This window comes from Varibaculum sp. GTC20041, from assembly GCF_055387755.1.
In genome coordinates, this window is the sequence record NZ_AP041144.1 from 2,016,021 (window position 1) to 2,131,363 (window position 115,343).

97 protein-coding genes, 5 tRNA genes and 1 pseudogene (2 of these 103 cut by a window edge) are annotated in these 115,343 nt (G+C 53.7%); 43 read left to right on the forward strand and 60 right to left on the reverse strand.

What is annotated here, in order from left to right; genetic code table 11:
• Positions 1-561, reverse strand: the 5' portion of a protein-coding gene (locus ACZ5BI_RS08805; RefSeq protein WP_464896216.1) for a hypothetical protein. Its footprint begins 48 nt before the window's first position; only the first 561 of its 609 coding nucleotides appear in the window; it begins with the start codon at positions 559-561; its stop codon lies off the left edge, out of view.
• Between the two features lie 49 nt (positions 562-610).
• Here ACZ5BI_RS08805 and ACZ5BI_RS08810 point away from each other — a divergent pair, with 49 nt between their 5' ends.
• Positions 611-931, forward strand: a complete 321-nt coding sequence (locus tag ACZ5BI_RS08810; protein WP_464896217.1) for a hypothetical protein — start codon at positions 611-613, stop codon at positions 929-931.
• A 102-nt stretch (positions 932-1,033) separates the two neighbouring features.
• Here the strand turns inward: ACZ5BI_RS08810 and ACZ5BI_RS08815 are convergent, their stop codons facing one another.
• From ACZ5BI_RS08815 to ACZ5BI_RS08845, 7 genes are all read right to left on the reverse strand, one after another.
• Entirely contained in the window at positions 1,034-1,192 is a 159-nt protein-coding gene (locus tag ACZ5BI_RS08815; protein ID WP_464896218.1) for a hypothetical protein, read from the reverse strand.
• Positions 1,192-1,344, reverse strand: a complete 153-nt coding sequence (locus ACZ5BI_RS08820) for a hypothetical protein (RefSeq protein WP_464896219.1) — start codon at positions 1,342-1,344, stop codon at positions 1,192-1,194. The genes ACZ5BI_RS08815 and ACZ5BI_RS08820 overlap by 1 nt, the downstream gene beginning before the upstream one ends.
• A 229-nt stretch (positions 1,345-1,573) precedes the next feature.
• The gene (locus ACZ5BI_RS08825; RefSeq protein ID WP_464896220.1) at positions 1,574-2,587 is read right to left on the reverse strand and encodes a hypothetical protein; all 1,014 of its coding nucleotides are present in this window, start codon (positions 2,585-2,587) and stop codon (positions 1,574-1,576) included.
• Positions 2,559-2,870, reverse strand: a complete 312-nt coding sequence (locus ACZ5BI_RS08830; RefSeq protein ID WP_464896221.1) for a hypothetical protein — start codon at positions 2,868-2,870, stop codon at positions 2,559-2,561. Before ACZ5BI_RS08830 ends, ACZ5BI_RS08825 begins: the two co-directional genes overlap by 29 nt.
• On the reverse strand, positions 2,860-4,071 hold the full coding sequence (locus tag ACZ5BI_RS08835) for a hypothetical protein (RefSeq protein WP_464896222.1): 1,212 nt from the start codon (positions 4,069-4,071) through the stop codon (positions 2,860-2,862). Before ACZ5BI_RS08835 ends, ACZ5BI_RS08830 begins: the two co-directional genes overlap by 11 nt.
• Positions 4,068-4,298: a hypothetical protein gene (locus ACZ5BI_RS08840; RefSeq protein WP_464896223.1), complete on the reverse strand. Its 231-nt coding sequence runs from the start codon at positions 4,296-4,298 to the stop codon at positions 4,068-4,070. Before ACZ5BI_RS08840 ends, ACZ5BI_RS08835 begins: the two co-directional genes overlap by 4 nt.
• A gap of 682 nt (positions 4,299-4,980) precedes the next feature.
• Entirely contained in the window at positions 4,981-5,190 is a 210-nt protein-coding gene (locus tag ACZ5BI_RS08845) for a helix-turn-helix domain-containing protein (RefSeq protein ID WP_278338821.1), read from the reverse strand.
• 156 nt (positions 5,191-5,346) lie between these two features.
• Here ACZ5BI_RS08845 and ACZ5BI_RS08850 point away from each other — a divergent pair, with 156 nt between their 5' ends.
• Positions 5,347-5,658 (forward strand): helix-turn-helix domain-containing protein, encoded by a 312-nt coding sequence (locus ACZ5BI_RS08850; RefSeq protein ID WP_464896800.1) that lies wholly within the window; start codon positions 5,347-5,349, stop codon positions 5,656-5,658.
• Here the strand turns inward: ACZ5BI_RS08850 and ACZ5BI_RS08855 are convergent.
• The 3 genes from ACZ5BI_RS08855 to argS all read right to left on the reverse strand — a co-directional run bounded on the left by ACZ5BI_RS08855 (position 5,614) and on the right by argS (position 8,108).
• Positions 5,614-5,689: transfer RNA gene (locus tag ACZ5BI_RS08855), tRNA-Arg, on the reverse strand. The genes ACZ5BI_RS08850 and ACZ5BI_RS08855 overlap by 45 nt on opposite strands.
• Positions 5,690-5,927: 238 nt before the next feature.
• Positions 5,928-6,422, reverse strand: a complete 495-nt coding sequence (locus tag ACZ5BI_RS08860) for an arginine repressor (RefSeq protein WP_278609316.1) — start codon at positions 6,420-6,422, stop codon at positions 5,928-5,930.
• 15 nt (positions 6,423-6,437) lie between these two features.
• A complete protein-coding gene (gene argS / locus ACZ5BI_RS08865; RefSeq protein WP_464896224.1) occupies positions 6,438-8,108 on the reverse strand; it encodes an arginine--tRNA ligase in 1,671 nt (556 codons plus the stop codon).
• An 84-nt stretch (positions 8,109-8,192) separates the two neighbouring features.
• On the opposite strand from argS, the gene ACZ5BI_RS08870 reads away from it, so the two are divergent.
• From ACZ5BI_RS08870 to ACZ5BI_RS08880, 3 genes are all read left to right on the forward strand, one after another.
• Entirely contained in the window at positions 8,193-9,053 is an 861-nt protein-coding gene (locus ACZ5BI_RS08870; RefSeq protein WP_316087346.1) for a fructosamine kinase family protein, read from the forward strand.
• Between the two features lie 109 nt (positions 9,054-9,162).
• Positions 9,163-9,711, forward strand: a complete 549-nt coding sequence (locus ACZ5BI_RS08875) for a hypothetical protein (protein ID WP_464896225.1) — start codon at positions 9,163-9,165, stop codon at positions 9,709-9,711.
• Between the two features lie 145 nt (positions 9,712-9,856).
• Complete coding sequence (locus ACZ5BI_RS08880) at positions 9,857-11,545, forward strand: S1C family serine protease (protein ID WP_464896226.1); 1,689 nt, start codon at positions 9,857-9,859, stop codon at positions 11,543-11,545.
• Positions 11,546-11,603: 58 nt separating this feature from the next.
• Here ACZ5BI_RS08880 and ACZ5BI_RS08885 read toward each other — a convergent pair whose 3' ends face one another.
• From ACZ5BI_RS08885 to ACZ5BI_RS08905, 5 genes are all read right to left on the reverse strand, one after another.
• Positions 11,604-12,707 (reverse strand): hypothetical protein, encoded by a 1,104-nt coding sequence (locus ACZ5BI_RS08885; protein WP_464896227.1) that lies wholly within the window; start codon positions 12,705-12,707, stop codon positions 11,604-11,606.
• 178 nt (positions 12,708-12,885) lie between these two features.
• Complete coding sequence (locus ACZ5BI_RS08890; RefSeq protein ID WP_464896801.1) at positions 12,886-16,785, reverse strand: DNA-directed RNA polymerase subunit beta'; 3,900 nt, start codon at positions 16,783-16,785, stop codon at positions 12,886-12,888.
• Between the two features lie 27 nt (positions 16,786-16,812).
• Positions 16,813-20,301 (reverse strand): DNA-directed RNA polymerase subunit beta, encoded by a 3,489-nt coding sequence (gene rpoB / locus ACZ5BI_RS08895; RefSeq protein WP_464896228.1) that lies wholly within the window; start codon positions 20,299-20,301, stop codon positions 16,813-16,815.
• A 317-nt stretch (positions 20,302-20,618) separates the two neighbouring features.
• Complete coding sequence (gene cydC, locus ACZ5BI_RS08900) at positions 20,619-22,499, reverse strand: thiol reductant ABC exporter subunit CydC (RefSeq protein ID WP_464896229.1); 1,881 nt, start codon at positions 22,497-22,499, stop codon at positions 20,619-20,621.
• Positions 22,496-24,181 carry an ABC transporter ATP-binding protein/permease gene (locus tag ACZ5BI_RS08905; protein WP_464896230.1) on the reverse strand — a complete coding sequence of 562 codons (1,686 nt, stop codon included), beginning with the start codon at positions 24,179-24,181 and terminating at the stop codon, positions 22,496-22,498. The genes cydC and ACZ5BI_RS08905 overlap by 4 nt, the downstream gene beginning before the upstream one ends.
• 106 nt (positions 24,182-24,287) lie before the next feature.
• On the opposite strand from ACZ5BI_RS08905, the gene ACZ5BI_RS08910 reads away from it, so the two are divergent.
• Positions 24,288-24,950 (forward strand): LytR C-terminal domain-containing protein, encoded by a 663-nt coding sequence (locus ACZ5BI_RS08910; RefSeq protein ID WP_464896231.1) that lies wholly within the window; start codon positions 24,288-24,290, stop codon positions 24,948-24,950.
• Positions 24,951-24,994: 44 nt separating this feature from the next.
• Here ACZ5BI_RS08910 and ACZ5BI_RS08915 read toward each other — a convergent pair whose 3' ends face one another.
• The gene (locus ACZ5BI_RS08915) at positions 24,995-26,392 is read right to left on the reverse strand and encodes a uracil-xanthine permease family protein (protein WP_464896232.1); all 1,398 of its coding nucleotides are present in this window, start codon (positions 26,390-26,392) and stop codon (positions 24,995-24,997) included.
• A gap of 266 nt (positions 26,393-26,658) precedes the next feature.
• On the opposite strand from ACZ5BI_RS08915, the gene ACZ5BI_RS08920 reads away from it, so the two are divergent.
• The 5 genes from ACZ5BI_RS08920 to ACZ5BI_RS08940 all read left to right on the forward strand — a co-directional run bounded on the left by ACZ5BI_RS08920 (position 26,659) and on the right by ACZ5BI_RS08940 (position 31,256).
• Positions 26,659-27,570, forward strand: coding sequence for a hypothetical protein (locus ACZ5BI_RS08920; RefSeq protein ID WP_464896233.1), 912 nt, complete (start codon positions 26,659-26,661; stop codon positions 27,568-27,570).
• A gap of 41 nt (positions 27,571-27,611) precedes the next feature.
• Positions 27,612-28,796, forward strand: coding sequence for an efflux RND transporter periplasmic adaptor subunit (locus tag ACZ5BI_RS08925; protein WP_278609913.1), 1,185 nt, complete (start codon positions 27,612-27,614; stop codon positions 28,794-28,796).
• The gene (locus tag ACZ5BI_RS08930) at positions 28,797-29,540 is read left to right on the forward strand and encodes an ABC transporter ATP-binding protein (protein ID WP_316098217.1); all 744 of its coding nucleotides are present in this window, start codon (positions 28,797-28,799) and stop codon (positions 29,538-29,540) included.
• Positions 29,527-30,696: an ABC transporter permease gene (locus ACZ5BI_RS08935; RefSeq protein ID WP_464896234.1), complete on the forward strand. Its 1,170-nt coding sequence runs from the start codon at positions 29,527-29,529 to the stop codon at positions 30,694-30,696. The genes ACZ5BI_RS08930 and ACZ5BI_RS08935 overlap by 14 nt, the downstream gene beginning before the upstream one ends.
• A gap of 65 nt (positions 30,697-30,761) precedes the next feature.
• Positions 30,762-31,256 (forward strand): PaaI family thioesterase, encoded by a 495-nt coding sequence (locus tag ACZ5BI_RS08940; RefSeq protein ID WP_316087449.1) that lies wholly within the window; start codon positions 30,762-30,764, stop codon positions 31,254-31,256.
• Between the two features lie 3 nt (positions 31,257-31,259).
• Here ACZ5BI_RS08940 and ACZ5BI_RS08945 read toward each other — a convergent pair.
• Positions 31,260-31,345 (reverse strand) — tRNA-Leu (locus ACZ5BI_RS08945).
• Positions 31,346-31,690: 345 nt separating this feature from the next.
• Here ACZ5BI_RS08945 and ACZ5BI_RS08950 point away from each other — a divergent pair.
• The 7 genes from ACZ5BI_RS08950 (at position 31,691) to pknB (ending at position 40,907) form a co-directional block, all read left to right on the forward strand.
• On the forward strand, positions 31,691-32,386 hold the full coding sequence (locus ACZ5BI_RS08950) for an FhaA domain-containing protein (RefSeq protein ID WP_238127910.1): 696 nt from the start codon (positions 31,691-31,693) through the stop codon (positions 32,384-32,386).
• A 12-nt stretch (positions 32,387-32,398) separates the two neighbouring features.
• Complete coding sequence (locus ACZ5BI_RS08955) at positions 32,399-32,890, forward strand: FHA domain-containing protein FhaB/FipA (protein WP_464896235.1); 492 nt, start codon at positions 32,399-32,401, stop codon at positions 32,888-32,890.
• Positions 32,887-34,077, forward strand: a complete 1,191-nt coding sequence (locus tag ACZ5BI_RS08960) for a PP2C family protein-serine/threonine phosphatase (protein ID WP_464896236.1) — start codon at positions 32,887-32,889, stop codon at positions 34,075-34,077. The genes ACZ5BI_RS08955 and ACZ5BI_RS08960 overlap by 4 nt, the downstream gene beginning before the upstream one ends.
• Positions 34,078-34,147: 70 nt before the next feature.
• Positions 34,148-35,722, forward strand: coding sequence for an FtsW/RodA/SpoVE family cell cycle protein (locus ACZ5BI_RS08965; protein ID WP_316087008.1), 1,575 nt, complete (start codon positions 34,148-34,150; stop codon positions 35,720-35,722).
• The gene (locus ACZ5BI_RS08970; protein ID WP_412585621.1) at positions 35,706-37,178 is read left to right on the forward strand and encodes a penicillin-binding transpeptidase domain-containing protein; all 1,473 of its coding nucleotides are present in this window, start codon (positions 35,706-35,708) and stop codon (positions 37,176-37,178) included. Before ACZ5BI_RS08965 ends, ACZ5BI_RS08970 begins: the two co-directional genes overlap by 17 nt.
• Positions 37,171-39,108: a serine/threonine-protein kinase gene (locus ACZ5BI_RS08975; protein WP_412585620.1), complete on the forward strand. Its 1,938-nt coding sequence runs from the start codon at positions 37,171-37,173 to the stop codon at positions 39,106-39,108. The genes ACZ5BI_RS08970 and ACZ5BI_RS08975 overlap by 8 nt, the downstream gene beginning before the upstream one ends.
• Positions 39,084-40,907: a Stk1 family PASTA domain-containing Ser/Thr kinase gene (pknB, locus tag ACZ5BI_RS08980; protein ID WP_316086377.1), complete on the forward strand. Its 1,824-nt coding sequence runs from the start codon at positions 39,084-39,086 to the stop codon at positions 40,905-40,907. The genes ACZ5BI_RS08975 and pknB overlap by 25 nt, the downstream gene beginning before the upstream one ends.
• Before the next feature lie 65 nt (positions 40,908-40,972).
• On the opposite strand, the gene ACZ5BI_RS08985 is transcribed toward pknB, so the two are convergent.
• Positions 40,973-41,167 carry a hypothetical protein gene (locus ACZ5BI_RS08985; protein ID WP_316086375.1) on the reverse strand — a complete coding sequence of 65 codons (195 nt, stop codon included), beginning with the start codon at positions 41,165-41,167 and terminating at the stop codon, positions 40,973-40,975.
• Entirely contained in the window at positions 41,155-41,907 is a 753-nt protein-coding gene (locus ACZ5BI_RS08990; protein ID WP_024059861.1) for a class E sortase, read from the reverse strand. Before ACZ5BI_RS08990 ends, ACZ5BI_RS08985 begins: the two co-directional genes overlap by 13 nt.
• A gap of 152 nt (positions 41,908-42,059) precedes the next feature.
• On the opposite strand from ACZ5BI_RS08990, the gene ACZ5BI_RS08995 reads away from it, so the two are divergent.
• From ACZ5BI_RS08995 to ACZ5BI_RS09005, 3 genes are all read left to right on the forward strand, one after another.
• The gene (locus ACZ5BI_RS08995; RefSeq protein WP_316086373.1) at positions 42,060-42,329 is read left to right on the forward strand and encodes a cell division protein CrgA; all 270 of its coding nucleotides are present in this window, start codon (positions 42,060-42,062) and stop codon (positions 42,327-42,329) included.
• A gap of 233 nt (positions 42,330-42,562) precedes the next feature.
• Entirely contained in the window at positions 42,563-43,555 is a 993-nt protein-coding gene (iolG, locus tag ACZ5BI_RS09000) for an inositol 2-dehydrogenase (protein WP_024059863.1), read from the forward strand.
• A gap of 142 nt (positions 43,556-43,697) precedes the next feature.
• Positions 43,698-44,561 (forward strand): sugar phosphate isomerase/epimerase family protein, encoded by an 864-nt coding sequence (locus ACZ5BI_RS09005; protein WP_316098350.1) that lies wholly within the window; start codon positions 43,698-43,700, stop codon positions 44,559-44,561.
• A gap of 298 nt (positions 44,562-44,859) precedes the next feature.
• Here ACZ5BI_RS09005 and rpmG read toward each other — a convergent pair whose 3' ends face one another.
• From rpmG to ACZ5BI_RS09030, 5 genes are all read right to left on the reverse strand, one after another.
• The gene (gene rpmG / locus ACZ5BI_RS09010; RefSeq protein ID WP_024059865.1) at positions 44,860-45,030 is read right to left on the reverse strand and encodes a 50S ribosomal protein L33; all 171 of its coding nucleotides are present in this window, start codon (positions 45,028-45,030) and stop codon (positions 44,860-44,862) included.
• Between the two features lie 69 nt (positions 45,031-45,099).
• Positions 45,100-45,173 (reverse strand) — tRNA-Met (locus ACZ5BI_RS09015).
• 29 nt (positions 45,174-45,202) lie between these two features.
• Positions 45,203-45,275 (reverse strand) — tRNA-Thr (locus ACZ5BI_RS09020).
• A 94-nt stretch (positions 45,276-45,369) separates the two neighbouring features.
• Positions 45,370-45,451, reverse strand: a tRNA-Tyr gene (locus ACZ5BI_RS09025).
• Positions 45,452-45,542: 91 nt separating this feature from the next.
• Positions 45,543-47,837, reverse strand: a complete 2,295-nt coding sequence (locus tag ACZ5BI_RS09030; protein ID WP_464896237.1) for a hypothetical protein — start codon at positions 47,835-47,837, stop codon at positions 45,543-45,545.
• A gap of 197 nt (positions 47,838-48,034) precedes the next feature.
• Between ACZ5BI_RS09030 and ACZ5BI_RS09035 the strand changes: the two genes are divergently transcribed.
• Genes ACZ5BI_RS09035 through ACZ5BI_RS09045 form a run of 3 tightly spaced genes read left to right on the forward strand, consistent with a single transcriptional unit; the run spans position 48,035 to position 50,775 of the window.
• Positions 48,035-48,952 (forward strand): ABC transporter substrate-binding protein, encoded by a 918-nt coding sequence (locus ACZ5BI_RS09035; protein ID WP_464896238.1) that lies wholly within the window; start codon positions 48,035-48,037, stop codon positions 48,950-48,952.
• 24 nt (positions 48,953-48,976) lie between these two features.
• Positions 48,977-49,933, forward strand: a complete 957-nt coding sequence (locus ACZ5BI_RS09040; RefSeq protein ID WP_316098344.1) for an amino acid ABC transporter permease — start codon at positions 48,977-48,979, stop codon at positions 49,931-49,933.
• Positions 49,930-50,775, forward strand: a complete 846-nt coding sequence (locus ACZ5BI_RS09045; RefSeq protein WP_464896239.1) for an amino acid ABC transporter ATP-binding protein — start codon at positions 49,930-49,932, stop codon at positions 50,773-50,775. The genes ACZ5BI_RS09040 and ACZ5BI_RS09045 overlap by 4 nt, the downstream gene beginning before the upstream one ends.
• Positions 50,776-51,484: 709 nt before the next feature.
• On the opposite strand, the gene ACZ5BI_RS09050 is transcribed toward ACZ5BI_RS09045, so the two are convergent.
• The 4 genes from ACZ5BI_RS09050 to rplJ all read right to left on the reverse strand — a co-directional run bounded on the left by ACZ5BI_RS09050 (position 51,485) and on the right by rplJ (position 56,235).
• The gene (locus tag ACZ5BI_RS09050; protein WP_464896240.1) at positions 51,485-53,380 is read right to left on the reverse strand and encodes an ABC transporter ATP-binding protein; all 1,896 of its coding nucleotides are present in this window, start codon (positions 53,378-53,380) and stop codon (positions 51,485-51,487) included.
• On the reverse strand, positions 53,377-55,158 hold the full coding sequence (locus tag ACZ5BI_RS09055; RefSeq protein ID WP_464896241.1) for an ABC transporter ATP-binding protein: 1,782 nt from the start codon (positions 55,156-55,158) through the stop codon (positions 53,377-53,379). Before ACZ5BI_RS09055 ends, ACZ5BI_RS09050 begins: the two co-directional genes overlap by 4 nt.
• Positions 55,159-55,259: 101 nt before the next feature.
• On the reverse strand, positions 55,260-55,649 hold the full coding sequence (rplL, locus tag ACZ5BI_RS09060) for a 50S ribosomal protein L7/L12 (RefSeq protein WP_238127920.1): 390 nt from the start codon (positions 55,647-55,649) through the stop codon (positions 55,260-55,262).
• A 64-nt stretch (positions 55,650-55,713) separates the two neighbouring features.
• Positions 55,714-56,235 (reverse strand): 50S ribosomal protein L10, encoded by a 522-nt coding sequence (rplJ, locus tag ACZ5BI_RS09065; RefSeq protein ID WP_024059875.1) that lies wholly within the window; start codon positions 56,233-56,235, stop codon positions 55,714-55,716.
• 477 nt (positions 56,236-56,712) lie between these two features.
• Here rplJ and ACZ5BI_RS09070 point away from each other — a divergent pair, with 477 nt between their 5' ends.
• Together ACZ5BI_RS09070 and ACZ5BI_RS09075 are read left to right on the forward strand one after the other, a co-directional pair.
• A complete protein-coding gene (locus ACZ5BI_RS09070; RefSeq protein WP_278619287.1) occupies positions 56,713-58,209 on the forward strand; it encodes an ATP-binding protein in 1,497 nt (498 codons plus the stop codon).
• 404 nt (positions 58,210-58,613) lie between these two features.
• Positions 58,614-60,122, forward strand: a complete 1,509-nt coding sequence (locus tag ACZ5BI_RS09075) for a cation:dicarboxylate symporter family transporter (RefSeq protein ID WP_316690436.1) — start codon at positions 58,614-58,616, stop codon at positions 60,120-60,122.
• A gap of 197 nt (positions 60,123-60,319) precedes the next feature.
• On the opposite strand, the gene ACZ5BI_RS09080 is transcribed toward ACZ5BI_RS09075, so the two are convergent.
• From ACZ5BI_RS09080 to ppdK, 5 genes are all read right to left on the reverse strand, one after another.
• Entirely contained in the window at positions 60,320-61,471 is a 1,152-nt protein-coding gene (locus ACZ5BI_RS09080) for an alpha/beta hydrolase (RefSeq protein WP_464896242.1), read from the reverse strand.
• Between the two features lie 9 nt (positions 61,472-61,480).
• Entirely contained in the window at positions 61,481-62,722 is a 1,242-nt protein-coding gene (locus ACZ5BI_RS09085; RefSeq protein WP_464896243.1) for a hypothetical protein, read from the reverse strand.
• A gap of 98 nt (positions 62,723-62,820) precedes the next feature.
• On the reverse strand, positions 62,821-65,799 hold the full coding sequence (locus tag ACZ5BI_RS09090) for an FAD-binding and (Fe-S)-binding domain-containing protein (protein ID WP_464896244.1): 2,979 nt from the start codon (positions 65,797-65,799) through the stop codon (positions 62,821-62,823).
• Between the two features lie 279 nt (positions 65,800-66,078).
• A complete protein-coding gene (locus ACZ5BI_RS09095; RefSeq protein ID WP_464896245.1) occupies positions 66,079-67,407 on the reverse strand; it encodes a Fic family protein in 1,329 nt (442 codons plus the stop codon).
• Between the two features lie 420 nt (positions 67,408-67,827).
• Complete coding sequence (ppdK, locus tag ACZ5BI_RS09100; RefSeq protein WP_462334668.1) at positions 67,828-70,557, reverse strand: pyruvate, phosphate dikinase; 2,730 nt, start codon at positions 70,555-70,557, stop codon at positions 67,828-67,830.
• 258 nt (positions 70,558-70,815) lie between these two features.
• Between ppdK and ACZ5BI_RS09105 the strand changes: the two genes are divergently transcribed.
• Together ACZ5BI_RS09105 and ACZ5BI_RS09110 are read left to right on the forward strand one after the other, a co-directional pair.
• Positions 70,816-71,655: a DUF3152 domain-containing protein gene (locus tag ACZ5BI_RS09105; protein WP_288336656.1), complete on the forward strand. Its 840-nt coding sequence runs from the start codon at positions 70,816-70,818 to the stop codon at positions 71,653-71,655.
• Between the two features lie 69 nt (positions 71,656-71,724).
• A complete protein-coding gene (locus ACZ5BI_RS09110; RefSeq protein ID WP_024059884.1) occupies positions 71,725-72,012 on the forward strand; it encodes a hypothetical protein in 288 nt (95 codons plus the stop codon).
• Positions 72,013-72,287: 275 nt separating this feature from the next.
• Here the strand turns inward: ACZ5BI_RS09110 and ACZ5BI_RS09115 are convergent, their stop codons facing one another.
• From ACZ5BI_RS09115 to ACZ5BI_RS09205, 19 genes are all read right to left on the reverse strand, one after another.
• Positions 72,288-73,709, reverse strand: coding sequence for an ATP-binding protein (locus ACZ5BI_RS09115; protein ID WP_464896246.1), 1,422 nt, complete (start codon positions 73,707-73,709; stop codon positions 72,288-72,290).
• Between the two features lie 195 nt (positions 73,710-73,904).
• On the reverse strand, positions 73,905-74,915 hold the full coding sequence (locus ACZ5BI_RS09120) for a polyprenyl synthetase family protein (protein WP_464896247.1): 1,011 nt from the start codon (positions 74,913-74,915) through the stop codon (positions 73,905-73,907).
• Positions 74,912-76,489, reverse strand: a complete 1,578-nt coding sequence (gene nuoN / locus ACZ5BI_RS09125) for an NADH-quinone oxidoreductase subunit NuoN (RefSeq protein ID WP_238127954.1) — start codon at positions 76,487-76,489, stop codon at positions 74,912-74,914. Before nuoN ends, ACZ5BI_RS09120 begins: the two co-directional genes overlap by 4 nt.
• A 5-nt stretch (positions 76,490-76,494) precedes the next feature.
• Complete coding sequence (locus ACZ5BI_RS09130; RefSeq protein WP_024059889.1) at positions 76,495-78,060, reverse strand: complex I subunit 4 family protein; 1,566 nt, start codon at positions 78,058-78,060, stop codon at positions 76,495-76,497.
• Between the two features lie 19 nt (positions 78,061-78,079).
• Positions 78,080-80,080: an NADH-quinone oxidoreductase subunit L gene (gene nuoL / locus ACZ5BI_RS09135; protein WP_464896248.1), complete on the reverse strand. Its 2,001-nt coding sequence runs from the start codon at positions 80,078-80,080 to the stop codon at positions 78,080-78,082.
• Positions 80,081-80,095: 15 nt separating this feature from the next.
• A complete protein-coding gene (gene nuoK, locus ACZ5BI_RS09140) occupies positions 80,096-80,395 on the reverse strand; it encodes an NADH-quinone oxidoreductase subunit NuoK (RefSeq protein ID WP_022864652.1) in 300 nt (99 codons plus the stop codon).
• On the reverse strand, positions 80,395-81,420 hold the full coding sequence (locus tag ACZ5BI_RS09145; RefSeq protein WP_278609951.1) for an NADH-quinone oxidoreductase subunit J: 1,026 nt from the start codon (positions 81,418-81,420) through the stop codon (positions 80,395-80,397). The genes nuoK and ACZ5BI_RS09145 overlap by 1 nt, the downstream gene beginning before the upstream one ends.
• Positions 81,417-82,070 (reverse strand): NADH-quinone oxidoreductase subunit NuoI, encoded by a 654-nt coding sequence (gene nuoI / locus ACZ5BI_RS09150; RefSeq protein WP_238127926.1) that lies wholly within the window; start codon positions 82,068-82,070, stop codon positions 81,417-81,419. Before nuoI ends, ACZ5BI_RS09145 begins: the two co-directional genes overlap by 4 nt.
• Positions 82,063-83,412, reverse strand: coding sequence for an NADH-quinone oxidoreductase subunit NuoH (gene nuoH / locus ACZ5BI_RS09155; protein ID WP_024059893.1), 1,350 nt, complete (start codon positions 83,410-83,412; stop codon positions 82,063-82,065). Before nuoH ends, nuoI begins: the two co-directional genes overlap by 8 nt.
• Positions 83,409-86,012, reverse strand: a complete 2,604-nt coding sequence (locus ACZ5BI_RS09160; protein ID WP_464896249.1) for an NADH-quinone oxidoreductase subunit G — start codon at positions 86,010-86,012, stop codon at positions 83,409-83,411. Before ACZ5BI_RS09160 ends, nuoH begins: the two co-directional genes overlap by 4 nt.
• Positions 86,009-87,322: an NADH-quinone oxidoreductase subunit NuoF gene (gene nuoF / locus ACZ5BI_RS09165; protein ID WP_278619302.1), complete on the reverse strand. Its 1,314-nt coding sequence runs from the start codon at positions 87,320-87,322 to the stop codon at positions 86,009-86,011. The genes ACZ5BI_RS09160 and nuoF overlap by 4 nt, the downstream gene beginning before the upstream one ends.
• The gene (gene nuoE, locus ACZ5BI_RS09170; protein ID WP_464896250.1) at positions 87,319-88,113 is read right to left on the reverse strand and encodes an NADH-quinone oxidoreductase subunit NuoE; all 795 of its coding nucleotides are present in this window, start codon (positions 88,111-88,113) and stop codon (positions 87,319-87,321) included. Before nuoE ends, nuoF begins: the two co-directional genes overlap by 4 nt.
• On the reverse strand, positions 88,113-89,483 hold the full coding sequence (locus tag ACZ5BI_RS09175) for an NADH-quinone oxidoreductase subunit D (RefSeq protein WP_464896251.1): 1,371 nt from the start codon (positions 89,481-89,483) through the stop codon (positions 88,113-88,115). Before ACZ5BI_RS09175 ends, nuoE begins: the two co-directional genes overlap by 1 nt.
• Positions 89,484-90,134 (reverse strand): NADH-quinone oxidoreductase subunit C, encoded by a 651-nt coding sequence (locus ACZ5BI_RS09180; RefSeq protein ID WP_278338853.1) that lies wholly within the window; start codon positions 90,132-90,134, stop codon positions 89,484-89,486.
• 98 nt (positions 90,135-90,232) lie between these two features.
• Positions 90,233-90,793 carry an NADH-quinone oxidoreductase subunit B gene (locus ACZ5BI_RS09185; protein WP_024059899.1) on the reverse strand — a complete coding sequence of 187 codons (561 nt, stop codon included), beginning with the start codon at positions 90,791-90,793 and terminating at the stop codon, positions 90,233-90,235.
• Positions 90,794-90,807: 14 nt separating this feature from the next.
• Positions 90,808-91,176, reverse strand: a complete 369-nt coding sequence (gene ndhC, locus ACZ5BI_RS09190) for an NADH-quinone oxidoreductase subunit A (protein ID WP_024059900.1) — start codon at positions 91,174-91,176, stop codon at positions 90,808-90,810.
• 103 nt (positions 91,177-91,279) lie between these two features.
• On the reverse strand, positions 91,280-92,569 hold the full coding sequence (locus tag ACZ5BI_RS09195) for a geranylgeranyl reductase family protein (protein ID WP_464896252.1): 1,290 nt from the start codon (positions 92,567-92,569) through the stop codon (positions 91,280-91,282).
• A 289-nt stretch (positions 92,570-92,858) separates the two neighbouring features.
• Positions 92,859-93,572 (reverse strand): class I SAM-dependent methyltransferase, encoded by a 714-nt coding sequence (locus ACZ5BI_RS09200; protein WP_024059903.1) that lies wholly within the window; start codon positions 93,570-93,572, stop codon positions 92,859-92,861.
• Positions 93,573-93,607: 35 nt separating this feature from the next.
• On the reverse strand, positions 93,608-94,363 hold the full coding sequence (locus tag ACZ5BI_RS09205; RefSeq protein ID WP_238127931.1) for an HAD family hydrolase: 756 nt from the start codon (positions 94,361-94,363) through the stop codon (positions 93,608-93,610).
• A gap of 72 nt (positions 94,364-94,435) precedes the next feature.
• Between ACZ5BI_RS09205 and ACZ5BI_RS09210 the strand changes: the two genes are divergently transcribed.
• Positions 94,436-95,155 (forward strand): histidine phosphatase family protein, encoded by a 720-nt coding sequence (locus ACZ5BI_RS09210; RefSeq protein WP_238127932.1) that lies wholly within the window; start codon positions 94,436-94,438, stop codon positions 95,153-95,155.
• Positions 95,156-95,246: 91 nt separating this feature from the next.
• Here ACZ5BI_RS09210 and ACZ5BI_RS09215 read toward each other — a convergent pair whose 3' ends face one another.
• From ACZ5BI_RS09215 to ACZ5BI_RS09230, 4 genes are all read right to left on the reverse strand, one after another.
• Positions 95,247-95,786: a PLD nuclease N-terminal domain-containing protein gene (locus ACZ5BI_RS09215; RefSeq protein WP_238127933.1), complete on the reverse strand. Its 540-nt coding sequence runs from the start codon at positions 95,784-95,786 to the stop codon at positions 95,247-95,249.
• A gap of 36 nt (positions 95,787-95,822) precedes the next feature.
• Positions 95,823-96,713, reverse strand: a complete 891-nt coding sequence (locus tag ACZ5BI_RS09220) for a 1,4-dihydroxy-2-naphthoate polyprenyltransferase (RefSeq protein ID WP_278619305.1) — start codon at positions 96,711-96,713, stop codon at positions 95,823-95,825.
• Positions 96,714-96,798: 85 nt separating this feature from the next.
• A complete protein-coding gene (locus ACZ5BI_RS09225; protein ID WP_464896253.1) occupies positions 96,799-98,532 on the reverse strand; it encodes an AMP-binding enzyme in 1,734 nt (577 codons plus the stop codon).
• Positions 98,533-98,952: 420 nt separating this feature from the next.
• Positions 98,953-99,744 carry an SIR2 family NAD-dependent protein deacylase gene (locus ACZ5BI_RS09230; protein WP_464896802.1) on the reverse strand — a complete coding sequence of 264 codons (792 nt, stop codon included), beginning with the start codon at positions 99,742-99,744 and terminating at the stop codon, positions 98,953-98,955.
• A 270-nt stretch (positions 99,745-100,014) separates the two neighbouring features.
• Between ACZ5BI_RS09230 and tatA the strand changes: the two genes are divergently transcribed.
• From tatA to ACZ5BI_RS09255, 5 genes are all read left to right on the forward strand, one after another.
• On the forward strand, positions 100,015-100,296 hold the full coding sequence (gene tatA, locus ACZ5BI_RS09235; protein WP_464896254.1) for a Sec-independent protein translocase subunit TatA: 282 nt from the start codon (positions 100,015-100,017) through the stop codon (positions 100,294-100,296).
• A gap of 14 nt (positions 100,297-100,310) precedes the next feature.
• On the forward strand, positions 100,311-101,132 hold the full coding sequence (tatC, locus tag ACZ5BI_RS09240; protein ID WP_024059911.1) for a twin-arginine translocase subunit TatC: 822 nt from the start codon (positions 100,311-100,313) through the stop codon (positions 101,130-101,132).
• Positions 101,133-101,274: 142 nt separating this feature from the next.
• Positions 101,275-101,550 carry a DUF6457 domain-containing protein gene (locus ACZ5BI_RS09245; protein ID WP_278612741.1) on the forward strand — a complete coding sequence of 92 codons (276 nt, stop codon included), beginning with the start codon at positions 101,275-101,277 and terminating at the stop codon, positions 101,548-101,550.
• A gap of 40 nt (positions 101,551-101,590) precedes the next feature.
• Positions 101,591-102,625, forward strand: coding sequence for a GTP 3',8-cyclase MoaA (gene moaA / locus ACZ5BI_RS09250; RefSeq protein WP_316690416.1), 1,035 nt, complete (start codon positions 101,591-101,593; stop codon positions 102,623-102,625).
• A gap of 2 nt (positions 102,626-102,627) precedes the next feature.
• Positions 102,628-102,873: a MoaD/ThiS family protein gene (locus ACZ5BI_RS09255; RefSeq protein ID WP_316085889.1), complete on the forward strand. Its 246-nt coding sequence runs from the start codon at positions 102,628-102,630 to the stop codon at positions 102,871-102,873.
• A gap of 401 nt (positions 102,874-103,274) precedes the next feature.
• Here ACZ5BI_RS09255 and xylB read toward each other — a convergent pair whose 3' ends face one another.
• Positions 103,275-104,684: a xylulokinase gene (gene xylB / locus ACZ5BI_RS09260; RefSeq protein ID WP_464896255.1), complete on the reverse strand. Its 1,410-nt coding sequence runs from the start codon at positions 104,682-104,684 to the stop codon at positions 103,275-103,277.
• 273 nt (positions 104,685-104,957) lie between these two features.
• Between xylB and xylA the strand changes: the two genes are divergently transcribed.
• The 4 genes and pseudogenes from xylA to ACZ5BI_RS09280 all read left to right on the forward strand — a co-directional run bounded on the left by xylA (position 104,958) and on the right by ACZ5BI_RS09280 (position 109,107).
• Complete coding sequence (gene xylA, locus ACZ5BI_RS09265) at positions 104,958-106,304, forward strand: xylose isomerase (protein ID WP_024059917.1); 1,347 nt, start codon at positions 104,958-104,960, stop codon at positions 106,302-106,304.
• A 144-nt stretch (positions 106,305-106,448) separates the two neighbouring features.
• Positions 106,449-107,801 carry a sugar porter family MFS transporter gene (locus ACZ5BI_RS09270; RefSeq protein ID WP_464896256.1) on the forward strand — a complete coding sequence of 451 codons (1,353 nt, stop codon included), beginning with the start codon at positions 106,449-106,451 and terminating at the stop codon, positions 107,799-107,801.
• 124 nt (positions 107,802-107,925) lie between these two features.
• Positions 107,926-108,042, forward strand: a pseudogene (locus ACZ5BI_RS09275) (hypothetical protein); the annotation flags it as partial.
• A 171-nt stretch (positions 108,043-108,213) separates the two neighbouring features.
• Positions 108,214-109,107 carry an ROK family protein gene (locus ACZ5BI_RS09280; RefSeq protein WP_464896803.1) on the forward strand — a complete coding sequence of 298 codons (894 nt, stop codon included), beginning with the start codon at positions 108,214-108,216 and terminating at the stop codon, positions 109,105-109,107.
• A 317-nt stretch (positions 109,108-109,424) separates the two neighbouring features.
• Here ACZ5BI_RS09280 and ACZ5BI_RS09285 read toward each other — a convergent pair whose 3' ends face one another.
• The gene (locus tag ACZ5BI_RS09285; protein ID WP_464896257.1) at positions 109,425-109,901 is read right to left on the reverse strand and encodes a molybdenum cofactor biosynthesis protein MoaE; all 477 of its coding nucleotides are present in this window, start codon (positions 109,899-109,901) and stop codon (positions 109,425-109,427) included.
• Between the two features lie 64 nt (positions 109,902-109,965).
• Between ACZ5BI_RS09285 and ACZ5BI_RS09290 the strand changes: the two genes are divergently transcribed.
• From ACZ5BI_RS09290 to mobA, 4 genes are read left to right on the forward strand one after another with little or no spacing between them, the layout of a single operon-like run.
• The gene (locus ACZ5BI_RS09290) at positions 109,966-110,703 is read left to right on the forward strand and encodes a HesA/MoeB/ThiF family protein (RefSeq protein ID WP_464896258.1); all 738 of its coding nucleotides are present in this window, start codon (positions 109,966-109,968) and stop codon (positions 110,701-110,703) included.
• Positions 110,704-110,705: 2 nt separating this feature from the next.
• Complete coding sequence (locus ACZ5BI_RS09295) at positions 110,706-112,070, forward strand: molybdopterin molybdotransferase MoeA (RefSeq protein ID WP_464896259.1); 1,365 nt, start codon at positions 110,706-110,708, stop codon at positions 112,068-112,070.
• Between the two features lie 58 nt (positions 112,071-112,128).
• A complete protein-coding gene (moaC, locus tag ACZ5BI_RS09300) occupies positions 112,129-112,656 on the forward strand; it encodes a cyclic pyranopterin monophosphate synthase MoaC (protein WP_464896260.1) in 528 nt (175 codons plus the stop codon).
• Entirely contained in the window at positions 112,649-113,269 is a 621-nt protein-coding gene (gene mobA / locus ACZ5BI_RS09305) for a molybdenum cofactor guanylyltransferase (RefSeq protein WP_464896261.1), read from the forward strand. Before moaC ends, mobA begins: the two co-directional genes overlap by 8 nt.
• Positions 113,270-113,681: 412 nt before the next feature.
• Here mobA and ACZ5BI_RS09310 read toward each other — a convergent pair whose 3' ends face one another.
• Complete coding sequence (locus ACZ5BI_RS09310) at positions 113,682-114,233, reverse strand: MogA/MoaB family molybdenum cofactor biosynthesis protein (RefSeq protein WP_464896262.1); 552 nt, start codon at positions 114,231-114,233, stop codon at positions 113,682-113,684.
• Positions 114,234-114,428: 195 nt separating this feature from the next.
• Between ACZ5BI_RS09310 and ACZ5BI_RS09315 the strand changes: the two genes are divergently transcribed.
• Positions 114,429-115,343: the 5' portion of a nitrate/nitrite transporter gene (locus ACZ5BI_RS09315; protein WP_464896263.1), read on the forward strand. Its footprint extends 405 nt past the window's final position; 915 of the gene's 1,320 nt are visible here — the first part of the coding sequence; it begins with the start codon at positions 114,429-114,431; its stop codon lies beyond the right edge, outside the window.

Genomic DNA, 115,343 nt, shown 5'->3' on the forward strand with positions numbered 1-115,343 from the left:
TGGTGCCGCCAGCCCCTCCACCGAGGCCACCGAGTAACACTCCTCAGAAAATGGCACCAAAAACGCTTCACTAAAAGCGCCCCCAACCAGCTTGAAAAGAGCCTTCACTTCCCTGGAAACCCGGCCAGGAACCGTACAGGTGGCAACCAGAAATAACTCACTGACCGCGCCGCCGCGACCCGATGACCACACCTGCGCCGCCTTTGAAGCCCGCTCCAAGCCATAAGCCGAAGCGGAACAGGCCACCAGCCCTATAACCGGGAACACGGATTGTGGAAACACTCCCGGATCAAGCACCGGCAGACCAAGCCAATACCCAAGAGAAGAAGAACGCGACCCACCATGAGCCGCTAACACCACACCCGGCGCGGCAACCGCCTCAAACCGGGAGGGACCGACCTGCGCTGAGTGCGCCGGATCGGGCAGCAAAAATCTGCCCGGCTCCTCCTGAACAATCTCAGAAGGCACCGGGCTAGGTGCTGGCGGCTCCAACGCAAAAGCAATCTCCGCTGGAAGCCCTGAAAACCCTTCTTCCACGCCTATATAAAGACCGCCCGGCACCCCACCTATATAAAACTGGCAGCGCCCATACCTAAAGGAAGGAAAAATAATGGAAACAGAGAACCAACATCCGGCAGATATCCAAATCCAGCCAAACGGCACTTACACTACGAATCTGCGCGGCATCACCAAAACCCACGCAACACTAAAAGACGCAATAGCCGAAATACAAACCAAAGCCAAAGCCTGGGACAGCCCCATCCCCTGCACCATAACCACTAGGGAAGGCACCTGGCCAGCGATCATCCCTCAAGAAGGAAACCCGCAACCCACTAGCGAGGCTGCGCCCGAGCAAACACCAATGCCCGCCGCTCCGCCACACATGGGTGGCGGGAAAATCGTGGAAACCATCCCACTAAAACCCCTGTGACCCATCACACTCGCGCCCGAATACCAGGGTGTCACAGTGACACCCTGGTAACACCACACCCTATGACCTCTCTCACACTGACTGACGGTTGCTTCAAACCTTTTATTTATGGTTTTCTCCTGCGCTAACCAACAGCGCCACGGCAAGCACTATTCCCACAACCCCAAGACAAGCAGCCACATACAACTGATCCATTAGTAGCAACACCGGGCAAGCAAGCAAAGATGCTGCCACCATGAACGCCAAAAATATTCTAATCATTAGTTCCCCTCAACTATCCAGGCTAAACCGATAAGTAGCCCCCAACCCGCGATTGCTAACGCCACACTGATAAGGGGCGCCTTAAACATGTAACAAATCGGGGATAATAAAATCATTGCCAGTCCAGCTATTCCCAGCACTGCACTACTCACAGTTCCTCCCAATCCCGTTACCACCACGGACGCACACTTAAAGTGCCTTCTAATGCCACCAGTTAGGCTGCATATTTTTTGGTCACTTCTATTAAGATTTACCGGCAGGGTGGTGGCAAGGATGAAAACCCATAAGCCCTACTGTGACCTATCACACTCGCGCCCGAATACCAGGGTGTCACAGTGACACCCTGGTAACACCAGCCCTATGACTTCCCTCACACACCCGTTATGCTGCGCGAACCTGCCCTAGCCAGGTGGCAAGCCCGGTTGCTTTTTCGGCACCATCGGGAACCAGCGTTTTACTGCCCGCCCCGCGCGCACCAACTACCAATCGCATCCATTCCTCAGCCTGTTTTGGCATTACGCCCATACCGGCCAATAGTCGATCTTCTTTAACCTTTTGGTAGCGGTGTGCTGGCTTATTCGCTGCCGCTATTTGCACTACCCTTAGCGTGCCTGACCAGGCCAAGGGAGCGGGCGTGCCGCCCTCTATTAAGACCAGCACCAGTGCTACTAGCGGTCGCGAAGCCAGTAAAACCTCGAAATCTACAAGATCGTTAGCATCCAGGCCGCTCGCTACTGGTACTGCGACTTTACGGGCAAACTCTAGGTCTGAAAGTTCCACATCACCCAAAAGTAGCGGGCTGCGCTTTTGGGAATCTTTCTCTGCCTGCATCTTCCGGAAAGCATCCAGCAAAACGATCCGCCACGGATCAGCTGAGGAGATAATATCGGCGCGAAGTACCCGAACAGACTCCCATGCCTGCGCCAAAAGACTAGCCGACACGAACTTGCACCTCTCAGCTAGACCGCGCGATAGCTCATTAACCACCGTGGCACGGGCAGCATCATCCCAGCAGCGTTCATGAGCTAGACGCAACGCCAGTTGAAGCGGGTCACGCTTAGTTACCCCGATAAACTTATAGTCCTCTACCGGTAGCACCAGTGCTGGCTCCACCTGCGGCAGGATATGCATTCCCATCCGGGAAACCGTGATCGACCCACTAAGACCCGCCACCCAGTTTTGGGAAATCTCAAGTAAACCCGCGTTTTGTAGCCATACCCACGCACGCGAGATGGAACTGACAGAGTACCCGGTGGCTTGAGCCACGTATTCCTTGGAAACCCCAAGGGCTACCCCGCGTGAGTCCACCCAGCGGGCAAGCTCGAATAGGCCAGCCCTAGCATGCTTGGATAAGCCCTGCTGCAAGCTAACCCAGCTTGCTGCCTGCACAGACATTCACGCCACCTCGCTCTCCCAGCCCGTCAATCAACCGCACCGCGCCAAATCTCAATCCGAACTGCTCAACCACACCTGCACCAACCAGGCGGGAAAGCACGCGCTGCACGGTGCGCACGCTGTAGCCGGTAATCTCGGCCACCCGAAACACTGGCTGTTCCACAAAACCCGCTTTATCTGCCAAAACAGATAAAACCAAAGCCACAAACCGTGCTGTGGGAGCATCTTCCACTTCCCACACCGCCCGGCGGAAACTACCCGGATGAAACCTCTTAGCAGCCACGACTATCACCAGCCCGCACGGCTTTTCTAAGCGATTGCGACACTGACTCGCCCGCCAAAATCGCTTGATCAAACACTTGTCCATGATCGGCTAGTATCCGTTTTGCCTGCTCGCGCCAGTGTTTTTCATTACCAACCGCTGATTCATTAACGCCAAGTACTGCCGGGGTAAAAAACCAGGCAACCTCCCGCGCATCCGCAACACTCAACGACTGCCGGGATTCAGAACCTCCCTCATCCACAAACACCGCCACCTCGAAAGCCCCGGCTTCTTCTGCTCTCTTATAGGCCGGGTCTTGTGCTACCCGGCGCCTCCAGTTCTCCATCTCATTCTTATTCCTGGTAGCATCCACGCATAAGGAGCACTGCGCTGGATTGTATTCACCATGTGGACAAATGTCCGGTAGGCGGTCAAGGTGAGCTTCTGGCATAGCTGGCAACATTCCTAACTCCTCATAATTGCTAACAAAATCTTCTATACTTGCAGGTGACAGCGCCGACGAACTATTAACGCTGTTAGCCGACGCGTTAAACAAATCAAGCGCTTCGCGCTTGTCCTCATCGGGTGAGCGGAACAATCTCTTTCTTACGCGGGGCACCCGGCCAGCCGGGTACCCTCCTAAGGACTTAGAGGGGCTAGCAGTGGCTTCCGCATGGCGCGAGCAGGCAGAACGCGCCTGCAAGTCATTAGTCTTTACCCCGCCCGCCCCTCTGGATGGCACCCGGACACTATCGGGGGTACGCGCCTCCCCGTCCTTACCACGACGCCGCCGCAAAATATCCGCAAGCCGGGCAATAAACTTATTACGGTTCTCCTCATCAATCCGCTTAGAACGCGGCCGCGCAAAAGTAATCAGGTCTACTAACCGTTTCTTAATCACGACGAACAAGGACGAAGTAGGATTACCGGCAACGATCATGCCCCGCGTCCACCGAATCACCCCCATCTCCTCCAGGGTTTGCAAAGCAATCCTGGTCCACCGCTCGCAATACCCCGAAATCCTTTGCAACTGGGTAGCGGTAGTAAATACCTTGCCCGCGTTATCAAACTGGTCAATCTCTTTCTTAGAGGACGGAGCCAGCGTTAACGCCTGCAACATAGACCGGGCAGCTCTCCACTCCGCCCCGTCCAGCACGCCCCAATAAGAACGCGCTAAAGACGAAATCAACACAGACGTTGGAGCCCCGGCCGTCAGCCTCATGACACACCACCCAGGCAACGCGCGGTTGGGCAAGGGGAAACCACACTCACCAGCGGGCCGAAAACTCCCTCAGCCACACCCTGTAATATCTCGGCAGCATCCCTAGCCATATCCGCAGCCACTAACACTTCTGCCCTGCCAGAAACCGCCACTTCCCCACGCACCAACGCGCGGGCAGCTTCTTCCAGGCCTTGAGCAAGCTCTACAACACCGCAATCTTTACACACGATAAACTCCAAAAAGAATACAAAAACCTAACCCACCAGCTAAAACACCGCTAGCCAGGTGAAATAAAAATGAGAAACTAAACGGGAAATACCCCTAGAAACAGCAAATACGGCTAACCTATAAACACCACCCCTTTCGAGGGTGGCTTTACACATGAAAACAGCCGGTACCGGGGAGAAAGTGCAAAATACCCGGTACCGGCCATCAAGCGCGAACCTCGCGCAAACCTAAAAACACACAAGAATAAAAGCAGGTAAGAATAACAACGCTTCATAGCGTCCCCCACGCAACTTAAGGAATTCGTTCTGGGACACTGACTGGCCTGTTCAGAGCAAGTCAGCGCCGGGTACTTGAACACCTGCCTTAAGTCAGGCCTCCCGCCTTCCCCCGGAGGGTCTTTTATAGCAAGGACGCTACCCGGCTTGCTCGCGCAAGTCCATACAAAAAAGCCGCTCTCACGGGAAAGCGACAGACCGCTTAAGGTGGTGTGTTCAGCACCTACTGCGAGCCTACCACGACACACAGTCGCAACACCACACCCCGCTGGCGGCTTTACACACAAGAACAGCCGGTACCGGGGAGAAAGTGCAAAATACCCGGTACCGGCCAGGCACACCAAGGCGCGCCTAAACCCCTCCACCACAGAGGGGAAACTCAAAACTCTAGCCAACGATCCCACAACTATTCAGAGCCTCGCTTCGGCAATACTTCAACAAGCCCTTTTGGTAGATCTTCTGGCAGAAAATACAATCGCCCATTCAGACTGTCGCGGAAATGGCGCACTTTTCTCTTATTCGCGTTTTTCCTAAGAGTGCCAGGCGTAACTCCAATCAAGGCCGCAGCCTCACGAACCGTTAGATATTCTGTTTCTTGCGTATTATGCATACTCATGCTTTAAGTAAAAGATGAAATTATCTAAAAGTCAATTGCTTAACTTGCGTATCTTGCATATTTTGCTATAATGGAGATATGGGTAATCAAGGTACCGCAGTTAGCGCGGCAACTCTCACCGCAGATCAGGCCGTAGGTCTGACAGTTGGGCAATATATGCAACTAGCTGGAAAAACTAAATCAGCGCTGGCTAGTTTTATAGGAATTAGTCAGCCAACCATGTCGCGGAAAATTTCAGGCAAAATCAGTTGGAGCGTTTCAGAGCTAGTTGATGTATCTAATTTCCTAAATCTCGATATTCAAGATTTAATGCCTTTACAGACGGGATATAACACTTGGGTACCTGCGCCTTTTAACCCTGCGTTCCTAAGTCGGGGAATTGGAAAAACCCCGTCACCGCTGGATCGCAACGAGGACGGGGTTTGGCGCGCTCGACAGGATTCGAACCTGCAACCTTCTGATCCGTAGTCAGATGCTCTATCCGTTGAGCCACGAGCGCATTTGCCGTTGCCTTAGCAACTACCCCAGTTTAAGACAGAGCCAATAAGGCCTCCAAATCCGAGACAGCTTATTTAATGTGATTCACACACTAGCGTTGCGGTGGGAACGTACTGCGCGAGGGCTAGGTTTTATCCGAGTGGGCGCGGTGGGCATAAGAATTCGGAAAACGCCGCTACGTTTTCCGGATTCTTGGGCAGGAGGAAAAACCTAGCCCTTGCGCAGTCAATTTCGGCAACCTAGTCGGTAACGAACTGCATGAACAGCTCGTTTAGGGACTGGGCGTCCTCATCGGTTTTGCAGATAACCAAGATAGTATCGTCACCGGCAATGCAGCCGAGCACGGCATCAAACCACGCCATATCGATCGCGCCCGCGAGTAGCTGCGCTCCTGCCGCCGGGGTGCGCAGCACTACCTGGTTATGTACCACTGCCGACGATACCAGCAGGTCTTGACACCATTTAGCCAGCTTTTCATTACCGGGATCTTCTTGTCCTCGCCGCACTCGCACCGGGTAGGGTTCGGGCAGCATATAGATAGTTTTCCCGCTGGTAGCACGCACTTTGGTGGCACGTAACGCTAAAAGATCGCGCGACAGAGTGGCCTGGGTGGTAGGGATTCCCCGTTCAGCCAAGTGGCTCAGCAGTTGCGACTGGCTAGAGACTTCCTGCTGGCTGAGGATTTCGCGGATCGCTTCCTCGCGCGCAGCCTTAGTGGTCGGTACGGTTGCCATGCCCCTATCTTCCCATTACATGCGTTCGGGAGCTACCACTCCGCAAAGATCTAATCCATTTTCGAGCACTTGCCGCACGGCCTCATTCAGATGCCGGCGTGCCACATGTGCCGCAGTGATTTCTTCGCCGGAGCGGGGAATCACCCGGCACTGGTTGTACCAAGTGTGATAGCCAGCCGCCAGTTTCTCCAGGTAGCGCGGAATCCGATGGGGTTCTCGTTCTTCCGCGGCTAGTTTTAACTCTGCCGGGTATTGCGCCAAAACCCCGAGCAGATCCTTATCGGCTTGGCTAGACAGCGCGGAGGCCTCATATTCACCAGTGGCTTTCACTCCGGCTTCATCGGCATTGCGCCCCACCGAACAGGTGCGGGCATGAGCATATTGCACATAGTAAACCGGGTTTTCGTTGGTGTGGGAGCGCAGCAAATTCAGGTCAATATCGACAGTGGAATCCATCGAGACCCGCACCAACGAATAGCGGGCAGCATCGACTCCTACCGCATCTACCAGGTCATCTAGGGTGATCACGGTGCCGGCGCGTTTCGACATTTTTACTTCCACGCCGTTTTCTTTCAGATTTACCATCTGCCCGATAATGATCTCTAGGCTCTCCCCCGGGTTACCCCCAAAGGCCGCACACATGGCATACATGCGGTCGATATATCCGTGGTGGTCAGCCCCCAGAATCAAGATTTCGTGGGTGGCTCCCCGACGCTGTTTGTCCCGATAGTAGGCAATATCGGCTGCAAAATAGGCGGGATCGCCATCGGACTTTAATATCACCCGGTCTTTATCATCCCCATATTTAGTGGACTTCAGCCAGGTAGCACCGTCTTGCTCGTAGATTACTCCGCGGGAGCGCAGCTCTTCGATCGCGTCAGTGACTGCCCCGGAAGTGTGTAGCTCGTCCTCGTGAAAGAAAACATCAAAATCGGCGCGGAAATCATGTAAACAATCTTTGATCTCGCCAAACATCAAGGTGGTGCCGGCTTCCCGGAAGTATTCTTCCGCCTGCGCTTCCGGCAGCTCTGCTAGTTGCACGCCCTCTGCTTTAGCGCGCTCAGCCACTTTAGTGGCAATATCGAGGACGTACTGCCCGCCGTAACCATCCTCGGGCACCTCTTTGCCCTGCCAGCGCGCCAGAAGTGACTTGGCGAAGCGGGTGATCTGGGCGCCGTGGTCATTGAAATAGTATTCGCGAGTAACTTTTGCCCCGCTGGTCGCCAGGATCCGGCTGAGGGTGTCGCCGACGGCCGCCCAGCGTCCTCCCCCTAAATGGATGGGGCCGGTGGGGTTGGCGGATACATACTCCACGTTGATGTTTTGCCCACTCAAAGCGTCGCAGTGTCCGTACTGTTTACCGGCCTGCAAAATCGTGGAAACTAGTGCCCCGGCAGCAGCCGCCCCCAGCCAGATATTTACAAAGCCCGGCCCGGCCACCTCGGTTTTCGAGATGCCTGCTACCTGGTCAAGCTGGTCGGTAATCTTGGCGGCGAGCTCACGCGGAGCCATACCCGCTTTCTTTGCCAACTGCATCGCCACGTTAGTTGACCAATCACCATTATCGCGTGAACGGGGACGCTCAACTTTCACGGTTTCCGGGATAACGTCCGGGTCTAAACCGATTTCGTCTGCCTGGGTGACAAGAATCTGGCGGATTAGGGCACTTAGTTCTTCTGGAGTCATGCTTTAAGCCTAGACTGCCAGGCGTATTTCTCGCCAAATCTGGCGAGCTAGCCCACAATGGTAGCCAGCTGGCACAATGGGGGTATGAGTGAGCAGGTTTACCACAAGGTTGATAATCGCCATCCCGAGGCTCTGGAGCTTGAAGAACTGGGGCTAAAGTGGCTGGCGGAGCCCATGGATAAAGGCGGGGCGCACGTGGCGCGGGTTGCGGCTTCTGGTCGCGGGTTTTTAGACACCGAACTAATCCCCTCTACCGCTATCACCAGCGAGGCGGCGCGGGCATTCGGGGAGGCACTGGCGATTACCCATGCGGGGGGAGCGGATTGGTTTGGTCAGCCTCCTCTAGGCTATTCGGGCCCCGGCTACATGGGTCGCTCCCGCCTCGAATTAATTTATGAGGACGCCGGACAAAACTGGGGCGAGTTTTTCGCTGATCACCGGATTATGCCCAACCTGCCACCCGCCCTCGCCAATGGTTCGATCGATCCGGCCGGAGCGGCAGTTTTAGAACGGCTGGCCGAGCGTTTGCGGGACGGAATCTTCGATGTTCCCCAACCGGCTCTCGTAAAAACTAAGGCCGCCAGGATCCACGGTGACCTGTGGACCGGGAACGTAATGTGGGCGCCCTCGGGAGCTTTAAAGCGTTTTCCTGCCCTGGCAGGGCGAGGCGCTACCCCCGATCAAGCCCTGCCTTCAGTGGTGGGGGTGTTGATTGACCCGGCTCCTTCGGGCGGACATGCGGAGACTGATTTGGCGGCGCTGGGAGTATTCGGACAGCCCTACCTGGAGGAGATCTATCAGAGCTACAACCAGGTCTCTCCCCTAGCTTCCGGGTGGCAAGAACGTATCGGTTTGCATCAAATCCACATGTTGGCGGTACACGCTAACCTGTTCGGAGGATCTTACGGCCCCCACACTGTGCAGCTAGCTAGCCAATATCTGTAAAACCAGGCACCTCCCAAGGTAAAGTCGATGGTTTTTTGCTTACCGAAAAACGCGGGCACGATTTCGGGCGCGATCTTTGCGAAGCTGGCAAACGGGTTAGGCTAGTTTCATGAATCACATTGTTGCCTTAGTTATGGGAGTGCTACTGCTCGCCGGTTCGGCCTGGATTCGCCACGGGAGCGCGAGGACGCGTTTTTGGATCCCAAAACAAAAGAAAGATGTTTCTCGCTCCGGCATTCTGATTCTGGATGAACGGTGGGTATTAGTGTTCCTGCCGGCTCTGGGGTTATTCTTTTTGGCGATCGGAGCGACCCTGCCCGCAAACGCCACGCCGAAACCTGTCAACTACCTGCTACTGACAATCTGTTTAGTCAGCGCATTTATCGGCCTGGTAGGGATTATTTGGGGATTAACCAACCTGTATTATCCGGAGGGGCTGCGGCCAGCTTGGCTGCGCGCCTACTATCGCCAGCTAGGATTTGCGCCTTCCCGAGGTACTCGCCTGGCACCGGCCTGGTACCGCGAGCAGCTGCAAGATGATAATTTCGAGAATCCCCGCGAGAATCAAAAAGACCAAAACCAGATAGCCGCGGATGCGGAAAAACCGGAAAAATCTCGCCCCAGCCAGCAGAATCGTAAGAAACGGCGCCCCCGGTAAAACCGCAGACTGCGGCCGGTAGTTAGCTGACGGTAGCTCAATCAAAACCAAATTGGCATCCAGAAAACATCCAGAAAACATCCAGAGTGGGAACAGTTGCTGGTGTCAATATGGGGACACAATAGATAAGAGGAGATCGAGATTCATGACTAATAGCAATGATTCGACCCAACCCCAAAACGGTAATAACCCGATTGACGACTGGGAAATGGACGATTGGCAAAGCGCCGGCTGGCCCGGCGAAATCCCAGAACCTAGCGGCGACAGTTTTCCGCCGCTAAGCCCCGGGAACACCGGCAACTTTAATACCGCCGAGGCCGAGGAGGCGCGTCCCGAATTGACCGGCAGGATCACCGATATTCAACCTGGCACCCCAGCTGTTAGCGGCGAGGCGACCTCCTCGTACAGGGGGATCAGTCCCCAAACAGATCCAGCTTTCCCCACTGGGCAGACTGCTTCTGAGGATCGCTCCTCCCCTTACAGCTTCGGGGTTAACGACTCATCTCCCTCGCAAACCACCAGTTCCTTCGCTAATGACTTTGGCGGGCAACCGGCGGCAGATACCGCTGATTACCCCTACTCCCCCTCACCCCAGGGATCATTTTTACCCCCCGAACAGCCCGCTTGGGAACCATCCCCCATGCCGGCTAAACGCAAAGAAAAAACCAAACGTGGCCCAGGCTGGCTGGCAACTATCGCGATTGCGGTAGCCGCTGCCCTGTGTGTATGGCTGCTGCCTTCCGATTGGGGTTCACGTACTACCTCTCTGGGTAAATCTCCGGTGAAAGTGGCGACCGAGGCTCCGGTCACCCAAGCCAGCGCCAAGAACACCAACTGGGAGGCAGTAGCTAAAGCAGTCCAGCCCTCAGTGGTAGCGATCCAGGTAGCTTCCGGTAATTCTGGAGAGACCGGATCCGGGGTGATTTTTGATGAGGCCGGACACGTGATTACCAACTACCACGTAGTAGCCTCCGCGATTTCGGGCAACGCAAAAGTCCAGATCGAGCTATTTAACGGGAAAATCTATGACGCGAAAGTTTTAGGTTCCGATGCTTCTACCGATTTGGCGGTACTAGAGTTCGTGAGTCCTCCCAAGGATTTACAGATGGCAGCGCTCGGTAGTTCCACCGGTTTGCGGGTAGCTCAGCCAGTAGCGGCCATTGGTTCACCGCTAGGACTAGAAAACACCGTTACTACCGGAATTATTTCTGCCCTCGACCGTCCAGTAGTAGTCACCCAATCATCAGAATCAGAAGGTTCGGGGATACAGATTCCCGGCCTGAATGACCGTTCCGGTGCTGGCCAGCAGGTAGTTACTAACGCTATCCAAGTCGATGCCGCGATCAACCCCGGTAACTCTGGCGGCCCCCTTTTCGATGCCTCCGGGAAGGTTATTGGGATTACTTCCTCGATCGCCTCCCTAGGATCCTCCAGTGGCGGTCAGGCGGGCTCGATTGGGATTGGTTTCGCGATTCCGGTGAATCTAGTTCGTAACGTTGCCGACCAGATCATTACTTCCGGAAAAGTTACTCACGCGATGTTGGGAGTCACGATCGACACCGCGGTTGCCAAGATCGGGGGCGAGTCCCGGATGGGAGCGCGGGTTTCCACGGTAGTTCGCGGCTCGGGCGCTGATCGCGCCGGCTTAAAGGAAGGCGATTTGATTACCAAGATCGATGACTTCCAGGTGGGATCCGGAGTGGCGCTAACTGGCTATGTACGCTGGTACAACCCCGGAGACAAAGTTAAACTCACGGTGCTACGCCAAGATGGCACCCATGAGATTGAAGCCGAACTGGGAGCACAAACTAGCGATAGGAAGTTTAGACGCTAGCTAATGACAAAAGTTGAGCCCGCCGGGTTTACGGCGGGCTCAACTTATATATAGAACTCTAGGAGAAGATGGAGCGGAAGAATCCGCCGAACCAAGAGAATACTCGCACGAAAAATACCCGCACTTTCACTACAAAGCTATCGGAGTCATCGCCTTGCTCATCCGGCTGGGTCGTCGGCTCTGGTACCGCAGTAGGCGGCTCATCCGGAAGCGGAGCCTCCGTAAAGGTAGGTTCCGGGGTAGTAGGTTCTACGCTCGGCTGCGGATCCGTGGTGGGCTCGGGAGCCGGAGTAGTCGGATCCGGGGTTGGCTGGGGTTCCTCAGTAGTTGGATCCGGGGTTGGCTGCGCAGTTTCACTGGGAACCTCCGGCTGAGTCGGTTCGCTCGTAGGTTCGCTGGTGGGCTCTTCGCTGGGTTCAGCAGTTTCACTAGGATCTGGATCCGCAGTCGGCTCGGGTGCCTCGGTTGTCGGATCCTCGCTGGGCTGAGGTGCCTCCGTAGTGGGATCCGGTGTCGGTTCAGCCGGTTCCGATCCCGCCGGGTATCCGAGATGCTTTTCCAAACCCTGCAATGCCAAGGAAACGTCAGCATCACTAATCGGGTTTTTGAAGTCTTTAACTCCCGCCATGCCGGCGGCCATTAAATCGCCTTTACAGGTGTGGTCGAGACCCAAAAGATGCCCGATTTCGTGGGCAACTGTAGAAACCTGAGTCAGCCAACCGCTACGGTCAAGACGCAGATACAGCAGCCGCTGCGCGGCATAGGCAGTACCGATCGCTTTGCCCTCGGAATAGGGCGAATCAATTACCCGCACCGGGCGGTTAGCCATCGAGTCCACGTATTTAAACTTGATTTTCCCACCGCTACGTTCGGTCCACATCTTGGTGGCGGCGTCAATCGCCGGCCGGAACTTTGTGTCCCCCAGATACAGTGACAAAGTATAAGAATCAGCGCTGGTAGCCCCAATCAAGAAGGTATCTATATTGGTGATGGGTTGCCCTTTAGCTACCTGATTATGCATTACCCGGCATTCGCGTACCGTAGGAGTGCGGTCCGCCGCCTGCACGTTCTGGCTGCCTGAGACTGCAAATAGTCCCCCTAGTGCCAGACCCACCATCGTTAAGGTGGCTACCAAAATGTTCTTTTTTCGACTCATACTCATACTGAAATCTTACCAATCGGTAAGATTAAAGCAAGGTGATAATCTCATTTTTATTGCGAACTTGGTCATAACTGACTGTTGGTCTAGTTCTATACTCTAAACCCCCAGCTAAAAGCCACGGGGGCTTGCCTAGCTCAATACGCTAGGCAAGCCCCCGGAAGGAACTCAACTATTTAGATTAGAGATTCAGACCAAAAGAATCTTCGAAATTAATGCCCGCCAAAAAGTCGTCATCAATATCGGGAATCTTAAAGTCATCAGCAGACCAACCCATCTTGGCCATCGCTTCCTCAGTAGGCTCCACACTAGCATCACGGAACATCGACAGACCGGTACCAGCCGGAATCAGCTTACCGATAATCACGTTCTCCTTCAGGCCTACCAGCGGATCCTTCTTCGCCGCCATCGCGGCATCAGTTAGCACCTTCGTAGTCTCCTGGAAGGAAGCTGCCGACAACCAAGAATCGGTAGCCAGCGATGCCTTGGTAATCCCCATCAGTTCCGGACGAGCCGCAGCTGGCTCTCCGCCCTCGGAAACTACCTTGCGGTTAATCGAGCGGAACCGAATCGAATCCACCAAAGTACCCGGCAACAGGTCAGTGTCGCCCGACTTCAGCACGGTTACCCGCCGCAACATCTGGCGCACAATCACTTCAATATGCTTGGAGTGAATATCTACGCCCTGCGAACGGTAAACCTCTTGCACCTCGTTGACCAGCTGTTTTTGGGTGGAGTTAACGCCCAAAATCCGCAGTACCTTCTTCGGATCTAGACGACCCTCAGTCAGCTGCTCGCCTACCTCTACATGGTCACCATCAGAAATAATCAGCTTCATCCGGCGCGGAGCGTCAATAATCAGATCATCTTGACCATCATCACGCACCACTACCAAATGGCGCGGTTCACCCGGTTCATCAACCACCTTGACGCGCCCGGCGGCCTCGGTAATCAAAGCTTCACCCTTGGGGGTACGAGCCTCGAATAGCTCCTGTACACGCGGCAAACCCTGAGTAATATCAGCAGCGCCCGCGGCACCACCGGTGTGGAAGGTACGCATCGTCAGCTGGGTACCGGGCTCCCCAATCGACTGGGCAGCAATAATCCCCACGGCCTCGCCAATATCAACCCGTTTACCGGTAGCCAGTGAACGTCCGTAACAAGACGCACAAGTGCCGGCTTCGGACTCACAGGTCAAAACGGAACGCACCGGAATCTCGGTGACTCCCGCCTCGATCAAAACGTCAATCTCGGCGTCACCCACATCGGTACCCTTCGCAAACACCAAGTTGCCGTCCTTATCGGTAACGTCCTTAGACAAGGTACGACCATAGGCGGTGGTCTCTACGATATCCAGCTTGTAAACCTGGCCGTTTTCACCGGCCTTACCAATGGGCAGTACCAGGCCGCGGCGAGTACCACAGTCCTGTTCGCGCACAATAACGTCCTGAGAAACGTCCACCAGACGACGGGTCAAATAACCCGAGTCTGCCGTACGCAACGCGGTATCAGCCAAACCTTTACGAGCACCGTGAGTAGCAATGAAGTATTCGAGCACCGACAGACCGGAGCGATAGTTCGATTTAATCGGCTGCTCAATCAGCTTCTGCTTCGGGTCAGCCACCAGGCCACGCATACCGGAAATCTGCCGGATCTGATCCCAGTTACCACGAGCACCAGAAGAAACCATCCGGTTCACCTGGTTACGAGCCGGGAAGTTCTCCCGCATTGCCTCGGCAACTTTAGCCGTACATTCGGTCCACAAATCCACCAGTTCGTTGTAGCGATCCTGGGCGGTAATCAAACCGAGATCGGCGTCCTCTTGAACCTGGGTGGCCTTTTCGTCATACTCGGCTAGAATCTTCGCCTTAACTGGTGGTTCTACCACGTCAGCGAAACCGATAGTAGTACCCGACCAGGTTGCCCAGTGGAAACCGGTCTCTTTCAATGCATCCAAAGACGCCGCCACATTACCTTTGTCGTAACGTTCCGCCAAAGTGTTGACAATCCGGGACAGTCCTTTCTTATCAACCTGCTCGTTTACGAACGGGTAAGAAACCGGCAGCGCCTCGTTAAAGAAGCAACGCCCAATGGAGGTTTCAAACTCTACCGGATCGCCCTCTTCGAAGCCTTCCGGAGCCTGCCAATCCTTGGGCGGGACTGTGCCCGGCTCAAAACGGATCAACGCCTTAGCGTTAATGTCCAGGCGATTCTGGTCATAAGCCATAATGGCTTCACCCAGTGAAGAGAACTTGGGGGTAACCGGGTTTCCGTCCTCATCGGTCGGAACCGGTAGCGACGGATCGGGATCCGAAGTCAAGTGGTAAATACCAATCACCATGTCCTGGGAAGGCATAGTTACCGGGCGTCCATCAGCCGGCTTCAAAATGTTATTCGAAGACAGCATCAAAATCCGTGCCTCCGCTTGCGCTTCTGCGCCCAGCGGCAGGTGAACAGCCATCTGGTCACCATCGAAGTCCGCGTTGAACGCGCCACAAGCTAGCGGGTGCAACTGGATAGCTTTACCCTCAATCAGGATCGGCTCGAAAGCCTGAATACCGAGACGGTGCAAAGTAGGTGCACGGTTCAGCAACACCGGATGCTCGGTGATTACCTCATCGAGTACGTCCCACACCTGCGGACGCTGGCGCTCCACCATCCGCTTCGCGGCCTTAACGTTCTGAGCTTCCTGCCGCTCCACCAGCCGTTTCATTACGAACGGCTTGAACAGCTCCAAAGCCATCTGCTTAGGCAAACCGCACTGGTGCAGCCTGAGCTGCGGACCGACCACGATCACCGAACGACCAGAATAGTCAACCCGCTTACCCAGTAGGTTCTGACGGAAACGACCCTGCTTGCCCTTGAGCATATCGGACAGGGACTTCAGCGCGCGATTACCCGGGCCAGTCACCGGACGTCCGCGCCGACCATTATCGAACAGGGCATCCACCGATTCCTGCAGCATCCGCTTTTCGTTATTCACGATGATCTGGGGAGCACCCAAATCCAGCAGCCGCTTTAAACGGTTATTACGATTAATCACCCGGCGGTACAGATCGTTCAGATCCGAGGTCGCAAAGCGCCCTCCGTCTAGCTGCACCATCGGACGCAGATCCGGAGGAATCACCGGGATGCGATCTAGCACCATCGAATCCGGTTTATTCCCGGTCTGCAAGAAAGCAGAAACCACTTTCAGTCGTTTCAGGGCGCGAGTCTTGCGCTGACCGGTTCCGGTCTCCACTTCCTCTTTCAGCTTTTCAGCCTCAGCCTCTAAGTCAAAGTCCTGCAAGCGCTTTTGGACTGCTTGCGCGCCCTTATCGCCCTTAAAGTAAATGCCATAGCGCATCTCCAAGTCGCGGTAAAGCCGCTCGTCGCCCTCTAGGTCACCTACCTGCAGTTCTTTGAAGCGGGTGAATACCTCGTCCCGGCGAGTCAGCTCGCGATCGAGCTTGCGCCGCATTTGAGTGACCTCTTTATCGGCGGCTTTGCGGATCTTTTCCTTTTCAGCGTTCTTAGCATCCTTGGCTTCTAAGGCCGCCAAATCTTTTTCCAGTTTTTCCTGGCGAGCCATGATTTGCGCCTCGAAGCGTTCAGACAAACGCTGTTTTTCCAGGCTGAGCTCGTTTTCTAGATTCGGTAGATCCTGGTGACGCGCGTCCTCGTCGACCTCAGTAATCATATAGGCCGCGAAATAAATGACCTTCTCCAGGTCTTTCGGCGCGAGATCCAGCAGGTAACCCAAACGGGAGGGCACGCCCTTGAAATACCAAATATGGGTAACCGGGGCAGCCAACTCAATATGACCCATGCGTTCGCGGCGCACCTTCGAGCGAGTAACCTCTACCCCACAGCGTTCACAAACGATGCCCTTATAGCGCACCCGCTTGTATTTACCGCAAGCACATTCCCAATCCCGGGTAGGACCGAAAATGCGTTCACAGAACAGGCCATCCTTTTCCGGCTTCAGGGTGCGGTAGTTAATAGTTTCCGGCTTCTTGACTTCCCCGAATGACCATTCAGCCACGCCCTCGGCGGTCGCCATGCCGATATGTAGTTGATCGAATTTATTTGCATCCATAATCGACTCTTACCTTCTCTTCCCTGCTGCCTAGATTTCTTCCAAAGAAACATTGGGGTTTGGCCGCGAGCCAATATTGATCCCCAACTCTTCGCTGGCGCGCTCAGCACCGTCATCGTCTTCAGCCAGGGACACCACATTGTCTTCGGCGTCTAAGGCCTCCACATTCAGGCAGAGGGAGCGCATTTCTTGGATGAGGACGCGGAAAGATTCCGGAATGCCCGGCTGGGGAATATCCTCGCCTTTAACAATCGCCTCATAGACCTTCACGCGACCGGTAATATCATCCGATTTCACGGTGAGCAGTTCCTGTAGCGAATAGGCCGCACCATAGGCTTCCATCGCCCACACTTCCATCTCGCCGAAACGCTGCCCGCCGAACTGGGCTTTACCGCCCAAAGGCTGCTGCGTAATCATCGAGTAAGGACCGGTGGAACGAGCGTGAATCTTGTCATCTACCAGGTGGTGCAACTTCAGCATGTACTTGTAGCCCACCGAAATCGGGTAGGGGAACGGTTCACCGCTGCGCCCATCAAATAGTTGCGCTTTACCGTCCGCATTGATGAGGCGATCCCCATCCGCGTTCGGGCGGGTGCAACTGAGCAGACCGGTGAGCACGTCCTCTTCCACACCGTCGAATACCGGGGTGGCCACCTTTTGACCGGCGGGAGCCGATAGCCCTTCCTTGGGGAGTTTCTCAATCCACTTGGCGCCTTCTTCTGCCAGCAGGGAAGTATCCCAACCCTGGTGAGCAATCCAGCCCAAGTGGAACTCCAGAACCTGACCGATGTTCATACGACCAGGCACACCCATGGGGTTCAAAATAATGTCAACCGGGGTGCCGTCCTCTAGGAAAGGCATATCTTCGATCGGCAGAATCTTGGAAACCACACCTTTATTACCGTGACGACCAGCCATTTTATCGCCAATGGTGATCTTGCGGCGCTGCGCGACATATACGCGCACCATGTGTTTTACCCCGGGAGGTAGTTCGTCGTCTTCATCGTTAAACTCGCGAACCCCGATTACAATCCCGGTTTCGCCGTGCGGCACGCGCAGTGAAGTGTCCCGCACCTCGCGGGCTTTCTCACCGAAGATGGCGCGCAGCAGGCGCTCTTCACTGGTCAGCTCAGTTTCACCCTTCGGAGTTACTTTCCCGACCAAAATATCGCCAGCCTGTACCTCGGCACCGATACGGATAATACCGCGTTCGTCAAGGTCAGATAGGGCGTCCTCGGAAATATTAGGAATATCGCGAGTGATTTCTTCTAGACCCAGTTTGGTTTCGCGGGCATCGATTTCGTGTTCTTCGATATGGATCGAAGTGAGCACGTCGTCTTGGACTACCCGGCGGGACAGAATAATCGCGTCCTCGTAGTTGAGGCCTTCCCAAGACATGTAGGCAACCAGCAGGTTCTTACCCAAGGCCAGTTCGCCATGATCGGTTGCCGGGCCGTCAGCGATTAGATCCCCGACCTCTACCCGGTCACCGGCAGCCACCCGTACATGCTGGTTGTAGCAGTTACCGGGGTTGGAGCGGTGGAACTTGTCTAGGTTATAGGTGAAGTAGGAGCCGTCATCGCACATGAGCTGTACATGCGCCGCATCGGCTTCTACGACTACCCCGGCATGGTCGCTAACGATGGCTTCGCCCGCATCCATAGCGGTACGCCGTTCCATACCGGTACCCACTAGCGGAGCTTCGGTGGTCAGCAAGGGAACCGCTTGGCGCTGCATGTTGGCACCCATGAGGGCGCGGTTAGCGTCATCGTGTTCTAGGAACGGAATCAGGGCGGCAGCGACTGAAGTCATTTGCCGCGCCGAAACGTCCATGAAGTCTACTTCGTCGCGGTGCATTTCCTGGGGGTCTTCCCCGGCAATCCGGCACAGTACCAGCTCTTCGGCGAAAGAACCGTCATCATTTAGCGGAGCCGAAGCCTGGGCGATATTGTATCCGGCCTCTTCATCCGCGCTGAGGTAGTGAACCTCGTCGGTTACTTTCCCGTCTTTCACTACTCGATAGGGGGTTTCAATAAACCCGAAGGAGTTTAGGCGCGCATAGGTTGCCAGCGAGCCGATCAAACCAATGTTCGGGCCTTCCGGAGATTCGATCGGACACATCCGGCCATAGTGGGACGGGTGCACGTCACGAACTTCCATGCCTGCGCGGTCACGAGACAGACCGCCCGGACCTAGCGCGGACAGACGCCGCTTGTGGGTTAGCCCCGAAAGCGGGTTGTTTTGATCCATGAACTGGGACAGCTGCGAAGTACCAAAGAATTCTTTGATTGCGGCCACTACCGGACGGATGTTAATCAGCGACTGCGGGGTGATTGCCTCCGCGTCCTGAGTGGTCATGCGTTCGCGTACCACGCGTTCCATCCGGGAAAGCCCGGTACGAATCTGGGCTTGGATTAGTTCGCCAACTGCGCGAATCCGGCGGTTACCGAAATGGTCGATATCGTCGGTTTCTACCCGCACATCAATGATTTCGCCGTCCTCGTTGGTGGCCGACACCGTCTGGTCGCCTTTTTGCAGCGCCAATAGGTATTTGAAACCAGCGATAATATCGTCCAGCGTCAAAGTGGAGGCGTGGATATCACTGGTAAGACCCAGTTTCCGGTTGACCTTGTAGCGACCAACTTTGGCCAGGTCATAGCGCTTGGGGTTGAAGTAGAAGCCTTCAATCAGGTTACGACCGGCTTCTGCGCTAGCCGGCTCGCCGGGGCGGATCTTGCGGTAAATATCTGCCCGGGCATCATCGGTGGACTGAATGTTATCCGAATCCTTTTCCAAGGTGGAAAGCATGATCGGATAGTCTTTGAACTCTTCGCGGATTTCTTCCGCCGTCATACCCAGGGCACGCAGGAAAATGGTGCCGGACTGTTTGCGGCGCCGGTCAATACGGATGCCCACGTTTTCCCGTTTGTCGATCTCGAGCTCTAGCCAAGCTCCCCGGGAAGGAATGAACTTGCAGCCGTAGATGTCCTTGTCGGAAGTCTTATCGGCTACTTTTTCGAAATAGACGCCGGGCGAGCGCACCAGCTGGGAGACCACTACCCGCTCGGTACCGTTAATAATGAAGGTTGCCCGCGGGGTCATCAGCGGGAAATCCCCCATAAACACGGTCTGCGATTTGATCTCGCCAGTGTTTTCATTCATGTATTCCGCGGTCACGAAGATGGGAGCCGCATAGGTGTAATCCTTGGCTTTGCATTCTTCGATGGAATACTTGGGGGGCTCAAACTTGGGGTCGGAAAACGACAGCGACATGGAGCCAGCGAAGTCTTGGATCGGGGAAATTTCTTCAAAAACTTCCTCTAACCCAGACAGTACCGGATCGGTGCGATGGGTCGCTTGTGCTTTTTCTTCTGCACTCTCGCGCCACTGGGGGGTGCCTAAGAGCCATTCAAAAGATTTCCTTTGAATGTCGAGCAGATTCGGAGGGGCCATAACTTCCTGCAGTTTTGCAAACGACAGGCGAGAGGGCTTATTGGCGGATGCGGTTTCAGCAGCCAAAAGGATTCCTTTCGGACGACGTAACTTCGCGCGATTTTCTGGTTTCCGGCCCCTTCCAGGCGCTGGTTGTTCTTCCGATCGCCTTGCGCATTTTTAGGGCGAATCAACAGACCAGACCACATCGGGCTACGGCAAACGCAAGTATTAATGCTAGTTTGAAAGCGCTCATTATGCCACATGTCAGGCGAGGAAGTGCGCATTTTCACAGCTTTTTCCATTGTGGGCTGCTATCGGGCTAAGCGGGAGAAAAATACTATTTTTGAGGCTCCGCGTGGGGGCGCTGGCAGCGCGCTGTCCCCGGTTTTCGGGGTTCCGGTCTACAAGGTAAAGGCAGCTTCCTTTTCGTGGGCATATAGCTTCGCCAGTTCCCCTGCTTGCGCGAGCAACTGCTTCGGCTCTCCGGCTTCTGCCAGCTTGCCCCCAGAAAGCACCAGTACCTGGTCGGCTGCTTCTATTTGTCGCAGGGTGTGGGTGATCTCAATAATGGTGGCCCCAGGACGTATCTCCCGCACTCGGTGGCGGATCCGCTCCGCTAGTGCTGGTTCCAAATGGGCGGTGAACTCATCTAATACCAAGACCGGAGAATCGTTAAGTAACGCCCTCGCTAAAGAGAGCCTTTGCCGCTGTCCCCCTGATAACGCCCCACCATATCTGCCTACCCGAGTATTTAAACCTGCAGGTAAAGATGCAACTACCTGGTCTAGTTCTACGGTTTTTAACACTTGCCACAGCTGCTCCTCACTGGCGTCAGGGTTACCTAGCCGCAAATTCTCGGCAATCGAGGCAGAAAAAATGTGAATCCGCTGGGTAACCAGAGGAATCGCGCGGCGAATAGCCTGCGGATCTAGCTGCGGCAACGGGCAATCTCCCAGCAAGATCTGACCGCTATCAACATCCCAGTAGCGCAGCAGTAACCTCGCCAGGGTGGATTTTCCGCTCCCAGTAGCGCCACAGATAGCAGCCCAGGAACCGGCGGGAATAGTAAAGGAAATATCTTGCAGGGCTTCCCCAGAGGATATTCGCTGCCCGCTTTGGGGATAGGTAAAAGACACGTCCTCGAAAATAATCGGGCAAGGCTGCGCGGGCGGATTCTTTCCGCCGCTAGCTACCTGCGGAGCCGAGTTCGCGACCTGCCAAACCCGGCGGGCGGCAGCGAAGGTGTTATCCAGGTGGGTAGAAAAATCTTCCACCCCGCGACATACTTCCCAAGAACGCATTACCGCAAAGGTGGCGGCCAGAGCGGCCGGAATCGCGGTCAAATCGGCTGGCGAAGGCATTCCCACCCAGATGACCGCCAGCGCCGCTAGGTACATTCCGCTTTGGCTCAGCGCCCGGCGCAAAGCCTGCAGCGAAGTCAAAGGGCGCGCGCAGGCTCCCACAATCGACATATAGCGCTCAAGTTGGGTAGTGCGCGCCCGCTGCAAACCGTAGCCGGTTACCTCGCTAATCCCGTTTACCGAGTCGGTCACCGATTGGGCAACTTGCCCCTGAGCTTTCCCCACTGCATCCGCAGCCCGGTTGCCTTCCCCGCCCCCTAGCAGCATTAAGCACAACAAAGTCACCAGGTAAACCAGGAATAATAAAACGCCGCTAAGGGGAGAAACCAAAAATCCGGCCAGAATCGAGACCGCGAGGGGGATAACCAGAGCGCTAAATGCAGGAACCAAGGTGTGCGCAAAAAACACTTCGATACGATCAATATCGGCGGTGATCCGCGTCAGCAAATCCCCGCTTTTAGCCCCCACCATACAAGCCGGAGATTGCGGCACCAGGCGCTTAAACATTTCTTGCCGCAAAATCTCTAGCGCTTTAAAGGCCACATAGTGTCCGGCGAACTGTTCTAGGTAACGGAAGACTGCTTTCAGTAACGCTAAAACCGCCATCACCCCTACGCTCACCCACAGGTAAGCCGAAGTCAACGCGGTGCCGCCAGTGATTTGTACGACTGCCGCGCAGATACGGTAAACCCCAAAAGTAATCAGCGCGATACCGAAAGCCTGATCTAGCAGGCGTGCCACCGCCGATAAATATAGGGGTTTAAGCACGGGGCGAGCCAGCTGCAATAGCCAGTTGATCAATTGGCGGGTTCCCACTGCTGGCGCACTAGCGTCCTCCCTGGTTTTTTCCGGTGGACGCGGATTTTCACCGTCCTCTTTAGCCGGGCGCAGGTACTTTATCAGCTCTGGTAGCTTCTTCACCGCATAACCTCCTTTAAAGCGCCATCTTGGAGGTACAGCACGCGGTCAGCAAACTCCAGGGCGCTGGCACGATGGGTGAGCAGCACGATAGTTTTTTCTTTCGCGACTTCCGCGAGTGCCTGGGTAATCGCCGCCTCGGACTCTAAATCTATCTGTGAAGTTGGCTCATCCAGCAGTAGTAACTCTCGCTGGGACAATAGTGCCCGGGCTAAAGATAAGCGCTGGGCTTGCCCTCCCGATAGGGCATAGCCGTCTTCGCCTACCGGGGTATCTAGTCCTTGCGCGAAAGCGCGAACTTCTGCGGCCAGTCCCACTTTTTCCAAGCACTCCCATAGGCGCTCTTCGCTGGCGCGGGGAGTTACCATCATCAGGTTGGAGCGGATCGTACCCGTGAAAATCCAGGTGTGCTGTTGCACTAGCGCCGATTGGTCAGCAAACCAGGCGCTACTGTTAGCGTCGAGGGCGCGTCCCTGTAGATAATAGGTACCTTGGCTGGGTAAAAGGTTACCTTTAAGCACTTCAATCAGGGTGGATTTTCCGGCTCCGGAAGGGCCGCAAATTGCCACCCATTCTCCTGGTTTTATTTCTAGATCCAGGTTTTGGAGGACGGGATCGCCCTCGGAATAAGCAAATGTCAGATCCTGTAGCGAGAGGAAAGAATCAGACTGGTGCGGCGTTACCGGTGTTTTATCGGAGCTGTCGTCCCCGCCTTGACCCTGGGTGGGGGCTTTGCCACTTAAAAAGGCGCGTACTAGACGTTGATTCGCCATTCCCGCCATTCCCACGTAGAAGAAGGATCCGATTTTGTTCATCGGCTCTAGGAGCAGCAACGTTAACCCCACCATGGAAACCACCGGAGCGATCACCGTAATATCGCTGCCCCACGCACCATTAATTACCTTCCACAGGGTGAGCGCAAACCCGGTGGTAAGGAGCAAAAGATTGAATCCCAGGTCAATGACCAGCAAGATTAGTTGGTTGGCAGCCAGCAGTCGCATAGTGGAAAGCCGGTTTTCTTCCCCTATCTGGGCTAGTTGCTGACCTTTTGAGTCAGCGGCTCCCAGCAGCGTCAAGGTTTCTAAACCTGAAAGCGCATCCAGGTAGGAGGCCGCGAGCTGATTACGCCGCCGCCGCGAGCTGCTCGAAACTTTCCGGGTCAGTTTCGAAAAACCAAAAACAATTGCCGGCACTAGCGGCACAAACCCCAGTAACACCAAGGCACACCAAGGGTCGACAAACAAGGCCATTATCGAAAGCACCAGTAACGGACTCACCATCGCCCCGATCATGGAGCCTAGGAAAGCCTGGCGGTAGCGCTGAATTTTCTCCGTACCGGAGGTCATCATATCGATTAGGGATCCGGCGCTCCGGGAAGCTAATACCCCCGATCCTTGCCGGAAAAAATCTAGCAGCAGCCGAGACTGCAAAGCTTGCTGTTCTTTATAAATAGAATGTTGCTCGATACTAATCCGGGTGGCTTCACATCCCCCCAGCATCACAGCCACAAAGATTAGCCCGCCCAATATACCCAAAAGACTCTTCCCGGAAAATGCGTGCGACAAGGCGTAACCTAGCAAAACTATGAAACCGGCCGCCAACGCCACCGAGATCAAGGTGAGGATCACACTAGCAATAATCGCGACTGTCCCCGCCGGACGGGAAAGTGACAGTTTTTTCGCCATATGATCCTCTAGCTCAGTGGTTTGCTTGGCTTTACTTTACTAGTTTTAGCGTCTAAAACGTACCCGCCGACGATGCCCTAAGGCTAAGGGAGGTAAAGTAACAACCATGAGTAAAACCCAGGTGAGCCCCAACAGCGGTGGGAACCCGCAACAACCGGATCTGGCAGCAAATCCTGAAAAAGTAGACCCGCTGGCAGACCTTACCCCCTATCAGCGCTACGTGCGGCGCCGTCAACAACGCGAAACTATGGTTTTCACCGTTATCGGTTCGGTGATGGCCGGACTGCTGGTGCTATCCATCTTGATTGGGTTCGGGATTTTACCCTTCCCCTTCTTCAACGACTTTAAGCAGGCTCCCCAATACGCCCAGGCGGGAGACGTTCCCTGCCCGACCTCGGAAAAAGCGGTTCCTTTAGACAAAATGGAGATCCATGTGGTCAATGGCACCGATGTTTCCGGCCTGGCCGGGAAAGTTGCCAAGGGGCTTAAAGAACGCGGAGTTCCGGTCAAAGACACTGGGAATATTAGTTCCGGTTCCTATGAAGGCAATATTCGGATCGTTACCGGCCCCACCGGGGTGAACGTTGCCTACACTTTGGCACGCGCCTTTGAGGATGCGGAAGTTATCCTAGATCCTCGCCCTACCTCGGATGTGACCGTAACTATTGGATCTCGCTACACCGACATGGTTAGCCCCGAAGAGTTTAAGGAAGAGGCGCATAACGATCTTGACGAGATGGAAGGCTGCAAACTAGTGCAGATCGCCTAGGATCTAGGCCTGCTGGTTCCGGAAATCCTGATCGGCTTTCGGATTTATGAGGACGCGACTCGCTTTTCATAGGAGCGGGACTCTAGATCTGTACCTGCCGGGACAGAAGCGGGAGAGGCCTGCTCGAGGAAGGTACCGCGCGCCTTCGAAATACCCCGCATCACGTGGTAGACCACGATCGCGGCGGCCGAACCCAAGGCAATACCGTTGAAGGTGAGGGAGCCAATCTGCCAAGTGTAGTCAGCGATAGCAATAATCATGGCGACCGCGGCGGTATTGAGATTTACCGGATCCGCGAAATCAACCTTGTTTTGCACCCAGATACGCACGCCCAGCATCCCGATCATGCCGTAGAGAACGGTAGCCGCGCCTCCGAGCACCCCGGGGGGAATCGTTGCGATGGCTGCCCCAAACTTGGGGAACATGGATAGTGCCAAAGCCACGAAAGCAGCCACAATATAGGCGGCAGTAGAGTAGACGCGGGTAGCGGCCATTACCCCAATATTTTCCGCATAGGTGGTGGTAGCGCTACCACCGCCGCAACCGGCAAATACGGTAGAAACCCCGTCAGCAAAGAGGGCGCGCCCGGTCAAGTGGTCAAGATTTTCCCCAGTCATGGCGGATACCGATTTCACGTGACCTACGTTTTCAGCAATCAACACCAGCACTACCGGGATAAATAGCCCCAAGGTAGAGGGCTCGAAAGAAGGACTATGGAATTCGGGCAGGCCAATCCAGGCGGCCTCGCCGATGGCTTTGAAGTCAACTTCATGTTGGATTACCGCTGCTACGTAGCCCACGCCCACGCCAATCAGGATGGACAGGCGGCCAATGATGCCTTTGAACAGGACGGTGATGAGCACGATCGAGGTGACGGTAATGACTGCCGTAACCGCGCCCTCTTTAAACCAATTCCAGGCCGCCGGAGCCAGGTTAAAGCCGATCAGAGCCACAATACATCCGGTTACGGTGGGCGGCATGATGCGGTCAATCCAGACGGTACCCGCAAAATGAACGATTACCCCGATCAGAGCCAAAGTAACCCCGACGCTGATCACTCCGCCGAGCGCCGCCGACTGTCCGTACTGGGCAGATACCGCGGTAATCGGGGCGATCAGAGCAAAGGACGACCCCAGGTAAGAAGGGAGTTTACCCGCGGTTACCAGCGCGAATAGTAAGGTGCCAATGGCGGTGAAGAACAGGGTGGTGTTGGGAGGAAAGCCGGTTAGTAGCGGCACCAGGAAAGTCGCTCCGAACATGGCGACTACGTGTTGGGTTCCGATACCGATGGTGCGCGGCCAAGAGAGCCGCTCGCGAGGCATTACCACTTCACCCGGGCCGATCGAGCGGCCATCACCGTGAAGTTTCCACAAACCCACGAGCGGTTTCTTCGGGGCTTGTTGGGGAGAGATTGGTTGGGGATTCTGATCGTTATTAGACATTTCGTCCCTATCAGCTAGGAGACTCTGCCCAAAGGGCGCGGGTCTACTTGAGTTTTACGGTCAGAACTTAAGTGTATTCCTCTGAGGGTGCTTAAGAAAAGTTAGCCCAAAATTCGCCCTCAAAACCATTGAAAAACAAAATAGTCTGGTTTTATAGTTATCTAGTTAGCGTATTGATTCATCGTTAACCAAGTTAGGAGATTCCTATTCCGCTCCAGCTGGGCAGGCATTTTCTACTTTCCATTCCAGATATATTGAGGATCCGTATGAGAACCAACAAGGCTCTGAAACTCTTACAGATATTCTGCGGGATTTCACTGGTTAGCTTTATGACGGCGTGCGCTTCACAACCGGTTGATGATAGCGCCGAGTGGACTCCTAGTAAATCTGCTGTAAATAGCCACATTTATCTAAGCGAGACCAACGCTATTCTCTATCCCCCACAGGCAGAAACTAACCAGTTGCGTAACGCATATTATGCGGCAGTTACATCTTGTATGCAGAAGCAAGGATTTTCCTATACGCCCACAGACGCCAATTCCCCATCATTGGATTTGATTTCAATGAACGAAAAGGCAATTGAAAATGTTTATGAATATGTCTCGGAAGAAGATGCGGTAAAATACGGCGTCGCAGTTCCAGGATGGTATGACCAGAATGCTAAAGCTGCAGACGATAAAATTTCGTCTCCTAAAGATCGGGCGCTCTACGGAGACGAAAACAGTAAAAACCCTTCAGGATGTGTAAACGAAGCAATGAAGGCGGTACTTCCAAAATATAAACGCATGGTCGAACTAGAGCAGGAAGCAACCAACATTTCATTACAAGCCACAGACGCAATCTCCACAACGAAAGACAAAGCTGCAGCAGCTTGGAATAAATGCATGAAAAACGAGGGTTACACTCAGTTTTTATCTCCCTCTTCCCTGTCTAGCCCGAAGGGGGATGAGGCTCCCGACATGTCCTGGCCAGCACCAAATCCCGGTATAGAAGAAATAAAGGCAACTCAGGCCGCTTCTCGCTGTATGTTAAGCACCAGGTATCTTGAAAAAGTTTCCAAAGCGGAGGCACTGGCGGTGCATAAGATATTAGCGAAGAAACCAGGGCTAATCGCGGAGTGGCAAGAACTACGCCAAGATAGCCTAAAAAAGAGTAAAAATATTTCCGGAGAAAATTAATATTTTCTCCCCACGACTTAGGATGCTATAACTTGAAATTCTTGAGCCGCAGTAAACGCCGAGTTGCATGGAAAACAGTCATTTTTACTGCTACTGGAGCAGCTATATGTCTGGGTTTTGTTTTACTTCTGACGCTGAGTTTCTTATCCCCCTCCAAGGCGCGTCCTATCTCTAGTGCTCACCCGGTCGCTACCGCGAAAGTAGAAGCTGGAAAACTATCTCGCACGCTAACAGGAACAGCTAACATTTCGTCCTCTAGCGAAAGAGAAATTCCGCTTTCAGTTAGCAGCGAGGACGAAGTAGGGGTGATCTCGGCATTGCCAGTCAGCGCTGGAAAACCTGTTCCCTACTGTCATGCTTTGCTAGAAATATCAGGGCGTCCCCTTTTAGCGTTAAACGGATTAATACCAGCCTACCGCGACCTCCATATCGGCGACAGCGGCAAGGATGTCACCCAGCTGCAAAAAGCTTTGAAGAGCTGTGGCTATTCGGTTGCAGCAGATGGACATCTAGGTAAATACACTGCCCAGCTCGTCGCGAGGCTCTATCGAAACAACGGTTATGCTCCGGCTCAGAACCCGAATAAGCGAAATAGCAGTCAGGATACCTCTGATAATAAATCCCAGCCGGAATCAGATGCCAAAAGCACTGACAACGAAACTGGCTCAGATGATTCATTAGTTATCCCCCGCAGTGAAGTCGCCTATATACCTGCCAATTCCACTATTACCGCGCTGCCTGATTTGGGTAGCTATCTGGGTGAGAAATCTAGTGTGAAAATCGGGGTAGGCGCCCCCTTAGCAATCCTGAAATTAGACGCAAAACAGATACTGAAGCTGCGTGAAGGCTTACCAATAAAGCTGGAGTCTGGTCAATGGAATAACGAGACCACATTACCCGCAATCCCCAACTCTCCCGACTCCAATGATAGTGATGAAGAACAAAGCTCAGAACCAACATACACTTTGCGGATCCCCTTAAATAATCCCCCAAATAACGCCCTAACTACTTGCCAATGGAGCGTAACCATCGGTTCTAACACTACTTATCCGTTCACTGTGCCCGAGGCAGCAATCCGAGAGGATAACAAAGGGACTTATGTGCAAAAGAAGACCGGAGACTCTACCCAGAAAACTTATGTTGAAATTATCGAAAGTGGCGATGGAGCCGTAGCCATTAAAGGGGCAGTAAAAACTGGAGAAATTGTCTTGCTGGGAGATAAATAAGTGGACTCTAACACTCAGGTTAATACCTTTGATATAGCCCCTCCGACTAATGAGCCCCCTATCCTAGAAATGCATAACTTAAACCGTACCTTCGGTACAGGAAATTCTACTGTTTATGCCTTAAAAAATGTGAATCTAAAAATAAAAAAAGGGGAATCTGTAGTAATTACCGGTCCTTCTGGGGCGGGAAAATCAACTCTCCTAAATATCCTAGGGTTATTAGACCCTAACTACGAAGGCACGTTAAAGATACAAGGGAAGGATTGCAGCAAACTAAAACCAGCACAAATTGATCAATTACGGGCTGATCATATTGGTTTTATTTTTCAAGATTTCGGTTTAATTCCTTACCTGAATGTAATACAAAATATCGAGTTGGGTTTTACCTACAGTAATCTCGGAAGGGACATACGAAAAGAAAAAACACTCTTTTGTTTATCGGCAGTGGGGCTAGAACATCGAGCAACCGCTCGTATTAGCACCTTATCTGGGGGTGAAAAACAACGGGTAGCCATTGCTCGAACCTTAACTAGGTCACCCAGTCTACTGTTAGCTGATGAACCCACGGGGAATCTCGATCAAGATAATTCCCAAAAAACTATTGAACTCTTATTGCAGGTACAACGGAGCAGTGGATGCGCTCTGGTAGTGGTCACGCATGAGCCGGAAGTGCGCGACCAGTTCGGCCACGGTTACTTGGTCATAGACGGAAACGTGGAGCAGATCAATTATGACAAGAGTTAATTGGGGACTGCTACTACAGCAATCTCTTGGCGCCATCTGGGGCAGAAAAATGCGCTCCGTCATGACCGCGTTTGGGATAACCGTGGGGATTCTAGTTTTTCTGGTCACCTTAGGTTGGTCTCTCTCCGCCAGTGCCGACATAAACGCAACTTTCGATGAGCGTACCGCGACTACCATAACCGTTACTGCCCGTGAAGATGCTGAGCAAATACTAGATAAAAACTTCACTGACAGGGTAACGAAAATGCAGGGGGTAAAAGCAGCAGGACGTTACAGCAGCGCCCCCCAAGCCGATTGCCGCACTCACCCCGGCGAAACTCAAGCCACCCCTATAATCGTGGCTGATCCCGGGTTTTTACAAGCCAGTGGCATGAAAGCAAAAAGCGGGAGATTTTTCGATAAAAGCATCGAGAAATTACCGGGGCCAGTCGCCTTATTAGGTCCTACTGCTGCTAAAAACTTGGATATGACCGCAACTGACGGCACCACAAGAATTATTTGCGATGGCAAATCTATTCCAGTGTTTGGGGTCTTGTCCTCCACCGGCCAGGCCGCGGGCGCAAGTTCAGCGGTAATTATTTCCAAGAATCTAGACGGCAGCGATGTGTCATATCAAGCTGGAGAGGGATTTGCTGGCGTGGTTGAAACCGAGTTAGGCGCCACTAAAACAGTGGCAGCAGCTCTTCCGTATGCAGTATCTGCCAGGCATTCAGAGCTAGTGGCAGTCAGAATGCCACCAAGTACCGAAGAACTCCGAGGTAAAGTAACAACTTCATTAAACACAATGGCAATCGGGGTTTCTATTCTTTCCCTAGTAGTGGGCGCAATAGGAATTATGACCACTACGCTAACCTCGGTTATTGAACGCACTACAGAAATAGGGTTGCGTCGTTCTCTTGGGGCACGTCCGCGTCACATTGCATGCCAGTTTATTATCGAAGGAGTGTTTCTTGGAGGTATCGGCGCTTTTTTTGGAGTACTTCTCGGCTTAGTGTCACTGTTAGTGCTAGTCAAACTACAAGGATGGACGCCAGTAATGTACCCGCTAATACCGGTGCTATTGATTCCCGGAGGGATGATAATCGGAATACTCTCATCCCTGGTTCCTGCCTTACGCGCTGCTAAAATCCCTCCAGCAGCCGCCTTAAGACACTAATAAATAGATCCTCAATAATCGAAACCTAGTCATTCACCCCCTGCCGCCAGCAATAGTATGGGTGTATGCAAAAAAAACTGGTTTACCGCGAGGAAGTTGACGACCCGATTGCTTTGCCGGATTTGAGTGACCCGGAAGAAACCTCCCGGTTCTTGCAGTCGCTGCCGGATGTTTCCGACAAGTGTCCCTCGGCTAAAGCTCAACTTATTGAGTCGATGGGGATCCGCTTTCACCACTTGGGTGGGGACGTAATGATCTGCTCGATGCCGGTAGAAGGCAACCGCCAGACCCTGGGGGTGCTGCATGGCGGAGCGAATGCGGTGTTGGGAGAAACTACCGGGTCTTTGGCTGCTAACTATTTGGCTCCGGAAGGCAAACACGCGGTAGGGTCAAATATCTTTGTCACCCACCATCGTCCGGCCGTCGCGGGGCGGGTTTATTGCGTAGCAACTTTAGCGCAAAGCGGGCGCACCCTAGCGACTTATTTCTTAAAGATTTTTTCCGAGGACGGCAAGCTTACTGCCTCCGGCACCCACACCTGCGCCTTCGTAGATGACTAACGGTGCGCAAGGGGGGACTTGAACCCCCATGCCCGGTAAAGGGCACACGGACCTGAACCGTGCGCGTCTACCAATTCCGCCACTTGCGCTCGGGTTTAACGCCCGGAAGCGTTAACCAACGAATAGAAATCTACCCCGAAACCAAAGGCGGGAGCAAGCCCAGGAGCAAAAGGCGTTACGTTTCACAAGTAATAATTCTGTTTTTCCTCTACTAAGGAAGAACCTACCGACTGTCAGTAGCTGCTAGGCCCTAATAAGTTGCTATAAATTCGTCCTATTAACCCTCGGATAATACTTATTAGCGAATTTTCGATTAACCTTGGACTTAGGTATGTCTACTGCGCGCAGTTAGCACCGGCAATGTCCGGCTGCTTAAAACCGCGAGCCGCAGGCACTAACCGTAGATTCTACGATTTACAGGAGAGGACGAAAATATGGGAGTGGTTGACCGCTTCGAAAAAGCCGTTTCTTTGGGGGTAAACGCCCCTTTTTCGAAGATGTTCGCCAGCTCGATTAAAGCCGTGGATGTAAAAACGGCTATACGTGAGAGCATGGACAACTCCCGCGCCACCTTGAGTGACGGCCGGGTGGTGGTACCGAACGAATACCAGGTGTTGCTCAACCAAAAAGACTACGAATCGGTGATGGCGGCTAACTCGCAGGTGCTTTCGCAAGAACTCGCCCAAGACGCTACCGCGTATGCCACCGAACAAAGCTACGTGTTTGTCGGGCCGGTAGAAGTAGTATTCTCTGCCGGTGACCACCCGCTAGGGGAGCTGAAAATCGATAACTCGATCCGCCGCGGGCCGGCCGCACCGGTAACTACCGCCGGCGCCAGTCCCTCCCATCCGATCATTGATATTGAGGGTCAACAGTGGCTACTGACCGAGCCGGTCACAGTGATCGGTCGCGGATCGGAAGCCGATATCGTCGTCCACGATCCGGGAGTATCCCGCCGTCACCTGGAACTGCGGATTACTCCCCAAGGGGTAATCGCCACCGATCTGGGATCGACTAACGGATCTTATGTAGAAGGGCATCGCATCAGTGCCGCCACTCTCTTAGACGGTAACGAACTAACGATCGGCCGCACCCACCTGCTATTTTGGACTTCAAGCGCGGATGAATAGTAGGCGATAATCGTGGCGGTTGGACTTTTATACACTATTTTACGATTCGGTTTCGTAGCCCTATTATGGCTACTAGTTATCGGATTAGCGGTAGTGTTACGCCGCGATATTTCCCTGGCCGCCACCGCCTCCACAAAAACCCCAACCAGCCGCTCCCGGAAAGCTAACCGGCAACCTGAAAAATCTAAACCTCGTAAAAGCAAACGTGGGGGTCGCCCTCGCTACTTAGCTTTCACGGGAGGTGCCTTAGCCGGCAATCGGTTAAAACTGGATGGACAACCAATCCTCTTAGGGCGCTCCGGGGACTGCACGGTGCCTCTGCAGGATTCTTACGCCTCCAATCGACATGCCCGCATCTATTACCGTGACGGGCAATGGTTTATCGAGGATTTAAACTCAACGAACGGAACGTACCTTGGCAACAACCGTCTCACCAGTGCTCAGCTTTTAGAGCCGGGAATGGTAGTGCGGATTGGACAAACAACAATGGAGCTAACTAGATGAGCATCGGATTCAACTATGCCGCCCTGTCTGATATCGGCAAGATCCGCCAATCTAACCAGGATTCCGGTTACGCCGGACCCAACCTGCTGGTATTAGCAGATGGGATGGGCGGGCCTGCCGGGGGCGATATTGCCTCCTCGATAGCTATTGATCATTTACGCTCCCTCGACACCGAAGCAGATACCCCCGAGGAGGCTCTCGAAAGCCTGCAGGAAGCAATAGCCCAAGCACACCAGGAGCTGTGCGAACGCTCCACCCAAGATCCGGCATTGGCCGGTCTCGGTACCACCTGTATCGCGATTCGACGCAGCCAAAACGCTATCACTATGACCCATATTGGGGATTCTCGTGCCTACCGTTTGCGCGGCGGAGAATTGCGGCAAATGACCAATGATCATTCTTTCGTACAATACCTGGTAGATACGGGACAGCTCACCCCTGAACAGGCTGAGAATCATCCTCAGCGCTCCGTGTTATTGCGGGTGCTGGGAGATTCCCAAGAGGACGTGAATCTTGACGAATCCCAACCCGACTTCACAGTCGGTGACCGCTGGTTGCTTTGCTCTGACGGACTATGCGGCTTCGTATCCGGTCAAACCATCGGCAAAATGCTCTATCGCAGCGAAACCCCACAACAGGCCTGTGAAACTTTAGTAGAGCTGGCGCTAAAAGCGGGCGGGCCGGACAATATCACTTGCGTGGTTGCCGATATTGTTGAGGATCCGCAAGCACAAGAACCTCAGATCGTGGGGGCGGCCGCTACCGACCGGCTGGCTGAGCTCCGTAGCCAACAGCCAGAAAAGCCCGGCGACGAACAGGCTGACGATGACCAGGACACATCCGATCCTACCAATCAAGATCAAACAGATAACGAGGACGAGGATGATTCTTTTAGCCAGGCGCGGGCGGCAATACCGACGGAATCTTTAACTGAGGAAGGCTCTGCTCCCAAATATCGCTGGGGAAGAATCATCGGCGTGATTGTGGGACTGATAGTCCTGCTATCCCTATTTGCCACTGCTGTGTGGTACGGAATGTCGGAACGCCCCAACCCCACCCCGCCACCCACGTCAACTTCGATTTCCGAAACTAAATCCCCGGCTACTACCGCAGAGGAAACCAAGCAAGAATCGGAAGCATCTGCAAGCGCTAAACCTTCCTCATCAAGCTCAGCTAGTAACTCCTAACTAACCAGAAGCCATCAAAATTCGAACTACCAAGATGAGAGAGCAGATATAGGAAGGGGGTAATGTACTGGTGCCAAAGATAAAACACCCTACTGGCAGGCTGGCGGAACTATTGCTAATAGTGATCGCCCTGGCGATGTGTTTCTTGGGGTATTTCTCGATTAATGTTAACCGCACTGGGGCACTGCCCACTTCCTTCGTATTGCATATGTGCGTACTGGGAGCCTTCGCCCTCGCCACTCACCTAGCGGTTCGTTTCCTCGCCCCCTACGCTGACCCAGTACTTTTACCTGCAGTTTTGGCTTTAAATGGTATCGGGTTGGTGATGATTTACCGCCTAGATTTGGCTTATGGCCCAGATTCCAACCTGTATATCGGATTCAAACAAGCATTATTTACCCTGATAGGCGTAGTTTTGATGGTGATTACGCTGGCAGTAGTTCGTGACTACCGCAAGCTGCGTAACTACACTTATCTGTCGATGCTGCTGGCAATTGTACTGTTACTGCTGCCTTTAGCGCCGGTTATCGGACGCAGTATCAATGGTGCTCGCATCTGGATTAACATCGGGTTTTCCATCCAGCCCTCCGAGGTAGCCAAAATTTGTTTGGCAATTTTCTTCGCCGGATATTTAACTACCCGGCGCGAAGCCTTAATCCAAGGCGGAAAATCGCTGCTGGGAATGCGCCTGCCGCGCCTGCGGGATCTCGGTCCCCTCTTGGTGGTGTGGGCCGCCTCCATTTTGATTTTGGTATTCGAGCGAGATTTGGGTACTTCCCTGCTAATCTTCGGTTTGTTCGTAGCCATGCTGTATGTGGCCACCAATCAAACTTCCTGGCTGCTAATCGGAGCGATCCTGTTCGCGCCCGCAGTGTTCTTAGCTTCCCGTCTGTTTTCGCATGTGCAGGCACGTATCGATGTCTGGCTCCACGCCCTCGATCCAGAAATCTATTCCCGCCCCATCGGAGGCTCAGGACAGCTGGTCTCCGGGCTATTTGGGATGGCTGACGGCGGTATTCTCGGTACCGGTTGGGCGCAAGGTTCGCCCTCCCTAACCCCCTTCGCGAACTCGGACTTTATTTTTGCTTCCCTCGGGGAAGAACTGGGGCTAACCGGCTCCCTTGCTCTGCTCACGCTTTATTTTATTTTCGTAGAACGCGGGCTGCGTACTGCCCTGATCGTGCGTGACAGTTTTGGAAAGCTTTTGGCTACCGGGTTTGCTTTCACCATCGGATTCCAAGTGTTCGTGGTAGTCGGAGGATTAACCCGAGTAATCCCTTCTACCGGACTCACCTTGCCTTTTGTGGCCGCGGGTGGATCTTCGCTGGTCGCCAACTGGGTGATCTTGGCCTTGCTGCTGCGCCTATCTAGCGAGGCGCGCCAGCCGGTAAAAGCTGAGAGCGGAGTTATCGATACCGCCGAACTAGAAGCAATCATTGCTCGCCAGCAAGAGAAACGCTCTGCCTCGCTGGAGGCTAAGACTGCTAGCCGCACTAACCAAGCCTCCCCCGCTACTTCCCATCCCAGCGGACAGCCAGCGAAACGTGCCTCATCGGTGCAGTCGCTTTCCAGCCCGGCAGCCCCTGAAGCCGCTTTTCCTGCGCGACCAGTTCCGGGAGGTGAACGTCATGAATCCACAGATTAAACGGCTTTTCTTCGTAGTTTTTGTCATGTTTCTATCGTTGATGGTGGCGTGCACCTATATCCAGTTCCTGGGAGCCGATTCTTTGAACGCCGATGGGCGCAATTCTCGCGCTTTTTACCGTTCCAAATATATTGAACGTGGCCCCATTATGGTGGGCGAAAACGCGATTGCGGCTTCAGAGCCCACGAAAGACTCTACCGGTTACCGCAAGCGCTACCACCGGGTTTACTCCGAGCAGGCACCGCTGTACTCGAACCTGACCGGTTATCTTTCCCCGGGCGGTAACGCTACCGGGATGGAACGGCTGCAGAACTCGGTACTAATGGGAGAAGCCTCCAGCCAGGCCTTATCCCAGTTACTAAAATATGCAGCTGGCGAGAATCAAAAAGGTGGAGGGATTCTCCTTACTATTGATCCGCAGATTCAACAGGCCGCCGCGCAGGCACTCGGCAATCGTAAAGGTGCGGTAATTGCCCTTAACTATCAAAGTGGGGCAATCCTCGCAGCGGTTACTACCCCGCGATTTAATCCCAGCTCTTTAGCGACCGGCAGTGAAAAACAGTCACAACAGACCTTGAAGCAGCTACAGGCAGACCCATCAAAACCCATGCTAGATCGGGCTTTGCGGGGAGAATATCCTCCCGGTTCGGCTTTTAAAATCATTACTGCGGCTGCCGCCCTAGAACAGCAAATCCGCACGCCTGAGGACGCCGTGGATGCTCCCGTCTCGGTGCCACTGCCCGGCTCGCGAGCAAAGATTTCCAATATTGAATCCACGAGATGCGGAAATGGCCATCCCACTTTCACCTATGCCTTTGCGTATTCTTGTAACACGCCTTTCGCTAAGATCGGTCAAGACTTGGGGTATCAGGCATTAAAAGACAAGACCGAGGCTTTTGGATTCAATCCCAAGACTGATTTAAAGATTCCGCTGCCAGTCCAAAAATCTTATTTCCCTTCCTCCGATCCGGGGATAGCTTCCACTATGATGAGTGCGATCGGGCAATACGAGGTGCGCACTTCACCGCTAATGATGGCTACCGTAGCTGCAGCGGTAGCCAATCAGGGAACTCAAGTGCGTCCCTTCCTGGTGGCTGCCGAGTTGGGTTCAGATGGGAAAGCCACCAGAACTTATCGTTCCGGGGGCAAACTCGGAAAACCGATCTCTAAAGAGGTCGCCGCGCAGCTTAGACAGATGATGATCGCCACCGTTACCGAGGGAACCGGCGAAGCTGGCCGGGTTGCCGGGGTAGAGATGGGGGCTAAAACGGGAACTGCCCAAACCGGTGGCAATAAAACCGATGCCTGGTATGTGGGCTGGGCAGATACCCCTAATCTGCCTTTGGCTTTCGCGGTAGTAATTGAGGGCGATAACTCCACCCCCACCCCTCACGGCGGACCGGTTGCCGGACCGGTAGCAAAACAAGTGGTACAGGCGGCGATGAATCATGACTGATAGTCACGTATTACCTGTCCCCCCGCGCGCCGGGGAAGCCGAAATGTCAACTCCTTTGGAACCGGCAGCGACTGCTACTGGGCAAGCCACCAACGCGCAAAGAGCGGTTGCTTCCTTAAAAGTGGGGATGAAGATTTCGGGGCGTTACCTGCTGCTTTCTCGTCTTGCGATCGGCGGTATGGGAGAGGTTTGGCAGACGCTGGATGAAAAAACTGGCGAAAGGCTGGCGCTTAAAATTCTCCGCCCGGAACTGGCGGGCAAAAAGCTTTTCCTGTCCCGGTTGCAGATTGAAGCCTATAACGCTTCTCGGGTTCATCACCCGAACTTAGCGGAGGTACACGCCTCAGGAGAGGACGCCGGTCTGGGCTGGATCAGTATGGAACTGGTCGATGGGGTTTCACTAACCGAAATCCTAGATCAGGAACACATCTTAGAAACCGATTTCCTGTTATCAGTTCTGTACCAGACCGCTGATGCTCTCAGTGCAGTACATGGTGCCGGCATTGTCCACCGGGATATTAAACCAGGCAACATTATGGTTACTCCTACGGGAGAAGTAAAACTAACCGATTTCGGGATTTCTAAGGCTCCGGGGCAAGTTAACTTAACACAGGCGGGGATGGTTATGGGTACCGCGCAGTATCTGCCGCCTGAACAAGCGATGGGACAGCCAGCTACTCCCGCAGGTGACCTCTATGCCCTGGGGGTTATCGCGTATGAAGCTCTAGCCGGCAAGCGCCCCTTCAGCGGTGACAAACCGGTAGATATTGCTTTCGCCCATGTCAACAAACCGGTGCCTGCCCTGCCTGATTCTGTGGCTCCCAGTTTGCGTGAACTGGTGATGGAGCTGCTTGAAAAAGAACCTCAAAAACGTCTGGCCAGTGCAGATGCCTTAATGCAACGTTTAGAGGAAGTGCAACAGGCGCTTAATTCCGCAGGCGACTCGCTGCCTGCTCCCGCTGCGGAAGCCAGCGTTCCTGAGGCCGGGGAGCTAGCCGCCAATCTAGCAGAACCTGCAGAATCCGCAGAGGTGGCAGACAAAGCGGCAGATCAGATAGCTGCCGAACCTGCCGATCTAGAAAATCTGCAAGAGGATCTGGAAGAAATAGCGCAACTAGATCAGGCAGTACACACACCTTTACCTGCCAGCACCTCCGGTAAGGAGAGCCTTGCTTCCCGGCAACGGCCGCCCTCGCCCGATATTGATGAGCCGGCAGCAGCTGCCGCGACCGCGAAAGACGCCACCTGGCAGCCTCGACCCGCCTCTAGCGCTCCTAGAGAAGAAGATGGCTCCCCCATGCTCTATCTTTCCGGAGGGACGGTTCCGGCTCCCCAGATCCTACCGGATTCGGTGCCTTTGCCCGAGAAAGCCTGGCAACAACGAGTGCGCCTGCGCGAACGTCCTCGCGAGTTCGCGGCGCTGATACCTCCAGTTTCTGCTTCCCGGCCCCGCTCGCAATTAGAACGTCTGCGTTCCTTGCCGCAAGCGCTTAACTGGCGTAAAACGAGTGCACCCCCTCGTTATGCCAAGCTACCTTCGCCAGCGGCACCAGCCCCTGCTCCCTCCCTAACGGCACCTTTAGCGGCTTGGAGTCGCCGGCTTGAATCCCAGATAGGCATAAGACCGGTTGACCCCTTAGCGGCGCAGGTAGCTAGATTACGTCGCCCCTACGAAAAAGCGCCCTTCTTGAGCCGGAAATGGTGGAACCAAGATGTTTCCAGAGCTAGACATGGAAACGGCACGCCTCGTTCTCCGCTATATCTGGTATTAGTAACCCTGATTTTATGGATGCTGGTAACCGCTTTAAGTCTGGGGGCTAGCCTGGTTTATTCCGCTGCCCCCGCACCGGTGATCCCTAAACAAAAAGCTGTAATATTGGTAGTTTCGGAACAAAAGGAAGACCCATGGCAGAATCTCCATACCGCATAGGCGGAGGACGCTACGAAATCCGTTCCCTCATCGGCAGAGGGGGAATGGCGGAAGTACACCAGGCCTACGACACCCTGCTGTCGCGGGTAGTAGCGATAAAAATGCTGCGTATAGACCTGGCGAAGGACACGGTATTCCTGACGCGTTTTCGGCGCGAGGCCTTGGCATCTGCTTCTCTAAATCATGAAAACATCGTGCAGGTCTATGACACTGGCGAACAGGTGGTGACTGCCCCTGACGGCACCGAGGTGCACGTTCCCTATATCGTCATGGAGCTGGTAGAAGGACACACGGTGCACCAACTCCTTACTGACGGCCAACCGGTACCGATTAACGAGGCCGTCGAAATCATGTCGGGGGTACTCAATGCCCTTGAGTATTCCCATAAACGCGGCCTGGTACACCGGGATATTAAGCCCGGCAACGTGATGCTTACCAATAGCGGAAAAATCAAGGTTATGGATTTTGGGATTGCCCGTGCCTTAGAAGACTCGGGACAGACCATGACCAGTACCGATGCGGTGGTGGGAACCGCGCAATACCTATCCCCCGAGCAGGCACGTGGTGAAACTGTAGATACCCGCTCTGACCTGTACTCTTGCGGTTGCATGTTATTTGAACTGCTGACTGGACGGGCGCCATTCAAAGGAGATTCCGCAGTTTCGGTTGCCTACCAGCATGTGGCAGAAATGCCGCCGCTGCCTTCTGCTATTGCCGCCGATATTAGCCCCGAACTTGACCGCATGGTGATGAAGTCACTGGCTAAGCGACCCGAGGAACGCTATCAGGATGCGGCTTCCATGCGTTCGGATATGGTGCGGGCGGCCGCCGGAGCTGCTATTTCTGCCCCGATGCTGCCACCACTACCAGTTACCACGCCGACAGAAGGCATTGCTGCCCCCCACACTTCCTATGCTCCCGCCCAGTGGTCACAGGTTCTAGGAGAGGATCTGGACGACGAGGACGAGGAAAAGGAAATTGCCCAAAAGAAAAAGAAGAGAAAAACTATTTGGGCAGTAGTCATTGGGATATTAGTGGCAATCGCCCTCATCGCGGTGGTTTGGTGGCTGATCGCTTCCAATAAGAACCAGGAACCCGAACAAGTGGCCATTCCTGAGAACATTATCGGAATGAGCGCTATCGAGGCGCAACGCAGCTTAGAAGACCTGGGTTTGGTTATGGAGCAGGGGCAAGCTATCGCTTCTGAAACCGTAGACAAAGGTAAAGTCGCAGCTACCGATCCTAAACCGGGATCGATGGTGGATCCAGGTTCAACGGTGACTATCCAGCTGTCTTCAGGTGCTGCCGAAATTACTGTCCCCGATGTTTCGGGACAAACCCAAGATGCAGCTCGGAAGACCTTAGAGGATGCGGGTTTGCAGGTCGGCTCGGTCAAATACGAGGACGATTCCAAAGTTGCAGCCGATCGGGTTATTCGCACCACTCCGGAAGCGGGCTCTTCTGCCAGCAAGGATGAAGAAATTATTCTGGTACTTGCTTCCGGTTACGTATCGATCGATTCCGGGCAGGTAGTGGGTAAATCTCAAGAGCAGGGACTGAAGTACCTAGCTGATTTAGGTTTGCAGACGAATACGGTCAGGGAAGAAACCACTGCGGCTCCCAATGGGCAAATCATTGCGGTGGATCCTTCGGGACGGGTTAAGGTAGGCAGCTCGGTCACGGTTAAAGTGGCGAAGACGCCGCCTGCGCCCTCACCAGGCCCTTCGTCTTCCCCGTCTACCTCGCCAACGGGAGATAATGCCAGCTCGGAGCCTTCCGCGAGCAGTTCTACCCCTTAGGTTCGCCATCCCCTGGCCGCTAGCTGCGAGTATGCCCAGTTAGCGGCAGGTGCTGTGTTGCCAGCTTATAACCAGCTTGCCTGGCTAGTGCTGTATCCTTGGGGGCTACCCACGGTGGTACCGGTTAGATCCAGGGTCTGGGAGATCCAGGGGAATAGCCACCAAAAGCAGGCCATAATGATGAGGGCGATTATCAGCACTACCTGTAGGAATTTCAGCCACTTCGGGCCGGGCAGTAGATCCCATATTAGCCCGCACATGCGTTGCCTCCTTCTGCCAGTTCCTTAGGGATACCGCTATCTCTGGGCACCCAGTGATTGAAAGTTAGATGCACGATATAACGCTCCCAGTTGCCATACTCCGGGTTGCAGGTGGTCATAGTCATTAATCGTTCGCTGGGCTGCTCCCCCGGTTTTTCTGGCACCGGTAAGATCACATCCGATTGGGTGGGGAGCACAATCTTATGGTCTCTGACCTTATAGATTAGCCACTCATTTGCGGTCTCCATCACCACGGTGTCCCCGGGTTTTAACACATCGATCCGGCGGAAGTTAGATCCAAAGGAACGACGGTGGGCGGCAACCGAGAAGTTTCCGATTTGTCCTGGCAGCGCGGTCGTTTCATAGTGTCCGGCAGCCCCGGTATTCAAAATGGTTTGCGTAGTTCCTTCTTTAACTGGAACCACCATATAGTTCCATTTTGGAACATGCAGCGCCCCTAGGGTTTCATTCTCTTGCTTGATTCCCCCGCTGGGAGGGGCGCTAGTGCGTTCGTCCTTCGAAATACGATTGGGACAGGACTTATTGGCCTGCTGGAACGAGGTTAAAGCTTTCTGGTTATAACTGGCAACCTGCCAGTCGGTGACAAAAACGTCCCAGAACGCGAAGAGCCCTGCCAGTAATCCCGTGATAATTAGCAGCTCGCCGAAAGCTGCAATGGGATCAAAACGGTGCCGACGGTTATTGGTCGTTGACCGCGCTTGCTTGGTTTTCCTACTCATATTCTTCCGAGTTCGCTTACTGTGGGTTCGGGACCTGATGTCCTGGTATCATCCTAGATTAATTTACCGGAAAACGAATCTAACTAGGTCTGCAGCGCCAATAACACTAGAATGAACCTAGCTACTAAAACCCTACTTTTGGAGGTCACCTCGTGCCGGAGTCTCGTAAGCGTAAAGGCGCTAAGCCCCACCGCGAACAACAGCCAGAGGAATTAAATAAGTCTTGGGCTGCTGATATGAAGCCTTCCCCCAGTTGGTGGGCACCGCTTTCGGTAGCGTTAATGCTGGTCGGCCTGGTACTGGTGGTTATTTACTACATTTCTTCGGGTTCCTACCCCATCCCCAATGCCGGTAACTGGAATCTAGCCTTGGGTCTGGCCGTGGCTTTCGGAGGCTTTTTAATGCTACTGCGCTGGAAGTAGCGTTTTATTTGAGTTTTTCCCTAGGAGGGCGTGCGCGTCCTCTTATCTGATGCGGCTACCTGTATCTCCGTAAGCGCGACGGGGTGCCGCTATACATAGCAAAATGGTTATCGGTTTTACCGAAATATTTTTGTTTATGTATTTACATTCGTGTTTTATTCCTTTATTCTTGTTTATTGTAAGGACAAAGGAATGGGAGCTAGTTACTCCCCTGCAGAGAACAGAGTTGTTTTATGTTGAAATTTGGATTACTGGGTGCCGGACGAATCGGGCACGTTCACGCAAAAACCCTAGCGGCCAACCCCGATGCTTCTCTAGAAGTAGTTTTTGATATCCGCCAAGAAGCGGCTGACGAACTCGCTAAAGAATACGGGGGACGCGGAGTAACCGACGAGAAAGAAATTTGGGATAACCCCGATATTGATGCCGTGATCATCGGTTCTCCCACTCCGCTGCATGTTCCTCATATCATCGCTGCTGCTAAATCCGGTAAAGCTGCGCTGTGCGAAAAACCTGTTGCCATGGAAACCGCGAAAGTTGAAGAACTGCGCGAGGCGCTCAAGGGGCTAGATCCCACGGTGATGATGGGCTTCAACCGCCGTTTTGACCCCTCTTTTGCACGGGTAAAAGAGCTGATGGATAAGGGCGAGATCGGTGAAATTGAGCAAGTAACCATTATTTCGCGCGACCCGGCGGCTCCTCCGGCGGACTACATTAAAGTTTCCGGGGGAATCTTCAAAGATATGACTATCCATGATTTCGATATGGCTCGTTTCTTGCTGGGAGACATTGACACCGTCACTACCATCCCGCAGAACCTAGATCCCGAAATCGCGGCTTGCAACGACTATGACGCCGCGGTGATTGTGCTAACCGCCAAGTCGGGAGCAGTAGCCACCATTATCAATAATCGTCATTGTGCCACTGGTTACGATCAGCGCCTAGAGGTAACCGGCCATGACGGACAACTAAACGCCGATAACCAGCGTCCTACCACGGTCTCGCTTTCTAAAGACAGCTATTCTCTGTCCCGCGAACCGTACCTGGATTTCTTCCTAACTCGCTACGCTGACGCCTATGCGGCTGAGCTAAACCAGTTCATTTCCATAGTTAAGGAAGGCGGCAGGCCTACCCCCTCTATCGAGGATGGGGCTCAGGCTCTGCTCCTAGCGGAGGCTGCTGAAAAGTCAGCTCGCGAACAACGCCCGGTGAAGGTTGGCGAATAGGCTACCGGGCAGGGATCCAATACATATTAAGGAAGACGCGCCGATAACCAGTGGCGTTTTATCAGACAGCAATAAAAATAGACAAAAAGCAAACAGGTAGAACAAACTCTATTTACCTGTATAAATACCAATGGAGGATAATATGAAGATTGCGGGAGCTCCTATTTCTTGGGGTGTATGTGAGGTTCCAGGCTGGGGATACCAGATGAGCCCTGAGCGCGTGTTGACCGAGATGAAGGAGATCGGTTTATCCGCTACTGAGTTCGGCCCCCAGGGCTGGCTGCCGATTGAGGCCGCCGCTCGCGCCGAAGAAGTTGGCAAATACGATTTAAAGCCGGTGGGGGCTTTCTTCCTGGCGATTATGCATGACCCCAAAATTGACCCGATTCCGGCAGTCAAGAAAGAACTTGAAGCCTTTAAAGTTGCCGGTGGCGAGTACCTGATTCTGGCAGCTGATTCCGGCCGTGACGGTTACGATGATCGCCCGGTACTTGATGACGAAGGATGGAAGACTCTGTTCGGGAACTTGGATCGGATCAGCGATGTTTGTGCAGAAGCCGGGGTAAAAGCCTGCGTGCATCCGCACTGGGGAACCATGATCCAAAATGACTCCGAGATCCGCAAGATGCTGGATGAATCCAAGGTAGCCCTATGCCTGGATACCGGACATATGATTTGTGGTGGCTGTGATCCAGTGGCAATCGTTAAGGAATACCCGGGTCGCACGGTGATCGTGCACGCCAAAGATGTACACAAGGAAATGACTGACAAGTTGCTGCCTGGCGAAATCACCTGGTCGCAAGGTGTTAAGGCCGGCATGTTTGCCCCCATCGGAGAGGGCGACATTGATTTCGGTACCATTGTGTCTGAACTGGACAAAGCCGGGTTTGACGGCTACTACGTGCTGGAACAAGACATCATGATTGATGAGGAACCTCCGGCCGGTGGCGGCCCGAAAGCCAATGCCCAAAAGTCTTTGCAGGCGCTGCAAAAACTGGCTGGCTAGGGAGCTAACTACTAGGGGTTGGGGTAATCCCAATCGCGGGATTACCCCAACCCCTAGCGCCGAACTGAAATAGTAAATGGTTGGGGGTCGCTTAGCAGCGACCCCCAACCATTTACTATTAAGCCTATACGTTTGGCATTATGCCTAAACTTTATGCGGTTATCTCCATTTCTAGCTGGTTATTCCGCCGACTTCCCTGTCCATCTGCTACTATTCCAAGTTAATGATCTGGCATAGAGAGCACAGATACGCGATAAAGCCGCAGGAACCGAGAGCAGCTAGCTAAACGATCCCGCGCTTAGCGAGTCTCTTTGTGCGAAGTCGACTTACGGCAACGCGGGCAGTACTTCATCAGTTCCAGACGATCCGGATTATTCCGGCGGTTCTTCTTGGTGATGTAGTTACGCTCTTTGCATTCGCTGCACGCCAGAGTGATCTTAGGACGTACGTCGGACGACTTGCTGGCCATTCTTATTTACCTCTATGTCTCGGGCCGCCCGATTAGCGGCATTACCTATTTTCAACCGAAATTGAAAAGTAGCGAGGGCGGGGTTCGAACCCGCGACCTCACGATTATGAGTCGTGCGCTCTCACCAACTGAGCTACCCCGCCGCTTGAGGATCTGTGAAAACAAACCCTAGAGCCCCGACAGGGATTTGAACCCTGGACCTTCTCCTTACCATGGAGACGCTCTGCCTACTGAGCTATCGGGGCAACAGCAAACATACCTGCTGGTTAAATAGATTTTACTCTGTCCTGCCAGCTAGCAGTTTACCTTATTGCCGCTAAGTCCGAAAACCTAGCACCGTGGCGGGTGAGGGATTCGAACCCCCGAAGGCTACGCCGGCTGATTTACAGTCAGATCCCTTTGGCCGCTTGGGTAACCCGCCTCGTGCACTCAGGCACCCCAAAAGACTATCAAACGGAGTTAGGCATACAAAAACTCTAGGAAGGAAAGTTACCGACTTCACCGAATTTTGATTATTTAGCCTCTAGCTTCTCGGTTTTTTGCAGTTGCGACTTTTCCTTGGCACTTAAGATCAGCATGGCATCGAGAGCCGGAAGGGTAAATAATCCCGCGCAAACTAGGATCAGAGCCCCAGAATCATTGGTTAGTGCCGCCAGTATGGAGGTAAGCAACACTCCTTTAGCAAAATAACCTGCCCCCGGAATGCGATTCAAGGCCGACAAGCCTCCACCCAACCGCGCGTGGGGACGACTTGCGTCTGCACTGACGCCTCGTTTGCGTTTAATGAGGTACCAGATAGTTACCCCTGCGCCCAGGATTAGCAAAACTGTGAAGGTGAGGGGGCCGCCGAAGGTATTTATCATGGCTTCGGCTTTACGCTTCACAATAATTCCGCCGCCTCCGTTCGCGACCTCGGAAATAAAACGCCCAAAGTGAGTGCGGGCAGGGGGACTAGCTAGCTTGTCTACCAATACAAATAAGCTCGAGGCAATAAACGCGGCGACTATCAGCGCAATTACTTTTCCTGGCCCCACCTTTTTACCTAGCACCCAGTTCAAAGTAATCCCTACCCCGAGGACCATCGCTAGTGGCCCGCCTACATCGGCTCCTAGCCAGGGGAAACCATCTAGGATTACGGCTACTGCCAGAAGAGTGAAACCGTAGATAAAGTAGCGGTGGCGCCGCTGCGGGAACCTGGCCGCTGCGGGTGCTAAAACCAGGCATTCTAGGGCTAAGACCGCGGCGAATAAGAAAGAATACTTATTGTTATTAAGGCCGTAGAAACGAGTAGCAGCAGTGGCGGCAGAAGAGAACATAGCAGAGATTTGATCTGGGGATCCCGTTAACAAGCTAACCAGCAACCAGATCAGCACGAGAGTTGCAGCAACCAGTACCGGAGCTGAAAATTCCAGCCCGGACCAGCGCCCGGCAACAACCTTTCCGGCGGCTAGACAAAACGCCGCCAAAATCGCGGCGATAGCAATCAGTAACAAGAAAAATTGCACGGTAAGGAGGGGAACCGACATTTGTAGGGCGTTACCAGTAAAGTTCCCGCCGGTTCCCCCCAAGATACCGGCCGGAATATTAGCCGCCAGGAAACTGGCCGGCCCCAGTAAGCTGGCGCTCAGACACAACAGCACGATTACCTTGCGGGAGCGCCTAGAGAACCCCAAATATTCCCGCCGCAGCAAAAATAGCAAAAGCCCCAACGCTGCTAATAAAATAATCCCGGTTAGCACGATAAAGCGCGCTTGTAGAATACTTGCCTGATCGGAACGCAGCGCTTGGTTGCGCAGCCAGTCTAAATTGCCGGCTATTCCATAGTCGCGCGCGGCGCTAAAGGTTCCTCCCACTAGATATTCAGGAGCATCAGCACCGGTGGCGTCGAGGATGCGACTGGTGAAGTCAACGGTAGAGACTAACCCCAACTGTCGAGTAGAGGAGGAACGAATTATTCCCGGCTTTTCCCCGGGTGAGCGGCTAAAGGCCATCCCTAAATGGGGCGTGGCGGAATGATCGGCAACATCTAAACCAAAAACCAGATCTGTATCTTGAGCGGCTTTCAGGCCGGCAGTAAGAGAGGATAAAACCTGTTTACTGCGAGGTTTGTCCGTTCTATCTGCTCCCGGTAACCCATCGGCGGGAGTGGCGTTTAACGAAGTGGAGGAAACTTTAATAGCGCTATTCGGACTCACCGCTCCGACATCAACAATGGTGACCTCGGCGTCCGCTAAAGCCCTTTTTACCTGGGAGGTAAGCCCCTCGGCAGGTGCTCGCGGACGATAGTTAGCCACCTTTCCACCATCATCCATAGCGGCCACGCTGGCTCCCGGACCGATAGCCACCACTTTTTTACCCTGTTCTGCAAGACTTTCCCCTAATGTCCCGGGAACGGCTTGTTCGTTTTGCCGAGCGGCATCTTTTTGCCATTCTTTTAGCTCAACTGCGGAGAAAACACCGTCATCAAAAGCAGGAATTTCGGGGCAATGTCCCTGGGCACGGGCGTTAGTGGGGGTTACTCGCATGCCGGTCGATAAAGTTAGATACCCATCTAAGGGACAGGTAGTTTTAGCCGCGTTATGGCGCGTCAAGTTGGCTACCCTAGCTGTTCCTAAGGTGTCCAAGAATTCCTTACCCTCTTTTTCTGCCGGATCTACGTCTGACCACGATAAACCGGAGGAAATAAGGACGAGGACGCGAGGATGTTCGCGCGCCTGTGCGTTAAGAGGGTAGATCAGGGTCACCACCAAGACAATCAACAACAGGGAGATGACCCGCCCAGACCTGCGGGAGCAGTGTTTGTTCACGCCCCCAGCATATCGGGGTTTTGCTGCGATGAGCACGCAGAGCGTTGCCCGTCGAAGAAATTAAGGCCTTGAGGCAGCCGCAATATTGCAGCCAAGAATCAGCCGCAAAGAGATACCCACCACAGACCTCCCGCAGGATTTTGCATAATTATTCGCAACAATGCATACTTTCTACAGACCTACTGATTGGAGATATCATGAAACGCACACTTGCGGCGCTCGCCGCCATTTCCCTCACCTCGCTAGGATTAGCGGCTTGCAGCTCCGGTAGTGAGGCAACCAGCCCCACGGACGATCCGGGTGAAAAAGGCTTTGACGTATCAACTATTAAAGCCGATCCCGCAGTAGAAAAACTGGTGCCGGCAGAGATCAAGAAAGCCGGAGTTCTCAAGAACGGGGCTTCGGTAGACTACGCCCCCGCCGAATACATGAAAGCCGACAATAAGACCCCTACCGGCTACGACGTTGACATGGTCAAAGCCATTGCCAAAGTGATGGGACTAAAAGACGGCACCACTACTCACGGTGAATTCGACTCCCTGATTCCGCAAATTGGAACCAAATATGACATCGGAGTTTCCGGTTTCAGCATCACCAAGGAGCGGGAAGCCGAGACTCAAATGGTTTCCTATGCGGAACTCGGCTTCTCTTACGGAGTAGCTAAAGGCAACCCCAAGAAGTTCGATCCGAAGAACCCTTGCGGCAAAACCGTGGGGGTGCAGACCGGCACTGCCCAACAGGAAACCATTAAAGAGATTTCTAAACAGTGTGAGGCGGATGGAAAACCTGCAGTCACCGTAAAAGAACACAAAATGCAGACTGAGATTGTCCCCAAGGTTACCGGGGGTCAATATGACGCGGTACTCGCCGACTCGCCAGTCGTAGGATACGCAGTCAAGATGAGCGGCGGCGAACTGGAAATTGTTGGTAAAGCTTTCGAGACCGCCCAGCATGGCGTAGTGGTTAATAAAGATAACGAGCAACTGGCGAAAGCGGTACAGGCAGCTCTACAAAAACTAATGGATGACGGAACTTTGAAGAAAATCTTCGCTCTATATGGTGCCGATAGCTTCATTCTCGAAAAAGCTGAGATTAATCCAAAAGTTTCCGAGTGACTCCCTAGGACATAACCTTTAAATATGAATAGCCAAAAACTGAAATATGGCGCCATGCTGACCAGACCGCGCCCGGTATTTTCACCGGGCCGCCTGGTTAGTGCGGTTGTAGTACTGATTCTGGCCGCCATGCTGGTGCATGGCCTGGTCAGTAATGAAAAGTTCCGTTGGGACCAAGTCGCCACATATATCTTCCACCCCACGGTGCTGCGCGGCATCATGTGGACGCTGATTTTGACCGTAGTTTCCATGCTTATCGGGGTGATCCTCGCGGTGACTATGGCGATTATGCGCCAATCCCCTAACCCGATTATGAAAGGGGTGTCCTGGACTTATATTTGGTTCTTCCGCGGAACCCCTATCTACACGCAGCTACTATTTTGGGGAATGCTGCCCACTCTCTATTCCACCCTGTCACTAGGGGTTCCCTTTGGTCCAGAGCTACTGACTTTTGACACCAACACGGTGATTAGCCCAGCGGTAGCAGCCATTTTAGGGTTAGGACTTAACGAGGGCGCTTATTTGGCAGAAATCGTGCGTTCCGGTTTGAACGCGGTAGATTCCGGGCAAGAAGAAGCCGCCCGCGCCCTCGGAATGCGACGCAGTCAGATTCTGCGACGGATTATTCTGCCCCAAGCCATGCGGGTAATCATTCCCCCCACCGGCAACGAAACCATTTCCATGCTGAAAACCACTTCCTTGGTATTGGCAGTTCCGTTTACTTTGGAAATTACTTTCGCCACCCAAACCATCGGGCAGCGCCTATTCTTGCCGATCCCCTTATTGCTGGTAGCAGCAATCTGGTATTTGACGATTACTTCGATTTTGATGGTAATTCAAAGCCATATCGAAAGTTACTTCGGTCGGGGTTTCGACGAACGTACCGGTGGAGATAAGAAATCCGCCGGATCCCGTAAAATGCGCGCCATGGCCGAATCCGGCACCACCAAAGACGATCCTTTCTTGGAGTACACCCCATGACCTCACAACCAGAAAACCAACCCCTGATGGTGGATATGCAGCACGTCCACAAGTTTTTTGGGGATCTCCACGTACTGCGGGATGTAAGTTTGCAGGTAGCTACCGGTGAAGTGTGCGTGCTGCTAGGACCCTCCGGCTCGGGCAAATCTACCCTACTGCGCTGCGTAAACGAGTTAGAACAGGTGTCTGGAGGACGCGTTTACCTCAACGGAGAACTATTAGGGATGGAAGAGGGCGCGCCCTCGAAAAATCCTTTCCGCGCGTATTTGGATCGCCGCCGCGGTTCACTTACCGAGCAGGGAACCGTGCTGCGCCGCTTGACCGATCAGGAAATCGCGCGCCAACGCTCCCAAGTGGGCATGGTATTCCAGCGTTTTAACCTATTCCCCCATAAGACGGCGCTAGAAAACGTGATGGAAGCGCCTACCCAGGTGAAAGGAATCGGCAAAGAGAAGGCGCAAGCTCAGGCTCTAGAGTTGTTAGAGCGGGTTGGGCTGGCAGATCGCGCTGACCATTACCCAGCGCAGCTTTCGGGGGGACAGCAACAGCGAGTCGCGATTGCCCGCGCCCTCGCCATGGAGCCAGAACTGATGCTGTTTGACGAGCCCACTTCCGCCCTCGATCCCGAGCTAGTGGGGGAAGTACTGTCAGTCATGCAGGATTTGGCAAGCGGAGGGATGACCATGATTGTGGTTACCCACGAGATTGGTTTCGCCCGGGAAGTTGCTGACCACGTGGTGTTCATGGATGAAGGCAAAATCTTGGAGCAGGGCACCCCTGACCAGGTGATCAACCACCCCCAGAATCCTCGCACCCAAGACTTCTTCTCCAAGGTGCTTTAGAGTCGCGAACACCCCTAGCTAACGCGCTTTCTAGCTTAGAAATACTAGACTCACAAATCTTAACTACCTGCACTTATATTCCATACTGGTGGAATTGGCGCGATTTGACTGGTGGTTTTGGCGCCATTTCGCTGATGGAATTGGCGAAATTTGATGATTGTAGACCCGATACTGCTAGGCGCGGAGGGTAGATTTTTCCTCCTGCCCAAGAATTCGGAAAACGTAGCGACGTTTTCCGAATTCTTATGCCCACCGCACCCACTCGGATAAAATCTACCCTCCGCACTTAAAAGCACAGGAGCACAAGAATGATAAGCAAGTAGAAGCAACCTATTAGCTAGTGCCTGCAAATTGAAAGCACACCGTTTTCCCCACCCACAACAAATTCCATTCTTTACATCTGTAAGGAACCGAACATACAGGTACTTTTACTTCTTCAAACCCGCAACTTCCAACGCGCAGCAACCCCAAAAAACACAGACAAAGATGAGGAATTCAGGGGGAGATTTTATCCGAGTAGGCGCAAGGCTAGGTTTTCTAGCTACAGAAAGAAAGGGGCGCGGGAGTTAGGTTTTATCCGAGCAGGCTAGGCGGGCGTAAAACTCGGGAAATGCCTCAGCATTTTTCGAGTTTTTGGGCAGGAGGAAAAACCTAGCTCCCGCGCTACACCACGCTTTTGCCGAGCCAGCCCCTGCCCTGCGCGATTCAATCACGCATCAATGTCACCTTTGGTGAACTGTGCGTTGTAGAGGCGGGCATACGCACCTTTGGTGGCGAGTAACTGTTCATGGGTACCGAACTCGACAATATCGCCATGTTCCATCACGAATATCACGTCACTGTCACGGATAGTAGACAGGCGATGGGCAATCACGAACGAGGTACGTCCCGCCGTAGCTTTGGCTACTGCTCGCTGAATTAGCTGCTCCGTGCGGGTATCGACCGAGGACGTAGCCTCATCGAGAATCAGCAAGGGCTTATCGGCAAGCATGGCACGAGCAATAGTCACCAATTGGCGTTGCCCGCTAGAGAGGGCAGAATCTTCCCGAATCTCACTATCGAGACCGTGAGGCAGCTGCGTAACCAAGTCACTGAGCCCGACTGCTTTTATCACCTGCTCCAGGCGTTCCTCGGATACGTCCTGCCGAGAATAAACCAGGTTTTCCCGCAAGGTTCCTTGGAACATCCAGCTGTCTTGGAGCACCATCGCGAACTGTGAATCCACGTCCTCGCGGCGCATTGCAGAAAGCGGGGTTCCGTCCAATAGGATTTCCCCACTGTCCAGTTCATAAAAGCGCATTAACAGGTTTACCAGGGTGGTTTTGCCGGCTCCGGTCGGTCCTACTATCGCTACGTTTTGTCCCGGTTTTACTAGGGCAGAGAAGCCGTGAATGATTTCTTTACCCCTCTGATAGGAGAAGCGGATATCCCGAAACTCGACCTCGCCCTGGGTTATTTTGCCGGTCAGAGCTGGTTTTTCGGATTCGTCCGGTAGCTCGCCCTCTTCCAGAATTTCAAAAACGCGCCCTCCGGCAGCGGCTGCTGATTGGAAGGAAGCCGCGGCAGAAGCTAGGTTCGATAGCGGCTGGGTGAAAACTCGGATATAGAGCATGAAGGCGGCGATTACGCCGATAGTGACATGACCTTTCACCACCAGGACTGCACCGAGTACGCATACCACCACGTAACCGAGGTTTCCCACAAACCCCATGACGGGCATCATCAGCTGAGAGAGGAAATCGGCGCGCCAAGTCGCATTAAAAAGTCGCTGGTTACGACGGTTAAACTCGGCAGTGGTGGCGGATCCCGCGTTATAGATATTGATGATTCCTTGCCCGGATAGGGATTCTTCGATATGCCCGTTTAGGCTGCCCAGATAGGACTGCCGGCGAATAAAGAAACGCTGGGAGAACACCATAATCACCGCGTTGAGGACGAACCCCAATAGCGTGACCCCCATACCGGCTAGCGCCATCCGCCACTCGGTGTAGAGCATCATAAATGCGGCTCCCACCAGGGTGACTACTCCGGTAATGATAGTGGTGATTGCCGAATGCAAGGTTTGCACCAGGGTGTCGATATCGTTGGTTACCCGGCTCATCGTGTCGCCGTGACTGGTTTTGTCGAAGAAAGACAGCGGCAGTCGATCGATTTTCCGGTCAATCGCAGAGCGCATCCGCTGCCCGGTGCGTTGGGTAACCATCACCATGATCAGCGATTGCCCCAGGTTAAAGCAGAACCCTAAGGCGAGGACGAGGGTAGCCATCCGCAACAGGGAAAAGATCCTGTCCATATCGATACTGCTGCGCAATCCGGCGGCAATTTCATCGGTTATCAACCCTAGGAACATCGGCGTGACCGCAGTCAAAAGCGATCCGGCAATTGCCAAAACTACCGCTACCAGGATAGCTACCCGGTAGCGTCCTAAAAACTGGGCAAGACCGCGCACCGATTGGGAGAACTGTCCTTTCCCCGCTTTCTCATAAACGTTCCCGCCGTGGCGTCCTCCCGCGCGTACTGGTGACATTTTTTCTGCGACTGGTTCTAGGCCGCGCCGCGCCGACTCGACTCGCCGCTCCCACCTGCTCATTTCTACGTCTTTCATGCCAACTCCTCCTCAGAGAGTTGGGACAGCGCAATTTCTCGATAAATCCTTGAGGACGCCAATAGCGACTGATGAGTTCCCCGCTCCACGATTTTGCCGTGATCGATCACTAGAATCTGGTCAGCTTCTCGCACAGTAGCGATCCGCTGCGCCACAATGATCTGGGTTTTCTCGCTTGCTTTCGCCGATAACTGCCCGCGAACATCCCGGTCGGTGGCATAGTCGAGGGCGCTAAAAGTATCGTCGAAAATCATGATTTGCGCGTCTCTGGCCACTGTCCGGGCAATCGAAATCCGTTGTTTTTGCCCGCCGGAAAAGTTACTGCCCCCTGGGGCTACTTCCGCCGCGTACTCACCCTCTTTATCGGCAATAAAATCGCAGGCTGCGATGTCACCGGCCTCAACAATATCGGTGGGGGTAATGTTTTTCGGACCTTTTCCGAAAGCAATATTGGAAGCGATAGTGCCGGTGAATAGCGTGATTTTTTGAGGTGAATATGCGATTTGGTTGCGCAGATCTAGCAAAGGAAATTCCCGCACGTCCTTGCCGTTAATCAAAACCTGTCCTTCTCGGGGATCATAAACCCGGGGAATTAGGTTCACCAGTGAGGTTTTTCCGCTGCCGGTGGCTCCAATGAGGGCTACGGTTTGCCCGCGAGCAATCTTTAGATTTATCTGGTGGAGGGCGTCGTCTTCGGCTCCGGGGTAGCGGAACGAAACGTCTCTAAACTCAATCGCCGGTTCCTGCCGGTCTGGGCAGGTTTCTTTCCCGAGGACGTGGGCGGATTTATCGCCGGTAGCTGCCGAGTCAACTAGGGAAGGTTCGCAATCGAGCACCTCCCGGATACGGCGATTTGCAACGATTGCTCGGGGAGCAAATACGAATACCATTGCCATCATCAAGAATCCGCCAATCGCCTGGGTGGCGTACCCCGAAAATACGATCATCTGCGAAAATAAGGTTATTTTTTCCGGGCCGGCAGCCGCGTTAATCATGAAAGCACCCAGAACATAGATCGCCAGGTTCAGCCCGGATATCACCGTGTTCATCACCGGCATCATGAAGGAGAAAGTGCCGGATACGATTAGGTGCGTGTTGGTTAGTTCGGTGTTGGTGGCTTCAAAACGCTGCTCGTGGAAATCGTGGGAGCCGTAGGCACGGATAACCCGCACCCCCTCCATATGTTCGCGGGTTACTCGGTTCAGGTCGTCAGTGATCCGCTGCATCCGCATCATCCGCGGCATCACGATTCGCCAAATGATGAAAATCATAACTAGGAGTATTAGCGCCGCCACCCCGGTGGCGGCGGTCCAAGTCAGGTTCTTCCCGGCGATTTTTATAATTGCCCAGATGGCGAGGATGGGGGCTTTCACCATCATTTGACACCCCATCACCACAAACATTTGCAACTGAGTGACATCGTTGGTGGAGCGGGTAATTAGCGAGGGCGCGCCGAAACGGTCAAAGTCTGCTTGCGGGAGGGAAATCGCTTTTGTAAACACTGCTTGCCGTAGGTTGCGGGCGACGGTGGCGCCAATCATGGCCATGCAATAACCGGTGACTATGGCTACTACCATGGATCCGGCGGCGCAGCCGAGCATTTTTGCGCCTTCCGATAGCACCCCGCTGACGGTGGCACCTGGTTTCACAATCATTTCGGTGATGGTTTGCATGAAATCAATCAGGCGCAAATCTAAGAAAACCTGGCAAATAATGGTGATAATCGCCAGCGCGCTGAGCAGCCATTCTTTTTTACCTAGGTGCCGCACTACGGTCATTATCTAGCACCTCCCTCTTGTTAAGATTAGCTTCTTTATAAAAGGGCGGTGCGGGGAAAATCTCCCCGCACCGCCCTTTTAAAGTAAGAGACTAACTAGCCTTACTTCAGAGTGACAGAAGCACCCGCGCCTTCCAGATCAGCCTTGGCCTTTTCAGCGTCTTCCTTGGAAGCGCCTTCCAGGATGGTGGTCGGAGCGGAGTCAACCTTCTCCTTGGCTTCTTTCAGAGCCAGTCCGGGCTGCAGGGCGCGCAGAGCCTTGATTACAGCGATCTTCTTGTCGCCAGCGCCTTCAAGCACTACGTCGAATTCGGTCTTTTCTTCGGCTGCTTCTTCGCCACCGGCAGCACCGGGGGCAGCAACAGCGACAGCAGCGGGAGCTGCGGCCTCTACATCGAAGACGTCCTCGAATTCCTTAACGAACTCGGACAGTTCCAACAGAGTCATTTCTTTGAAAGCATCAATTAGCTCTTCTTTGCTGAGCTTAGCCATATTGGCATTCCTTTCTTTTTGCCCACGCGAGGCAGATTTTTTCTTGTCGATCTATGCGGCCTTGCTAAGCCGCTTTTTCCTGCTTTTCGCGCAGGGCGTCCACGGTGCGAACCGCCTTGGAGGCGGGCGCCTTGAACATAAAGGCAGCCTGTACCAGTTTGCCTTCCATTGCTCCGGCCAGTTTGGCCAGCGTAGTTTCGCGATTGTCCAGTTCAGCAAGTTTCTTGACTTCATCTGCAGACAAGAAATTCCCGTCGAGGACACCGCCTCTAATAACCAACTGCTCGTTATCCTTGGCGAAGTCGCGCAGCACTTTGGCCGCATCCACGGCCTCTCCGGTTACGAACGCGATTGCGGTCGGGCCGGTTAGCTCCTCGTCCAGGAAGTCAATTCCCTGGTTCTTGGCGGCAATCCGGGCCAGCGTGTTCTTCGTGACGGAATATGTAGCCGTTCCTGCCAGGTTTTTGCGCAGCTCAGTCATCTGAGCCACGGTCAACCCGCGGTATTCGGTGAGCAGCAGGGCCGATGCGGAGCTGATTTTTTCTTCCAGCTGAGCGATCATGGCTTGCTTATCAGCTTTCGCCATTAGGCCCTCCTTCCGTTTATCCGTGCCGGGGGCCAGAACAAGAAAACCCCGTGCAGATTGCACGGGGCGAAAATAAACCTACCGATCCTAGCTGCTGACTTCCCCCTGGGGAAGGGCGTCCTCTTTTCCGAGGGCGCGCAACTATTTTCGATACGTTACGCATCGTTCAACCTACACAGGCTTCCGATCTGGAACTTAAACCCACTGGTGTGGGCACCGGCGATCTTGGGCAATAGCCAATTTAACAGCCCCTTTCCCGGCAGGTCAAAGCAGAAGGGCAGGATATGCCCTTTTGTGGGTTATTTAACGAGTAGCCGATTGGTTTACGAGACAGCACCGCTTAGCCACAGGTAGCGCTTACGTAACCCACCCCCGCAAACCTCACCCCATTCAAGCTCTCAACTCAACTCTCATATAACTCTCAACTATATGAGAGTTAAGTTGAGAGCTTAGTTGAGAGTTAGTAAAATAGCTTTCGTGCAGGCACCAATAAATCGCGATGAGCTGGACATACTAATAGAGGAACTTCGCCTCGGCGGTCAAGACACCCAACAGGTGGAAGTTAAAGAGGCTGCTGGCGGACTCCCCAAATCCATTCTTGAAACCCTTTCTGCGTTCAGTAATGGCGCAGGGGGGATTATTATTCTGGGATTACAAGAACAGAACAACTTCGCTTACAGCCCTCAGTTCAAAGCGAAAGCAATCTATGATGCTCTCGCAGGAGCTTGCAACGAGAAACTAACTCCCCCAGTGAGAGCGGAAATAAACTTGCTACCTTATTCCGGTAAACAACTGGTGGTAGCAACTGTTCCCGCCCTGCAGCCACGCGATAAACCCTGTTACGTAACCAGCAAACACATTTACGGCGGTTCATTTATTCGTACCGGCGATGGTGACCGCCGGCTGTCTGCATACGAAATTGACCGGCTTCAAGAAAATAAAGCTCAACCTAGTTGGGACAGTGAAGTCATCACCGAGAGCAGTCTGGACGATTTGGATTCTCAGAGCACAGCAGCCGTGTTACGTCGAGAACGGGAAGCTCATCCTCGAATTTTTGGCAAACTTGCTGACGAAGATGCAATGAAGCAACTCAAGATTGTTGGAATGGGGACAGATAAAAAGCTCCACCCCACTTTGGCAGGTTTGCTGGCTTTAGGCATTTACCCGCAACAGTATTTTCCCCGCTTAACCGTTACTTACGCAGTTTATCCCGGGTCTACCAAAGCGGCAGCGCCTTCAGGGCAACGACATCTTGATTCGGGAACTCTTGTGGGATCTATCCCCGCACTGGTTGCGGACGGGGTGGAAGTGGTCGCAAAAAATATGCGCATCGGAGGAGTCATCCAGGGAGCATTCCGACGCGACCTCGTCGATTATCCTTTAGTCGCAGTACGGGAAGCGCTAACTAATGCGCTGATGCACAGAGATTATTCCCCGGTAGCGCGCGGAACCCAGGTACAGTTAAACCTGTATGCAGATCGCCTGGAAGTGCTAAACCCCGGGGGACTATTCGGCACGGTCACGCTAGATTCTTTGGGAAAACCGGGGCTATCTTCCGCTCGAAACCAATTCTTATCACGCCTTTTAGAAGTGACCCCTTACGAGGACGGTGGCTTCGTTGCCGAAAACCGCGGTAGTGGCTACCAGGAGATTCTCTCTCAGTTAGAGCAGGACATGCTGCCACCACCACGTCCGGTAGATAGGCTAGACAGTTTCAGCCTAACTTTTGAACGCCGCCAAATGACCCTTGCCGAACGCGGAGCAGCAGCCGGTACTTCCTCAAGAGGGCGCATATTGGACTACCTGCGCACCCACAAGACCGCTAGCAGTAGAGAACTGGCAGCCGCAGCTGGCATCAGCGTAGGCGGTACCAGAGCCATTATAAATTCGCTGGTCAAATCCGAAACTATTGCCCGCACCGAACCGGCAACCAGCCCTAAACAACGATATCGGTTATTAAGCAAAGAAGATTAAGGGGGAGGATCTCACCCCATTCAAGCTCTCAACTAAGCTCTCAACTCAACTCTCAACTATATGAGAGTTGAGTTGAGAGCTTAGTTGAGAGTTCAGCGCCAGGGCAGTAACCACGCCACCTCTGTCGGCTATCGCAATCTAATTTTCACAACCGCTCACATAAACTTCACCCCAAGATTGAAGCTCCGAAAAACCAGTGTGTGTGCAACTTCACAAACAGGTTTTCACGGCCTAGGATAAAAGGCCTACGGCCAAAATATGGGGAAAACCAAAATATTGATTTTGCATCAAGAGTTTAGTGGTTATAGCCTACTTTCACGCTTCGCTGGAAAGATAAACTTTTATTTTCCTCCTAGTCGTTTAGTCCCAGATTTTGTAACCATCATTATTACAGGAGTTCCTCTATGGGTATGCGCAAACGCAATAAAAATACAGGTGAAGTAATTCCCAAAACTAGCCCCCAGGTCACTGAGCTAACCGCTAGCAAACCTTATGTACCCGAAAGTAAAAAGCCGAAGAAAGATAACACTCACTGGCTATACATCGGTGTGATCATTGCCGTCATCGCCGGGATTGTTTTCGGAATAGCCGCTCCCGATGTAGCCAAAGAATTCAAGGTTGTCGGCACTACCTTCGTCCGACTCATCACCATGATGATTGTGCCCGTCATCTTTTGCACCATCGTCCTCGGAATCGGCTCAGTACGCGCCGCAGCCTCGGTAGGGAAAGCTGGCGGAATCGCTCTCGCCTACTTCCTAACTATGTCCACATTTGCTCTAGGCATCGGCTTAGTAGTAGGAAACATAATCGAGCCCGGTAGCAACCTAAATATCGAAGCCACAAAAGATGCCGCAGCCCAGTTTACTTCCGGTAACAAACAAGAAGGCGAGGGGATCGTTGGCTTCATCCAATCGATCATTCCTGACACCTTCTTCTCTTCTCTCACCTCCGGCTCGGTACTGCAAACTCTGTTTATCGCCCTCTTAGTAGGATTCGCCGTACAAAGCCTAGGCAAAACCGGGGACGGAATCTTGCGCGCTGTCTCCGCCATCCAAAAACTGGTTTTCAAAGTGCTCTACATGGTTCTATGGCTAGCTCCCATCGGCGCCTTTGGCGCTATGGCCGGAGTAGTCGGTTCGACCGGAGCCAAAGCGGTAGGTCAAATGCTGCTACTGATGGTGGCCTTCTATATCACCTGTATCCTGTTCATTTGCGTGGTATTAGGTTCCGTCCTAGCGATATTTACTCGCTTCAACATCTTTAAACTAATGAAATACCTGGCAAAAGAATACCTGCTGATCGTAGCGACTTCCTCCTCCGAATCGGCGCTGCCAAACCTGATGCGGAAAATGGAACACCTGGGGATCCACAAAATCACGGTGGGGATTGTGGTTCCTACCGGCTATTCTTTCAACCTGGACGGAACCGCTATCTACCTGACTATGTCGGCTATCTTTATCTCCGACGCCATGAACAAGCCCATGGGATTGGGTGAACAAATCGGCTTGTTGATCTTCATGATGATTGCTTCGAAGGGCGCCGCTGGGGTTTCTGGAGCCGGGATCGCTACCTTAGCTGCCGGCCTACAGTCCCATCGTCCGGAACTCCTAGACGGTGTCGGAGTGATCGTCGGTATTGACCGCTTCATGTCAGAGGCACGCGCCCTCACCAACTTCACCGGGAACGCAGTTGCTACCCTATTGGTGGCCACCTGGACAAAAACCATTGATCGCCAGCGCGTTCACGATGTGTTAAACGGGAAAATACCTTACAACCCCCAGGAAGACGACACCGACATTGATCTAAAGAACCCCTCGGTAGAGATCAATAACAATCTGCCGCATACTCCGCAGCCAGATGTGGCCGCGATCGAAAAGTTGGCTTCCCAAGAGCAGGCAGCTGCCCATAAGTAAATAGAAAAACGCTTTCACTGCCACCCAGAGAGCAAAAATTAAGCTCAGATTGGGGATCCTCCTCGGGCGGTGAATCCCAGTCAAGCTCTCAGCTAGGCTCTGAAGAAGAGACTCCCATTGAGTTTTCAACTGAAGTGCCTAGCTGAGAGCTGACTTATATGCTCAACTGCCCGACATAACGGGCTACGTAAAAAGTTCTAGGGGCAGATGGCGTGGGCGGCGGGCTCACCAATTTCATTTATAGGACGAGCTTGCCCCGGCAAGGCTTGGGCAAGCCAGCGGTGAACGCCGAACCACACCTTTTGACGCACATCAGGGAAAGATAAGAATAAGTCATGTTTGCCAGGGTAACGTTCCAAGGTCACGCGACGGGATAACCGCCAGGCATTCTCGCACATGGTGTGCACATTTAGCACCGAATCGGTGAACATCATTTCCCGTTTACGTTTTCCACTAGAAGAAGCAGTAGAAGTCAGGAAATAGGTCGGTACCTCGGTGGCCTCCCCCGCTAAAAGCTGCTTTTGGGCGATAGTAATCGCTCGTACCCAGCCAAAACGTACTATCGCATCCGGGGCACCTTTCCAACTTGAAACCAGAGGCCACCCCTGCAGGGAGGGATCTTTCAGCCAGGGTTCCAGGCGTTTAGGCAGGGTACCGTCAACCTTTCGATCCCAACCCATCAAAGAATCTACATAAGCGGAGTCAGCTGACTGCAGCGGAACCTCTTTCTTAGCTGCCCGCCGGGAGAATATTTCTGCGAGGGCGCGAGCCCCGAAACGCTGGGAAGTTCCCCCCGCCATTTCAATCCAGGGGGAATCAAGCAATAGTCCTGCGACTTGATCTCGGTGCCGGTTCACCCAATAGGCCGCCGTCAGACCCCCGGTAGAATGACCGGCCATAACTAACGGCAAACCTGGATGCTCTTCTCGCATGACCTCGAGAGCGGCGTAAATATCTAGATCATAAGACAGCAGGTCTTCGGTCCAGCCAAACGTCTGCCATTTCCGCCATGATCGTCCATATTTACACAGGTCAATTGCGTAAAATGCGCCGCCCGCTAAGGAAATATGGCGAGCCAGCTCCCGTTGGAAAAAGTAATCATTCCAACCGTGAATGAACAGACAGGTAAAGGTAGGCTCTTCGGGGGTATTTGAGATTGCCCAGCGATCATCCTGGGGACGGTGACGCACCAAAGTGGCACACAGTTCGCCCTCATCATCACGGGGTAGCTCTAGAGTACGAGCCTCAAATCCCGGCCCTAAAATATCTGGCACCCACCGACCTACCGGGGCGGGTATCGCCGGAGGCTGAGTCGGTAAAGACGCGGCAGATGAATTCTCTTTCCCCATTTTCGTCTCCTAGTTACCGTGTTTTTTCTCGTGGGAAGACGCATGGCGTTCAATCTCTGCGTTAACTTCCGCAATGGCTTCCGCTAAAGTGGGCCCGTCCAGGTTTCCAATCCGGAATGCCTCCCAGGCATCCAGGTCGCTATTTCCCCCGACCTGCTCAAACACTGCCTGCACCTGATCGGTGAGCTGCCCGTCTCCCGGGTCAATCACGCCCTCTTCCTTCAAGAGAGCTTCGCATATCCGTCCGCGATCATCCGACCATAGTAAGACGGCATCTTGACCAACCAGCGAGGAAATAGAACGCAATCCTTCAGCATCTTTCTGCAGCAGCTGCGGTACGGCAGGACTGGCGGCAGCATCTGCCTCCTCTGCGGTTTCGTCTAAAGATTCTGGAGCTACATCCTCATCTTCTCCCGCCGGAGCTTCCGGCTCTGCAACCACTTCTTCCTCCGGATTATCCTCCTGAGGTTCCATGCTTTCCCCGGTTTGAGCGGCCTCTTCATTTTCAATAGCTGCTGCTTCCGGGTCAGCAGTCGGTACCTCCTCGGGAACCTCGCTCGCAGCGGGTGGCGCCGGAGGTGCAGGCGGTACCGGAGAAACTTGTGCCTCCTGTGGAGCAGAATCTTCATCTACATGCCAAGAAATCTGGGGAGCCGGAGCTCGATGCCCTCCGATTTGCGGGCGTGAATAATTAATAGAACTGGAGGTAACCTGCGACACTTCTAAGAAACGACGGCCATTCGACATCTGGCGGGCAGAAATTTGGTGGATCTCAATTCCGGAAGCAAACAGCACCCCCAGCGCAGAGTAACACCCCTCATCAATTTCCCCTACTACCAGGAATAACCGCGGCCCCGGTTGAGTGGTAGGCGGCATGGCTTCCCGGAACTCTGCCCAACCGGTTTGAAAAGCTTGCACTCCTCCCGGATATTGACTGGCTAAATCCATCCATCCCTGCCCGGAAACCTGCCCCAGGCGAGAAATTGCGGCCACCAGGCTCACCGGATCAAGACGGGAAAGCACTTCAACCGAAACTACCTGCCCTGAAGCATCCAGAGCAGTTAACGAATGCGGGCCGGTTCCCGATTCTCCACTGTCCCCCGCCCAAGCGACCGGGAAAAGGGGGCGGTCAATTACCTCCAACACCTGCGAGCGAATGGACTCGAGAACATCCATCTCTAATCCATGCCCTACCGGGGTACCAAACTGTGCCGGTATTAGGCGGCCAGATTCCAGTTCAAAAAGTGCCATCGATTTACCGCTCCCTGCTTTTCTTAAGGATGTTTACTCCATTGTGTCACGGATATTCGCCAGGGCGCCGGTTTTAGCGCCCATGGCGCTGTTAAGGATTATTTTTTCCTGAAGCTATCCGGATTAGCCAGCAATTCCGCTAAATGCACTCCGCCCCTGCCGGCCAAAGTCTCGGCCTGGGTGCGGCAAGAAAACCCATCCGCCAAGAAAACCGCGTCCGGATGGGCTTTTAAGGCTGGTAAGAGGGCGTGTTCCGCCACGGTCAGCGACATTTGCCTATGGGAGACTTCCATCCCGAAGTTCCCGGCCATCCCGCAGCAACCTTGCAGTTCCACCAGCTTGGCGCCAGTTTTCTCTATTAGGGCGCGATCGGCTTCCCAACCCATCACTGAATAGTGGTGACAGTGCGGTTGGGCGACTACTTTCACCCCGCTTAGGTCTGGTAAGCGCAGGTCGGGACAGTTAGCATTAATGAATTCGGCGAGGGTAAAGGTAGCTTCCCTAACCATGAGGGCGCGGGGATCTGCGGGGAGGAGTTCTAACAGGTCATCGCGAAGCACTGCCGTACATGAGGGCTCGATTCCCACAATGGGGATACCGTTGGCAGCTGGCGGCGCCAGTCGCGCCAATAAATTTTCGAGGTGTCGCCTGGCTCCTTTAAGTTGTCCGGTGGTGATCCAAGTCAGCCCACAGCAAGTATCTGGCGGTGCCAAAAACACCTGCCATCCTGCCTTGCTCAGCAACTGAATAGCGGATTTGACTCCGCGTTGATCTAGTCCTCGGGAAAAAGAATCCGCCCAAATCACCACGGATTTAGAGGCTGAAAGCGCCGCTTGGCAGGTTGGTTTCCCAGCTTTAGCTACTCCGGTAGGCGCTACCGCTTCGGGCTTGCCTGATTGCTTTTGCCCCCAGGGGGAGACTGCTGATTCTTTCGGCCAAAGTAGCTGGTTCGGATATTGACTCTCTAAAGAGTGAGTCGCGAAACGAGGAAGCGTCCGGGCGGTATCCAAGTGGAGCAGCTTTAGAGCAGCCCGGGTTAGCGGGCGAATCTTAGTAGCCAAATTTGCTAGCTGCCTGGCTCCCGGAATCTTTGCCATTAGGCGCAGCCAACGCGGCAACCATCCCAGGGCATAATGAGAAAGCGGACGCGGCCGTCCCTGATAGCGCCGGAATAAGGTTTCGCTGCGCCACTTGGCCATATCCACCCCGGCAGGACAATCTGCTGAACACGCCTTACAGGCCAGACACAAATCGAGTACCTGCCAGATTTCGGGGTCTGACAATCCGTGAATTAGTCCCCCATTGGTGGCTTCTTGCAGGATACGCGCCCGGGCGCGAGTAGCGTCCTGCTCCCGCCGGCTTGCTTGGAAAGAAGGACACATAAACCCGCCGGCTCCGCTGTTATCGGCACGGCATTTTCCCACCCCGGTGCAGCGATGGAAAGCATCGGTAAGGCTGCCGGCGTCCTCGGAAAAAGCGAAACCTTCCGGGTGGGCTTTCAGGGCGTGCGCTTGGGTACGCCGCATATGTACTTCCACTCCATCCGGACCTGCCGGGCCGGTCAACACCCCGGGATTCATCAGGTTCTCAGGATCAAATAGGGCTTTCACCTGCGAAAATAAATCTACTGCCTGCGAGGAGTACATTTTGGGTAGCAGCTCAGAGCGTGCCCGACCGTCCCCGTGTTCCCCGGAAATCGAGCCACCGTATTTTCCGACTAGCTGCGCGGCGGCAAATAAGAAATCTCGCGATTTGCCTAGTCCCGCGGCACTTCCCAGGGGCATATTGAGCCGTACATGTACGCATCCGTCCCCAAAATGCCCATAGAGCAGTCCATCCAACCCGAACTTTTCTAGCAGCTTTTGGAAATCCTGCAGATAGGCGGCCAAATTTTTAGGCGGTACCGCCGCGTCCTCCCAACCTGGCCAGGCCTGATCTCCTTTCGGCGTTCGTCCTCCCAGTCCCGCTCCATCTGCGCGAATCCGCCAGAGAGCAGCCGCATCGGCGCCGGGGGGATAAATCATCACTGCATTCCCGCTCGCTCCGGAGGCTGCCGCGAGTTCTCGCGCCCGCTGCATAGTTGCGTCCTCATCTAGACCTTCTCCGCCGACCTCACACAGTAGCCAGCCGCTACCTTGGGGTAAGTCTGGGACTGCACCCGGGCCTTTATGCTGGCGCACTACTTCCACTAGCCGAGCATCCATCCCCTCCACTGCCAGGGGTTTTAAGGGCAGGATTTTAGGTACGGCGGCGGCAGCGGCAATCATATCTGGGAAACCTAACGCTACCAGCACGGGAGCTTTGGGAAGCGGGACGAGGCGCACGGTTGCCTGAGTGAGAACCCCCAAAGTACCCTCGGTTCCAGTCAAGAAAGGGGCGAGGGCGCAGCCATTTTCTGGTAGCAGGTGTTCCAGAGAATAACCAGATACTTGACGCCCAAAGCGGCCAAACTCGGTACGAATCGTAGCTAGATTAGCTTCTACCAGGGATTTTAAGCCGGGAATTTGTTTGATTTCTTCGCTTTGCGAGGACGGGTCATGCGGGGGAATTGAGCCGGCATTTTGCGGGGTCTGCCCAGCAATAATCTCGCGCCCTAGCCCATCAATTAACCGCAACTCTAAAACGTTATCGGAGGTGCGCCCATAGGCGGTGGCGTGTGGCCCGCAAGCATTGTTACCAATCATGCCGCCGATGGTGCAGCGAGAAGAGGTGGAAGGATCGGGCCCGAATCGTAAGCCGTATTCCGCCGCCGCCTGCTGTAACTGGGATTGGACTACCCCTGGTTCTACGATGGCATAACGCTTTTCGGGATTAATTTTTATGATTCGATTCAAGTGGCGCGAGTAGTCGATTACTACTCCCGGGCCAATCGCATTTCCCGCACACGAGGTACCTGCTCCCCGCGCCGTCACTGCTACCCGGCATTCCCGAGCAGCCTGCAGCAGTATCCGCAGGTCATCTTGATCTAAGGGGCAGGCAATAAGTTTGGGAGGAATCCGATAGTTAGAGGAATCCGTGGCATAGACGGCACGGTCAGCACGGGAATCTAGGAGTTCTCCGCGAAATTTTTCGCGCAAGATAGAGCGAAATCTATGGTAGTCACCTGCCTTGATACCCATGATTCGCCTTTCGTTACTTCTGTGCCTAATCCTATCGGTTTCCGGCGTACCCCCTAAAGCCTGTCCCATTCCCAGACCCCTGGCGCAGTGCGTTTTTCAACAGCCAACAGCTTTCTTGCACTATGCGCGAATAGCTGCAACGTAAACAAAGTGATGAAGTGTCAGAAATAATTATTTCTGACACTTCCGGGCGCCAAGGCTGACACTCAGAGTATTCCCCCAGGTAATAACCCTCTTCTAACTGTCAACGTGATCATTGGCGCCCGAACTAAGCGATTTTTGCCACCCCGGTACTACCCGCCAAACAACCCAGCGGCCTTTGCGTCCTCTGCTTAAAAACCCCATCTCTTCCAGAGAACTTAAGTCACCATGCCCGCTAGGACGAGATACCCGGAATCGCTCCGCTACCATCTGCGCCGTCCATAGTTTTTCTGGCTCCCCCCGAGATTCCAACAAGATATCAATTTGCCGATTATTTAAGTCGGCGCGATCTTTTAATCTGCCCTTAAGCTCCGCCACCTGACGGAGATCATCGGCTAGATACTTCTCCAGTTGCTCCACTGCTCTGCGGAGGATTTGCAGCTGATAAATAAGAAAATAGGTAAGATCTCCGCCGTCGTATTCTACATTCAAGAAAGCCCGCGCATACTGGGCGGGAGCTTTCTTTAGCAGCGCCGAAACCACCAAAAATCTGGCTGCCGGAAAATCTGCTTTCAATAGCATCCAATAGAACAGGGATCGCGCAGTTCTGCCGTTGCCATCAGCAAAATAGTGATCGTAGCCCACCATGAAATGTACAACCATCGCTTTCAGTAGCGGGTGCATCCACGGATCAGAATTATTTATGAAGTCACACAGCTCCTGTATACGGGCAGGTAACTCACTTGCCGGCGGCGGAACATAAATAATCTGGTTTGAGTCTCCAAATATCTTTACCCGGTCATTCTGATCAGACTGTATCGTGCCCGCATCACTTGCTATCTCTAAAGTTCCCTCCGTAACGGTGCGGTGCAGGTCTTGAATGAAATCGGGAGTAGCCTTACAATCCAGCAAGCCCTGTAGATTCTCCATTGCCAAATAGTTATTAACTATCATTCTTTCGCTGACATCTTTAGGCTCACGGTTTTGTTCCAGCAGCTGCCGGGCAACCCGCCGCGAGGTAGATGCCCCCTCTAGCTGGGCAGAATAAATGGCTTCATCGGTCAATCCGTTGTAAATGAACTTGTCACGCTGATACTCAGATACGCTCGTGTCCAAACTAGATAACTTTTGACTCAAGAAGTAACATTCTCGAGAAATAAAAGCGGGAAGGCAATAATGGAAGGGTTTTCCCGACTGCTGCCTGAGGTTAATCGGAATCGCATTATTTTCCCGCTGCAATCGAACGATCCCCCACCATTGAGAAATACTCAAACCGAAGGGAGGGGTTTGGTGGCGAAACTTATCCCAAGGATCATAGGGCTCAAGAGAGCTTTGCCCCAAGGCTGCAGCAAGATCACCGCCGAGGGTTTTTGCGGCACCGGCAAACTCCTCAATATAGTCCGGAGGCATCGCGGGAGTTTTCATATCTCCACCCTAGCAAATAAAGTGTCAGAAATAATTATTTCTGACACTTCCGGGCGTCAAGGCTGACACTTAGATTATCTATCCAGGTAAACGCTGTCCGGAACTGTCAGCACGAGTAATACCCGATAAAACCCGACGCAGAGTTTTTGTCACCAGTAGGGCGTGGAAGCGTCAGGACTAGCAGAGCTAATGAAGGACAAGAGAGCTAGTAGAGCTAATGGCGAAAAATGAAGGGAGTCGGCGGGATAATCCCGCCGACTCCCCGGGGTGTTATCAAAATAGCTTATGAACTAGACCAGTGGGCCAGCAACATCCATCACGATAGTCCCAAGAGTCAGTAGCTATCACCGACTCAACCGGTCAACCTATCTGGTTCCCTCCCCTTGTTGGGAACCAGATAGGTACACCCAAGCGTCCTCTTTAGGCAGTAGCGTCCTCTCCGGAACCCTCGATATTTTCCAAAGCCACCACGCGTCCAGCCTCCAGGCGGGCAACTGCTACCCGGAACGGCGAGCAGGACACGTAATTCAAACCGGTCTTGTGGAAGAAATGAATCGATTCTGGATCGCCACCATGCTCGCCACAAACACCCATCTTCAGCTCTGGTTTAGTAGAGCGACCGCGGCCGACACCTTCCTTGACCAAACGACCCACACCATGAGTATCAATCGTTTCGAAAGGAGAAGTTCCAAATACGCCCTCTTCAATGTACTTGGGGAAGAACACACCCTCACAATCATCGCGAGAGAAACCCCAGGTAGTCTGAGTTAGGTCATTGGTTCCGAAGCTGAAGAAATCAGCTTCTTTAGCCATAGACTCGGCGGTAATCGCAGCGCGCGGAAGCTCGATCATACAACCAATCGGGATATCCAATTCCACACCAGCTGATTGAGAAATCTCGTCAATAATCGCCTGAGCGCGGTCACGAATAATTCCCAGCTCGGTAATCGAGCCCACCAAGGGCACCATAATCTCCGGGCGCGGATCCCGACCCTGCTTCTTCAACTCTGCGGCGGCAGACACTAATGCATGAATCTGCATTTCAAACAGACCCGGCATCCACATGCCCAAACGCACCCCACGCAAACCTAGCATCGGGTTAGCCTCATGCATCTTTCGCACTGCAGTGAGCATCCGCTGGTCATCCGGATTTACCTTGCCTTCAGCTTTTTGCAGGGCAACTTTAACCTCTAGACCAGTCAAATCTGGCAGGAATTCGTGCAGCGGAGGATCAATCAACCGCACCGTCATCGGCTTGCCGTCCATAACCTGCAGCATTTCCACAAAATCCTGCTGCTGACGCTGACCCAACTGACCGAGAGCGTCTTTACGGTCAGCCGAACCCGGCTCCGAAAGGATAGCGTGTTCAACCAGAGGACGGCGATCGCCTAAGAACATATGCTCCGTACGGCACAGTCCAATCCCTTTAGCTCCAAAATCTACTGCTAGCTTTGCGTCCTGCGGATTATCGGCATTAGCGCGCACCTGCAACCGGGCACGCTTATCTGCCAGTTCCATCATCCGGTCTACGCAACGCACCAAATCTTGCAAATCAGCATCGTTGTCACAAGCTTCAAGACCCGCAGTTAGGCCGCTCTCCAAATAAGTAGTTACCGGGGAGTCTTGAACCGGAACCGCACCCTCGAACACTTCACCGGTTCCGCCATCAATCGCGATCATATCGCCTTCGTGGAAGGTCTTGCCTTCAACGGTCAAAGTCCCGGCTTCTGCATCAATCTCTAGAGATTCCGCGCCACAAACACAGGTCTTGCCCATACCGCGAGCCACTACCGCGGCGTGAGATGTCTTACCGCCGCGCGCCGTAAGCACGCCCTCGGCAGCGACCATACCTGCCAAATCGTCAGGATTCGTTTCCCGCCGCACCAAAATACAGGATTTACCGGCATTCTTTGCGGCCTCGGCCTGTTCGTTATTAAATGCAACTCCGCCCACGGCAGCCCCGGGAGAAGCCGGCATACCGCGAGTTAGCCGTACCCGCACGGCATCAGTATCGAACTGGGGGAACATCAACTGGGTGAGCTGTTCACCGGTGACGCGCTCTAGCATCTGATCCTTGGTGATTAGACGTTCCTCGTTCAGTTGAACCGCAATCCGGAAAGCAGCCGCTGCTGTCCGCTTACCCACGCGGGTCTGCAGCATCCACAGCTTGCCTTTCTCGATGGTGTACTCAATATCGCACATATCCTGGTAGTGAGTTTCCAGTTTGCGCATAATTTTGATTAGCTGATTATAAACCGGCTCATTTACCGTCTTGAGGTGAGAAAGAGGCTCGGTGTTACGGATACCGGCAACCACGTCCTCGCCCTGAGCGTTCATCAAGAAATCACCGTAAACACCTGATTTCCCAGTTGAAGGATCCCGAGTAAAGGCCACACCGGTTCCGGAATCATCACCCATATTCCCAAAGACCATGGTGCAGATATTCACCGCGGTTCCCAAGGAATTCGGAATCCGTTCGCGGCGACGATAAATCGCTGCCCGCTCGGTATTCCAAGACCTAAATACGGCTTCAATCGCCATATCCATTTGGGTGCGAGGATCTTGCGGGAAATCATTCCCGGTCTGTTCTTTAACGATCTGTTTGAACTGTGCCGTCAGATCTTGCAGGTTTTCGGCAGTCAAATCCACATCGGCTCGCGCGCCAACTTTTTCTTTCATGGAATCGAGTGCATCGGCAAATAAATCGCCATCAATATCTAGCACTGTCTTGCCAAACATTTGCACCAGACGGCGGTAAGAGTCCCAAGCGAAACGATCCGAGCCTGACATCTTCGCCAGCCCGTGCACCGACTCGTCATTAAGTCCCACGTTGAGGACGGTCTCCATCATGCCCGGCATCGAGAACTTCGCACCTGAACGCACTGAAACCAATAGCGGCTCATCTTTGTCTCCGAGGGTGCGTCCGATCTGATCTTCCACCCCCCGCAAAGCCTTGGTCACTTCCGGAACCAAGCTTTCGGGAACCTCGTTATGTTTGAGATATGCCCGGCAAGCATCAGTAGTAATGGTAAAACCAGGGGGAACGGGCAAACCCAGATTGGTCATTTCTGCCAGGTTGGCACCCTTGCCACCCAGCAGATCCTTCATATCCTTGTTGCCCTCGGCGAACGTGTAGACATATTTTGCCATAGGTTAATGGCCTCCATATTGAATTTCGACTGCGCTAAAAAGCGATACTTCCGTACCTAATCCTAACAGGTGGAAGCCAAATCCTAGGCCTTGGGTCCCGAAACTGAAACCAAGGCTACTTTACCTGCAGGAAACACGCCGGCAACAGACAAAGTTTTCTGCATTTAACACCGGCACTGTGCTAGTCATTCCTCACCAATGACCACCTCCACAGCGGGGCAGTAAAACTGACACCGGCTATCGCTTAAACTATTGAGTGTGTCAGAGTATCCCCCAAGGAGGCAGCGCCTGCAGTCTCGAGCCAACCGTGCACGTCGGCGCTCGGACTGGAATTTGCTTATTCGCGCCTCCTCCCTCGCGATTGCACTGACTATCACCTTTATTCTGATCATTTCCGCAATGCCACGGGCTCCTAAGAATGCCGAGGCAGTCCAAACCGCGCCCACTTTACGCTGGACTGCGGTTCCGCTGGTTAATCCCAAACAGCAAGCTAAAGAGCCGGCGATCGCCTTGCAGGTAAAAGAGGACTTACCGGGGGGAGAAACTTCCAAAGACGTCCCCCCCTCGGCTTCCGGAAACACCTCGGTAGTACCCGGAACCTGGCAAGGACGCGGCACCGGCAAAGTCTACTTTTATCGGGTAGAGGTAGAAAACGGACTACCTATCAACGGTGAAACTGCCGCAAAAAGCATTCACGCTATCTTGAATGATCCGCGCGGGTGGGGTGGAAAACAGGGGGAAATCTCTTTTACCCGCACCGATGGGCAAGCTGATTTTCGGATAGTTATCGCCAGCCCCGCCCTAACCGACCGGCTTTGCGCCCCCCTGACCACCAATGGGGTTTCCAACTGTCGCAATGGCGATAATGTGGTGCTCAATGCCCACCGGTGGATTGGAGGCGCACAGATGTGGTTCCAAAAAGGGAAAACCATCACCGATTACCGCATCTACGAGGTTTCCCACGAAACCGGGCATTGGCTGGGACATGGACATTTGTTCTGTCCCCAGCCAGGGGGCTTAGCTCCGGTAATGCAACAGCAAAGCTCAGATGGCGGGCAAAATATGGGATGTATTCCCAACGGCTGGGCGAATCCCTAACCCCCTGGTAACAACTTATTTTCAGGTCGTTTTCAGGACTACTTCAGGCCGGGATGAGACAATCTGCGCATGAGTGTTTTATTGACGATCGGTTTTGTTCTGTGTGGAGCCGCGTTAGTGTTCCTGGTGGCTCGCAACGTGAGAGGTCTAAATGCTCGTGACCGTGCTCGCAAATCGCATTTCGAACAAGAAATCGGCAGCGTAGATAATCTGCTGGCAACTTCGCAAGCTGATCGCGATAAGTTACGCCAGATGCGCGATCAAGGGCGCCTGCAACGCTGGGACGCGATCCGGGATGTGATGCGCGAAGAGGGCGTCCCCGAAGACGTTGCCACCGAATTTATTGACCGCCTCTAGTGCTCTGTTAGCTTCAATTTTCGAGGACGGCTTTACCTTCACCCCGGTTGTTAGCGTTGCTGGAATTCCCTTGCTGGTTTTACTGGAAAATTTTCCAGTAGTTTTCTAGTAGATTTTCCAGTAGGCCATTTATGCAGATAGACAGGATAATTGTTTTGAGCTACTAGAAAAAGAAACTTTCCAGTAGCTTTCAAGTAGATTTTCCAGTAGCTAGAACGACGCTCCGGGCAAGGGAAGTTAGCACTTTTAGATTTAGGTAATCTGCGCGCCCTCCTCTAGTTCAGATGCCAAGTTGCCCGCGGGTCACGCACACTTTTCCCTTGCCAAGAAACTAGCCCCAGATCCTTCAAATCTTTCAAAGCTGCCCGCGTTGTTGGTCTGGTAAGCAACGCAAACTGCGCGATATCGCCGGTTCCTCCGGAACCTCCGAGAGCTTGCAAAGCTGATAGAACTGCTGTTGCACTGCGCGATAGTCCCGTCCCCACATCAGCAAGTCGTGGCTGATAGCGCAAAGTTAGGACTACATGCATAGGCTCTTGCCGATATTCCGGATCAGATAATCCGGCCTCATCCATTTGTGCAAATATACGCTTAATCCCCTCCCCCAGCTCCTGGGCATACCCCAGGTCGCAACAAGTGCGAGCAATCCTAGGATTTATTGCGTACCTGGCTATCTCTAGGGGTGCTTTAGCGGCGAGCTTTCTATCTCGGAAACTACCAGGGTTGCTAATTTCAATCCGATTATCAAATATTTCAACCCTAATCCCATCCCCCATCAGGTCATAGGCACGATGTATCACCGCATTAACTAAACCTTCTAACCAGGCACCTCGAGGAATAACCGGCATATCAGCGAATTTGCCGTCTTGTCCCAAGGCGCGACGTCGGGGTATTACTTGCTCAATCCACTTAACTGCCTGGTCTATTGCCTGAGGTATAGGCAGTTCGGATCGCTGATCGAAAACGATGTTTTGGCTTTCTCCAGTCAAGCGCTCATTTCCCTGGAAACGACACACCCGGACATAAGCTCCTGGTAGGAGTGCAAGTGGAGAATCAGCGAACAGTAAAAATGCCGCATTATTGATGCGTCCATCTTTGTCGCAAAGTGAACGTGAACGAAGCAGGTGCTTTTTCCCGCGGGTAGCACCAGTAGCTTCCAGGAAAGGGGCAATATTTTTTTGCGGTAAATCATCGATGGTGAGGTCGCGGACAGTTTCCGCTTCGAATTGCCTAGCTCCTCGGTCGTACTCTAAACGGCGAATTTCCTCCGAGCTCAGACGCAACGAACGGTCTCCACGACGTAGGTAGCAACTATCGTCAGTACCGTGATGCACCTGGCCACTAGGAGTTACTAAAAAAGCTAAAACAAATTTAGAACCACCATCTTGGAGAATTGTGGCTACTTCCTTTACCTCACAATCAATCGGCGGACTGCAAAACTGCGCACTGGGAGCAAGGCGTAGCTCGTTAATCTTTTTTGTGTACCTATTTAAGTCTTGAATGTTCCGGTCTTTAACTCCCACTATTGCCGTACCGCCCTCGGCGTTGGCGAATGCAATGAGAGTGCGAGCCAACATTTTTGGGGATACTTCTATCGCTTTACGTTCAAACCACTGATCTTCGTCCCGCAAACATAACTGTCTAGTGCGGTCCTCGATATTGGAAGCAAGAATGGCGTCTATATTGTTCGGTGACATACCTAGAGTATAAACCTGCTGAATATATTTTACTGGAAAATTTTCCAGTAGTTTTCTAGTAGATTTTCCAGTAGGGCATTTATGCAGATAGACAGGATAATTGTTTTGAGCTACTAGAAAAAGAAACTTTCCAGTAGATTTTCCAGTAGGCAGCCAGTGCCTTCTAGGTCAGCCGCGCTAAGGCACTCTCCACACTTAAGCGATACGATCAACCAAAGTGTCGGCAAACTTTTCCAGCGCGGCTTTAACTTCGTTATCTTCAAGAAATGCAATCGCTGCTTTCGCGTCCTCGCACCAAGAAAAAGCCAATTGTCGGGTACGTTCCAGCACCGCGTGCGCTCGCAGCATTTGCACTACCTGCTCCAGTGCCGCATCATCGCTAACCAAGGTGCCTCGGCTAAGCTCCGCCAAAATCTTTTGCCCGTCCTCATCGAGAACCCCACGCGCCGCGTCCTGCCTCAGCAGCAAAATCGGCATAGTATCTACGCCCTCACGCAAATCCGTGCCGGGAGTTTTACCGGAATCGGCACTGTCAGAGGACAGATCAATAACGTCATCTGCCAACTGGAACGCTACCCCGATCTTTTCGCCGAACTGGACTACCGCTTCCGTCACGGCCTCCGAGGCTCCGGAAAGCTCCGCACCAAAGCGCGCCGACTGCGCTACCAAAGAACCAGTCTTATCCGCCAGCACCTGGATATAAAACTCCACCGGATCTTGACCGGATTCCGAGCCAAAAGTTTCGTTCAACTGCCCGCGACATAGGCGATCAAAAGTTACCGCGTGCTGCAACACTGCGTCCGGCCCTAAAGTGGCAACCACTTGTGAGGCGCGAGCAAAGACTAAATCACCTGCCAGTACCGCACGGTTATTACCCCACACGCGTTGCACCGCGTTCACCCCGCGCCTGGTGGGAGCCGAATCCATTACGTCATCGTGGTACAAAGTAGCCAGATGGGTAAGCTCGACAACCACGCAGGCACGCAGAATCTGTTCAGAGGAAGGATGCTCACCCAAATGGGAGCACAGGAGCACCAAACCGGGACGCATTCTTTTGCCACCGGCTTTCGCCAAGTGCCCGACAATATCGTCAAGCACCCCGCGGTCATCTGATAGTACCTGGCTCAGGCGCTCCTCCACCTGAGCCAGGCCATCGGAAATCTGATCTTCGAGCTCGTCGATACGCGACTGGGACAAGTTACTCACGGGATAACAATAGCGGTATTTTGTAAAATATCGAGAACTGATCCCGGGAAAATCCCCAGAAGCACTGTCAAGAGAGCACACATACCTATCGCCACATAAGTGATCTCGGCATGGGGAGCTACCGTAGTATTTTCTGCCACCGGATCTAGGAACATGATCTTACCCAGGCGGAAATAGTAGAAGGCAGTAATCGCAGAAGCAATCACCGCACAGATAACCAGCGCAGTTGCCCCGCCTTGCACACCAGCACTAAAGGCTAGGAATTTACCTACAAACCCGGCAGTCAGCGGAATCCCTGCGAAGGACAGCAAGAACAGCATCATGCAGCCAGCTAAAACCGGGTGAGTCTTCCCGAAACCAGCCCATGCGGACATGGAATGTTGCTCTGCAGTTCCGACCCCGTCCTCATTGCTAACCCGAACCAGGTAGATGATCGCGAAGGCACCAATGGTGGCGATCCCGTAGGTCAACAGGTAGAACAGGACTGCCCCATTAGCGTTTAAGGCTCCCTTAGTGAAGGCAATCAAAATAAAGCCGGCATGGGCAATCGAGGAGTAGGCAAGCATCCGTTTGATGTTATCTTGCACCAAACCGAAGAATGTCCCTACCGCCATGGTCAAAATGGCGACTGTCCACAAGAAGGGCTTGAAGTTCGCCTCGAACTGTACCACCACCGTGGAGAAGAAGCGCAGCATCGCGAGGAATGCCGCCGCCTTAACTCCCGCAGCCATGAAACCAGTCACCGGGGTAGGCGCACCTTGATACACATCCGGGGTCCAAGCGTGGAAGGGAGCAGCACCAATCTTGAAGAGCAAACCTACCATCATCAATGCAGCACCAGTCATCAGCAGTGCCGGAGAAGCTACTCGATAAGGAATCGCTAATGCTAGCTGATCCAACAGCAGGGACCCGGAGTAGCCGTATAGCAAAGACATACCCATGAGCATGAATCCCGAAGCGAAGGCTCCCAGCACGAAATACTTAAGCGCAGCTTCCTGGCTGAGGAGGCGACGGTAACGCGCCATGGCACTCATCGCATATAGGGGCAGCGAAATTATCTCTAGTGCCACAAACAAGGTGAGCATCGAGTTTGCCATGGGGAACAGCATCATTCCCCCTAGGGAGAATAGGCTGAGCGGCAGCACCTCGCTGCGCTGATAGCCACGTCTCTCAGTCTGTTCTTCTTGGAAAGAACCGGGAATATCTGAGGGCTGTCCGGCGAAAGCAGAAACCCGATTTCCGGTACGATCAATCATCGGAAGCAGCGCCAGCAAACCCACAATCAGCATCACCAGCTGGGAGAACATGGAGAATCCATCCACGATTAGCTCTCCGCGTACTAGCCGCTGACCAGTTTGCAGATCGAAGGCCCCGAATGAGGGCGCAAACGCCAGCAAGGCAGCCGCAACTACTGCAACTGACCAGGCACATTGCACGCCCCAGCGCTGTTTTGCGGGTACGAATGCCTCTAGCAGAATCCCGATGATTGCCCCAAAAAGCACCACCAATACCGGAGCCATTAGCGCCCAGTTAAAACCGAGCTCGCTAAAGTCATTAATCACGGTAGCGTTCATTAAGCTCACTTTCCGGTCCCTTCTACTTGAAACGCCACATCCTGGGTGACAATCACCTGATCGGCAACCTGTGACATTGGATCAACCAGCGGTTGTGGATGCAAACCAATCACCAGCATCAGCACGATCAACGGGGCAGCGACTCCCCAACGTTCCCGGTTATCCAAATCCTTAATCGACTTGCGATGTTCCGGAGCCTTTCCGGTGAAAATCTTTTGGTAAGGCAAAAGCACATAAACCGCGCCCGCGACTACTCCCACCAAGCAGAGCACTGCTACCCACTGGTAGAGGCGGAAGGTACCAATCAGTACCATCAGCTCCGGCACGAAACCAGAAAGACCGGGCAAGGCAATGGCAGCTAATCCAGAGATTAAGAAGGTACCGGCAATCAACGGAGTCACCCGCTGCATACCGCCGTAAGCCTCAATGTCTTGGCTATGTCCGCGCTCAGTGAGGAACCCGCCAATCAAGAACATACCCGCGATCGAGAGGCCGTGCGCCACCATATAAACCATGGCACCAGCCAGCGCCACGGTGTTGCCAACATAGATACCCAGCACCATCAGACCAAAGTGCGCTACCGAGGTGAAGGAAATCAGGCGCATTAGATCCTTTTGCGCCAAAGCCGTCAGTGAACCCCAGATTACGGAGATCACGGCCAGAATAATGAAAGCCAAGGCGGCACGCCGGGAGGCATTCGGGAAGATGGTCAAACATAAAGTGATCATCCCGAAGGTACCGATTTTATCCAGGATTCCTACCAGCAGAGCAGAGGTTCCCGGACGGGCGTTCTCGGCGGTGTCTGCAAGCCAGGTGTGTACTGGCACCATCGGCGCTTTGACCGCAAACGCGATAAAGAAGCTGATCATTAGCGCCATTTCTACCCCGGGGCTAGCTTGCAGCTTTCCGGCCAAGTTCTCTATGAGGTACAGGCGAGCGTGCTGCTCATTAGAGGCCGCAGCCAGCGGAGAGTAAACATAGATTCCCACGATGCCGATTAGCATAACCAGTCCGCCTGCCAGGGAATAAAGCAGGAACTTCATAGCTGCGGCTTTCCGTTTTGCCCCATTTCCGTAGCGGCCAACCAGGAAGAACATCGGTACTAGCATGGCTTCAAATGCCAGGTAGAACACGAAGACGTCACGAGCTGCAAAAATCAGCATCATAAATGCCAGGGTGGCTAAGGTAAGACCCACATACCCGGCGTCATCGTAAGGTTTGTTCTCGCCTTCTACATCATGCGCCGAAGCAATCAGCACGATCAAAGTGAGCAGTGCCGAAAGCACTAGCATTGCCAGTCCGAGGCCGTTTACACCCAGCGCCCAAGAAACTCCCAGGGCGCGAATCCAACTGTGGGTTTCTGCGAACTGGTACGCGGCCGCTTTACCGTAGTCAAAATTCAGCGCCAGGTAGATGGTGCCCAGCAAGACCAAGGCGGATACTGCGAGACCGATCTGCCGCGCGGCAATCCGTGTTGGCTTTATCAGCCACAGCGCCAAAGCCGCCAGGGCTGGCAGCACTACTAGCAGCGTTAGCACCGGGAAAGTTGAGTTCAAGACTGTAATTTCCATTTATCTTTTCCTCCTGCCCCTAAACCAATTGGCTTCCGACAACCAGGACCAGGGCTAAAAGCACGCCGCCCAGAATGTAACTGGCGTATGCACGGATGTAGCCATTTTGTACATGGCTAAGGGCACGTCCTAGAGCCCCAGCACACCAGGCGATCCCCCGAACGATGCCATCTATGAGGCCGCGGTCAGCGCCCCCAACTCCGACAGTAAGTAGCTGTGCCGGTAGCATGGCGACCGACTCGTTAACCGTGTCCTGATACAGATCCACTCGAGCCGCTTCCACCAGGGCGTTGGAGGCCGGAGCAACTTTCGGTACCGGCTTGCGAACGTACATTACGAACGCCAAAGCCAGCCCGCAAAGAACCAGGATCAAAGTGATTACCGAAATCGCGGCGTGGGATAGCACGGAAACCGAAGCGTTTTCCGTAGCAGCTGCAGTGCCAGTAACTGGCTCGAGCCACTGGGTGAACTTATCGGTGAAGCCTAACACCATCCCCATGGCCAGAGAGAACACTGACAGCACCACGATCGGTCCGTTCATCAACCAGGAAGCTTCATGCGGATGCACATCGCTGCCACCGTCAAACTCGGTTGTCCACCGCTTTTCGCCATGGAAAATCATGAAGAACAGCCGCGACATGTAGAACGAAGTGATTCCCGCGCCCACCATGGCGATCAATCCGAAGATCCAAGCCCCAGTGGTTCCAAAGGCCGCCGAGTTAAAGGCAGCTGCGATAATCGGTTCTTTGGAGAAGAAACCCGAGAACGGGGGAATCCCCAAGATCGCCAACCAGGCAATACCAAAACATATCCAGGAAACCTTCATTACCGTACGCAGACCGCCGAACCGACGCATATCTACCTGCTCGTTCATCGCATGCATTACCGAGCCGGCGCCCAGGAACAACTGGGCTTTGAAGAATCCATGTACGAACAGGTGGAAGATAGCTAGTGTCCAGCCGATGGGCCCCAAACCAGCGCCGAGCATCATGTAGCCAATCTGGGACATAGTGGAGGCAGCCAGTACCTTCTTCATATCGTCCTTGGCACAACCCACGATTGCTCCGAACAGTAAGGTGATCGCCCCGACGATTGCCACACAGAGCTTGGCAGTCGGAGAGGCCACAAAGATATCGCCAGAACGCACAATCAAGTACACACCGGCGGTAACCATGGTGGCCGCGTGGATTAGTGCCGACACCGGGGTGGGGCCGGCCATAGCGTCACCGAGCCAGGCTTGCAGCGGGAACTGCGCGGATTTACCGCAAGCAGCCAGTAGCAAGAACAGCCCGATGGCAGTAGCCCAGCCGCCGGTCATATCCCCAGAGCGAGAAGCTCCCAGTACATCGACGAACTTCATGGAATTGAATTCCGCGTACATGGCCATCATGGCCAGCAGCAGACCCAGGTCACCGACGCGGTTCATTACGAAGGCTTTCTTGGCGGCTACCGCATTGGCTAGTTCGTGATTCCAGAAGCCGATCAACAGGTAGGATGCCAGGCCGACGCCCTCCCAACCGAAGAACAATGCCACATAGGAATCCGATAGCACCAGAGTCAGCATCGAGGCCACGAAGAAGTTCAGGTAGGCGAAGAAACGTCGCCGATCCGGATCATGTTCCATATAGGCCACGGAATAGACGTGGATCAGAGAACCCACAAAAGTAACCAGCAGTACGAAGGTCATCGAGAGCGGATCCAGGAGCAGATTCCAGGAAAGCTCAATAGTCTCATTTCCGCCTCCGGCCTTAAACCAGGTAAACACCGGAGCTAAAATCGATCTTTCAGCTGGCGCCTGCCCGATCATTTGGCAGAAAATAATAAAGCCGATCAGGAAAGAGCTCCAGGAGGCAGCAACTGCCAACCAGTGTCCCCATTTATCGGTAACCCGACCACATACCAGCAGAAAAGCGGAAGATAACAGTGGAATTGCCACCATCAGCCAAGCGTATTCCGCTAGTCCCGTAGCCGACACATTTGCCATTTGCTCTGCCGCGGTATTTAGCAACAACGAGTTCATTACTTTCTATACCCCCTAGCGTCCCATCAAACGCACTTCATCGACCGAGGTCGAACGACGCGTCCTAAAGATCGAGACGATGATCGCCAGGCCTACCACCACTTCTGCGGCGGCTACCACCATGACGAAGAAGGCCATCACTTGCCCTTCAATGTTCTGGTGCATATTGGAGAAAGTCACCAGCATCAAGTTACAGGAGTTAAGCATCAACTCCACTCCCATCAGGGCGATTACCGCCGAGTGGCGGGTCAAAACGATCACCGCACCGATGAAGAAGAGGATGACTGCCAATACTAGATATGAAGTCAAAGACATTATTCACTGACCTCCGTTTGTGAGGCATCCAGGTTGGATGCGGCCGGCGGATCGCTGGGGGGCGTTCCCTCAATCTTGGGGGTGACTACCCGGGTTTTAGGGGTGTTCAATCCACTAGGAGCGTCTTGGCCGGCCATTCCCCAGGCTCCAGATTTAGCAACTGCTTTCGAGGCCGCAGTGGAGTGTACCCCTTGCGCGGGGTTCGCTCCGAGGTCGGCGCGAATCTTCTCTACCAAGTGAGGTGCCGCTTCTCCCAGCGAGCGGTCAGCGTTGCGGGCACGCAGCGCCGGGGAAACCGAGTTGACGATCGGACGTTGATCCTCGCCTGAAATGTTGGGAGTGTCGGTCGCGTTAGTAGTTTGGTAAACACCTGCGGCGGGCTGTTGACCGGGATGAATACCCCGTTTAGCATAATCTTCCATCCGCGCCTGCGCCGTCTCGGGCTGCTTAAACAGCTTATGGAGACGATCGCCGTGAGTTAGCGACACCGCCGCGACTACCGCGATGATCAGCAGACAGCCGATTACTTCCATAGTGTAAATATGCTCGGTGAACAGGCTCATCGCGATCTTGACCGGGTTAGAATCGGTGGTACCTTGGGGTGAGCCAGTGGGCATATCCGGAACTTGACCAAACTTTGGTAAATACGCCTTGACTAGCATAACTGCCACGAAAATCGCTCCAAAAGCACCGGCACAAATTGCACCCCAGCGGAGGAAACGCCGGGTACGCAGATAGTTATCCGAGGCAGCGACCCCCACCATCATGATAATGAACAGTATCAAGGTCATGACGGCGCCGGTGTAAACCACGACTTGCACTACCCCAATAAAGTAGGCCCCCTGCGAGGCGTACATCATCGCTAGGCAGAGCATTACCCCTACCATGCAGATCGCAGAGTGTACTGCGGTTCGGCAAAACAGTACGCCGAGCGCTAGCGCCACCATGATTACTGCCGTGACCCAGAAGAATACGGTTTGTCCCGTACTAAAATCTGTAGCTGCGGCTTGGGCTAGCAATGTCATTGCTGAACCTCCTTAACCCCCGACTGTTTAAGAGTCGGATCGTCTGGACGGTGCTCGGCGACCCAATCACGTTGCGCCTGGGTCACACCGGTCACCTTTCCTCGGTAATAATCACCATCGGTGGTTCCTTCCACCATCGGGTGCGGAGCCGAAAGCATCCCGTCCTCAAGAGGAGCGAGGATCTGATCTTTCTCGTAAATCATAGTTTCGCGGTGATAATCCGCCATCTCAAAATCATTGCTCATGGTAAGAGCTCTGGTGGGACAGGCTTCAATACACATTCCGCAGAAAATACAACGCAAATAGTTGATTTGGTAAACCCGGCCGTAACGCTCCCCGGGTGAATACTGTGCCTGCGGAGTATTGGCCGCGGCCTCTACATAGATGGCATCCGCGGGGCACGCCCAGGCACAAAGCTCACATCCGATGCATTTTTCCAAACCATCGGGATAGTGGTTCAGCTGATGGCGTCCGTGAAACCGTGGTTGCACATGCGGCGCCTCATAGGGGTATTGCTCAGTTACCGTGGGACGGAAGAAGGAGCGAAAAGTAACCCCGAATCCGGCTACAGGAGCGAAAAACTCGCCTAGCGCGCCCTTTTCATCGGGCTCAAAGCTCATATCTTCCCTGGTGGGATTGCGTTTACTCATTTGATTCCCCTTCGTTGGCTACCAGGTGATCTTCCCCGGCACTCGCCCGCACCAAGGAGCGCGGACTGGGAGGTAGTACTTGCCCTGGCAATGGTGGCACCGGATATCCGCCTTTGAAAGCGTCAAAGGGCTCGCTGGCTGCGGCATCCTTTTGTGCTTGCTTTTCCAGGGCTTTGCGATCGGCCTTGCCCCCGGTTATCCAAATAATGATGAGGGCAACTACGAAGACGGCCGCAATCGCCATCATTCTTTGCGAAATACTGCCGATTCCATAGACGGTAACTACCCGCATCACGACTACCACTACCATCCAGGCGATCGATACCGGCAGCAGAATCTTCCAACCGAGCATCATTAACTGGTCATAGCGAACCCGCAGCAGGGTACCGCGTACCCAAATCATGAACCACATGACCGCCCAAACTTTGATTCCAAACCACAGGAATGGCCAAAGTCCGCTGTTGAGCGCGCCCCCGAGAATCGCATCCCCACCGGGGAAACGCCAACCACCCAGGAACAGGGTCACGCAGATCCCCGATACGTTAAACATGTTGATATATTCCGCCAGGTAGAACCAGGCGAACTTCATCGAGGAGTACTCGGTCATATGCCCAGCGACGATCTCACCTTCACATTCAGGCAAGTCGAAAGGCAAACGGTTAACTTCACCCATCATCGAAATCACGTAGATTACGAAAGCGGGGAAGAGGGCGACGCACCACCACATGGGGCTTTGCGCAGCCACAATCTCCGAGGTTTTCATGGAACCGGAAACTACGAATACTGATACCAGAGACATTCCCATTGCCAGTTCGTAGCTGATTACCTGCGCCGCGGAGCGGGTTGCACCATAAAGTGGCAGGTGCCCATTGGACGCCCAGCCGCCGAGGATAATACCGTAAACGCCCAGACCTGCAACGGCGAGCATATAAAGCACCGCCACATTAGAATCGGTCAGCTGTAAGGGGGTGGAGAAACTGCCAATATGCAGATCGGGTCCGAAAGGAATCACCGCGTAAATGCAGAAGGCACAAGCGGCGGTAATAACCGGTGCCAGTAGATAAAGCACCTTGTCTACATTCCGTTTAAAGATATCTTCTTTAGTTAGTAGCTTGATGGCATCGGCTAGCGCCTGGAAAAGCCCCAGTGGACCGTGCACATTCGGCCCCGGTCGGGTCTGAATCCGCCCCAGGCCGCGCCTTTCCACCCACAGGGCCATGATCACACTGATAATCAGCCATGCCACGATGAATACTGCCTTTATCAAGGTTATCCACCAGGTGTCATTACTGAAATCAGCGGCACCAGTACTACTTGCGCTTAGCAGGATTGTGGTATTCACTGCTGCACCTCCGCATTGGGCTCTAACTGGACTAAGGCGCCACTGGTGACGCCCAAAGATTCATACACGTGTGAGCCGGCTGAACATTCGGGCACCCACACCACACGCTGCGGCATTTTGGTTAGTACCACGGGCAGCTGGATTTGTCCCCTGTCCGTTATCAGGCTGATAGCGCCGCCATCTGTTATGCCAAACTCTTGCGCAGTTTCCGGGCTGATACGCGCAAACGAGGCGCGCCCAGCCGCTTGCATATCGGTGGCTCCCACCTGCAAAAGACCTTCATCGATCTGAGTCTTATGGCAAGTGATCACCACTTGCTTATCGGGGGGAGTTACCAACTCGGCAGGGGCGGCACCTGCAAACGTTACCCGTTTGCCATCCCAGTCCATAAGTTCATTAGCTTCCGCGTAAAGGGACTTCAGGGAATCAATCCCCAATTCCACTCCCATCACTTGGGCTACCTTGCCCAGCACTTCCCAGTCCGGCATGTCATGGGAAACCAGGGCCTGTCCGAAGGGACGCAACCGGCCTTCCCAGTTAATAAAGGTACCGGGTTTCTCCGAAACTGGCGCCACCGGGAATACTACGTCCGCTGCCTGAGCAGCCGGCGTGAGATTCACTTCCAGGGAAACCACGAAGGAGGCCGCAGCTAAGGCTTTTTGCGCTAACTCCTGATTTGGCAGGTCGCGCAAGTCTAGACCGCCGAGCACCAGGGCAGACAGTTCCCCAGAGCATGCGTCCTCTAGAATCTTCTGCGTATCACGGCCAGGAGTATCTGGCAGTTGCGCATTCCAAGCAGCAGCTAGATCACTGCGGGCTTCCGCGTCCCGCGCATCGCGGCCAAAGGGCAACAAGCCGGGTAAAGTGCCGGCTTCTACTCCCCCGCGTTCGCCGCTGCGGCGCGGAATCCAAGCTAGCCGGGCTCCACTGCGAGCTGCCAAATCATTAACAGCCGCTAGTAAGCCCGGGACGGTACCGGCGCGTTCGCCAACTACGATTACTGCGTCCTCGCCTTTAAGCCCGGCAAAAACTGTACCGAAGTCCCCTTCGGCCTCAGCTTTTACATTGGCTACTACTTCCGGCTCAGTTCCGGGAGCGGCAAACAGTACGGTGGTGGCAGTTTTTACCGAGGAGGGAGAGGCGAAAGGAGCCACTGTAGCTACCTTTACGCTTCCGGAGCGTACCCCTTTACGCAACCGCAAGAATACCGCACCGCATTCGTCCTCAGGTTCGAAACCAACCAATAGCACTTGACCGGCTTTTTCGAGGTCAGAGTAGGTTATTGGCATTCCTGCACCCGCGAAATAGGCGCCTAAGAAAGTTTCTTCTTCCCGGCCAGCCGCGCGGGTGCGCTGATCAATATCATTAGTTCCGCAAACAACGCGGGCAAACTTGGACCAGGTGTAGGCGTCCTCGAAAGTTAGCCTGCCACCGGGGAGGAAACCAACTTTTCCTTTCCCGGCTGCTGCCAGTCCCTTAGCGGCGCGATCAAAAGCATCCGACCACGAGGTAGGAACCAGTTTCCCGTCCTCACGCACCAGCGGAGTTTTAATCCGGGAAGACTGGAATTGCCACTGGTAACCAAAGCGATCTTTATCGGTGATCCATTCTTCGTTTACCTCCAGATCCTTTTGCGCTAGGCGTCGGGTGATGGTTCCGCGACGAATATCGGTGCGCAAAGCAGAACCAGAGGCGTCCTGTTCGGTGACTCCCCGGGTGGAAACCAAATCGAAAGGCCGTGCCCGGAACCGGTAACGTTTTGAGGTCAGTGCCCCTACCGGACAGATTTGAATGATATTGCCCGAGAAGTAGGAGCTAAACAGCCTGCCTGCCTGGTCTTTCTCGTCCACGCCGGCGCCAATGGCGGCCGGGGAAGAAAGCGGAGCAGGTTTGCCGTGAGAGTCCGAAAGCGCTTCAGCACCGGGGCTGAGGCGAAGGCTCGGGTGAGAACCGTCAGAATCGGAAATCCCCAAGACCTCCTGGTCAAAGGCGCCAATGTTTTCACCCATGAAATCGTGATCGTCACGGGGAGAGGAACCGCCCCCGCGTCCTTGCAAAGCGATGAAAGAGTCGCCCGCAATCTGGTTAGCGAACCGCACACAGCGCTGACACAGCACGCAGCGTTCCCGGTCAATCAAAATCTGGCTAGTAAGCTCTACCGGTTTTGGCCACAGCCGCTTTTCATCACTAAAGCGGGTATGCAAAGTGCCATGCGACATGGCTTGATTTTGCAGTGGGCATTCCCCGCCCTTATCGCAAATCGGGCAATCCAGGGGGTGGTTAATCAACAGGAATTCGGTAATCCCGTGCTGAGCTTTCTGCGCTACTTCCGAAGTCGCGGCAGTTTTTATCTCCATCCCGGCCATCGCGGTCATCGTGCAGGCTGGCTGAGGCTTGGGCATGGGACGAACCACCCCATCACGTCCCGGCATCGCCACCTCTACCAGGCATTGCCGGCAGGCTCCTGCCGGGTCTAGCAGCGGATGGTCACAGAACCGCGGAATATGGATTCCCAGTTTTTCGGCTGCCCGGATTAGCAGTGTACCTTTAGCGACCTCAATGTCCTGGCCGTCAATATTGATTTGGACTTGCTCACTCACAGGGCGCCTCCTTTATTAAAAACCTCCGAGGCGGCGGGCGGGAATGCCTCCCACCAGGGAGTCGTATATCCGGCCTCGAACTCTTCGCGGAACTTGTCGATTCCGCTACGCACCGGGGTAGCCGCTGCATCACCGAGGGCGCAGAAGCTGCGTCCCGCGATATTGCCGGCAATATCGTAAAGCAGGTCTACATCGCCCTCTTGACCTTTGCCGGCCTCTAAGCGGTGCATTATCTGTTTCATCCAATAGGTACCTTCACGGCAGGGGGTGCATTTACCGCAAGATTCGTGCTGGTAGAAATCAGTCCAACGGCTAATTACCCGTACTACGGAAGTAGTTTCATCAAAGACTTGCAGGGCGCGGGTTGCCAGCATGGATCCGGCGGATGCCACGTCCTCGTAAGTTAAGGGGACATCTAAGTCATCGGCGGTAAATAGCGGAGTCGAGGATCCACCCGGGGTGTAGAACTTTAAGGTGTGCCCCTCGCGAATCCCGCCGGAGTATTCCAGCAGTTCGCGCATGGTAATTCCAAACGGTGCCTCATAAAGACCCGGATGTTTAACGTGTCCAGACAGGTTAAACATGCCGTAACCTAGAGATTTGTCTTGCCCCATCGAGGCATACCATTCCACCGAATTACGGAACACCGTAGATACCTGGGCAATCGTTTCAGCGTTATTGATTACCGTAGGACGAGCATAAAGCCCCTTGACTGCCGGGAAGGGCGGTTTCAAACGGGGGTGCCCTCGCTTGCCCTCTAAGGAATCCAGCAGTGCGGTTTCTTCACCGCAAATATAGGCACCGGCACCGGCGTGGGCAATCAGCTTCAGCTCTCCCAACAATCCGGCATCTTCGGCCTCTTTAATTGCCACTAGCAGGCGGTTATAGGCGTGAACGACTTCGCCCCGGATATAGATAAAAGCGTGATCGCAACCGATAGCCAAGCAGGTGATGGCCACCCCTTCGATCACCGCGTGCGGATTAGCCAAAATCATCGGGATATCTTTGCAGGTACCCGGCTCGGATTCGTCGCAGTTAACGGTCAGGTAACGCGGACCGCCGTCATCGGGTGGCAGGAACGACCATTTCAGACCAGTACCGAAACCGGCACCACCACGTCCGCGCACGCCGGCTTGCTTGACTGCATCCAGAATTTGCGCCGGTTCCATTTGCTTGGCTTTTTCCAGGCCGGCGTACCCGCCAGTTTTCTGGTAGGCCTGCAGCGTCCAGCTCTCCGGCTCCCGATACTGTTTAGTGATAATCGGGGTCAGCGGAACCCGGCGGATCTCAGACTTTCCGTTTTCGCTCACTTGTCCGCCTCCTTATGATCAGCAGAGGAATGCTCCTTGCCGACCGGATCTTTTCCGGCCTCATTAGCAGCACCGCCCGAAGCTGTATCCCCAACTTGAGCAGCTTCAGGTTCCCCAAACTGCCCGGGGTCAGGGGCTTGCATACCTTGTTCTTCGGCTACTTTTAGTCCCCACAAACTGGCGGGACCGGCAGCCACGCCCTGATTTGCAGTCTCGGGATTAGGGAATCCGGCCAAGATCCGGCTGGCCTCTTTGAAAGTAGGAGCCACGTCGGATCCTCGCGTGGGATGCACCGGTTTTCCAGCTTTAATATCGCGCACCAATTGCACCGCTGATTCGGGAGTTTGATTATCAAAGAACTCCCAGTTAACCATAACTACCGGCGCATAGTCGCAGCCAGCATTGCATTCCAGTGCCTCAAGGGTAATCTTGCCGTCAGCGGTAGTCTCATCATTTCCGACCTCTAGTTCTTTTTCTAGAGTCTCCATGATGTTATCCCCTCCGAGGACGGCGCAGAGAGCGTTGGTGCACACCCCCACGGTGTATTCACCGTTAGGGTGCCGTTTGAACTGGGTATAGAAGGTGGCAACCGCGCTGACTTCCGCCCGTTGGCAGTTAAGAATATCGGCGATTAGTCCGATACCGTTGGAGGTGACGTATCCGTCGATGCTCTGCACTAGGTGCAGCAACGGGATCATAGCACTGCGTTCGTGCCCCTGTGGATAGCGAGCAATAATTTCCGCTGCTTCTGCACGGAACTTTTGCTCGACCTCAAAATCGTAAAAACTCATTAGCGATCGACACCTCCCAGGACGGGATCCACACTGGCCAGCGTTACGATCAAGTCAGAGATCGTACCGCCTTGTGCCATTAGGGATAAGGACTGCAGGTTAGCAAAGCTGGGGTCACGGAAGTGCGCCCGATAGGGACGAGTGCCCCCATCTGAGACCACGTGTACTCCCATTACGCCTTTAGCGTGTTCCACCAGTTGCGTGGCCTGGCCAACCGGTGCTCTAAAGCCTTCGGTCACCAACTTGAAATGTTGAATCAGGGATTCCATGGAGTTACCCATGATCTCTTTAATGTGTTCGGGAGAGTTACCTTGCCCGTCGGTACCTACGCTCAGCTGTGCCGGCCACTTGATTTGCGGATCGGAAATCATCGCCGGTTCTCCCTCGGTTTCATCCAGGCGATCCAGCACCTGGTAGATAATCTTGAGGGATTCGTAGCATTCGTCGAAGCGAACCACAGTCCGGTTATAAGCATCGGACTGGTCAGCTACGGGAACATCGAACTCGAAGTTTTCGTATCCACAATAGGGCTGCATCTTCCGCATATCCAGGGGATATCCAGCTGCCCGCACGGAAGGACCGGTCATAGACATCGCCATGTGTCCCGATAAAGGCAAAACCGCTACATCGCAGAAACGAGCCTTAAAGATCGGGTTCTGCAAAGTTAGATCCTGCAGCTCGTTGATATCACGGCGGGTCTTGGGGAGCAGATCACGAATATAATCGGTGCACCCAGGCGGCAAATCTTGTGCCACCCCACCGGGACGAATATAGGCGTGGTTCATACGCAAACCGGTGATCTGTTCGAAGATCCGCAGGATTTCTTCGCGGCCTCTGAACCCGATAGTCATCATGGTGGTAGCACCGAGCTCGTTACCACCGGTGGCGATGGCCACCACATGCGAGGCAATCCGGTTTAACTCCATCATTAGGATGCGGATTAGGTTAGCCCGCTCCGGGATCTCAGCGGTTTTCTTTAGAAGTTTTTCTACTGCCAAGCAGTAGGCGACTTCCTGGAAGAAGGGCGCTACATAGTCCATTCGGGTGCAGTAGGTAACGCCCTGCGTCCAAGTACGGTATTCCATGTTCTTTTCGATACCGGTATGCAAATATCCGGTTCCCACCCGTACATCGCGAACGTATTCTCCATCGAGTTCCACAATCAGGCGTAACACCCCGTGGGTCGAGGGGTGAACCGGTCCGATATTCATCACGACCCGCTCATTAGCGAGTTTTTCGACTTCGGAAGCCATCTCTTCCCAGTCTCCGCCATGCAGATCGTATTGCGGAGTGTCCTCGGTTACTAGACTGTCGAGGGCGGGACCGGCAGCTCGGAGCAGGGGGCTGTTCTTTTCGTCAGTGTATTTCATTTAGCTGTATGACCTCCGAGAATCGGCGGGCGGAACTGTCGCGCCCTTAAATTGCACCGGGATACCGCCTAACGGATAGTCTTTCCGCTGCGGGTGTCCTACCCAGTCGTCGGGTAAAGCAGTTCTGGTCAAACCGGGATGACCGGTAAAGATAATCCCCATCAGATCCCAGGTTTCGCGCTCCCACCAGTCATTTCCGGGATAGGTAGCTACCACCGAGGGAATCCGAGGATCAGATTCCGGGCAGGTAACTTCTATACGCAGCTGGCGGTTATGGGTTGCGGAAAAGAGCATATAGGCTGCGTGCAGCTCTTTCCCGGTGTCATGCGGATAGTGCACGCCGTTAACACCCAGGCATAGCTCAAAACGCAGATCTTGATCGTCGCGGAGCCATCTGGCGACCTGTGGCAAGTGCTGGCGGGCGATAAAAATAGTCAGTTCATCATTGTCGACTACCACTCGCTCGATTACCTGCGATATTTCCAGGTCAGACTGTTCGATAAGCTCTTCTAAAATATCCACCACTTCATCGAACCAAGAGCCATAGGGGCGTCCGCTTTCAGCCGGCATCTGGCGACGCAATTGCATTTCAGTGAAACCGGTGGTGTCACCGTCATCGTGTACCCCGAATAGACCATGGCGGGTACCCATATCCGAGCCGGCCGTAAAACCGCGCGGAGCGGTTACCTCGACTGCTACTGGCCCGTCCTCAACATCGGAATGGAGGACTACTGTCTTGTCGTCTTCGCTCACGCCAACAGTCCTTTCATCTGGGAGGTAGGAGTCGCTTCCAAGGCCGCCTTTTCGGCTTTACGGGCGATCTCCAGCCGTTCTTTTTGCGTAATAGGAGTACGGTAGTGGATCTGATCCCACAGCACCATAATCGCGTGGATCAGGGCTTCGGGACGCGGGGGGCACCCGGGCAGATAGACGTCAACTGGAACTACGTGGTCGCAGCCTTGCACTACCGCATAGTTATTGAATACCCCGCCGGAGGAAGCGCAGGCACCCATGGAAATAACCCATTTAGGCTCTGGCATGGCATCGTAGCAATTGCGGATAATCGGCGCCATCTTCCAGGAAACCCTGCCCGATACAATCATCAGATCTGCATGCCGCGGAGAGGCGCGGAAAACTTCCATCCCGAAACGAGAAATATCGAAGCGCGGGGTGCCGGTGGCCATCATTTCGATAGCGCAGCAGGCTAGCCCCATAGTCACCGGCCAGACACTAGCTTTACGGTTAAGACCCATAAACTTGTCTAGGCTGGTGAGGGCGACTCCTGCCGGCAGCTCATTATCAAAAGACATGCTGTACCTCTCTCTTAATAGTCCAGTCCGCCGCGGCGCCACTCATAAATATAGGGCACCAGCACCAACACAATGAACAGTAGGATGTCGATCAATACCGGAATGGCCATCACCTGACCAAAATGCCCAATTGATACCGCGAACGGGTATAGGAACACCATTTCCACGTCGAAGACAATGAACGTCATCGCAATCAAGTAGTACTTAATCGGGAAACGCCCGCGAGCGTCCTCGTGAACATTGGGATCAATCCCGCATTCATAAGTCGCCAGTTTGGTGCGGGTCTTGCGCCCCGGGCCGAGAACTGCCGACAGTACCAAACCGCCGACGGCCAGCACAATCGCGACCGCACCCATGATTAACAGTGATGCCGATGGACTCATTTGGCCTCCACATCCTTTTTATCCGCTCCGCTAGCTTTAGCGAAGTTACTGCTGTAGTTTCCGGTTAGATTCCGGATTAGTTGTTCTTTCTGACCGATGTTCTTCATGACGGTATTACCACCTTAGTCAGAATTCGCAGCATCTTGTCGGAGGCTACTCCGCCGCGGCGTTCATAACCATCAGAAAGCATCTTATGGACAAAGCGCATCAGCGCCGGTTTATCCAACCCGTACTTGGTACAGGCATGCATAATTTTGGGATTCTCGATCAGACGCACAAACACACGACCCAAACTGTAATAACCCCCGTATTGATCTTGCAGGTCACGAGGGTATTCCCGGAGGGCGAGTTCTGCTTGTGCGCGCGTGGTACGTCCCAGCGCCTGGATTAAAGCGTCAGCGGCGCGCCGTCCGGCGAACATCCCCGGGGCGATTCCTTCCCCGTTGAAAGGAGATACCATTCCGGCAGCGTCACCGACCAAAAGTAGTCCATTTTCGTAAGCCGGTTTGCGATTAAATGCCATTGGCAAGGGGGCAGACCGCAGCGACCCCACCATATTTTCCTCGGTCAGTCCCCATTCCTCGGGCAGATTAGCGACCCACCGTTGGAAGATCTGTTTGTACGGCAACTTGGTGGATTGGGCTCCCGAGGATACTGACCCTAAACCCACGTTGACCAGCCCATCACCCATCGGGAATAGCCAACCGTACCCGGGAAGCAAATTGGATTTACCGGGTTTGCCATCCCACAGCTCTAGATGCGATTCCATCATGGTTTCATTGCCCCGGGGAGAGCGGAAATACGCCCGCGCAGCTACCGCTAGCGGACGATTCATGAGGGGAGTGCGCCCTTGCCGCGAAGCCAGCCGGGCATTCGCTCCCGAACAATCCACCACGTATTGCGCGCTGAAACTGACTTCCTGTTTCTTGCGAGTCTTAGGATCGCGCTTTATGGCGCTGACCCCGCGGGCATATCCATCACCATCGGTGAGTAAGTCCTGAACCACGGTATTTTCCACCAGCCGGGCACCCGCGGACACTGCCTGTTTAATTAGCCGGTGGTCTAGCTGGGTGCGCTGGCGGGTAAGACCATAGGCGGGCAGGGATCCGTTTTTCGGCCACGGCAAAGTAATCCGATGTCCGCCCCCGATTACGCTCAACCCGTAGTTGGGCTGCCATCCTTCTGCTAAGGGATTAATCCCCATCGCCAAAATTTCTTTAACCGCTCCGGGGGTTAGACCGTCACCGCAAATTTTGTCCCGTGGGAAAGCAGATTTTTCTAACACGAGGATGTCAATGCCGGCTTTAGCTAGGTGATAGGCCGTGGCAGCCCCTGCCGGGCCGGCACCCACTACCAGCACCTGACACCGATCGCCTGCAAGCTGATCCGCCATGCCTGAACGCCCCTCCCGTGCCATGTTTCGTTCCTGCCTCTACCTTGATGTCGGTAGGCAAACCGAGGATTTTAGGCAGCCTCCTCACGCCTGTCCTAGGCTAACCTGCTTTTTTATTTGCCTAAAGCCATAGAGGTTTACGCTGGCAAACCTAATTTTTCCAGGACCTAAGTCCATGACATATTCTAAGTGATTAAGCAAGGGATTTATTACTTAATTAGATACGACTTTCAGGAAATCTCCATATTTCCCGGTCATAGCCATTCGTAGTTATCCGAGTAATCAGCTATTAGTTCTCTTTAAATGCGCGATGAATCGCCACCGTTCCTAACGTTAGATTGCGATAAGAGACCTCACCCCAACCATTTTCTTGGATTAGGTGCCCCAAAGTCTCTTGGTTTGGCCAATCCAAAATGGAATCAAACAGGTAAGTGTAGGCATCTGAATCTGAAGAGACCAGGCGTCCGGCAGTGGGCAATACGTTGCGCATGTACAGCTCGTATAGCCGGGCAATCAGGGATGAGGGCGGGGTCGAGAACTCCATAATCGCCAGCTTGCCTCCCGGCTTGGTTACTCGCGCCAGTTCCCGCAGTGCCTTCGCCGGATCATGCATATTCCTAAAACCGAAAGAGCAGGTAACAGTGTCGAAAGACTGATCCGCGAAAGGTAGGTCATGGGCATCACCGACAACAAAGTTAAGTTCGCGGTGACGTTTTTTCCCCTCCGCTACCATGCCTGCCGAAAAATCGCAGCAGGTAACTTCGGCGCCTGCCCGGTGGAAGCTCAGGGAAGAAGTGCCGGTGCCAGCGGCGATGTCTAGAATCTTTTGCCCTGGTCGCGGTGCCACCACTTGCTGCAGACAGCGCCGCCAAATCCGATGCTGCCCGAAAGTCATCACATCATTAGTCAAGTCGTAACGGGCGGCCACCTGGTCAAACATTCCAGATACTTCTTCGGGCTGCTTATCTAGACCAGCGGCTGCCGGCGGTTTCTTTTCGCTCAAAATGGCTCCTTCTCAGTAGGCATTTGCCAGGTTACTCAGAAACGTTGCCCCAATCCAACCAGGTTAAAACCGCGCCGCTTGGCCTTGGCTTTTTGCAGGGCTTTACTGATCCGGGAGCGACGGCGAAAATCGATCACCGGCCACCCGCGCTGCAAGGCGCGCACCCGCAACCAAATATCAGGATTAATAGCCGAAGGCTTGCCCACCAGGGTTAGTAGCGGCATATCGTTATCGGAATCTGAATAAGCAAAACAGGATTGAAGGTCGTAGCCGCGCTCTGCCGCCAGCGCCTCCACCCGATCCCGCTTGCCTTGGGCGTGCATAAGTTCGGATGCTAGCCGCGCCTCGTAAATCCCACCTTTCACCGCAACTTGGGTGCCGATGCCTCCGGTAATCCCTAAACGCTCGGCCAACATTTGGGGAAGTTCCGAGGGCGCGGCGGAGATCAACCAAATATCGTGCCCGGCTGCCTGATGTCGTTTTATGAGTCCTTGTGCCTGCGGGAAAAGCTTTTTCTCTAATCGGTCGCATACCCGCTGCGAAATGGCCATAATCTCTTCGCAAGTATGCCCGGCCATCACCTGTAAAGCCCGAGTTTTTACCTGTTCGATACGCTTTTGATCTTCTCCCAACACCACATAGAGAAAGGCGTGACGCGCGGCAAAGAATAGGTCGGAAATCCCAAAAAATCCGTGTCTAAAAAGCTCGCGAGTGAGTATCCAGGAACTAGCTCCCCGAATCACGGTTTCGTCAAGATCGAAGAAGGCTGCTACCTTCGGTTCTGCGCTCACGCCTCTAGCCTAACGGTCTAGCTAGGTTTTGCGCACCCTAGTTAGCAAAACCGGTTTGCTAGGGTGGAGGATATGCAGAACCTAACCACGATTCACCTAATGCGCCACGGCGAAGTCGATAATCCGGATGGGGTTTTATATGGGCGCCTTCCCGGCTATCACCTAACCGATCTCGGCAAGCAAATGGCGCAGATGAGCGCGGAATACCTCTTGGAAAAGGGCGCCTATTTAGAGGCTATCGTTTCCTCGCCCCTGGAGCGCGCGGTCGAGTCTGCTACTCCGGCCTCTAAGCTATTCGATCTGCCTATTCACACCGACAAACGGCTTTTAGAGTCGATGAATATGTTCGAGGGCGAAGTGGTTAACGGTAACCGCGCCTCCCTCTTCCATCCGCGCAATTGGCCGCGCTACCGTAATGTTTTCCGTCCTTCCTGGTGCGAGCCTTACGCCGTCCAAGCCAGCCGGGTTACCGAAGCGGTGCGTTCTGCTCTCCACCTGCCGATTACCGATCCTTCCCGCCTGGGCCGCTCCGCCGATGGCGCTACGATTCGAGAAATCTTGATAGTGTCGCACCAGCTGCCTATCTGGTCTTTCCGCCTGTTTGTGGAAGGTCGCCCGCTCGCGCATATTCCTACCCGCCGGCAATGCGCCCTAGCTTCGCTTACTTCTCTGACTTTCTTAGGAAACACCCTGATCAGTTTGGACTACTGCGAACCGGCGGCTCCGCTATTAGCTCAGGCTTCCGATATGGTACCGGGAACTTCCGCCGCCGCTCTAAATCAAGGAAACTAAACGCCGGCCGAGCCCATAATGCGCAGAGTATTTGGCTGAAAATGACCCGGCCAGTGCAGTTACTGTGGCTACGCTGAGCACTGGTAGCGCTTTAATCGTGAGCGGAAGGCTTTTCCGGAGGGTTCGCGTCCGGGTCGGCTTCGTCGTCTCCGGTGCCTTCTGTTGAGGTAGTTTCCCCGTTTCCCCAGGTATTTTCCCCGCTGCCAGCGGCGTCATGCCCATTATCGCGATTCTGCTGATTTTTCGCCGCTCGCCGCTGCGCCTCTTCTTCGGCTTCCCGTGCCAGCTTCTCCCGCCGCATCTTTGCCTCTAATGAGAACAGGAAATCGGGGTTATCGTCTGGCGCCTGAGGTATCTCTACTTCCTGCGAGCGGGAACCCTGCCCGCTTCCTCGGAAAATGTCCAGCGGATTGCGGGGAATCTCTATCCTGCCGTCAGCGCTTTCGGCTTTGCTCGCCCAAGAAATCACGATCCATGCGAGCGGACCAAAAAGCGGTAAGACAATGATAATTAACAGCCAAAACGCCCGCGGAAGTCGCCCGGGGAGATCAGATTTATCCGTGCGCAAGCAATCTACTAGCGCGTATACCGCTAGCAGAATCTGTACGAGGGCAATAACTACCGCAGCCATGTTCCCAGCCTAACAACTATAAATTTTTTGGTCTGTCTAAATACCGTGGAAAGCCCACTGAACCGCGATAGCCAGCCCATACCCCAAGGTGATTTGCCCCACCTGTTTTAAGGTTTTTATCAGCTCTTTCCCGCGCGCTCCCTGCAACACTTTCAGCTGCGGATAACTCACCCAAATCACCAGGGCTAGGCCAAATAGTAGCGCTTCCCAACGGACGCTGAAGGATACTACCCCCAGCACCAAAGCCACATAAAGATAGGCAACAAACAGGTAGCGTGAGCCTTTATCCCCTAACTTCACCGCTAGCGTATTTTTTCCGCTCTGACGGTCTCCGGGAATATCTCGCAGATTATTTATTAACAATAGGGCGCAAGACAGTAGCCCGATACCACTGGCCGCTGTCCAGGTGCGCCACGGCAACATATGGGCATGCACCCAGATAGTTCCCTGCACTGCCAAAAGACCGAAAAAGGCGAACACCATCACTTCGGATATCCCTGGCAAATAGCCGTATGGATGTTTACCTCCGGTGTAGAACCAAGCCGCCAAGGCAGCCAGCACCCCGAGCCCAATCAAGCCGTAGCTACCTGCCCAGATACACAGGGCAATTCCACAAATCCCTCCAAAGGCGTAGCAGCTCAAGGCCGCGAGTAACACCGTGCGGGGGGCGGCTAATCCCGCACCGGTCAGGCGTTGGGGCCCTACCCGTTTTCCGCTCGCATCGGTGCCGCGGATTCCATCGGAATAGTCATTAGAGAAATTCACGCCTACCTGGAAGGATAACGCCACTAACAGGGCTAATACTGATTTTCCTAGCGAGGCGTGTCCCAGGCCAATTGCCCCGCCAATCCCCATAATCACCGGCGCCAGGGAGGCGGGTAAGGTTTTCGGGCGGGCAGCTTCAATCCATTGTGAACCAGTTGCCATTACGGCTTAGATTCCTTTCTATTTGCGGTGCATTATCGCTTTTCTTCGTTTTCACAGTAATGAAACTTCTTTGACTGTCGCCAGATTATCTAATCCAAGCTTCCCCGGCTGCGACTCGCTGGGTAGCCAGTTGCCGGCAGGCGCTGCGATCAAGATTTCCTTGCAGATCAGTAGGAATTTCATTTACAAGGACGAGGGCGCGGGGGGCATGTGCCCGATCCAGCTGGCCGGTCACCAAGGCTCGCACCAGCATCGCTAAATCGGTGGATGGTTCGGATTCATCCTCGGTAGGAACCGTGGCGCTATGGGGACGGTCTCCCGCTTCGGGACGGTTGCTGCTCCCCGTGATCTCAGTTGCCGCGATTTCCATTTCTTCTAAATCGCCCTCTAGATCCTCGGGCAGAGTTACCGGGGTCGCGGGGGCAGCATCGGCAGCTGGAAAGACAATCTCTCCTTCGGAAGTGGGATTAGCGGTTCCCCGCGCCACCTCGTAGATTCCGGCCGGCAGTTCCCCGGTTTCTGCGGCGGCAACCACATCCACATCGGCTCCCCTGATCTTGGCGGCCATTGCGGCCATCGCCGCTTCCAAGGGAGTTAGTTGCGGCTTCGATTCCTCTACCTCCGTAGAAGGAAGCCCGGCCAGGTCTCGTACTTTTTTAGCATCAACTTTTATGACGGATCCGCGTGAAAGCCCTGCCGAAACGGCTGGCTTTACCGCTAAATTATGCTGAGGATTTAGCAGCTGCTCCGCGATATCTGATGCCGGCTTGATGACTGCAGTAACCAGGGAACCCCACCTCGGATCTGGTACTCCCACCACTACTACCTGGTCAACTTGCGGTAGATCCTGGATTACTCTTTCCACCAAGGAGGCTTGGATATGAACTCCCGCAGTGGCTATTACATCGCGCATTTTTCCGTCCACGACTAGACGCGACCCGCGCATATGACCCGCGTCTTTGCTACGCATCCAACGCCGCCGTCCTCGCGTAACCCACTCCACCTGTCCAGGTTTACCCAGATAACCGGCCATCATGCAGATCCCAGAAAGCCAAATCCGATCCCCAATAGTTGCTACGTGCACTCCGGCTACTGGTTTGCCATCCAGCACGCATAGTCCACACGATTCAGGGATCCCGTAGCCGGGAATAATATCTATTCCCGCTTCTCTCGCGGCGCGCCTTAGACGATCGTGACTAGTTAAACCGGTAACTATCAGTACTGATACCTCGCTCAGAGCGCTGCGCTGTGCAGGAGGAATTTCCAGGAGCTGAGTGAGTTGCTCCTTAGTGATCTGCATATAGATAGGTGCCTGATCTTTGTCGCTGCGATCCTTCGCTCGCTCCACGGCCCTCACAATCTCGAGGGCGCTAGCCGGTGCGGTTTCGGCGGCAATGATCGGAGGAATATTTACCGCAATGGCTCGTGCCAGGATCATCATGCCGTCAATCTCGGTGACTGGAGCGGTAAGAATCCAGCGTCCCGGCCTACCTACCGCGGAATTTACTGCTTCCGCCATATTTTTAATACTGAGCTGCGAGTAACAAATAACGGCACCCCCTGCCGGTGCCGGCAAGGCTAAGACCGCGGATTCTGGCACTTGACGCTTACGGGTTTCATAGTCTGCCAGTCCCTTCGGGCGACCCGTACTCTTGGGGAAAGGGAAAAGTACTTGCGATTTTTTCAGGCGAGTGCGATTTAGATTAGGAGGGAGATCTGCGTCCCCGGTCATTTGTTTAGCTAGCGCAGAAAGCAAAGTGGAGACATCTGCCGAAGAATCTGCTACCGGCAGGTAATGAAAAGGAGAAAAGATTTCCATCGCGACTTCCTGAAAGTTAATTAATGTCGAATGCTATTGTAGCCTGTCATTAGCTTAGAGTTCTTAAAACTCCGTAACCTTAGCGACGGATAAAGCTACAGGGTGTAGCATTTTATGACTTGTAGCATATGAAAAAGATTAGGCTTCTTCCATCTTTTTGCTATACTTATATAGGCCGGTCGCTCCGGCTATTTTAGGGGAACGTGTGTCAAGATAACCCCTAAACTACAACCTAGAGTCGGTTCCGCATATGCGCAGGAGGGAGCGCGTGGAACCGACTCTAGGCATTTAAGCTCCCTTATCATTTCGCCGGGGGGGCTCCCTGTGGGCTTCCGATCAGGGTGCACTTGCTGGGCGTGCGCCTTTCGACATTAGCCCACAGATCACGACAGTCGACCTGTGGTTACTACTGGCTCTGCGCTAATCCAGCAAGATCTCTGCTACTTGGGTTAATACCTGCGAGGCGCCGCCAGATACCCGCACGTCGGCGAGGGAATCTGCAGCCGTAGGTCCCCGGTTAATCACCGCCACTTTGGCGCCGGTTCCCCAGGCTTCCCGCAACACCCACAGCCCCGTAAGCACCGCCAGGGAAGTTCCTACCGCCAGCACCACGTCAGCTTCCCGTGCCGCCGCGAAAGAACGATCCATGGCTTCACCGGGCAGGGATTCTCCGAAAAACACGATTCCCGGTTTAATGGTCCCGCCGCAACGCGGACAAGACAGCAGGTTGAACTGGCAGGCACGCGCTGCCTGCTCATCGGCTGCCGCTAGCACTGCCACATTTTTAGGATCGGGATCGTCTTTTACATCCGGATTGAGTTTGCGTAGCTCCTGGTCAATATGGTCACGCGAAAATACTGCTCCGCACCCTAAGCATTGAACCTCCTCAAAACTGCCGTGCAGCAGCTGCACATTCTTACAACCTGCTTTCCGGTCTAAGCCGTCTACGTTCTGGGTGGCGATGCAGTTAATCAGCCCCGCCTCCTCTAGCCGCGCTAAAGCCCGATGCCCCGGGGTGGGCTGCAGCCGCGCCACGGTTTTCCAGGTTTCTTGATTGCGCCGCCACACCCATTTTTGCCAGTACAGCTCAGCTAAAAACTGATCCATATCTACGGTGGGCATACCCGATGACCCAGTGCCGCGATAATCCGGGATCCCGGCATCGGTGGACATGCCGGCTCCCGCCACCACAATCGTTTTCTTCCCCGCCATCAAATCCGCTATGGCCTGGGCTCCCGCTTTTTCTTCCTCAATGAACTCGCTCACGTTTTGCCTCCCGCCTTCAGATTACCCCGTTTAGAGGACGATTATCGCGGAGGTAACCAGCATTAACCTACCTAGCGCTATTTACCCCTTAAATTTGCTGGTTAACCGGGGAAGTTTTAGCTATTGTCGATAGGAGTCACCTATTTGCCGGCGAACCCCGCTACAATTGGGGAAGGCAATTATCGATGCCGTCTGCAAGAAAGGAAGGGCATCCCTGTGAGACCGACACACATTCTGATTCTGCTCCTGGTGTTAATCCTCGTTTTTGGAGCTTCCAAACTGCCCGACATTGCCCGCAATATCGGCAAATCGGCGAAAGTCCTCAAGTCGGAACTTTCAGATCTCAGCGAGGACGACAATCCCAAGCAGGTAACATCTGAAACTCCGGCACCACAAATTTCGGCTTCTTCTCCGGCGCCCACGCAGAACACACAGGCTTCCTCTCCGGAAGTGGCTAGCGGGCAGTCCGAGACCGCGGATTCGCCGGAAACCAAATAGTTCTCTAACCCCCGATGCCGGGACAAAAAAAGAACAACCCGCAAGCCCGCATGCGGGTAAGCGAACACCTGGTAGAACTGCGAAAACGCCTACTGTTGGCGCTGGCCGGGATACTTATGGCCTCGATTGGTGGCTGGTTCTTAGTTACTCCTACCTTGAACTGGATGCAGGCACCACTACTGGCCGTCAGTGAGCAAGCTCCGCAACTTAACTTCCAAACGATTGGCGCCGCCTTTGATATGCGGATTCAGGTTTCCCTGTGGCTGGGAGTATTGATTTCCGCGCCCTGGTGGATTTTCCAAATTGGCGCTTTTATCGCCCCGGGATTGAAGCGCAAAGAAAAAATCTATATCGCCAGTTTTGGTTTAGTAGGGGTATTACTTTTCAGCGGCGGCGCCCTGTCTGGGATATGGGTAATCCCCAAGGCAGTTGCTATCCTTAACTCTTTCACTCCCGACGGAGCCTTAATGCTGCTAAGGGCAGATTCCTATATCACCTTCTTTATGCGCATGGTTCTGGCCTTCGGCCTGTCCTGCCTGGCGCCCGAAATCTTGGTGGCGCTGAACTTTATGGGGGTAATGACAGCAAAAACCATGCTCAAAGGCTGGCGGTGGGCAGTGGTGATTGCCGCTGTTTTCTCGGCAGTCGCCAATCCCCTGCCTACGGCCTGGCCGATGATCGTCCAGATGTCAGCTTTAATCGGGCTTTACCTGTTGGCAGTGGGGATCTCCGCTATCAATGACTGGATTAAAGCCGGAGGGAGCCTGCGCTCTCACTTCGGAAAGATTTTGCGAAAACGGAAGCATTCCGAGGCATCCTCCGCTTCTAAGCAATAATGATTGCTCGAAATCCGCGCCTATTTTCCTGACCTACGCCCTCGGAAAACAAAGCCTTAGCAAAGATTATCTTCCCTGGTATCGTTAATATTTAAGACGGATGCGCGGCCTTAATCCGGTCGCGGCAAGCGAAAGGGGGAACATGATGGCCGGCCACGGCAAGAAAGACGACCCAGAAAAGATGGCGCGGATGCATCGCTGGTTAGACCAGGTGCGCACAAACCTGCAATTGGAGGATAATCCCCTGGAAGCGGTGGAATCAGAACTGCTGTCCCTGATTGGAACCGTAGCCCATGGGCCTTCCCGCCCGGGGGCCCCTTTAACTGCCTTTCTTGCCGGATATCTTGCTGGTCAGGGCGCTGACGCCAAGCAGGTTATCGCCCAGCTGCAAGAACTAGCTGACAACTGGGAAGACTAGTCAACTAGCATCACGCAGAGTAATACAGGCAGGAGGGGTAATGCGCGTCGAATCCGGAGGTGACGAGCCTTCGTCACAGCTACTCGACCATTGGGGACGGGTAGCAGCAGACCTGCGCCTATCGGTTACCGACCGGTGTAACTTACGCTGCAGTTACTGCCTTCCCGAGGACGCCGACAGCTGGATTCCCCGCCAGGATTTATTAACTCCCGCCGAGATCGGGCGACTAACCCAGGTGGCGCTGTCTCTAGGAATTCGTAAAGTTCGTCTAACCGGAGGCGAACCCCTTTTACGCCCCGATTTAGCCGAGATTATCCACCAGATTCACCAGGCATTCATGCAGGCGGGGATGCCGGCAGATATTGCCCTGACTACCAATGCTATTGGTTTAGCATCCCGGTTAGATTCATTAATAGCAGCCGGGCTGGGGCGCATCAACATTTCTTTAGACACGTTGGATCCCGAACGGTATTTCGCCCTCGCAAAGCGTAACCGTTTTCCCGAGGTAGCCACGGCACTGGACAAGCTACCGGGTAGCGTCCTAAAACCCATAAAACTTAACTCGGTGATCTTAGATCAGCAGTCCCTAGAGGAAATACCGGAGCTAGTTCGCTTTGCGCTGCGGCGCGACTTCCAGTGGCGCGCGATCGAGTTTATGCCCATTGGCCCCTTAGGGGATTCCGCCGCGACTCGCCCTCATGCCCGCGATATTCTCGCGCGTCTGCAGGAATGTTTTTCGCTCACCCCGATTGAAACTGACCCGGCGGCTCCGGCGCGCCGTTGGAACGTGGCGGCCGGCAGCGACCATCCTGCCGGGATTATTGGGGTTATTGCCTCCGAATCCGCGCCCTTTTGCTCCACCTGCGACCGCACCCGCCTGTCTGCCGATGGAAAAGTCTATTCCTGCCTGTTTTCTTTATCTTTTGTCGATTTACTTACTCCTTTGCGTCAAGGTGCCTCTAACGATGAGCTGGCTCAACTTTGGCTCACCGCTCAGGCAGCTAAACCAGCTGGTCACCGCGAAATAGTAGGGGCAGGACGCAGAACCTATTCTCTTTCTCAGATCGGAGGCTAAGCGTGATCACGGTACGTTTTTTCGCTGGCGCTGCCCAGGCAGCAGGTGTTGACAGCGCTAGAGTTCCGGCAACTGCCAACCAGACTCTGCGAGAAATTGCCCAAGCAGCCAGCAAGAACGATCTGGCATCGATCCTAGAGGTTAGTTCTTTCCTAGTAGACGGCGCCCTCGCCGATGGCGATGCTCCCCTCGGAGAATCTGCCGATGGACGCCAAGTGGATGTACTTCCTCCCTTTGCGGGCGGTTAAGGGTGGCGCCTGGGAGCGTGGGGAATAAGTTTTTCCTAGCCTCAACTGCTGCGGGGGAGTAGATTCTCCCTCCTGCCCAAGAAATTCGGAAAACGTAGCGGCGTTTTCCGAATTCTTATGCCCACCGCACCTACTCGGGAGAATCTACTCCCCCGCGAGGGTCGCGGCCGGTAAAAGATACGAGAGGGACACGCAAGCCGCCGGTACCTTGTTTAGTCGGAAACATAGCTATTTGCCTCTCCTTACAACTCCCTATCCTCGCTTAAGCGAGGAAATTGGGGTCCCCGGAGTGCTTTTACCGTGCCAGACCCGTGACACTAGGCGGGAAAAACTTATTTTCCGCGCAAGGGTCGGAACCGGAAAAAGAGACGGCAGCAATGACAGTGCCCAAGCGGATGTACCTACAGTAATTTTTCCATTAGGGGCAGATAGCGTTCCCACGCGGGATTTTCTTCTTTCGGCTGTATTTCAGCACTGAATTGTGGCTCCCAGTTTTGCCCGGGTATTTCCCCAGCAACGATTGCTGCCTGGCGGGCGGCTCCTTTAGCAACATACTCGCCGGGCTCGGGCAGGCGTAACGGAATCTGCAAAATGTCAGAAAGTATCTGCGCCAAAACCGCTGACTTAGCTGCTCCCCCTATCAGCATCGCTTTATTTACTGTGACCCCACCAGCTCGCACAGATTCAAGCGCAGCACGCATGTGGCAAGCTATACCTTCAAATGCAAGACGGGCGAAATTCTCTTTAGTCATTGCCCCGGGAGTCATCCCGAAAATACTGGCTGTTGCTTCAGGGAGATTCGGGGTACGTTCCCCGGCAAAATAGGGCAATAAAGTCATTCCTCCGCATCCGGTTTCACCCTTGGCAGCGAGCTCATCGAGTTCGGCGTAGTTAATCCCTAAGATTCGGCAAAAGTAGTCTTGTATTTGCGAACCGTTGATAGTACACGCGAGTGGTAACCACTTTCCGGTGGCATCCATGAAACCGGTAACTCCGCTTTTCGAATCCTGGAGGGGATGGCTAGAAACTGCCGCCACTACCCCGGATGTTCCTAAAGAAAGCGAAGCCTCTCCCTCCTGAAGGTTTAGCCCCAAAGCCGCACCGGCGTTATCCCCACACCCGGGTCCTAAAATACCCCCACCGAACTCTGCGCTGGCGTTACCTACTTTTTCGAAGGAGTCCGCAATGCGCGGCAGAATTATTTTCCGCGCTTCTTCTTCGGATATTCGCAACGCATGCGCCAAAATGTCATAGCGATAAGATCCGTCCTCACAATCCACATAACCGGTTCCAGAGGCGTCCGAGAGGTCCGTTACTAGGTCACGTAAATCACCTGACCCCCGAATTTTCCAGGTTAGCCAATCATGGGGCAAACAAATTGCCGCGATCCGGTTTAAGTTTTCTTTTTCATGATCAGCTAGCCACCGCAACTTGGAAACCGTAAGGGAAGCAACCGGAACGGAACCTACCGCCTGAGCCCAGAAATCCGCCCCTTTTTCTTCGATTAATGCCGCTGCGCTTGCTGCTGACTTGGTGTCATTCCAAAGTTGCGCGGGTCGAATCACTTTTCCGGCTTCATCAAGTAACACCATGCCATGCTGTTGTCCTCCAACCGCGAGCGCAGCGACATCATTGAGACCGCCAGCTTGGGTAGATGCTTCACGAAATGCTTCTAACCAGGAACTAGGTGCTACTTCAGTCCCTTCGGGATGAGGCGTTTTCCCTTGTCGGACAATTTTCCCAGTTTCTACTTCGATTACCAGAACTTTACAAGATTGAGTTGAGGAATCTATCCCGGCTACTAAAGTCATTTTTCTCCTATATAGCATGGAGCGTACTTATTCACCCTTCGCTGGGCTAGACAACTCCGTCGATGCTTACTTTGTTTTATTCTCAAACATAGGCTATTGAGCCATTAGTGATTAGTCAAGGTTATTTTCGCAGGATATATGCGTGATATAACTCACTTTGATAATTGTTTTATCTCCGTGCTAGGCTTTGTTTTGTTACGCAACAAATAGTCTATCTCTGGTTCAGGTGTAAAAAACACTCTTACCGATGGGCTCGTACGAGGAGGTACTTAAATGTCAGATTTATGGAAAACGGATACTATTCCCTTTGTTGGAAACGACGATCCACGACAAGGACTAGGATTCCACTACTACCAACCGGACAGGGTTGTCGCGGGGAAGAAAATGTCGGAATGGCTACGCTTCGGAGTCGCCTATTGGCACAGCTTCCAACAGCGGTTGGTGGATCCCTTCGGAGAGGGAACCGCGCAACGCCCCTACGACTCTCTAACTGACCCCCTGGAGCTGGCGTTAGCCAAAGTTGATTATTCCTTCGAGTTTTATCAAAAACTGGGTGTTGAATACTTCTGCTTCCATGACCGCGACATCGCTCCCGAAGGCGACACTTTACGGGAAACTAATCAAAACCTGGACAAGGTAGTTGACCGGATTGAAAAACGTCAACAGGAAACTGGAATAAAACTTCTTTGGAACACCTGCAACTTGTTCACTAACCCGCGGTTCCAAGCCGGGGCAGCAACTTCCCCCTTTGCAGATGTATTCGCCTACTCGGGCGCCCAGCTTAAACACAGTTTAGAAATTGCAAAACGTTTGGGTGCAGAAAACTACGTATTCTGGGGTGGCCGTGAAGGCTATGAAAACTTGTGGAACACAGATCTAAAGCGCGAACAAGACCATATGGCCAGGTTCTTCCATGCTGCGGTGGATTACGCGAAAGAGATAGGTCTTGACTCCCAATTCCTGATTGAGCCGAAACCGAAAGAGCCCACCACTCACCAGTATGATTTCGATGCCGCCACCAGCATTGCGTTCCTCAAGACCTACGGCTTGGACGACAGCTTCAAACTCAATCTAGAAGGCAACCACGCCAACCTTGCAGGACATAGCTATCAGCATGAAATCAGGGTTGCGCGTTCTGCCGGGATGCTCGGCTCCCTAGATGCCAACCAAGGCGACAAACTATTAGGTTGGGATCTGGATGAATTCCCCTCCGACCTGTACGAAACCACTGCAGTAATGTGGGAAGTACTTTCCGAAGGAAGCATCGGCCCTCGCGGCGGTCTCAACTTCGATGCGAAACCGCGGCGTAGCTCTTACACTGAGGAAGATCTATTCGCAGCACATATCGTGGGGATGGACTCCTATGCGGCTGGCCTACTGGTTGCCGCCAAGCTAAAAAAGGATGGCTTCATCGATGAAATCCTACAAAAACGCTATTCCTCCTTTGACCAGGGAATAGGCAAGAAGATTGAGGACGGTCAGTTCACTTTGGCAGATTTGGAGGAGTACTCCCTAGACAAGACGCAATCTGAACTGATGAATGCCAACGAACCTGGGGAACTAGAAACCATCAAGGCTACTTTGAACAACTACTTGGTAAAAGCTCTCGCTGACGCCTAGTTATTAACTGACATCTAGTCACGCCGGTTGGGTTCAGACATTTTGTCTGAACCCAACCCCACTCTCAATAAACGAGTTCCCAAAAGGAACTTACAAAACTAGCTCTGCAAGCTGCAAAGATGCGGCAAATAATCGGTGATAAAAATGCGAAAAAATAAAATTTCGATGACTTTCGTATACCTGTTCGGTTCCCTAGGAGGACTACTCTTCGGATACGATACCGGCGTTATTTCAGGTGCAATTCTATTTATTCAAGACCAGCTCCACCTCGATGCCTGGGGTCAAGGTTGGGTAGTTAGCTCGGTTCTGCTGGGAGCAGTAGCGGGTGCCGCCATAATCGGTCCCCTATCTGACCGCTATGGGAGACGCCGCCTCATCCTCCTGGCTTCCATTATCTTCTTCGTTGGTGCCATTGGATCCGGCATCGCATCAGGGGTTGCGGTGCTGATTATTTCCCGTCTAATCCTCGGTTTGGGAGTCGGAACCGCCTCCGCTCTAATTCCCACCTACCTATCGGAAATGTCGCCAGTTTCCAAGCGTGGTTTCATAACCGGTTTGTTCCAACTGATGGTGATGACCGGGATTCTGCTGGCGTACGTCACTAACTACGCTTTCGCTGGTTTCTACACCGGGTGGCGTTGGATGCTCGGTATCGCAGCGCTTCCCTCGGCCATTTTGTTCATTGGGGCATTGATCCTACCTGAAAGTCCTCGCTACTTAGTTAAAGTAGGTCGCCCTGAAGTTGCAAGGCGCTATTTGAGCGCTATGTATAAAGGCGACGAAACCGAAGTCGAGATGAAAATTAAGGAAATTCAGCACCAGGTTGATATGGAAGAAGGTACCTGGAGCGAACTGTTTGGCAAGACTACCCGTCCAGCTCTCATAGCAGCCATTGGCTTGGCGATTTTCCAACAGATAATGGGCTGTAATACCGTACTTTATTACGCCCCCACTATCTTCACTGATGTCGGGTTTGGGGTTTCGGCGGCGTTACTTGCACATATCGGAATCGGCGTCTTCAACGTGATTGTGACCGTAATAGGTATTTGGTTAATGGACAAGATTGACCGCAAGAAAATGCTTATTTGGGGCGCTGTCGGTATGGCGGTTTCTTTATTAGTGATGAGCATTGGTATGCACTTTTCCAGCCATAATCAAATCGCAGCCTATATTTGTGCGATCGCGTTAACGATTTACATCGCGTTTTTCTCGGCAACTTGGGGACCGGTCATGTGGGTAATGATTGGGGAAATGTTCCCCCTGAATATCCGCGGTATCGGAAACTCCTTCGGAGCGGTAATCAACTGGAGTGCCAACTACGTGGTATCGCTAACTTTCCCCTTCCTTCTAAATCGTTTCGGTACCGGCAGCTTGTTCCTCGGTTACGCAGCAGCTTGCGTACTGGCAATTTGGTTTGTCCACAGTAAGGTTTTCGAAACCCGTAATCGCTCCCTTGAGGAAATTGAGGACGGCTTGCGGAAGGGTACCCTGAAATAGGACGCTACTAAACAGAATAAAAAATTTACCAATCGCCACCGAACTGGCAGAATAAATATTGTTACAAAGCAAAGTATTGCCAGTTCGGTGGCATTTTTCTATGCTCTATTCCAAGGAGTGATAAATGAGACCTGGGAAAAATGCGCAAACTATCAGGAAAGAGAATCTACTTCTTATTCTGGAAAATGTTTTGGGGGCAGACAGATTCGTATCGCGAGCGCAGGTCGCACAAAGGACAGGATTAACTCGGGCCACGGTCTCTCGTCTAGTAGATGAGTTAATTGGTTTAGACATTCTTACTGAACTCGATCCGGTTCGCACCACAATCGGGAGACCATCTGCACCATTGGTTGCTAAAAGTGGCACTTTTTGCGTTGTGGGTATTGAAGTTGCTTTGCAATATATTTCGTTAGTGGTTACAGATTTGTCTGGCGCGGAACTCTATAAAGTTTCACAACCGATTAATGCTCGATTATCTGATCCAAAAGTAATACTAGGGCGCTGTGTGCAGATGCTAGAAGAGTGGAAAGTACCCACAGAAGTTCGTATTGCTTCAATAATAATGGCTATCCCGGGTTTAGTTTCAGACGCTAAACATCGAATTGTAACCGCGCCAAACTTGGGCTGGATTGACATTGAAATTACAGATTTCTTTACCTCCCACAAATATGCTGCTACCCCGCTAACAGTGGTAAATGAGGCGGATGCTTCCGCGTATTCAGTGCTGTATAAAAATCCTGGCCAAATTGGCGATACCTCCGATTTTCTGTATTTATCGGCTGGTGTAGGGGTAGGTGCTGCATTGATATATGAAGGTCGTTTATTTTACGGACAGCACGGATGGGCAGGAGAAATCGGTCATATATGCGTAGATACCAGTGGCCCAAAGTGCAGTTGCGGTTCCAATGGATGCCTAGAACAATACGCCGGATTAGACGCGATGTTTACTCGCGCGAATCTCCCCTTGGATGAGTCGGTAGATCCCCTAATCGAGCAGATGGTTAGGGGAAACACTCAAGCTCGAAAGACTGTTGATTTATGCGCGAAATCCCTGGGAACCACTATCGCTAACGTATTAAATCTTTTGGATTTAAACACTGTGGTCATGGGTGGTCACTTCTCCCAGCTATTTGACTATATGGAAGTAATCCTCATGTCGGAGCTGAAATACCGATTACTATCCTCCAGGTGGTCCAGCATAACCGTAAAACCGGGACAGCATGGAGCTTTCACCGCCGCACAGGGAGCTTGCCTGCTGGGATTCGAGCGCTTCCTTAACCATCCGGAACTCTGGGTTAAGCCATAAAAGCTGCGCTAACAGCGCTAGCGCCCGGGCGGATTTTTGCCTCAGGACAAACAGAAAATCACATTCCAAAGATTCGGATACGCACCAGCTCACCGATTTACAACTAATTCTTTTTTTCGAGACTGGTCAACCTGTCCCCACGCGAGGGTAACGGCAAGGAAAGGAACAAAGCTCAGTAGCGGGGGAGGAGATTTTCCCGAGTGGGTGCGGTGGGCATAAGAATTCGGAAAACGTCGCTACGTTTTCCGAATTCTTGGGCAGGAGGGAGAATCTCCTCCCCCGCTCAAATACAACTTTTACCGAGCCAGACCCGAAACTTAGGGACAGTTTGACCAGTGGTTACTTCCATTGGAGAAGTATTGATCCTTCCAAATCGGCACCTGCGCCTTGATCTGGTCAACGATTTCGGCGCTCACTTTGAAAGCTGCCTTCCGGTGCGGGGCATCAACAACCACTAGTAGGGCGGTTTCTCCGATCTCTAGCCGCCCGATCCGGTGGCGTACAAAAACCGCATCTAAACCTTCAACGTTATCCCCTGCCGCCTCCGGGGAAAGCGCGTCCTCGCCCTCGGAAAGAGCAATCTGGATCGCGTCCCGAACGGCTTTAATCAGGAACTTTTCGGCCTCCGGGTGGGCAGAATAGATCAGGTGGGTCACTCCTTGACCACCGTCGTGGTTACGGACGCAGCCGTTAAAGACTACGCGCGCGCCACTAGTGGCCGGTATACCCGCTACCCCCATAGATGAACTCAGATCTGCCAGGGATTCTTCGGTCATTTTTACATCTAATAGCATCTGCCGCCCTCCTGAAGCACTCTACCGGTATTGTATAAGGCAGTAGCTACGGGAAAGGACGCGCATGGTTTTTGAGCGGGATCGTCTCACCGCCACCGTGGACGGGATCGGCGAACGCGGAATTGATCTTCTGCAGGCCGCGCGGGTTTTAGTGGTAGGAGCAGGTGGTTTAGGTTCGCCTGCCCTGGCCTATTTGAGTGCCGCCGGGGCCGGCACCTTGGGTATTTCTGATCCCGATCGAGTCGAGCAATCGAATCTGCAACGCCAAGTAATCCATCCCGCTTCTAGCTTGGGGCAAATAAAATCGGTGTCAGCTGCGGCTACTGTCCATGCTTTGAATCCGATTGTGCGAGTGCAATTGGAACCGAAGATCACTGCTGACAATGCCCGCAGTATTATCGGCGCTTATGACTTGGTGATTGATGCGACTGATAATTTTTCCGCTAAATATTTGCTTGCGGATACTTGCGCCGAGGTGGGGCGCCCGCACCTGTGGGGAACTTTGGTAGCGATGAATTTTCAGATTTCAGTATTCGCGGAGGGACTCACTTTGCGGGACCTGTATCCGGCGCCTCCACCCGCGGGAACTACCCCCACTTCTCGGGTAAATGGCGTGCTGGGAGCGGTTTGCGGGCAGGCCGGATCGATTCTGGCAACTGAAGCTATCAAAATGATCGTGGGAGTAGGCGAACCACTGATTGGAAAACTCTTAATCGTCGATGCCGCCAGTGGAAAGTGGAATGTGGTGCATTTTGGGAACGGATCCCCAAAGCCAGCAACGGTATCCGGAAAGGATAAATAATCATGAAACCGGTAGATGAGTACCTGAATCAAGTATTAGCCCAGGTAAATTCGCTTCCACCTACGGTGATGCCAGTTGCGGAGGCTTTGGGTGCTACCTTGGCGGAAGATGTTTTTGCCCGTTTCCCGGTTCCGCCTTTTACTAATTCCGCGATGGATGGGTTTGCGGTACGTTCTGGCGATCTGCCTAACGTCCTCGAAAATACGCCTATCCCGGCGGCTACCCAAACAGAAATACCCGCAGAGCCGGTGCCTGCCGGTGCGCCCAGGCCAGCCGAATTGCCCAGCGCACCCGGGGATGATGGGGCGCAAAAATCCTTGCCTTTAACCCTGCCAGTCGAGGCCGATATTGCCGCTGGCGATAACGGGGATTACCAGCTCACTCCCGGGCACGCTATCCGGATTATGACTGGGGCGCGAATGCCTACCGGTGCCGATACCGTGATTAAAGTGGAGGACACTACCCTGCCGTCTGGCCCACTTGACCTACCTAAAGAGGTCACGATTGAGCGCTGCCCGCGCGCAGGAGCCAATGTGCGTAAAGCAGGCGAGGACGCCGCCGTGGGTGACCTGGTACTAACGGCAGGAACAGTCCTTACTCCCGCGGCACTTTCTTCTGCGGTTTCGATTGGTTATTCAGAGTTACCGGTATATCGCCGCCCGCGAGTAGCCGTAATCTCTACCGGATTGGAGCTGCGTCCGGCAGGCGCGAGCCTAAAGGGAGCGCAAATCCCAGACTCGAATTCGGTGCTGCTAGAAGCGTTGCTGCGCCGCCAAGAGGTAGTCGTGTCGGGGGTTTACAGTTCCGATGATGAACCGGAAGTGTTCGCGAAAACCCTGAGTCAAGCGGCCCAGGGCGCAGATTTGATTGTCACCACTGGCGGAGTGAGCGCTGGTGCCTATGACGTGGTTAAACAAGTTGGTTTATCGGGTGGTTTAGCGTTTACCAAAGTGGCGATGCAGCCAGGGAAACCGCAGGGATTTGGCACTATTCCGGCTCCTGATGGGGCTAAGGTTTATGTGGCGACTTTACCCGGCAATCCGGTCAGTGTGTTCGTGTCTTTCCACGTATTCGTGCGCCCGGTTTTGGCTGCTTTGGCTGGTAAACAGGGGCGCGCGGCGCTGCAAACTCGCGCCGCCACTACGAAGGTGGCCTGGAAGTCCCCTGCCGGTAAACGACAGTTCGTGCCGGTACATTTGACCGAGGCAGAGCGGGTAGGAGACACCCCCACGGTTACTCCGACTCACCGTTTAGGGGCGCGTTCGCACTTTGTGGCTTCCCTGCATCAAGCGAATGCGCTGGCAATCATCCCGGAGGACGTAACCGAAGTGGAGCAATGGAGTCTGGTAGATGTGTTGCCCTGTTAGGGAGACATTTATAGCACCAGAGAGCAGTCCGGGCGCCAGGAAAGAAGAAGGAGCAGTTATGGAAGACAAAGAGGCACAGCACTTACCCCACTTAAATGTGTCTGGGCAGGCACATATGGTGGATATTACCGGCAAGCAACCCACAGTGCGCGAGGCGCGGGCACGCGCTTTTGTGCAGTGCTCTCCGAAGATTATGGCGGCTTTGCGAGCCGGAGAAGTCCCGAAAGGGGATGCTTTGTCGGTGGCGCGTATCGGCGGAATCGCGGCCTCCAAACGTACCCCCCTGCTGCTGCCTTTGGCACACCCGATTGGGGTGCATTATTGCGCGGTGGATATCCACCTGGCGGAGGAAGGGGTAGAGATCCTCGCCACCTGTCGCACTGCTGACCGCACCGGAATCGAAATGGAGGCACTCACCGCCGCCTCCGTGGCCGCTTTAAACCTGATTGACATGGTGAAAGGGGTCGACAAGATGGTATCTATCCGCGAGTGTTACGTCCTGGAAAAACGAGGCGGACGCTCGGGTACTTGGGTACGCCCCAGCTGCGAGCAGGATGCTACCGGGAGGGATGTAAATCATGACTAGTTCACCGCAGCATCTCAATGGCATGATTGTGCTGGCAGGCGGGACGGGAAAACGTCTGGGCGGGCGCAGTAAACCTGATCTGCTGATTGCCGGGGATCGCCTTATCAGCTGGACACTGTCTTTCTTGCCGAAGGTTCCCACCGTGGTGGTGGCTCCCGAGGAAGTCGAGGTTCCCGAAAAGGTTTTCCTCACTATGGAGGAGCCCCCCGGTTCGGGACCGGCAGCCGGGATAGTTGCAGGCTGGCACCGTTTAGCTGACTCGTTCGTGTTTTCGCCCTCCGATATTATCGGGGTTTGCCCGGTGGATGCTCCCCTTTCCGGTTTTGCTTTGCGGCAGCTTGGCCGGCAACTCCAGGAGATGAATGAAGACGGATCTGGCAAAGAAAAAATTCTTTTAGGGCAAGTCGGAGAGGTTACCCAATATGTCCTAGGGGCGTTTACTGTGAGGGCGCTCATGGAGATGGCGCGATCTAATCCCTTAAACCGTTCAGTGCGGGGATTAGTAGGTGAAATCGGTTTTTCCACCCGCGAGATTTCCCCAAACTATGCCCGCGACGTGGACACTCCGGCAGATATTCCCCCGGTGACCAAACTGCTACGCATCTCCCGCTAGCGGCGCGAGATCGCCATTTCGGGTTGAGCGCGTCAGTTGATTGCTTTTGCCTATGCGCGAGGGAGTAGATTGCTCCTCTAACAACTTTGCTTTTTGCGCGAGGCAGTAGCTTGCTCCTCCTGCCCAAGAATTCGGAAAACGTAGCGCCGTTTTCCGAATTCTTATGCCCACCGCACCCACTCGGAACAAGCTACTCCCCCGCTACGGTTAGTTATCCCTCGGTACAAGCCCGCCCCTGCAAGCTAAGCGCATTTCTCCCTTTCCGGTTACCGAAGACATCCGCTGCGCGGGGAGAAGTTTTATCCGATCAGGCTAGGCGGGCGTAAAAATAGGAAAATGACCGAGTCATTTTCCTATTTTTTGGGCGGGAGGAAAAACTTCTCCCCGCGCCTTTGGGGGCGCGCCCGAATATTTAATCCAGGGGGAAAGCTTCGGGATCTAGCTGCTCTAATAGGTGAGGCAATAACGGGCCGAGGACGCTAAGGGTGTCGCGGACGCCTCCGCGCGAACCGGGCGCATTGGCAACGATCGCACCCTTGGCGCCGCGAGCGGTAATTCCCACCAGGCCGCGCGAGAGTGAAGCGAGCGGAGTGGCGTTTAAACCCTGCTGACAGATTTGCCAGGCAATCCCGTCCAGACGTGCCTCCAGCAAAGGAGCAGTTGCTTCTGGGGTGAGGTCACGTTCGGTAATCCCGGTACCGCCGGTAGTGATTACTACCCGCGCGCCCTCAGCAATGGCAGCGCGAATTTCGTTTTGCACCGACTCTATTCCATCGCTCACTACCCGTACTCGCTCAACATCGATTCCGTACTTGCCCAGCAGTTCTTGCGCTAGCGGTCCGGACTTATCTGGACGTTCACCGTTTTTACAACGATCTGAAACAGTTATCACCGCACCTGCGACGCGACCGCGTAATTTTTGCAGTTTTTTCTCTTTTAAATGCGCGTGCGGGTCTACTGACAAGGCGAATCCCTCCTACCAATTACGCAAATACAAGCTTGCGATTACCAGAATATTTTTCCACAAACCGGGTCACCATTATAGGAAACGATACCGCTTTAACCTGCATATACTATTTCGAGGCATCATAACACGGAAAATGCGGGAAAAATCTGAAAAGCTACAGAGATTACCCAGTATTAAAGGAAGTTTTTAGGTATGGCAGCTACGAAGAAGTCTAAATACGTACTAACCGACTGGGAACCGAACAACCCGGATAAATGGAATTCTGGTCTTGCCTGGCGCACCCTGGCGATTTCCACCTATTCCCTAACCCTGGCGTTCACCGTATGGTTCCTGGTCTCCGCAATCGCCCCTAAACTGAATGAGATCGGATTTGACCTTACCAAGGCGCAGCTTTATTGGCTGACCTCGATGCCTGGCCTGTCCTGCGGGTTTTTGCGTTTGATTTACACTTTCTTGCCACCGATCGTGGGTACCCGCAAACTGGTGGGCTGGTCGTCAATCCTTTATATGATTCCCATGCTGGGCTGGTTCTTCGCGGTACAAAACCCGAACACTCCCTACTGGTGGCTACTAACTTTAGCTTTCATGTGCGGTATCGGGGGTGGTTCCTTCTCTGGATATATGCCCTCTACCGGCTACTTCTTCCCCAAGCGACTCTCGGGGACTGCTTTGGGGCTGCAAGCCGGAATCGGGAACCTCGGGATGTCAATCATTCAGCTGGTCGGCCCGATGCTAATGGGATTCTCACTGTTCGGACTCACCTGGATGAGCCCCCAGCAGACCGCGGACGGGGCAAGTATTTGGGTATCTAACGCCGCGATTTTCTTCGTGCCTTGGTGCATCGTAGCTGCCATTTTGTCATTCACCCTGCTACGTGACGTACCAATTAAAGCCAATATTCGCCAGCAGCTCGACATCTTCACTAACGCCAACACTTGGTACATGACGGTGCTGTATGTGATGACCTTCGGACTATTTTCGGGGCTATCGGCAGTATTCGGTCTGCTCATTAACGACAATTACGGCGCCGAGTCCCCCCTGAAACTGGCCGTTGCGGGCGCTTCCTTCGCGTTCTTAGGGCCGCTGATTGGTTCAGTAGTCCGCATG

Coding starts and splice junctions, on each gene's coding strand:
- ACZ5BI_RS08810 (WP_464896217.1), top strand. CDS start 611: ATGGAAACAGAGAACCAACATCCGGCAGATATCCAAATCCAGCCAAAC.
- ACZ5BI_RS08815 (WP_464896218.1), bottom strand. CDS start 1,192: ATGATTAGAATATTTTTGGCGTTCATGGTGGCAGCATCTTTGCTTGCT.
- ACZ5BI_RS08825 (WP_464896220.1), bottom strand. CDS start 2,587: ATGTCTGTGCAGGCAGCAAGCTGGGTTAGCTTGCAGCAGGGCTTATCC.
- ACZ5BI_RS08835 (WP_464896222.1), bottom strand. CDS start 4,071: ATGAGGCTGACGGCCGGGGCTCCAACGTCTGTGTTGATTTCGTCTTTA.
- ACZ5BI_RS08845 (WP_278338821.1), bottom strand. CDS start 5,190: ATGAGTATGCATAATACGCAAGAAACAGAATATCTAACGGTTCGTGAG.
- ACZ5BI_RS08850 (WP_464896800.1), top strand. CDS start 5,347: ATGCAACTAGCTGGAAAAACTAAATCAGCGCTGGCTAGTTTTATAGGA.
- ACZ5BI_RS08860 (WP_278609316.1), bottom strand. CDS start 6,422: ATGGCAACCGTACCGACCACTAAGGCTGCGCGCGAGGAAGCGATCCGC.
- argS (WP_464896224.1), bottom strand. CDS start 8,108: ATGACTCCAGAAGAACTAAGTGCCCTAATCCGCCAGATTCTTGTCACC.
- ACZ5BI_RS08870 (WP_316087346.1), top strand. CDS start 8,193: ATGAGTGAGCAGGTTTACCACAAGGTTGATAATCGCCATCCCGAGGCT.
- ACZ5BI_RS08875 (WP_464896225.1), top strand. CDS start 9,163: ATGAATCACATTGTTGCCTTAGTTATGGGAGTGCTACTGCTCGCCGGT.
- ACZ5BI_RS08880 (WP_464896226.1), top strand. CDS start 9,857: ATGACTAATAGCAATGATTCGACCCAACCCCAAAACGGTAATAACCCG.
- ACZ5BI_RS08885 (WP_464896227.1), bottom strand. CDS start 12,707: ATGAGTATGAGTCGAAAAAAGAACATTTTGGTAGCCACCTTAACGATG.
- ACZ5BI_RS08905 (WP_464896230.1), bottom strand. CDS start 24,181: ATGGCGAAAAAACTGTCACTTTCCCGTCCGGCGGGGACAGTCGCGATT.
- ACZ5BI_RS08910 (WP_464896231.1), top strand. CDS start 24,288: ATGAGTAAAACCCAGGTGAGCCCCAACAGCGGTGGGAACCCGCAACAA.
- ACZ5BI_RS08915 (WP_464896232.1), bottom strand. CDS start 26,392: ATGTCTAATAACGATCAGAATCCCCAACCAATCTCTCCCCAACAAGCC.
- ACZ5BI_RS08920 (WP_464896233.1), top strand. CDS start 26,659: ATGAGAACCAACAAGGCTCTGAAACTCTTACAGATATTCTGCGGGATT.
- ACZ5BI_RS08935 (WP_464896234.1), top strand. CDS start 29,527: ATGACAAGAGTTAATTGGGGACTGCTACTACAGCAATCTCTTGGCGCC.
- ACZ5BI_RS08940 (WP_316087449.1), top strand. CDS start 30,762: ATGCAAAAAAAACTGGTTTACCGCGAGGAAGTTGACGACCCGATTGCT.
- ACZ5BI_RS08950 (WP_238127910.1), top strand. CDS start 31,691: ATGGGAGTGGTTGACCGCTTCGAAAAAGCCGTTTCTTTGGGGGTAAAC.
- ACZ5BI_RS08960 (WP_464896236.1), top strand. CDS start 32,887: ATGAGCATCGGATTCAACTATGCCGCCCTGTCTGATATCGGCAAGATC.
- ACZ5BI_RS08970 (WP_412585621.1), top strand. CDS start 35,706: ATGAATCCACAGATTAAACGGCTTTTCTTCGTAGTTTTTGTCATGTTT.
- ACZ5BI_RS08975 (WP_412585620.1), top strand. CDS start 37,171: ATGACTGATAGTCACGTATTACCTGTCCCCCCGCGCGCCGGGGAAGCC.
- pknB (WP_316086377.1), top strand. CDS start 39,084: ATGGCAGAATCTCCATACCGCATAGGCGGAGGACGCTACGAAATCCGT.
- ACZ5BI_RS08985 (WP_316086375.1), bottom strand. CDS start 41,167: ATGTGCGGGCTAATATGGGATCTACTGCCCGGCCCGAAGTGGCTGAAA.
- ACZ5BI_RS08990 (WP_024059861.1), bottom strand. CDS start 41,907: ATGAGTAGGAAAACCAAGCAAGCGCGGTCAACGACCAATAACCGTCGG.
- iolG (WP_024059863.1), top strand. CDS start 42,563: ATGTTGAAATTTGGATTACTGGGTGCCGGACGAATCGGGCACGTTCAC.
- ACZ5BI_RS09005 (WP_316098350.1), top strand. CDS start 43,698: ATGAAGATTGCGGGAGCTCCTATTTCTTGGGGTGTATGTGAGGTTCCA.
- rpmG (WP_024059865.1), bottom strand. CDS start 45,030: ATGGCCAGCAAGTCGTCCGACGTACGTCCTAAGATCACTCTGGCGTGC.
- ACZ5BI_RS09035 (WP_464896238.1), top strand. CDS start 48,035: ATGAAACGCACACTTGCGGCGCTCGCCGCCATTTCCCTCACCTCGCTA.
- ACZ5BI_RS09040 (WP_316098344.1), top strand. CDS start 48,977: ATGAATAGCCAAAAACTGAAATATGGCGCCATGCTGACCAGACCGCGC.
- ACZ5BI_RS09045 (WP_464896239.1), top strand. CDS start 49,930: ATGACCTCACAACCAGAAAACCAACCCCTGATGGTGGATATGCAGCAC.
- ACZ5BI_RS09050 (WP_464896240.1), bottom strand. CDS start 53,380: ATGAAAGACGTAGAAATGAGCAGGTGGGAGCGGCGAGTCGAGTCGGCG.
- ACZ5BI_RS09055 (WP_464896241.1), bottom strand. CDS start 55,158: ATGACCGTAGTGCGGCACCTAGGTAAAAAAGAATGGCTGCTCAGCGCG.
- rplL (WP_238127920.1), bottom strand. CDS start 55,649: ATGGCTAAGCTCAGCAAAGAAGAGCTAATTGATGCTTTCAAAGAAATG.
- rplJ (WP_024059875.1), bottom strand. CDS start 56,235: ATGGCGAAAGCTGATAAGCAAGCCATGATCGCTCAGCTGGAAGAAAAA.
- ACZ5BI_RS09075 (WP_316690436.1), top strand. CDS start 58,614: ATGGGTATGCGCAAACGCAATAAAAATACAGGTGAAGTAATTCCCAAA.
- ACZ5BI_RS09080 (WP_464896242.1), bottom strand. CDS start 61,471: ATGGGGAAAGAGAATTCATCTGCCGCGTCTTTACCGACTCAGCCTCCG.
- ACZ5BI_RS09085 (WP_464896243.1), bottom strand. CDS start 62,722: ATGGCACTTTTTGAACTGGAATCTGGCCGCCTAATACCGGCACAGTTT.
- ACZ5BI_RS09095 (WP_464896245.1), bottom strand. CDS start 67,407: ATGAAAACTCCCGCGATGCCTCCGGACTATATTGAGGAGTTTGCCGGT.
- ppdK (WP_462334668.1), bottom strand. CDS start 70,557: ATGGCAAAATATGTCTACACGTTCGCCGAGGGCAACAAGGATATGAAG.
- ACZ5BI_RS09110 (WP_024059884.1), top strand. CDS start 71,725: ATGAGTGTTTTATTGACGATCGGTTTTGTTCTGTGTGGAGCCGCGTTA.
- ACZ5BI_RS09115 (WP_464896246.1), bottom strand. CDS start 73,709: ATGTCACCGAACAATATAGACGCCATTCTTGCTTCCAATATCGAGGAC.
- nuoN (WP_238127954.1), bottom strand. CDS start 76,489: ATGAACGCTACCGTGATTAATGACTTTAGCGAGCTCGGTTTTAACTGG.
- ACZ5BI_RS09130 (WP_024059889.1), bottom strand. CDS start 78,060: ATGGAAATTACAGTCTTGAACTCAACTTTCCCGGTGCTAACGCTGCTA.
- nuoL (WP_464896248.1), bottom strand. CDS start 80,080: ATGAACTCGTTGTTGCTAAATACCGCGGCAGAGCAAATGGCAAATGTG.
- nuoK (WP_022864652.1), bottom strand. CDS start 80,395: ATGTCTTTGACTTCATATCTAGTATTGGCAGTCATCCTCTTCTTCATC.
- ACZ5BI_RS09145 (WP_278609951.1), bottom strand. CDS start 81,420: ATGACATTGCTAGCCCAAGCCGCAGCTACAGATTTTAGTACGGGACAA.
- nuoI (WP_238127926.1), bottom strand. CDS start 82,070: ATGAGTAAACGCAATCCCACCAGGGAAGATATGAGCTTTGAGCCCGAT.
- nuoE (WP_464896250.1), bottom strand. CDS start 88,113: ATGAGTTTTTACGATTTTGAGGTCGAGCAAAAGTTCCGTGCAGAAGCA.
- ACZ5BI_RS09175 (WP_464896251.1), bottom strand. CDS start 89,483: ATGAAATACACTGACGAAAAGAACAGCCCCCTGCTCCGAGCTGCCGGT.
- ACZ5BI_RS09180 (WP_278338853.1), bottom strand. CDS start 90,134: ATGGGTACCCGCCATGGTCTATTCGGGGTACACGATGACGGTGACACC.
- ACZ5BI_RS09185 (WP_024059899.1), bottom strand. CDS start 90,793: ATGTCTTTTGATAATGAGCTGCCGGCAGGAGTCGCCCTCACCAGCCTA.
- ndhC (WP_024059900.1), bottom strand. CDS start 91,176: ATGAGTCCATCGGCATCACTGTTAATCATGGGTGCGGTCGCGATTGTG.
- ACZ5BI_RS09195 (WP_464896252.1), bottom strand. CDS start 92,569: ATGGCGGATCAGCTTGCAGGCGATCGGTGTCAGGTGCTGGTAGTGGGT.
- ACZ5BI_RS09210 (WP_238127932.1), top strand. CDS start 94,436: ATGCAGAACCTAACCACGATTCACCTAATGCGCCACGGCGAAGTCGAT.
- ACZ5BI_RS09215 (WP_238127933.1), bottom strand. CDS start 95,786: ATGGCTGCGGTAGTTATTGCCCTCGTACAGATTCTGCTAGCGGTATAC.
- ACZ5BI_RS09220 (WP_278619305.1), bottom strand. CDS start 96,713: ATGGCAACTGGTTCACAATGGATTGAAGCTGCCCGCCCGAAAACCTTA.
- ACZ5BI_RS09225 (WP_464896253.1), bottom strand. CDS start 98,532: ATGGAAATCTTTTCTCCTTTTCATTACCTGCCGGTAGCAGATTCTTCG.
- ACZ5BI_RS09230 (WP_464896802.1), bottom strand. CDS start 99,744: ATGGCGGGGAAGAAAACGATTGTGGTGGCGGGAGCCGGCATGTCCACC.
- tatC (WP_024059911.1), top strand. CDS start 100,311: ATGCCGGGACAAAAAAAGAACAACCCGCAAGCCCGCATGCGGGTAAGC.
- ACZ5BI_RS09245 (WP_278612741.1), top strand. CDS start 101,275: ATGATGGCCGGCCACGGCAAGAAAGACGACCCAGAAAAGATGGCGCGG.
- moaA (WP_316690416.1), top strand. CDS start 101,591: ATGCGCGTCGAATCCGGAGGTGACGAGCCTTCGTCACAGCTACTCGAC.
- xylB (WP_464896255.1), bottom strand. CDS start 104,684: ATGACTTTAGTAGCCGGGATAGATTCCTCAACTCAATCTTGTAAAGTT.
- xylA (WP_024059917.1), top strand. CDS start 104,958: ATGTCAGATTTATGGAAAACGGATACTATTCCCTTTGTTGGAAACGAC.
- ACZ5BI_RS09270 (WP_464896256.1), top strand. CDS start 106,449: ATGCGAAAAAATAAAATTTCGATGACTTTCGTATACCTGTTCGGTTCC.
- ACZ5BI_RS09285 (WP_464896257.1), bottom strand. CDS start 109,901: ATGCTATTAGATGTAAAAATGACCGAAGAATCCCTGGCAGATCTGAGT.
- ACZ5BI_RS09290 (WP_464896258.1), top strand. CDS start 109,966: ATGGTTTTTGAGCGGGATCGTCTCACCGCCACCGTGGACGGGATCGGC.
- ACZ5BI_RS09295 (WP_464896259.1), top strand. CDS start 110,706: ATGAAACCGGTAGATGAGTACCTGAATCAAGTATTAGCCCAGGTAAAT.
- moaC (WP_464896260.1), top strand. CDS start 112,129: ATGGAAGACAAAGAGGCACAGCACTTACCCCACTTAAATGTGTCTGGG.
- mobA (WP_464896261.1), top strand. CDS start 112,649: ATGACTAGTTCACCGCAGCATCTCAATGGCATGATTGTGCTGGCAGGC.